General features: G+C 64.3%; 101 protein-coding genes (2 of these 101 cut by a window edge). 50 read left to right on the top strand and 51 right to left on the bottom strand.

The window, feature by feature from the left end; translation table 11 throughout:
* From FJ490_RS20855 to FJ490_RS20835, 5 genes are all read left to right on the top strand, one after another.
* On the top strand, positions 1-704 hold the end of the coding sequence (locus tag FJ490_RS20855) for a hydantoinase/oxoprolinase family protein (protein WP_281405702.1). It extends 1,438 nt beyond the left edge of the window; only the last 704 of its 2,142 coding nucleotides appear in the window; its start codon lies off the left edge, out of view; the stop codon is at positions 702-704.
* Between the two features lie 13 nt (positions 705-717).
* Positions 718-2,913: a hydantoinase B/oxoprolinase family protein gene (locus tag FJ490_RS20850; RefSeq protein WP_140728819.1), complete on the top strand. Its 2,196-nt coding sequence runs from the start codon at positions 718-720 to the stop codon at positions 2,911-2,913.
* A 5-nt stretch (positions 2,914-2,918) separates the two neighbouring features.
* Complete coding sequence (locus FJ490_RS20845; protein WP_140624902.1) at positions 2,919-3,425, top strand: acetone carboxylase subunit gamma; 507 nt, start codon at positions 2,919-2,921, stop codon at positions 3,423-3,425.
* Between the two features lie 124 nt (positions 3,426-3,549).
* Positions 3,550-4,377, top strand: a complete 828-nt coding sequence (locus tag FJ490_RS20840; protein ID WP_140728820.1) for an SDR family NAD(P)-dependent oxidoreductase — start codon at positions 3,550-3,552, stop codon at positions 4,375-4,377.
* A 254-nt stretch (positions 4,378-4,631) separates the two neighbouring features.
* Positions 4,632-5,933, top strand: a complete 1,302-nt coding sequence (locus tag FJ490_RS20835) for an O-antigen ligase (protein WP_140512908.1) — start codon at positions 4,632-4,634, stop codon at positions 5,931-5,933.
* 226 nt (positions 5,934-6,159) lie between these two features.
* On the opposite strand, the gene FJ490_RS20830 is transcribed toward FJ490_RS20835, so the two are convergent.
* Together FJ490_RS20830 and FJ490_RS20825 are read right to left on the bottom strand one after the other, a co-directional pair.
* On the bottom strand, positions 6,160-7,425 hold the full coding sequence (locus tag FJ490_RS20830; RefSeq protein WP_181165291.1) for a polysaccharide biosynthesis/export family protein: 1,266 nt from the start codon (positions 7,423-7,425) through the stop codon (positions 6,160-6,162).
* A 110-nt stretch (positions 7,426-7,535) separates the two neighbouring features.
* Positions 7,536-8,213: a sugar transferase gene (locus FJ490_RS20825; RefSeq protein WP_140497203.1), complete on the bottom strand. Its 678-nt coding sequence runs from the start codon at positions 8,211-8,213 to the stop codon at positions 7,536-7,538.
* 600 nt (positions 8,214-8,813) lie between these two features.
* Between FJ490_RS20825 and FJ490_RS20820 the strand changes: the two genes are divergently transcribed.
* Entirely contained in the window at positions 8,814-9,089 is a 276-nt protein-coding gene (locus FJ490_RS20820) for an exopolysaccharide production repressor exox (protein ID WP_140512914.1), read from the top strand.
* Between the two features lie 17 nt (positions 9,090-9,106).
* On the opposite strand, the gene FJ490_RS20815 is transcribed toward FJ490_RS20820, so the two are convergent.
* From FJ490_RS20815 to FJ490_RS20790, 6 genes are all read right to left on the bottom strand, one after another.
* A complete protein-coding gene (locus FJ490_RS20815; protein WP_140728821.1) occupies positions 9,107-10,951 on the bottom strand; it encodes an ABC transporter ATP-binding protein in 1,845 nt (614 codons plus the stop codon).
* Between the two features lie 6 nt (positions 10,952-10,957).
* A complete protein-coding gene (locus FJ490_RS20810; RefSeq protein WP_140556883.1) occupies positions 10,958-11,929 on the bottom strand; it encodes a serine kinase in 972 nt (323 codons plus the stop codon).
* Entirely contained in the window at positions 11,926-13,833 is a 1,908-nt protein-coding gene (locus FJ490_RS20805) for a lasso peptide isopeptide bond-forming cyclase (protein WP_140728822.1), read from the bottom strand. Before FJ490_RS20805 ends, FJ490_RS20810 begins: the two co-directional genes overlap by 4 nt.
* 3 nt (positions 13,834-13,836) lie before the next feature.
* Entirely contained in the window at positions 13,837-14,211 is a 375-nt protein-coding gene (locus FJ490_RS20800) for a lasso peptide biosynthesis B2 protein (protein WP_224618327.1), read from the bottom strand.
* A 118-nt stretch (positions 14,212-14,329) separates the two neighbouring features.
* Entirely contained in the window at positions 14,330-14,629 is a 300-nt protein-coding gene (locus FJ490_RS20795; protein ID WP_140564960.1) for a PqqD family protein, read from the bottom strand.
* 166 nt (positions 14,630-14,795) lie between these two features.
* Positions 14,796-14,948 (bottom strand): lasso peptide, encoded by a 153-nt coding sequence (locus FJ490_RS20790; protein WP_140497189.1) that lies wholly within the window; start codon positions 14,946-14,948, stop codon positions 14,796-14,798.
* Positions 14,949-15,470: 522 nt separating this feature from the next.
* Between FJ490_RS20790 and FJ490_RS20785 the strand changes: the two genes are divergently transcribed.
* From FJ490_RS20785 to FJ490_RS20750, 8 genes are all read left to right on the top strand, one after another.
* Positions 15,471-16,598 carry a nucleotidyltransferase family protein gene (locus tag FJ490_RS20785; RefSeq protein WP_140728823.1) on the top strand — a complete coding sequence of 376 codons (1,128 nt, stop codon included), beginning with the start codon at positions 15,471-15,473 and terminating at the stop codon, positions 16,596-16,598.
* 70 nt (positions 16,599-16,668) lie between these two features.
* Positions 16,669-17,691: a glycosyltransferase gene (locus FJ490_RS20780; RefSeq protein WP_140559754.1), complete on the top strand. Its 1,023-nt coding sequence runs from the start codon at positions 16,669-16,671 to the stop codon at positions 17,689-17,691.
* Between the two features lie 223 nt (positions 17,692-17,914).
* Entirely contained in the window at positions 17,915-18,316 is a 402-nt protein-coding gene (locus tag FJ490_RS20775; protein ID WP_140512927.1) for a hypothetical protein, read from the top strand.
* Positions 18,317-18,452: 136 nt separating this feature from the next.
* Positions 18,453-19,328 (top strand): family 16 glycosylhydrolase, encoded by an 876-nt coding sequence (locus FJ490_RS20770; RefSeq protein ID WP_140497181.1) that lies wholly within the window; start codon positions 18,453-18,455, stop codon positions 19,326-19,328.
* Between the two features lie 73 nt (positions 19,329-19,401).
* A complete protein-coding gene (locus FJ490_RS20765; protein ID WP_140728824.1) occupies positions 19,402-20,733 on the top strand; it encodes a UDP-glucose/GDP-mannose dehydrogenase family protein in 1,332 nt (443 codons plus the stop codon).
* Between the two features lie 93 nt (positions 20,734-20,826).
* Positions 20,827-22,269: a GMC family oxidoreductase gene (locus FJ490_RS20760; RefSeq protein ID WP_140497177.1), complete on the top strand. Its 1,443-nt coding sequence runs from the start codon at positions 20,827-20,829 to the stop codon at positions 22,267-22,269.
* 14 nt (positions 22,270-22,283) lie between these two features.
* On the top strand, positions 22,284-22,730 hold the full coding sequence (locus FJ490_RS20755; RefSeq protein WP_140497175.1) for a hypothetical protein: 447 nt from the start codon (positions 22,284-22,286) through the stop codon (positions 22,728-22,730).
* Between the two features lie 65 nt (positions 22,731-22,795).
* Entirely contained in the window at positions 22,796-23,875 is a 1,080-nt protein-coding gene (locus FJ490_RS20750; protein ID WP_140564956.1) for a glycosyltransferase, read from the top strand.
* Between the two features lie 197 nt (positions 23,876-24,072).
* On the opposite strand, the gene FJ490_RS20745 is transcribed toward FJ490_RS20750, so the two are convergent.
* The gene (locus FJ490_RS20745; protein ID WP_140728825.1) at positions 24,073-25,095 is read right to left on the bottom strand and encodes a phosphoribosyltransferase family protein; all 1,023 of its coding nucleotides are present in this window, start codon (positions 25,093-25,095) and stop codon (positions 24,073-24,075) included.
* A gap of 49 nt (positions 25,096-25,144) precedes the next feature.
* Complete coding sequence (locus FJ490_RS20740; RefSeq protein ID WP_140497169.1) at positions 25,145-26,641, bottom strand: lipopolysaccharide biosynthesis protein; 1,497 nt, start codon at positions 26,639-26,641, stop codon at positions 25,145-25,147.
* A gap of 189 nt (positions 26,642-26,830) precedes the next feature.
* On the opposite strand from FJ490_RS20740, the gene FJ490_RS20735 reads away from it, so the two are divergent.
* The 6 genes from FJ490_RS20735 to FJ490_RS20710 all read left to right on the top strand — a co-directional run bounded on the left by FJ490_RS20735 (position 26,831) and on the right by FJ490_RS20710 (position 34,506).
* Complete coding sequence (locus tag FJ490_RS20735) at positions 26,831-28,003, top strand: glycosyltransferase family 4 protein (protein WP_140728826.1); 1,173 nt, start codon at positions 26,831-26,833, stop codon at positions 28,001-28,003.
* A gap of 15 nt (positions 28,004-28,018) precedes the next feature.
* Complete coding sequence (locus FJ490_RS20730) at positions 28,019-29,008, top strand: glycosyltransferase family 2 protein (RefSeq protein WP_140728827.1); 990 nt, start codon at positions 28,019-28,021, stop codon at positions 29,006-29,008.
* Complete coding sequence (locus tag FJ490_RS20725) at positions 29,008-29,958, top strand: glycosyltransferase family 2 protein (RefSeq protein WP_140728828.1); 951 nt, start codon at positions 29,008-29,010, stop codon at positions 29,956-29,958. The genes FJ490_RS20730 and FJ490_RS20725 overlap by 1 nt, the downstream gene beginning before the upstream one ends.
* Positions 29,948-30,916 (top strand): glycosyltransferase family 2 protein, encoded by a 969-nt coding sequence (locus tag FJ490_RS20720; protein ID WP_140728829.1) that lies wholly within the window; start codon positions 29,948-29,950, stop codon positions 30,914-30,916. Before FJ490_RS20725 ends, FJ490_RS20720 begins: the two co-directional genes overlap by 11 nt.
* Positions 30,917-30,990: 74 nt before the next feature.
* On the top strand, positions 30,991-31,887 hold the full coding sequence (locus FJ490_RS20715; RefSeq protein WP_140643675.1) for a UTP--glucose-1-phosphate uridylyltransferase: 897 nt from the start codon (positions 30,991-30,993) through the stop codon (positions 31,885-31,887).
* A gap of 237 nt (positions 31,888-32,124) precedes the next feature.
* Complete coding sequence (locus FJ490_RS20710; protein WP_140497157.1) at positions 32,125-34,506, top strand: polysaccharide biosynthesis tyrosine autokinase; 2,382 nt, start codon at positions 32,125-32,127, stop codon at positions 34,504-34,506.
* A 92-nt stretch (positions 34,507-34,598) separates the two neighbouring features.
* On the opposite strand, the gene FJ490_RS32755 is transcribed toward FJ490_RS20710, so the two are convergent.
* From FJ490_RS32755 to FJ490_RS20685, 5 genes are all read right to left on the bottom strand, one after another.
* Positions 34,599-35,081 (bottom strand): hypothetical protein, encoded by a 483-nt coding sequence (locus FJ490_RS32755; protein WP_181165290.1) that lies wholly within the window; start codon positions 35,079-35,081, stop codon positions 34,599-34,601.
* A 229-nt stretch (positions 35,082-35,310) separates the two neighbouring features.
* The gene (locus FJ490_RS20700) at positions 35,311-35,631 is read right to left on the bottom strand and encodes a putative quinol monooxygenase (protein ID WP_140497155.1); all 321 of its coding nucleotides are present in this window, start codon (positions 35,629-35,631) and stop codon (positions 35,311-35,313) included.
* 135 nt (positions 35,632-35,766) lie between these two features.
* Entirely contained in the window at positions 35,767-36,846 is a 1,080-nt protein-coding gene (locus tag FJ490_RS20695; RefSeq protein WP_140728830.1) for an acyltransferase, read from the bottom strand.
* A 137-nt stretch (positions 36,847-36,983) separates the two neighbouring features.
* Positions 36,984-38,891, bottom strand: a complete 1,908-nt coding sequence (locus tag FJ490_RS20690; RefSeq protein WP_140728831.1) for a propionyl-CoA synthetase — start codon at positions 38,889-38,891, stop codon at positions 36,984-36,986.
* A 243-nt stretch (positions 38,892-39,134) separates the two neighbouring features.
* Positions 39,135-39,824 (bottom strand): PIG-L deacetylase family protein, encoded by a 690-nt coding sequence (locus FJ490_RS20685; RefSeq protein ID WP_140630074.1) that lies wholly within the window; start codon positions 39,822-39,824, stop codon positions 39,135-39,137.
* 27 nt (positions 39,825-39,851) lie between these two features.
* Here FJ490_RS20685 and FJ490_RS20680 point away from each other — a divergent pair, with 27 nt between their 5' ends.
* The 5 genes from FJ490_RS20680 (at position 39,852) to nhaA (ending at position 46,889) form a co-directional block, all read left to right on the top strand.
* Positions 39,852-40,742, top strand: a complete 891-nt coding sequence (locus tag FJ490_RS20680; RefSeq protein ID WP_140497147.1) for a DMT family transporter — start codon at positions 39,852-39,854, stop codon at positions 40,740-40,742.
* Between the two features lie 47 nt (positions 40,743-40,789).
* Entirely contained in the window at positions 40,790-43,381 is a 2,592-nt protein-coding gene (hrpB, locus tag FJ490_RS20675) for an ATP-dependent helicase HrpB (protein ID WP_140728832.1), read from the top strand.
* A gap of 72 nt (positions 43,382-43,453) precedes the next feature.
* Entirely contained in the window at positions 43,454-44,785 is a 1,332-nt protein-coding gene (locus tag FJ490_RS20670) for an ActS/PrrB/RegB family redox-sensitive histidine kinase (RefSeq protein ID WP_140580648.1), read from the top strand.
* Positions 44,786-44,848: 63 nt separating this feature from the next.
* Entirely contained in the window at positions 44,849-45,412 is a 564-nt protein-coding gene (locus tag FJ490_RS20665; protein ID WP_140497143.1) for an ActR/PrrA/RegA family redox response regulator transcription factor, read from the top strand.
* Positions 45,413-45,692: 280 nt separating this feature from the next.
* A complete protein-coding gene (gene nhaA / locus FJ490_RS20655; protein WP_140728833.1) occupies positions 45,693-46,889 on the top strand; it encodes a Na+/H+ antiporter NhaA in 1,197 nt (398 codons plus the stop codon).
* Between the two features lie 31 nt (positions 46,890-46,920).
* Here nhaA and FJ490_RS20650 read toward each other — a convergent pair whose 3' ends face one another.
* From FJ490_RS20650 to cueR, 3 genes are all read right to left on the bottom strand, one after another.
* Positions 46,921-47,421, bottom strand: coding sequence for an MmcB family DNA repair protein (locus tag FJ490_RS20650; RefSeq protein WP_140728894.1), 501 nt, complete (start codon positions 47,419-47,421; stop codon positions 46,921-46,923).
* A gap of 177 nt (positions 47,422-47,598) precedes the next feature.
* Positions 47,599-48,018: an OsmC family protein gene (locus tag FJ490_RS20645; RefSeq protein ID WP_140512955.1), complete on the bottom strand. Its 420-nt coding sequence runs from the start codon at positions 48,016-48,018 to the stop codon at positions 47,599-47,601.
* Between the two features lie 50 nt (positions 48,019-48,068).
* Positions 48,069-48,488: a Cu(I)-responsive transcriptional regulator gene (cueR, locus tag FJ490_RS20640; protein WP_140728834.1), complete on the bottom strand. Its 420-nt coding sequence runs from the start codon at positions 48,486-48,488 to the stop codon at positions 48,069-48,071.
* Positions 48,489-48,711: 223 nt separating this feature from the next.
* Here cueR and FJ490_RS20635 point away from each other — a divergent pair, with 223 nt between their 5' ends.
* On the top strand, positions 48,712-49,329 hold the full coding sequence (locus FJ490_RS20635; RefSeq protein ID WP_140497135.1) for a L,D-transpeptidase: 618 nt from the start codon (positions 48,712-48,714) through the stop codon (positions 49,327-49,329).
* A gap of 149 nt (positions 49,330-49,478) precedes the next feature.
* Here the strand turns inward: FJ490_RS20635 and FJ490_RS20630 are convergent, their stop codons facing one another.
* From FJ490_RS20630 to FJ490_RS20610, 5 genes are all read right to left on the bottom strand, one after another.
* Positions 49,479-50,048, bottom strand: a complete 570-nt coding sequence (locus FJ490_RS20630; RefSeq protein WP_140728835.1) for a NifU family protein — start codon at positions 50,046-50,048, stop codon at positions 49,479-49,481.
* A 278-nt stretch (positions 50,049-50,326) separates the two neighbouring features.
* Positions 50,327-50,818 (bottom strand): universal stress protein, encoded by a 492-nt coding sequence (locus FJ490_RS20625; RefSeq protein WP_140497131.1) that lies wholly within the window; start codon positions 50,816-50,818, stop codon positions 50,327-50,329.
* Positions 50,819-50,921: 103 nt separating this feature from the next.
* The gene (gene trpS, locus FJ490_RS20620; protein ID WP_140497129.1) at positions 50,922-51,989 is read right to left on the bottom strand and encodes a tryptophan--tRNA ligase; all 1,068 of its coding nucleotides are present in this window, start codon (positions 51,987-51,989) and stop codon (positions 50,922-50,924) included.
* 171 nt (positions 51,990-52,160) lie between these two features.
* A complete protein-coding gene (gene murJ, locus FJ490_RS20615; RefSeq protein ID WP_140497127.1) occupies positions 52,161-53,768 on the bottom strand; it encodes a murein biosynthesis integral membrane protein MurJ in 1,608 nt (535 codons plus the stop codon).
* Positions 53,769-53,814: 46 nt separating this feature from the next.
* On the bottom strand, positions 53,815-56,616 hold the full coding sequence (locus tag FJ490_RS20610) for a [protein-PII] uridylyltransferase (protein WP_140670791.1): 2,802 nt from the start codon (positions 56,614-56,616) through the stop codon (positions 53,815-53,817).
* Positions 56,617-56,803: 187 nt separating this feature from the next.
* Between FJ490_RS20610 and FJ490_RS20605 the strand changes: the two genes are divergently transcribed.
* From FJ490_RS20605 to FJ490_RS20595, 3 genes are all read left to right on the top strand, one after another.
* Positions 56,804-59,308, top strand: a complete 2,505-nt coding sequence (locus FJ490_RS20605; RefSeq protein WP_140670793.1) for a heavy metal translocating P-type ATPase — start codon at positions 56,804-56,806, stop codon at positions 59,306-59,308.
* A gap of 43 nt (positions 59,309-59,351) precedes the next feature.
* Positions 59,352-59,744, top strand: a complete 393-nt coding sequence (locus FJ490_RS20600; RefSeq protein ID WP_140728836.1) for a DUF305 domain-containing protein — start codon at positions 59,352-59,354, stop codon at positions 59,742-59,744.
* 78 nt (positions 59,745-59,822) lie between these two features.
* Positions 59,823-60,668, top strand: coding sequence for an aldo/keto reductase (locus FJ490_RS20595; RefSeq protein WP_140559738.1), 846 nt, complete (start codon positions 59,823-59,825; stop codon positions 60,666-60,668).
* 255 nt (positions 60,669-60,923) lie between these two features.
* Here FJ490_RS20595 and mutS read toward each other — a convergent pair whose 3' ends face one another.
* Complete coding sequence (gene mutS / locus FJ490_RS20590; RefSeq protein WP_140556839.1) at positions 60,924-63,686, bottom strand: DNA mismatch repair protein MutS; 2,763 nt, start codon at positions 63,684-63,686, stop codon at positions 60,924-60,926.
* 217 nt (positions 63,687-63,903) lie between these two features.
* Between mutS and FJ490_RS20585 the strand changes: the two genes are divergently transcribed.
* Positions 63,904-66,183: an NADP-dependent malic enzyme gene (locus FJ490_RS20585; protein WP_140497115.1), complete on the top strand. Its 2,280-nt coding sequence runs from the start codon at positions 63,904-63,906 to the stop codon at positions 66,181-66,183.
* A gap of 48 nt (positions 66,184-66,231) precedes the next feature.
* Here FJ490_RS20585 and FJ490_RS20580 read toward each other — a convergent pair whose 3' ends face one another.
* Complete coding sequence (locus tag FJ490_RS20580) at positions 66,232-66,933, bottom strand: hypothetical protein (RefSeq protein ID WP_140512974.1); 702 nt, start codon at positions 66,931-66,933, stop codon at positions 66,232-66,234.
* Between the two features lie 472 nt (positions 66,934-67,405).
* Entirely contained in the window at positions 67,406-68,398 is a 993-nt protein-coding gene (locus tag FJ490_RS20575; protein ID WP_140512976.1) for an adenosine kinase, read from the bottom strand.
* Between the two features lie 199 nt (positions 68,399-68,597).
* On the opposite strand from FJ490_RS20575, the gene FJ490_RS20570 reads away from it, so the two are divergent.
* Together FJ490_RS20570 and FJ490_RS20565 are read left to right on the top strand one after the other, a co-directional pair.
* Entirely contained in the window at positions 68,598-69,500 is a 903-nt protein-coding gene (locus tag FJ490_RS20570) for an EamA family transporter (RefSeq protein WP_140512978.1), read from the top strand.
* Positions 69,501-69,667: 167 nt separating this feature from the next.
* Complete coding sequence (locus FJ490_RS20565) at positions 69,668-70,381, top strand: sulfate transporter family protein (protein ID WP_140556837.1); 714 nt, start codon at positions 69,668-69,670, stop codon at positions 70,379-70,381.
* 11 nt (positions 70,382-70,392) lie between these two features.
* Here FJ490_RS20565 and FJ490_RS20560 read toward each other — a convergent pair whose 3' ends face one another.
* From FJ490_RS20560 to FJ490_RS20540, 5 genes are all read right to left on the bottom strand, one after another.
* Entirely contained in the window at positions 70,393-71,391 is a 999-nt protein-coding gene (locus FJ490_RS20560; RefSeq protein ID WP_140670796.1) for a proline racemase family protein, read from the bottom strand.
* A gap of 13 nt (positions 71,392-71,404) precedes the next feature.
* The gene (locus FJ490_RS20555) at positions 71,405-72,205 is read right to left on the bottom strand and encodes an oxaloacetate decarboxylase (RefSeq protein ID WP_140523629.1); all 801 of its coding nucleotides are present in this window, start codon (positions 72,203-72,205) and stop codon (positions 71,405-71,407) included.
* Between the two features lie 153 nt (positions 72,206-72,358).
* A complete protein-coding gene (locus tag FJ490_RS20550) occupies positions 72,359-73,018 on the bottom strand; it encodes an HAD family phosphatase (RefSeq protein ID WP_181165289.1) in 660 nt (219 codons plus the stop codon).
* Positions 73,018-73,503 (bottom strand): dUTP diphosphatase, encoded by a 486-nt coding sequence (gene dut, locus FJ490_RS20545; protein WP_140523635.1) that lies wholly within the window; start codon positions 73,501-73,503, stop codon positions 73,018-73,020. The genes FJ490_RS20550 and dut overlap by 1 nt, the downstream gene beginning before the upstream one ends.
* A gap of 97 nt (positions 73,504-73,600) precedes the next feature.
* The gene (locus tag FJ490_RS20540) at positions 73,601-74,071 is read right to left on the bottom strand and encodes an Lrp/AsnC family transcriptional regulator (protein WP_140497095.1); all 471 of its coding nucleotides are present in this window, start codon (positions 74,069-74,071) and stop codon (positions 73,601-73,603) included.
* 116 nt (positions 74,072-74,187) lie between these two features.
* Between FJ490_RS20540 and FJ490_RS20535 the strand changes: the two genes are divergently transcribed.
* Entirely contained in the window at positions 74,188-74,436 is a 249-nt protein-coding gene (locus tag FJ490_RS20535; protein WP_140512988.1) for a DUF6356 family protein, read from the top strand.
* 14 nt (positions 74,437-74,450) lie between these two features.
* Positions 74,451-75,245 (top strand): class II glutamine amidotransferase, encoded by a 795-nt coding sequence (locus FJ490_RS20530; RefSeq protein ID WP_140728837.1) that lies wholly within the window; start codon positions 74,451-74,453, stop codon positions 75,243-75,245.
* A 42-nt stretch (positions 75,246-75,287) separates the two neighbouring features.
* Here FJ490_RS20530 and FJ490_RS20525 read toward each other — a convergent pair whose 3' ends face one another.
* Positions 75,288-76,355 (bottom strand): FAD-binding oxidoreductase, encoded by a 1,068-nt coding sequence (locus FJ490_RS20525; protein WP_140556831.1) that lies wholly within the window; start codon positions 76,353-76,355, stop codon positions 75,288-75,290.
* A 140-nt stretch (positions 76,356-76,495) separates the two neighbouring features.
* Here FJ490_RS20525 and FJ490_RS20520 point away from each other — a divergent pair, with 140 nt between their 5' ends.
* The gene (locus tag FJ490_RS20520; protein ID WP_140497087.1) at positions 76,496-78,088 is read left to right on the top strand and encodes a peptide chain release factor 3; all 1,593 of its coding nucleotides are present in this window, start codon (positions 76,496-76,498) and stop codon (positions 78,086-78,088) included.
* Between the two features lie 168 nt (positions 78,089-78,256).
* On the opposite strand, the gene FJ490_RS20515 is transcribed toward FJ490_RS20520, so the two are convergent.
* The gene (locus tag FJ490_RS20515) at positions 78,257-78,724 is read right to left on the bottom strand and encodes a VOC family protein (protein WP_140657838.1); all 468 of its coding nucleotides are present in this window, start codon (positions 78,722-78,724) and stop codon (positions 78,257-78,259) included.
* A 270-nt stretch (positions 78,725-78,994) separates the two neighbouring features.
* Between FJ490_RS20515 and ilvD the strand changes: the two genes are divergently transcribed.
* The 3 genes from ilvD (at position 78,995) to FJ490_RS20495 (ending at position 83,418) form a co-directional block, all read left to right on the top strand.
* Positions 78,995-80,839 (top strand): dihydroxy-acid dehydratase, encoded by a 1,845-nt coding sequence (ilvD, locus tag FJ490_RS20510; RefSeq protein WP_140559734.1) that lies wholly within the window; start codon positions 78,995-78,997, stop codon positions 80,837-80,839.
* Between the two features lie 272 nt (positions 80,840-81,111).
* Positions 81,112-82,392: an amidohydrolase family protein gene (locus tag FJ490_RS20500; protein WP_140657840.1), complete on the top strand. Its 1,281-nt coding sequence runs from the start codon at positions 81,112-81,114 to the stop codon at positions 82,390-82,392.
* A 102-nt stretch (positions 82,393-82,494) separates the two neighbouring features.
* Positions 82,495-83,418 (top strand): DMT family transporter, encoded by a 924-nt coding sequence (locus FJ490_RS20495; protein ID WP_140497079.1) that lies wholly within the window; start codon positions 82,495-82,497, stop codon positions 83,416-83,418.
* Here FJ490_RS20495 and FJ490_RS20490 read toward each other — a convergent pair.
* Complete coding sequence (locus FJ490_RS20490; RefSeq protein WP_140657842.1) at positions 83,415-84,317, bottom strand: phosphotransferase family protein; 903 nt, start codon at positions 84,315-84,317, stop codon at positions 83,415-83,417. The genes FJ490_RS20495 and FJ490_RS20490 overlap by 4 nt on opposite strands.
* A 104-nt stretch (positions 84,318-84,421) precedes the next feature.
* On the opposite strand from FJ490_RS20490, the gene FJ490_RS20485 reads away from it, so the two are divergent.
* Complete coding sequence (locus tag FJ490_RS20485; protein ID WP_181165288.1) at positions 84,422-85,054, top strand: class I SAM-dependent methyltransferase; 633 nt, start codon at positions 84,422-84,424, stop codon at positions 85,052-85,054.
* Here the strand turns inward: FJ490_RS20485 and FJ490_RS20480 are convergent, their stop codons facing one another.
* Both FJ490_RS20480 and FJ490_RS20475 read right to left on the bottom strand, forming a co-directional pair.
* Positions 85,055-87,508, bottom strand: a complete 2,454-nt coding sequence (locus FJ490_RS20480) for an FAD-dependent oxidoreductase (RefSeq protein WP_140657846.1) — start codon at positions 87,506-87,508, stop codon at positions 85,055-85,057. It lies immediately after the preceding gene.
* Positions 87,509-87,512: 4 nt separating this feature from the next.
* Positions 87,513-88,391, bottom strand: coding sequence for a phosphotransferase family protein (locus FJ490_RS20475; RefSeq protein WP_140497071.1), 879 nt, complete (start codon positions 88,389-88,391; stop codon positions 87,513-87,515).
* Between the two features lie 443 nt (positions 88,392-88,834).
* Here FJ490_RS20475 and FJ490_RS20470 point away from each other — a divergent pair, with 443 nt between their 5' ends.
* Positions 88,835-89,605 (top strand): DeoR/GlpR family DNA-binding transcription regulator, encoded by a 771-nt coding sequence (locus tag FJ490_RS20470; protein ID WP_140497069.1) that lies wholly within the window; start codon positions 88,835-88,837, stop codon positions 89,603-89,605.
* Between the two features lies 1 nt (position 89,606).
* On the opposite strand, the gene FJ490_RS20465 is transcribed toward FJ490_RS20470, so the two are convergent.
* Together FJ490_RS20465 and FJ490_RS20460 are read right to left on the bottom strand one after the other, a co-directional pair.
* Positions 89,607-90,506, bottom strand: coding sequence for an NAD(P)/FAD-dependent oxidoreductase (locus tag FJ490_RS20465; RefSeq protein ID WP_140513006.1), 900 nt, complete (start codon positions 90,504-90,506; stop codon positions 89,607-89,609).
* Complete coding sequence (locus tag FJ490_RS20460) at positions 90,496-90,945, bottom strand: Rrf2 family transcriptional regulator (RefSeq protein ID WP_140523665.1); 450 nt, start codon at positions 90,943-90,945, stop codon at positions 90,496-90,498. Before FJ490_RS20460 ends, FJ490_RS20465 begins: the two co-directional genes overlap by 11 nt.
* An 89-nt stretch (positions 90,946-91,034) precedes the next feature.
* Between FJ490_RS20460 and FJ490_RS20455 the strand changes: the two genes are divergently transcribed.
* The 6 genes from FJ490_RS20455 to FJ490_RS20430 all read left to right on the top strand — a co-directional run bounded on the left by FJ490_RS20455 (position 91,035) and on the right by FJ490_RS20430 (position 97,963).
* Entirely contained in the window at positions 91,035-91,961 is a 927-nt protein-coding gene (locus FJ490_RS20455; protein ID WP_140513010.1) for a LysR substrate-binding domain-containing protein, read from the top strand.
* A gap of 125 nt (positions 91,962-92,086) precedes the next feature.
* On the top strand, positions 92,087-93,241 hold the full coding sequence (locus FJ490_RS20450) for an ABC transporter substrate-binding protein (RefSeq protein ID WP_140513012.1): 1,155 nt from the start codon (positions 92,087-92,089) through the stop codon (positions 93,239-93,241).
* A gap of 199 nt (positions 93,242-93,440) precedes the next feature.
* Entirely contained in the window at positions 93,441-94,439 is a 999-nt protein-coding gene (locus tag FJ490_RS20445) for an ABC transporter ATP-binding protein (protein WP_140657849.1), read from the top strand.
* Between the two features lie 223 nt (positions 94,440-94,662).
* A complete protein-coding gene (locus FJ490_RS20440) occupies positions 94,663-95,628 on the top strand; it encodes an ABC transporter permease (protein ID WP_140556822.1) in 966 nt (321 codons plus the stop codon).
* Positions 95,618-96,433, top strand: a complete 816-nt coding sequence (locus tag FJ490_RS20435) for an ABC transporter permease (protein ID WP_140657851.1) — start codon at positions 95,618-95,620, stop codon at positions 96,431-96,433. Before FJ490_RS20440 ends, FJ490_RS20435 begins: the two co-directional genes overlap by 11 nt.
* Before the next feature lie 102 nt (positions 96,434-96,535).
* Positions 96,536-97,963 carry a gamma-aminobutyraldehyde dehydrogenase gene (locus tag FJ490_RS20430; protein WP_140657853.1) on the top strand — a complete coding sequence of 476 codons (1,428 nt, stop codon included), beginning with the start codon at positions 96,536-96,538 and terminating at the stop codon, positions 97,961-97,963.
* A gap of 151 nt (positions 97,964-98,114) precedes the next feature.
* On the opposite strand, the gene FJ490_RS20425 is transcribed toward FJ490_RS20430, so the two are convergent.
* From FJ490_RS20425 to FJ490_RS20365, 12 genes are all read right to left on the bottom strand, one after another.
* On the bottom strand, positions 98,115-99,524 hold the full coding sequence (locus tag FJ490_RS20425; protein ID WP_140657855.1) for an FAD-binding oxidoreductase: 1,410 nt from the start codon (positions 99,522-99,524) through the stop codon (positions 98,115-98,117).
* A 288-nt stretch (positions 99,525-99,812) separates the two neighbouring features.
* On the bottom strand, positions 99,813-100,127 hold the full coding sequence (locus FJ490_RS20420; RefSeq protein ID WP_140580502.1) for a hypothetical protein: 315 nt from the start codon (positions 100,125-100,127) through the stop codon (positions 99,813-99,815).
* A 33-nt stretch (positions 100,128-100,160) separates the two neighbouring features.
* Positions 100,161-100,589 (bottom strand): nuclear transport factor 2 family protein, encoded by a 429-nt coding sequence (locus FJ490_RS20415; RefSeq protein WP_224518980.1) that lies wholly within the window; start codon positions 100,587-100,589, stop codon positions 100,161-100,163.
* 18 nt (positions 100,590-100,607) lie between these two features.
* On the bottom strand, positions 100,608-101,087 hold the full coding sequence (locus tag FJ490_RS20410; RefSeq protein ID WP_140580500.1) for a carboxymuconolactone decarboxylase family protein: 480 nt from the start codon (positions 101,085-101,087) through the stop codon (positions 100,608-100,610).
* Between the two features lie 107 nt (positions 101,088-101,194).
* On the bottom strand, positions 101,195-102,748 hold the full coding sequence (locus FJ490_RS20405; protein WP_140497048.1) for an alpha/beta fold hydrolase: 1,554 nt from the start codon (positions 102,746-102,748) through the stop codon (positions 101,195-101,197).
* Between the two features lie 112 nt (positions 102,749-102,860).
* Positions 102,861-103,172, bottom strand: a complete 312-nt coding sequence (locus FJ490_RS20400) for a formate dehydrogenase subunit delta (RefSeq protein ID WP_140559723.1) — start codon at positions 103,170-103,172, stop codon at positions 102,861-102,863.
* Positions 103,162-103,992: a formate dehydrogenase accessory sulfurtransferase FdhD gene (fdhD, locus tag FJ490_RS20395; protein ID WP_140649431.1), complete on the bottom strand. Its 831-nt coding sequence runs from the start codon at positions 103,990-103,992 to the stop codon at positions 103,162-103,164. The genes FJ490_RS20400 and fdhD overlap by 11 nt, the downstream gene beginning before the upstream one ends.
* Positions 103,993-104,121: 129 nt before the next feature.
* On the bottom strand, positions 104,122-107,031 hold the full coding sequence (gene fdhF, locus FJ490_RS20385) for a formate dehydrogenase subunit alpha (RefSeq protein WP_140728838.1): 2,910 nt from the start codon (positions 107,029-107,031) through the stop codon (positions 104,122-104,124).
* A 10-nt stretch (positions 107,032-107,041) separates the two neighbouring features.
* Positions 107,042-108,598, bottom strand: a complete 1,557-nt coding sequence (locus FJ490_RS20380) for an NADH-quinone oxidoreductase subunit NuoF (RefSeq protein WP_140580495.1) — start codon at positions 108,596-108,598, stop codon at positions 107,042-107,044.
* Positions 108,595-109,074 (bottom strand): formate dehydrogenase subunit gamma, encoded by a 480-nt coding sequence (locus FJ490_RS20375; RefSeq protein ID WP_140523707.1) that lies wholly within the window; start codon positions 109,072-109,074, stop codon positions 108,595-108,597. The genes FJ490_RS20380 and FJ490_RS20375 overlap by 4 nt, the downstream gene beginning before the upstream one ends.
* A gap of 132 nt (positions 109,075-109,206) precedes the next feature.
* Positions 109,207-110,106 (bottom strand): LysR family transcriptional regulator, encoded by a 900-nt coding sequence (locus FJ490_RS20370; protein ID WP_140523710.1) that lies wholly within the window; start codon positions 110,104-110,106, stop codon positions 109,207-109,209.
* A gap of 92 nt (positions 110,107-110,198) precedes the next feature.
* Positions 110,199-110,576, bottom strand: a complete 378-nt coding sequence (locus tag FJ490_RS20365) for a VOC family protein (protein ID WP_140556809.1) — start codon at positions 110,574-110,576, stop codon at positions 110,199-110,201.
* Positions 110,577-110,794: 218 nt separating this feature from the next.
* Here FJ490_RS20365 and FJ490_RS20360 point away from each other — a divergent pair, with 218 nt between their 5' ends.
* The 3 genes from FJ490_RS20360 to FJ490_RS20350 all read left to right on the top strand — a co-directional run bounded on the left by FJ490_RS20360 (position 110,795) and on the right by FJ490_RS20350 (position 113,691).
* Entirely contained in the window at positions 110,795-111,436 is a 642-nt protein-coding gene (locus tag FJ490_RS20360; protein WP_140497032.1) for a DUF47 domain-containing protein, read from the top strand.
* 3 nt (positions 111,437-111,439) lie between these two features.
* Positions 111,440-112,444: an inorganic phosphate transporter gene (locus FJ490_RS20355; RefSeq protein ID WP_140497030.1), complete on the top strand. Its 1,005-nt coding sequence runs from the start codon at positions 111,440-111,442 to the stop codon at positions 112,442-112,444.
* A gap of 77 nt (positions 112,445-112,521) precedes the next feature.
* On the top strand, positions 112,522-113,691 hold the full coding sequence (locus tag FJ490_RS20350) for an Mrp/NBP35 family ATP-binding protein (RefSeq protein ID WP_140728839.1): 1,170 nt from the start codon (positions 112,522-112,524) through the stop codon (positions 113,689-113,691).
* A 36-nt stretch (positions 113,692-113,727) separates the two neighbouring features.
* Here FJ490_RS20350 and FJ490_RS20345 read toward each other — a convergent pair whose 3' ends face one another.
* The gene (locus FJ490_RS20345) at positions 113,728-114,180 is read right to left on the bottom strand and encodes a carbon monoxide dehydrogenase subunit G (RefSeq protein ID WP_140580489.1); all 453 of its coding nucleotides are present in this window, start codon (positions 114,178-114,180) and stop codon (positions 113,728-113,730) included.
* A 151-nt stretch (positions 114,181-114,331) separates the two neighbouring features.
* On the opposite strand from FJ490_RS20345, the gene FJ490_RS20340 reads away from it, so the two are divergent.
* Positions 114,332-115,343 carry the 5' portion of an IlvD/Edd family dehydratase gene (locus FJ490_RS20340; protein ID WP_140728840.1) on the top strand. Its footprint extends 794 nt past the window's final position, so 1,012 of the gene's 1,806 nt are visible here — the first part of the coding sequence; its start codon is at positions 114,332-114,334; its stop codon lies off the right edge, out of view.

Genomic DNA, 115,343 nt, shown 5'->3' with positions numbered 1-115,343 from the left:
CCAGGGGCATCGGCTTCAAGGATATCATCACCTTCCAGTTCGCGGCCGCCTTCTCCGCGTTCGGCTGCACCACGGCGGATTTCATGCGCCGGCATTCGGTATCCACGCAGATCGACATCGGCGCGCGCGCAAGCGAGGCCGAGCTGCTGGTTTTCGGTGCCAGAGTGACCGCGGTCTGGGACGATCTCACCAAGGCCGCGGTCGACGAGATGGTGGCCGACGGCCATGCGCTGGACAAGATCAGGACGGTGCCGTTCCTGATGATGCGCTATACCGGCCAGCTCGAGGACGTCGAGGTGATGGCGCCGCTCTCGGCGATCAATTCGGCCGGCGACATGTGCAAGGTCATCGACGAGTTCGAGGCGGTCTACGCCAAGGTCAACCATCGCGTCTCGCGTTATGGCGAAGCCGGCTTCTCGATCACCGAGCTCGGCCTGATCGCCACCGCCGACAAGGTCAAGCCCGTGCTGCTCAAGCGGCCGCTCGGCCCCTCAAACCCCGCATCCGCGCACAAGGGCGTGCGCGAGGCCTATATTGGCGGCCGCTGGCACAAGGCCGATCTCTACGAGATGGATCTTCTGCTGCCGGGGCATGAGGTGACCGGCCCGGCCATCATCGAACACCCCGCCACCACCCTCGTCGTCCATCCGCGGGACCGTGTCTTCGTCGACGAATGGACGCTGCTCCACTACTCCCACGCTTGAGAGGGCGAACGCCATGCTGGACAAACCCGCCTCCGCCCTGCGCCTCCGTGAGCGGCTGATCGAATCCGAACGGCTCATGGACGAGACCGGCTGCTATGACGGCATCACCGATCTCGAACTGCGCAACCAGGATCCGCTGAAGTTCGAGACGCTGCACACCAAGCTGCGCGCCTACTGCGTCTCGGCGCGCGAGATGGCGCGTCGCATCTCGGCTTCGCCCGGCGTGCGCGAAGTCGGCGAGATGGTCGTCGCCATCTACACGCCCGAGGGCGACGCGATCGCGCTCTCCAACGGCATCATGGTGCATGTGCACACGATGAGCCGCTTCATCAAATGGATGATCAGACAAGGCTACGAGGAAAATCCCCGCATCGTCGACGGCGACATCTTCGCCAACAACGACGCCTTCATCGGCACCGTGCAGGTGCCCGACGTGATGGACGTGGTGCCGATCTTCCACACGGGCAAACTCGTCGGCTGGGCGGGCGCGGTCTGCCACGAACTTGAGGCCGGCGGCATCACGCCGGGCGGCGACGTGGCGCTGGCACAGGAGCGCTTCACCGAAGGCCTGTTCGTCTGCGCCGAAAAAGTCGGCCAGAACGACGAACTGCGGCGCGACTACGTGATCCGCTGCGAGCGCAATCTGCGCATGCCCATCTACTGGGTGCTGGACGAGAAGGCCAAGGTCGCCTCCTGCATCGACATGCGCGAAAGCGTCAAGGCGCTGATCGACGAGATCGGCCTCGACTACTGGATGAAGGTGTCGAAGGAATTCATCGAGGAGGGCCGCCGCGCGCAACTCGCCCGCACGCGGCAACTGACCGTTCCCGGCATCTATCGGGGGCATACTTTTTACGGTCACGTCACCAAGGGCAAGCCGGGCTACCAGCCGCTCGGCGATCCCGACTGGCTCTACAACATACCGATCGAAATGGAGATCACCACAGGCGGCAAGATCATCATGGATTTCGAGGGCACGCAGCCCTGGGGCTACCATTCCATGAACTGCACGCCGGCCGGCATGGATGGCGGCATGTTCGTGACGCTGACCCAGCACATGAATTTCGAAGGCCTGGTCAATGACGGCGCCTGGATGGCGACGGAGCTGAAGCTGCCGCATGGCACCTGGACCAATCCCGACAATGAGATGGTGGCCACTGCCACGTCCTGGGCGCTGCTCTTGCCGGCTTATGGCGTCTTCCAGCGGCTCCTGTCGAGATCATTCATCGCCCGCGGCTTCGTCGAGGAGGCCTTCGTCGGCCAGGTCAACAGCCCGATGATCGAGATGGGGGGAACCAGCCAGTACGGCACGCTGTTCGGCATGGCGCATTTCGAATGCGCGGCCGCCGGTTCCGGCGCGCTTGCCATCAAGGACGGGCTGGACACCGCCTATGTCGGCTGGAACCCTGAATCCGACATGGGCAACATCGAGATCTGGGAACAGAACATGCCGATGGTCTATATCGGCCGCTCGATCGTTGCCAATTCCGGCGGCGCCGGCAAATATCGCGGCGGCTGCGCCTTCCTGTCGACCTGGCTGGTCAGCAAGACCGACCATCTCCGGCTGGTCACCTCGGAACACTCCTCGCGCGTCTTCGACAATGGCGGGCTCTGCGGCGGGTATCCGGCGCCGACCTGCCAAAAACACCGTGCGGTGCGCGACAGCAACATCTTCGAGCTCGCACAAAAGGGCGCGCCGCTGGCGCACCATACCGGCACCAATCCTTATCGTTCCGAACTCGAGGTCCGGCTCGAAGGCCAGCACGTGACGATGGAAGGGCCCTATATCACCGCGCCCCACAAAACCGGCGACGTGTTCACCCATTCCTACAATGGCGGTGGCGGCTATGGCGACGTGCTGGAGCGCGATCCGCTCAAGACGGCATCGGACGTCGAGAACGGCTATCTCACCAGGGAAGCTGCCGAAAATGTCTTCGGGATCGTGCTTGACGAGGACGAGGACGGCTATCCCGTCGCCAATCTCGAAGCCACCAAGCGCCACCGCGCCGAGATGCGGTCGCGCCGGCTCGCTCGGGCCAGGTCGGTCTCGGAGTGGATGGCCAAGGAGCGCGAGCGGGTGAAGGCGGTCGATTTCGCGCCCGAGGTGAAGAAGATGTATGCCAGCGCCATCAAGCTTTCGCCGCGCTTCACCAGGGATTTTTCAACCTTCTGGGATGTCGACGCCAAATCGACCTTCGGCGTGGAGTAGGGACCATGACCTCATACAGCAAGGAAGTCATCGCCGATCTGGTCGCGGGCACCCTGCCTTGGCCGCAGACGCGCCGCGTCATGAGCGCCTACAAGGACGACGACCGGTTCTTCAAATATGTCGCGGTGCTGCAGGACCGAGTCGGCTGGAGCGATCCGATCCTGCTTCCCGTGGGCGACCACCTCTTCATCTGTCAGAGCGGCGACGAGCGGGTAACCCGTTGCGAATGCGGCCATTCCTTCGGCGACTACCGCAAGAACTGGAAGCTGAAGGCTTCGATCATCGTGCGCGACAGCGAGGAGGCGCTGCGCGAGATTTATCCCAACAGCGACCTGCCGGATCCCGAATGGATGGAAATCCGCGAGTTCATCTGCCCGCAATGCGGCACGCTGCACGAGGTCGAGGCCGCGGCGCCGGGTTATCCCATCGTCCATGATTTCGAACCCGACCTGGAAGGTTTCTACCGCGACTGGCTGGGCAAGCCGCTCGAGCCGATGGACAAGGGAAGCTGATGCCAAGGACACAAGTTTCGTCACCGGCTTCGAAACGGGCTTCGATCGAGGTTATGTTGGCCTATGAAGTTCAAATCCTCTCGGGACTGATGGACCGTCCCGTGCCGTGCGGAGGCCATGCCCGATGACAACCCTTTCCGGCCGCGGCGCAATCGTCACCGGTGGCTTCTCCGGAATGGGCCTGGCGATTGCCACGGCATTGGCGCAGGCCGGCGCCAATGTCGCCGTCGGTTCCTATGTCGCACCTGGCGGCGTGGAGAGATCCGACGCCGCCTACTATCCCGGCGCTGACGAGATAGAGCGCGTGCGTTCGGCTCTCGGCGCGCATGGAACGAGGATTTACGCCGCCCATCTTGACGTGCGCGACACCAACGTCACGAACCGTTTCGCGGCCGACGCCGAGGCGGCGGTGGGTCCTGTCGACATCCTGGTCAACGCCGCCGGCACCACGGCCGAGCAGCCGGTCTGCGGCCATTCCGACGCGCTGTGGGACAAGATCGTCGACACCAATCTCACCGGCGCCTTCCGCGCCACCCGCGCTGTGCTGCCCGGCATGATCGAGCGCGGCTGGGGCCGCATCGTCAACATCGGCTCGACCGCCGCCTCGGTCGGCTGGAAGGACAATCCCGCTTACTGCGCCTCCAAGGCCGGTCTCCTCGGCCTCACCCGTTGCGTGGCGCTCGAAGGGGCGGCGCATGGCGTCACCTGCGTTATGATCAGCCCGACCTGGGTCGAGACCGAACTGATGCGCCGCAACGTGGCGCAGGTCGTCGAGCGCGAGGGCAAGGGCCGCACGGCCGAGGACGCGATGGCCGAGATCGCCAGGGGCAACCCGCAGCAGCGCATCCTCCAGCCGCAGGAGATCGCGGCGCTGGCCGTGTTCCTCTGCTCGGATATGGCCAAGGGCATCACCATGGAAAACATACAGGTCACCGGCGGAGCACTTTGGTAGCGCGCACGGCTGGTTGCGGCGTCGATGGAGAGGCCGGCAATGGAAAGAGAAGTCCGATCCCGTCCGGGCGTGTCCCGGACCTGATCTCTCGGCGCTCGCCTGGCTGTAAGACAAGGTGACCGCATTTGCCATTGAGCGCGCGGCGCGATAGGTTATATTGCACTGCACAATGGAGATGCCGTCGATTGCACCCTTCTTACGGAGATGCCTGCCGGCTACGCGGCGGTCCGGGGTAGGCTCGGCGAGAACCTGAGATGAAGATTCCAAAGTCCTTGCTGGTCGATCCCGAGAGGAACTCGGTCTACGGCAGTTTTGCCGTTGCCGTCTCGGTCTGGGCATTCTCCTACTCCGTCATATTCGGCCAGGTGCTGATCCTGGCCTATTATGCGGTGTGGCTGCCCCTCATCATGGTCGACTACAGGCGGTTCCTGCGGCATCTGTCCAGCGCCTGGCTGCCATTGTCGTTCGCGGCCTATGTATGCTTCTCCGTCTTCTGGTCGGACGCTCCCGGCATCACCGCGAGAACGGCCGTCCAGTACTTCTCCCACATCGCCTGCGCCTATGTCGCGGCGCGAGCCGTCAGTGTGCGGACCCTGACAATAGGCGCCCTGGTCGGCATATTCGTCGTCCTGCTCTACTCTCTCAAGGTCGGGGCCTATTCCGAGGACGTCCTCGACGGCACCTATAATTTCGTCGGCGCCTTCGCCTCCAAGAACCAGATCGGCTTCGTCGCCTCGCTCGGTATCTATTTCAGCGTCGTCTTCATCGCCTTCCTCAGGCACGGCCGGCTGAGCCTGTTCCTGACCGTGCCGGTGGTGCTTTTGTCGGCCTATCTGCTGGTCATCTCGCATTCGGCTACCTCGATGGCCTCGACACCGGCGGTGCTGGCGCTGGTGATGCTGCTTGCCATGAGCAAGGTGCTGTCGCGACGCTATCGCCGGGTGATCTTCCTGGTCGGCACGGGCATGCTGGTCGTCGCTATCCTTGTGGCGCTGAATCTCGGCCTCATGGACTTCGTCCTCGGCCTGTTCGGCAAGGATTCGACGCTCACCGGGCGCACCTATCTGTGGGAGCAGGGCTGGAACGCCGCGCAGAGGGCGCCCATGCTCGGCGTCGGCTATGCCGCATACTGGGTCCAGGGCTTTGCCGAGGCCGAGCGCCTGTGGAACGAGTTCTACATCACCACCCGCACCGGCTTCCACTTCCACAACACCTACATCGAAGCCCTTGTCGAACTCGGCTTCGTCGGGGCGACGCTGGTTTCGCTGGTCATCCTGCGCACGCTTTACGGCCATGTCTCGGCGGTCGCGTTCGGGACATGGCGGGCGGATTCGGTCGTTCTGGCCGGCGTCATGGTGCTGCTCCTGATCCGCTCCTTCGTCGAGGTCGAGATCCTCAACCCCTACATCATGGGTTCCTTCCTGATGTATTTCAGCTTCTTCAAGCTGGCGCGGCTGCCCGTTGCCCGTCCTCGCCTGTCTGCGGCAAGGATCGAGGAGGCAAATGCCGCCAGAGGCTGGAGCGGCCCCGAGCCTGGCACGGACGCCGCTCGATGAATACCGATCGGTTTCCCGTTTGGGATTGCGTCAAAGCAAGGCGATAGAGCGGCTGGCGATTCCCTCAAACGCCGCCCCGCTCCAGCAATTTCAGGAAAGTGTGTACGGCTTCCCCGGGAAACGCGCGCAGCGCTTTCCGTCCGGAATTGCGCAAAAACAAAGGGATAGAGCAGCTTGCGGTTTTTCGTGAACGGTGAACTGCTCTTATCTTAGGCGGTTCGATCGCCTACTGGCTGGGCATTGGCGCCAGCTTGACCTTGATCACATCGCCCGGCAGCACCGGCGTGTCTTCCTTGACCGCAATCTCGCTCGTCTTGCCGTCGGCAGCGCGCAGCAGTGAATAGATCAGGGTGGGCTCTTCGTTGGTTGCGCTGGCGGCCACGGTGGCGGGATCGGTGGCCTGGGCCATCAATCCTTTCTGCATGTTGACCCTCAGCGCGGCCTCGTTCAGGTCGGCTTCGGTCTGCTGCCGGTCGGCGGCGAGGCTCGAGCTCAGCGTGTTCTGGGCATCGATGGCATCCTGCGTTGCCTTGCTGATCGCTTGCTTGGCGGTGAGGATGGCCGTTTCGTAGTCCAGGATCTTGCCCTGAAGGTCGGTGACGGACTGTTGCGAATCCAGCAGTCTTGCGTTGGCGACCAGGCCTTTCTGGGCCAGCGGACCGATGCTGGTGAGTTGCTGCTGCGCCAGGTCGACCTGCTTCTGCTGGTTGACGATCTTCTTCTGCAGCGATTCGATCTCGGCCTGCAGAACTCCTTTCAGGTCGCTGAGCGCCTCGAGCTTCAGCTTCAGCGCCTTCTGGTCAGCCGTGAGGATCGTCATCTCGTCCGCGACGATGGCCTGCAGTCTCGGATCGCCCTCGACCTCCTTCGGCACGTCGAAGCTCGACTTGCCCGCAAGGTCGGCATCGATGCGCGCGCGCTTGACGATCAGTCGAACGCGCTGATCGTCATATATGTCGAAATTGCCTTTGGCGGTGACCAGGTCCTTGCCGAGCTGCGGGCCGTAGTCGGCGCTTCGCCGGATGCCGCCGGCGATGCTGACCGCCTTCAGCACCGTAAGATCGGGCACATAGGGGAATTGGCCGGGGTTCTGCACCTCACCCGAAATATAGAACGGCCGGAACTGCGCCATTTCGACCGATGCCTCGGGCCGGTCCGACAAAGCGAGCTTGTGCTGCAGCGCCTCGCCGATCGCCGCCGCGACTTCGGCCGTTGTCTTGCCGGATGCCGGCAGCTCGCCGACGAAAGGCACCGACAGCATTCCGGCCGGCCCGACCGTGTATACGCCATTCACCGCCGACCAGTCGCGGAACGTGCCTTCGACGGTCTGCCACTCCGCGATACGGATGGTGAGCTTGTCTTGCGATCCGAGATGGTACTCGTCGGCAAGGGCGATCCGCGGCAGGGCGAGCGACAGGGCCAGGCAGCTGGCCACGAGCCGCAAACGCCGCGAGCGGCCCGAATGCGGGCCGCTGCAAAAAACTTCGAACATGTCTATCTTCAACTGAATGTTCCGATCCGCTTTGGCCCCACCAGCCCGATGAGCCTGCGCCCGATGCCTGCCGGGAGAAATCTCCCGCGTGCGATCCGGTTCGCGACCGCTCAGTAGCAGCCGCGCGACATCCAGACAGCCGGAACTGTCTTGATGATGATGCGAATATCCTCAAAAAGTGACCAATTCTCGACATAGTGGCGATCGAACGCGACGCGGCTGTCATAGGAGACGTCGTTGCGGCCGCTGACCTGCCACAGGCCGGTCAGGCCGGGGCGGGACTTCAGGTAATACACGGCGGCGCTGCCATAGATCTCCAGTTCGTCGCGCACGACCGGGCGAGGTCCGACAAGGCTCATGTCGCCCTGAAGGATGTTGATGACCTGCGGCAACTCATCGAGACTGAGTTTCCTCAGGACCGCGCCGACCCGGGTGACGCGCGGATCGTTCTTCAGCTTGCGGGTGGCTATCCATTCCGCCTTGGCTTCCGGATTGGCCGCCAGATAGGCAGCCAGCACCCTTTCGCCGTCCGGCACCATGGTGCGGAACTTGAGACAAGGGAAAACCCGTCCGCCACGCCCGATTCGCCGGTGACCGTAAAAAATCGATCCGCCATCGGAGAATTTGACGAGCAGCGCTATCATCACGAACAGCGGGCTGAGAGCGATCAGGGCGGCCAGTGAACCGGCAATATCGAAACTGCGCTTGATAAGGCCGCCGATCGGCGGTGGAAAATCGACGCCAGCCTGCGAAAACTCCGCTGTGGCCGACTTGGCAACATCCCTCATGCCAAAACTCCATGCGTTGACCGGATGGTTTACGGCACGATATCAAAAAAATGTTGCAGCGCAACACACAATTTCCCGCACCTTTGAAATAGTCACGTCATGAATTGACTAAATAATAAGCGCGCCCTGCACAAATTTCGGAATATTTAGCACATTTATGACAATAAATGGGCATAGCCGGAAAAATAGAGGCGCTTTTGGGGCAACTTCTAGGCGGGGCGTTCTTTATGCCCTTGAATGGAGCTCGTTGGTGCTTTAGCGCGGCACGATATTCGGTGGTATTCATATAAAATACTATTCAATATTGTAGATTCTACTGAAAAACACCAAAGAGCCGAAGTTGCGCGTAATCCCGTCGTGTGCGTTGCAGCATGAGCGAGTCGAGCGCAAAAGCTCACCTAAAAATAAATGCAGTTGCCCTTGCGGCCTTTTGCTCGCCTTAATAGAATTGCAAATTATACCTGTCAAAGTGGCGACAGGTTGAAAGGCCGGAAGCAACCGGCCGGGAGCGGGCGACTTAACAAGCCCGCATGACAAGGGACGACGCTCGGGTGGGGCAATGATTGGAATATACCCGGGCCGGTTTGTGGGCTGTTGGGTATGTCGCTTCCAAAATTCATCGTTGGGATGATTTTCGCTCTTGCGATCGTCGTTGGCTGGTCATGGCTGGGCGGCGCTTCAATAGGCACGACGCTGCTGCGCGTCATCATCTGTGCCGTGGTCATCCAGGCGGGCTACTTCGTGCTCGTCTATGCCATGATCGTCAAAAGCGCGCCGACGCCTGCCGACAGGACACGCGAGGCCGAAAGAAAGCTGAGTTCGGCCGAGGTGGCCGAGGGTGAAAAGCTCGGCGGCGCCGGGCGAAGCCTTCACTGACCCAGACCGGGCTGGCCTCAGGCCACGTCGGCGGGTTCGGACTGAGATTGTTCGCCCGAAAGCATCCGGGACAATCGGCTTCCTGCTTTCGCCTTCAGCCGCCGATATTGCCCGGCCTCGACGACACGGCCGTTTTCCATCGCCACCACCCAGTCGGCGAAGGCGATCATCGATGGCCGATGCGCGATGGTCAGGATCGTCATCGAGCCGCGCAGCCCGTCGATCGATTGCGCGATCAGCGCCTGGTTTTGCCAGTCGAGCGCGCTGGTCGCCTCATCGAGGATGAGCAGCGACGGCTTGCGCAGCAAGGCGCGCGCCAGCGCGATCCGCTGGCGTTCGCCGCCCGACAACCGCACGCCGCGGTCGCCGACCACCGTTTCGAGCTTGAGGTCGAGCCGTTCGACGAATTCGGCCGCATGGGCCGATCGCAATGCGGCCCATAATTCATCGTCGCTTGCTTGCTGTGCGGCCAGGCGCAGGTTCGCCGCGATCGTGTCGTGCAGGAGAAACACGTCCTGCGGCACGTAGGCGACCTGGTCGCGCCAGCCCCGGCGATTGGCGGCGTCGATCTCGACGCCATCGACGAGGATCGTGCCGGCTGTCGGCTCGAGCAGGCCGAGCAGCATGTCGGCGATCGTGCTCTTGCCTGATCCCGAAGGGCCGATAAGGGCGGTGACCTTGCCGGCCGGAAGGCCGAAGGTGATGTCGCTCACCACCGTCTTGGCGGCGCCGTCCTCGTAGGCGAAGGAGACGCCGCGAACATTCAGTCCGAAATCGAGCGACAGCTTTCGAGCGTCCTGGATCCCGGCATGGCCAGGTTCCCGCTCGGCGTCGAAACGCATCTGCAGACTACGCATCGCGGCATAGGCGGGCAGGTTGATCAGGACCTGCTGCGCCTGCGTCTGCATGTCCATGAAGCGCGGCGCGATGCGCATGAAGACCAGTAGCAGCACCACGATCTCGGCCAGTGAGAGGTCGAAGCGAACCAGCGCAACATAGATGAACAGGCTCAAGCCGATCACGCTCGCCACCTGGAACAGGGCGGTGCCGGTCGAACTGTTGCGCACATAGGCGATGTTGTCGGCCTTCATTCTTTCAAGTGTCGCCTGCAACTGCGCGAAATAGGTCGCCTCGATGTTCAGGCTCTTGGCCACCTTGATGCCGCCGAGGAATTCCGAGACCGTCCGGTATTGATCCTGGCGGTTGGTGGTCAGGACCTGGCCAAAGGCGGTGGCCCGCGACCGGAATGGCCGCAGCGCGAGGAACATCAGCATGCCGATGACCACGGCGAACAGCGTCATGACCGGCGAAATGAACATGGAGATCACGAGATAGCCGGCCAGAAGCACGGCGATCTGCACCAGCATCAGCAGCGAGAAGGCCGCGCCCTGGACACGGTCTATGTCCCCGGTCAGCGCATGGTCGAGGTCGGAGCCGCGCATGCGCGTGAAGACGCCCCACCGTGCCTTGCCGATGCTTTCGAACAGGTTCATGCGCAGGCGGTTGATGAAATCGAAGAGAAGCCTGGCCATGTAGACCGACTTGAAGCGGTTGAAGGCGGCCTGCAGCGCGACCAGCGCCACCAGCATGCACAACATCGTGGTCAGCTTCAGCGTGCCGTCCGGCACCAGCCAGCGCATGAAATCATTGTCGGGCAGCTTGATCGCGAAATCCTGGCCGGAGCGTCCGACCAGTTGCAACAGCGGGACTAGCAACAGGATGGATATGCCTTCGGTCAGGCTGCCCATGATCAGGAAGAGCAGCGCCGTCCAGGCCCGCCGCCCGCCTATCTGGGCGATAACGGCGCCGAACCCGGCGATTTCCCGAAACAATGACGGGCGAAGGAGCGATGATTTCGACATCTCCTGCTATCCCTGTCCGGCCATCAGGTCATGCTCGACGAGGCTCACGACCTCGCCGATCCTGTCGAGGCCCGTCGGCACTTCGAGCCTGCACACGCCGACGCGATCGGCGAGCCGTGCGCAATGCCCGAGATGCGCCGCCGCGAAATCGCCGACCAGGGCGGCGCGGCCGAAACGCGTGACGTATGAAAATCTGATCACGGCCGGCAAAGCGGCGATGCCGGGCATGGGCGAGATCTCAGTCTTTTGGCCGCGCTCGAGAATATAGATGCGGGTCGCCGGAACCCTGTCGCGCGAAAACGCCCCGTGCAATCGGTGCTGGGCCTTGTTGATAGCCGGATGCACCTGCGGCCGCACTTGTGCCCCTTCGAGCGAAATCGCGGCAGCCGCGTCAGCCGCCAGCTTGATCTGGGGAAAACCCGGCACGATCATCGGCTCGTCCGGATGGCTGAGATCGAGCGCCACGACGTCATCGGTAAGCAGTTCGTGTCCGGCACGGATCATGGCGCTTGCCGTCGTCGATTTGCCGGCGCCCTTGTCGCCCATGAAGATGGCGCTTTTGCCGGCAATCGCGACGGCGCTGGCATGCAGCACGAGCAGGCCGCGCTGGTGCAGGATGAGCGCCATCACCGGTCCCAGCAGCGGGAACGCGATCAGCGCGTCGTCGATGCCGGGCGCCGGCTCGACCTCGATGCGGCAGGCGTCGCTGATCAGGAACGCGGCGACGGCGTGCCATGCCAGATATTGCCGATCCGGTTCGAAGCGGAAAATGGTCGCGGCCTCGGGCGAAGGCTTTGGCATATCGATCGCGCCGACACTGATCACGATATCCGCCGCTGCGGGCTCGGCCGGCTCCAGTTCTGGCAATGTCACCTCTGAAGCGATGGTCAGGCCGTAGGCTCGATAAAAACGGCGCTGTCCGCGCGGCCAGCCTTGCGCGCGCGGGCGGAGGGCCAGCGGCTCGTTCAACGGCGTCATGCGGCACTCCCGGCACGCTGCACCTGCCGCAGCCACAGCGACAGCGACGCCGAGCGCCAGACATACTGGACGTCGAGCGGCGCCGGCCGGTCGGGCCGACTGAGCAGCCGAGCATAGGCAGCATTCACGGCCGGCAGGTTTATATAGGGCTCGATGCGGCCGGCGTCCGGGCCGAGCACCTGCTCCAGGAGCTCGCGGTGGTTGCGCAGCATGCCGTTGACGAGATTGCCGGTGAAATCGATCTTGTCGCGCCGCCACTGGACCGCCGCCGGCAGCACGCCTTGCATGGCGCGGCGCAGCACGTAGCGGCCAAAACCGCGGCTGAGCTTCTCCTCGCCCGGCAAGGCCAGGCAGAACTCGACCAGCGGCTTGTCCCAGAAGGGATAACGAGGCTCGACGCCGAAATTGGCGGCGGCCTTGTCGAGGACTTCGAAAGCATGCGGCACATAGCCGTTGGAAAGAATCCAGCGGTGAGTCAGCGCTTCGCTGGCGCTGACGTCGGGCGGCTTGTAGCCGGCTCGGTGAACCCGCTCGATGAGCTCGGTGCGGCCGGCAAGATCGGCATTGATCAGGTCGCGCCAGCTTCCGCCCTGGGCCGGTTTGCGCAGCCTGTTCAGGAGCCGGTTCGCGGTGTGCCTGAGCCTGGCCACGCGCCAGGCGGGTCCGTAGATGGTCAGGAATTGGAAGTACATGCCGAGCATGCCGTCGCCATAGGTGTTGGAAGCGCTGCGGATCTCGCGCCACAGCTCCAGCCACTTGCCTGCATTGGCAAGCTCGTGCAGATGGCCGTGCCCCTGCGATACGACTTCGTCCCCGCCATGGCCGTCGAGAAGCACCTTGACGCCTTTGGCGCCCGCCGTCCTGTAGACCTCCCGGGTGAGCGTAAGGCCCGGCGCCAGGAACGTTCCTTCCTGCTCTTCCAGCACCCGTTCGAATTCCGCGAACGGCGCGTAGTTGCCGACCGGGATCAGCGTGCCGTCGACGCGCCCTTGTTCCAGCACCGCGTCTATGAAGGGGGTTTCGTCCATCGCCGAGCCGCGTTCGAAAACCAGCGAAAAGGTGGGCAGCCTCGGCTTTCCCTCGGACAGGTTTTGCCGGCCCGCCACGCAGGCGATCGAAGAGGAGTCCAGGCCGCCGCTCAGCATGGCCCCGACCGCCGCGCTTCCGCGCATGCGGTTGCGCACGGACTGCGAGAAGAGGTGGGCGAATTCCTCGGCGGCGTCCGGCCCCATAGGCCGCGACGACGGCTCGATCTGCCAGTATCGCTGCAGCGTCGCGCGCTGCCCCGTCACAGTGAGGCTGTGGCGCGCCGGCAGGCGGAAAATATCGGTGTAAGGCGTCGCTTGCGGATCGTCTGGCAGCCCGGCCAGGAAACCCGAGATCTGATGTTCGCTGAGGCGGGCGCCGGCGCTGGTGACGCCAAGGATCGGGCCGATTTCGGAGGCAAAGACAAAGCGCTGCCCGTCCGCGTGATAGTAGAACGGTTTGACGCCGAAATGATCGCGCGCGCAAAACAGCACCTGCCGCTCGGCATCCCAGATGGCGAAGGCGAAATCGCCTTGCAGGTGCACGGGACAGGCTTCGCCCCAGCGCAAATAGGCCCGCATCAGGAGCACGGCGTCGGCAACCGATGCGTCGCGGACGCCGAGCCGTGCCGTCAGCTCGTCGCGATTGTCCAGGCGGCAATCCGCGGTGACGGCCAGTTTGCCGCCCGCCATCGTCAGCGGGCCGGGGCCGGCTTCATCGGTCGTGTTGAGCCAGGCGTGGCCGAGCGCGACAGCCTTGTCGGTCCACCACGAACTGCCGTCGCGGGCGCGATGACGCATGCGGGCCAGCATGCGCTGGATATCGGCTGCGGACTCCGGCGCCTCGTGCCCGTGCAGGATACCGGCCACGCCGCTCATCGGTCATTGACCATAGTCGACGAGAGGGACAAACCTGTCTATCGAGCCGCCAAGGACGACATGGTTGCCGCTGATCAGCCAGGCATGCGCCTTCAGCTGCCGGCCGGTGTCGCGCTCGATGCCGATGCGGATCTTCGAGGCGTTGCCCTGGCGGGCGAGAATGTACTGGCCGGCGAGCGCCTGGGTGAGGCAGCTTGCGCGCGGCACCAGGCGGGCCGCGGCGGCAACGCCCCAGGCGACACGGCGCAGTTCTCCCGTGCTGGCGCATTCACGCGCCTCCAGCCGGGTGACGATGCCGCGAAGGCGGTTGTAGGAGAACAGGGTCAGCCCCAGGCGAACGGCCGCGACCACCAGCAGGCAGCGGCAGAGGAACAGCATTTCCGGGCCGCTCAGGGAGAGAGCTCGAAGCAGGCGCCGCCGGTGCTTCGTCTGGCCGGGACTTTTCTCCGTCGCAGGTTCTTGCCGCAAAACCGTGACCCGCTTTTGCGGAACCTGCTTACACAGGTTCCTCATGATGCAGCCTCGCAAGTCCGCTATCGGCCAGACCTTTCAACAGTGCGTCGACATCGGCCCTGCAGCGCTCGGCGTCGACATCATAGCGCGCGAGCACGGCCCGGTGGATTTCGGCAATTGGTTTCGGCTCCTGGATCAACTCCCAGATGAACGTGCCCACCCCGTTGAGGCTGTAGTAGATGTTGGATTTCAGGTTAAGAAGCGCCAGGCCATTGCCGAATTCGCAGGCAACCGCTTCCTTGGTCGCACTTACGCGATCGTGGTCAGATGGGTTCCAGTTCATCCGAAAACCTCGTTTGCTACACACTGTCCGCAATGCGTGCCGACCATTCTGGCGATGAAGAAAAGCCGGGTCAGGCAATGAAGAGAAGCCGGGATTTTCACCCCGACTCCCTGTATGGCTCTTGGATTCCAGAGGCCCAACGTGTCCCTCCAGAATCAGGACAGGTTCAGGAGAACGTCAGGTCGCCAATCGGCGTGTGCGCAGGAAATGCTGCGTCGAGCGCCGTGTTGCCGCCACCGCCCTGAGTGATGGTTTCAATCGAACCATGAACCGTCAGGCTGGGCGTTTCGTACTCCTGTTTTTCAACATTCTGTTCCATTTTACACTCCATCAAGGACTGGAAACGGCCTGTCGATTGCCGGCGGCACTTTCATGCTGCGATGCAATAGCTGCATGGCAGCATTTATGAGTCAAGCCTGATTTACCGCGCATTAATCAATTATGGACTGCGCGCGCAGACACAGTCGTGAGTAACGATCTCAAGCTTTGGCCTTGATCGCCTCGAGATCCCTGCATATGGGCCTAATGCACTAGGTCAGCATAAGAAATTGATTTGCATATATAAACTTTTTAAGCCCTGTCACTTCAAGGCATGGCGACAATAATGCCGTAGCACCGGGTCTCCCGGTAGGTTTGCTACGGAACGCCGAAAAGGCCACTCGTCCCTTGTGGTCCAGCAGTTCTCCTCATCGTTCGCCCGAGCCGGTTTCGATAAACGTCGGGGCCGGATTTTTGCGCTGCAAAAGGAAAAACTGGACGGCGCAAAAGTTTTTGGCGATGCTTTGCTTCGCACCTGCAGCATAGGCGTCGCGCCGATCGCTTCTGGAGAACCGTGCGCCCGATGGCCCTGACCGAACGTTCATATGAGCGACTGCGCGCCGCCGATTGCGCCAGCGAGATCGCCTATGTGCAGGCCTGTCTGCGGCTGTTCTTCGCGGCGCGATCCGGCGCCGCGCCCGGCGATGCCTCCGGCCTCTCCGTAACCAATGTCACCGACATAGCCAGGTTGAACAAGGTCGCGACCTTTATCCTCAAGGTGCTGTCGAGCGCACCCGCGAACGGGCCGCCGGCCCAGCTCTCCCAATGGCTCGACGCCTACCGCCGGAAGACCGTTTCGATGAACGCGTCCTGCATCATGGATTCGATGGCGATCCAGGCGGCGCTGCGCGACAGGCAGATCGATTTCGTTTTCCTGAAAGGTCCCTTCCAGCAGCATCTGCTTTACGACGACCATTTCATGAAGCCTTCGGGCGATGTCGACATATTGGTGGCGCCGGGCGGGTTTTTCAGGGCGCGCGAGGCGCTCCGCTCGATCGGATACGAGATCGCCGGCAAGTCGCGCTCCGTCTGGTGGGTCCGTTTCCTCGGCGAACAGCACATGATCCGCGGCGACGGGCCGACGCAATCCACTGTCGATCTGCATTATCGGCTCCAGCAACCCGGCTCGCCCAGCCCGCGCGACGCGGATGGCTTCCTGCGGCGCAAACGGCAGGTCGAGATCACCGGCGTCGAGGTGCCGTTCACATCTGCGGCCGACACTCTGCTGTTGTCCTGCATCAGCGTCGCCAAGGCGCTTTTCAACCGGGAACCCTGCGCCGGTTACGTCTGCGACGTGCGCGCCAGCGCCGACCGCCTGGACGAAGCCGAGCAGCAGCGCCTGCTCGATGCCGCCGCGGCGCAGGGGCTGGACGACACGCTGCTGCTGGGCCTGCGCGCCGCCGACGTGCTCCTCGGCGGCGCCGACACGCTCCTTTCGCAGCGCGCCGCGCGGATGCTGTCGCGCATCGGCAATGAGGACCTGCTCAACATGGTCATCGCGCCATGGCTGTCATCCTTGCGCTGGCCGCAGCGGCGCACCGTGTTGTGGGAGTTGTGCGGTCGTGCGCCGGTCCGCTATCTGGCGGAAGCCGGCTGGGCGGCATCGGCCGACATCAGCCGCCGCATCTTCGAACGGCAGGGCAGCCCGTGACGGGAAGCCTGTCGGGCATCGAACACGTACAGGGCGAGGGCAGAATGGAACCTGTGCAAGAGGCAAATTCATGTCGATGACAAAATCAAAGGTCTGCGTGATCATCGCGGCCCGAAACGCGGCGCGAACAATCGCGGTCGCCATCGCGTCCGCGCTGCGCGAACCGGAAGTGGCCGAAGTCGTCGTCGTCGATGACGCCTCCACCGATGACACGGCCCAAGTCGCCCGCGCCGCCGATGACGGCAGCGACCGGCTCGCGGTGATCCGTCTCGACGTCAATCGCGGCCCCTCCTTCGCCCGCAACGCCGCCATCGCCGCCTCGCAATCGCCATTCATCGCCATTCTGGACGCCGACGACTTCTTTCTCGCGGGCAGATTTCACAATCTGTTTGCCGGCGCGGACTGGGATTTCGCGGCCGACAACATCATGCTCATCAGGGACGACGCCTTGAGCGATGTCACCCAGATCGTCGCACCGCAGTTCGCGGCCGAGCCGGAATTCCTCGACCTTGAGCGCTTCGTCGAAGGCAACATCTCCAGGCGCAACGTGCGCAGAGGCGAACTCGGTTTCCTCAAGCCGGTGATCAGCCGCGCTTTTCTCGACAGGCACGGCTTGCGCTATGACGAGAGCTTGCGTCTGGGCGAGGATTACGAACTCTACGCGCGCGCGGTCGCCAGCGGCGCGCGCTTCAAGGTCATCCGCTCCTGCGGTTACGGCGCCATCGTGCGGGCCGATTCGCTGAGCGGCCGCCACAAGACCCAGGACCTGAAGCGTCTTGCCGACGCGGACCTGGCGCTGCTGGCGATCGACAGCCTGCCTGAGGGTTCCAAAGCGGTGCTGCGCCGCCACGAGCGCCACGTGCGCGACAAATACCGGCTGCGCAATTTCCTCGACGTCAAGGCCGAGCGGGGCCTGGCGTCGGCCGCGGCCTATGCCTTCGCAAGCCAATCCAACCTGGTTCCCATCGTCCAGGGCGTGGCGTCCGACAAGCTCGAGGCGCTGTTTCGCCGCGTCGGGTTCGCCTCCCGTCGTCAACATGTGCCGCCAATGCGTTTTCTCATGGCCGGCACCAGCACGGGCAAGCAGCCTTGAATGCGGGCGTCCGGCCGCGCTCTTGCCAGCCCGTCGCGCAAAGCATTTCCGGCGGATTTATGAGTTTACGAATTGGGTGGTTGCCTAGCCGGCCGGAGGATGGCAGTCTATGTTGCGGTGCAGCAATTAGGATGGCCAATGAACCGGCCTCCGATCGGACTGCCCGATATTGAACCGGTAAGGGGCCCGGCCGACGGCCGGACTACCACAGGACTTTGAACGCATGGCCTCGATATTCGGCTTCAGATCAAGGAATCCGGCCCGCGACCGCCAGACCGACATCTCGCGCCTCGACCGCCTGGCGAAGCTGTTCGAGCAGATCGCGGCCGAGATCGAGGCCGAGCGAAACGGGCTGGAGAATCGCTACAAGGCGACGGCCACCAACGCCGCCTTTCTGGTCGAGGCCATGGAGAACGGCTCGGCGTCTGCGCGCCGTTCCGCCGAGGTCGATGAATTGACGACGTCGATCCTGAATTGCGAGCGCCGCATCGCGGCGCTGTCGCGCCAGAACGGCATGGTCCGGGAGCTTCGTCATTCGCTGGATATGGTTTTCGATGAGGACGGGTCGTCCGATATGACGGCCAGCGAGGGGCTCGCCAAACCGGCAGGCGCCGGCAGAGGGTGAAGGCTGAAGGGTGGATTTGGCGCGAGGCGAGAAGGCAGCTTGGGGAGGGGCTGACGAGAGAAAGAAAGCGCCGTTTGGCAACGGCTCGAATGGCTACTTTGGGTTGGGGATGCACAGCGCAAAGGTTGAGTTTCGTATGAATGCGGATCCGAGAACCACGTTCACCGTCGCAGTTCGCGGCATATCGTCAACGCGCCAGGCCAGGCAAGCCCGCCCGGGCGGTTCCACCGGACGCAGGGCTGCCCTGGTCGCGCTGGCCGCTCTCGCTGGCCTGTTCGCCGGGCCGGCGCCATCCTGGTCGCAGGATCTGAAGTCGGCGCCCTCATTCGTCGATGATTTCACCAGCTTCAACCGCCAGCGCTGGTATGTCTCCGATGGCTGGACGAATGGCGGCCATCAGAATTGCACCTGGGCGAAGGGGCAGGTCAGCCTGGCGGACGGCGTGCTGTCATTGGGTTTCGAGAAGCAGAAGACGAAGGATCGCGACTACGCTTGCGGCGAAATCCAGACCAAGCAGCGATTCGGCTATGGCACCTACGAAGCGCGCATGAAAACCGACACCGGTCCCGGCCTCAACGCGGCTTTCTTCTCCTATATCGGCCCGTCGGACAAGCAGCCCTGGGACGAGATCGACTTCGAGATCCTGACCAAGGACACGTCCAAGGTGCAGGTCAATGCCTACATCGCCGGCAAGGGCAAGAACGAGAAGCTGGTCGACGTGCCGGGCGGCACGGAAAAGGCCTTCAACGACTACGCCTTCGTCTGGCAGAAGGACAGTTTGCGCTGGTACGTCAACGGCCAGCTGGTGAACACCATCACCGATCCGGCAAAGCTGCCCAGCCATGCTCAGAAGATCTTCTTCAGCCTCTGGGGCAGCGATACGATGACCGGATGGTTGGGCGCATTCGCCGATCCCGGACGCAAGCTTTCGCTGCAGATCGAGCGCGTCGCCTTCACCGCGCAGGGCGAACCCTGCCAGTTTCCGGAATCGCTGGCATGCAGCGTAAAGTAGAACCTATTGGGAAAGTCGATTTGAACCGGCCGGACCGACCACGGTCCGCTGCCCTGGACAGGAACAAAACAGAATGAATTTGACGGTGTTTGGTATCGGCTATGTCGGTCTCGTGCAGGCTGCTGTGCTTGCCGAAGTGGGCCACCAGGTCGTCTGCGTCGACATCGACGCGAACAAGGTCGAGCGGCTCAATCAAGGTCTCGTCCCAATTTTCGAGCCGGGCCTCGAAAGCATCGTCAGGGAAAACCACGCCGCCGGCCGCATCAAGTTCACCACCGACGCGGCCGCCGCCGTCAGGCATGGTGAAATCCAGATGATCGCGGTCGGCACGCCTCCCGGCGAGGATGGCTCGGCCGATCTCAAATATGTGCTGGCGGTCGCCGAGGCGATCGGCCGGGAAATGGATGCGCCCAAGATCGTCGTCGGCAAGTCGACCGTGCCGGTCGGCACCTGCGAGAAGATCAAGGCCAGGATCGCCGAAACGCTGAAGAAAAGAGGCCGCGAGGACCTGACCTTCGACGTCGCTTCCAATCCGGAATTCCTCAAGGAAGGGTCCGCCGTCGCCGATTGCATGAGGCCGGACCGCATCATCGTTGGCACGTCGAGCGAGGCCACCGAGGCGGTGATGCGCGAGCTCTACGCGCCCTTCAACCGCAACCACGAGAAGATGATCGTGATGGATGTGCGCAGCGCCGAATTCACCAAATACGCGGCCAATTGCATGCTCGCCACCAAGATCAGCTTCATGAACGAAATGGCGAACCTGGCCGAACAGCTCGGCGCCGACATCGAGGAGGTGCGCAAGGGCATCGGCAGCGATCCGCGCATCGGCTACCACTTCATCTATCCGGGCCTCGGCTATGGCGGCTCCTGCTTTCCCAAGGACGTGCGCGCCCTGATCAAGACCGCCGAAGGCGTCAAGTTCGACGCCAAGCTGCTGCGCGCCGTCGAGGAGCGCAACAACGAGCAGAAATCCGTGCTGTTCGACAAGGTGAACCGCTATTTCAAGGGCAACCTCCAGGGCAAGACCTTCGCGCTCTGGGGCCTGGCTTTCAAACCCAACACCGACGACATGCGCGAGGCGCCCGCCCGCACGCTGATGGAGGCACTCTGGAACGTCGGCGCCACCGTGCAGGCCTATGATCCCGAGGCGATGCAGGAATGCCAAGCCATCTATGGGCTGCGCGACGACCTGCTTCTGTGCGGCACCAAGGAAGCGGCGCTGCGCGGCGCCGATGCGCTGCTGATCGCCACCGAGTGGAAGAGTTTTCGTGCGCCTTCCTTCGACGCGCTGAAGGACGCGCTGACCACGCCGATCATCTTCGACGGCCGCAACCTCTATGATCCCAAGGTCATCGCCCGCCACGGCATCGAATATCACTCGATCGGCAGGATGGCGGCATGAGACCGGGTTTGGGCAATCCAATGTGGGATCGCCGCGGCCGGCCGGTGTGCTTGCCATGACGAACGCACAAGACCCGGAAAGGAGTTGCGGCTGATGGTGCTGGACGTAAAGCCGGAGCAGATCACCAAGGACCACTTCGACGTTGTCGCGATCGGTTCCGGTTTCGGTTCGGCCTTCTTCCTGCACGAATTCACGAAGCGGCGTAAGGCGCGCATCCTGCTCCTGGAATGGGGCCGCCACAACACGCATGAATGGCAGCTCAAGCAGAACGTCAACACCGACATCGAGGACGAGTCGACCTACAAGACCAATTCCGACAAGCCCTGGAACTACACGATCGGGCTGGGCGGCGGCACCAATTGCTGGTTCGCGCAGACGCCGAGGTTCCATCCCAACGACTTCAGGCTGAAAAGCACCTACGGCATCGGCAATGACTGGCCGATCAGCTATGACGACGTCGAACCGTTCTATTGCGACGCCGAAGACATCATGTCGATCTCGGGCGATCCCGACATGGCGGCGATGCTGCCGCGTTCGAAGCCTTTTCCGCAGCCGCCGCACCGCATGTCGACGCCCGACCGGATCATGAAGGCGGCGCAGCCCGGCCAGCATTTCGTCATGCCCACCGCGCGCGCCCGCGTGCCGACCGCGCAGCGCACCTCGTGCTGCGCCAACCTCAGATGCTGGCTATGCCCGGTCGACGCCAAGTTCACCGCCAACAATGGCCTGATGCATGTCTTCGAGCATCCCGACGTGTCGGTCTGCCTCGGTTCGGAAGTGCGCCGGCTCGATCATGTCGGCGGGACGGTCCGCTCGGTCACCTTCGTCCATGGCGGCAAGGAATATCAGGTCAGCGGCGACCTCTTCATTCTCGGCGCCAATGCCATCCAGAGCGCGGCGATCATGCTGCGGTCCGGCCTGGGAGGCGAATTCGTCGGCCGCGGCCTGCATGAATCCTATGGCTGGAATTTCGAGGTCTATCTCGACGGTGTCGACAATTTCGACGGCAGCACCATCACCACCGGCTTGAATTTCGGCCTCTATGACGGTCCGCACCGGTCCGAGCACGCCGCGGCGCTGGTCTATTTCGAGAACCGCTGGCAACACGGCATGCGCGCCGAGAAGGGGCGGTTGCGCCAGGCGCTGCCGCTCGTCGTGGTGACCGAGAACCTGCTCGACCATGAGAATTTCGTCACGCTCGACGAGGACGACAACGCCTTCGTCAGCTTCAAGGCGCCGTCGGACTACGCAGTCAAGGGCATGGCGCGGGCGCTGGAGAAACTGCCCGGGCTGCTCGCCCCGCTGCCGGTCGAACAGCTTTTCGATCGCGGCATCCGGCCAACCGAATCGCATGTCCAGGGTACGCTCCGGATGGGAACGGGCCCGGCCGATTCGGTGGTCGACAGCGGCATGATTCATCACCAGCTCAGGAACCTGGTCGTGGTCGGCACCAGCACATATCCGAGCTGTTCATGCGCCAATCCGAGCCTGACCGCGGCAGCGCTGTCCCTGCGGGCGGCGAGCCGGATGGCGTGAGAGGAGCAAACCAGATGATAGAGATCTCGCGACGCTCCGCACTGGCCGTCATGGCGGGCGGGGTGGTGTCGACCGGCATTGCCTACGCGGCAGTATCCTCGTTTTCGGATGAGGATCTGGTGCGCGTCACGCTCGAGAAATATTTCGGCAAGCTCAACATGCGCATCGAGCATTTGCAGCAGTTCGTCCTGGCGTTCCGCGACAGGAACCCGTGGATATTCCCGAGCAAGAAACTCAGCGACGCCGTCACCTTGCTCGAGGAGACAAGGCTGGGCAAAGCCCGCGCTCTGCTGCCGGAGCAGAAGAAGCAGGACCTCCTGCATTTCGACCGCTGGCTGATCGCCGAATTCCACATGCTGACCGACTACGCCTGGCGCAGTTCGCCGGGCGATCCGATCCGGTTCACCGGATGGCAGCCATGCACCAATCCGTTCGCCAATCTCGAGCAACAGAGTGCCTGAGGCGGTGCCGGAGCAAGCTCTCGGGCCACATTGAACGAAACGCGAAAGAACCAGGAGCCAGGACCATGAAAGTTCTTTTTGCAGGCGGAAACGGATACACGCCCGAATTCAGCGGCGGCGTCCAGTCGAGCACCCATCATCTGGCGGAACAGTTGATCGAGCACGGCCATGAGGCGGCCGTACTGGCCGCCCTGTTCGGCGACGGTGTCTTCGGCTTCAAGGCGCGCGCCAAGATGAAGCTGCTGCGTCAGCCGGCGGTCATCGACAGTTTTCCCGGCTATCCGGTGGTGCGGGCTTGGTTTCCCTGGAAGGCGGCCGACTTTGCCGTCCGCAGATTGAAGCCGGACGTGGCCGTCGTCCAATGCCACAAGTCGGTTCCGGTGGGCAAGGCGCTGCAGGCCGAAGGCGTGCCGCTGGTCGTCTATCTCAGGAACGTCGAGTTCCATGAGCTGGGCGGCGATCTGCGCGAGCTGCATTCGGCGCTCTACATCGCCAATTCGCAATTCACCGCGCGCGCCTACAAACAGAAGTTCGGCATCGATGCGGCGGTGCTGCCGCCGACCATCAATGCCGCCCTCTACAGCACGCCGACCACGGGCCAGTTCGTCACCTTGATCAATCCGTACGAGGAGAAAGGCTTCGAGCTCGCCGTGCGCATCGCCGGCGCCTGCCCCGAGATTCCGTTCCTGTTCGTGGAGAGCTGGAAGCTCGCCGACGATCATCGCGCCCGCATCGAGCAGACCATCGCCCCGTTCTCCAACATCAGGCTGGAGAACCGCACCGGCGACATGAAGACCGTCTATGGCCGCACCAGGATCCTGCTGGCGCCCAGCAAATGGGAAGAGGCCTGGGGCCGTGTGGCCTCGGAAGCCCATTGCAGCGGCATTCCCGTCGTCGGCTCGCGGCGCGGCGGGCTGCCCGAAGCGATCGGCCCGGGCGGCGTGGTGCTGGATTACGATGCCCCGCTCGCCGACTGGGTCGCGGCCGTCAGGCTGCTGTGGAACGACCGCCAGGAATATGACCGGCTCTCGGCCACGGCGCGCAGCTTCTCCGAGCGTCCGGAGCTCGATCCTGACCGCCAGTTCCTCACCTTCTTTTCCATACTGGACAAGGCCACACAGCAGCGCTCGCGGCAGGCGGCCTGATGACGGCCAGCCCGGCAGCCTTGTGATAGGAATTTTTTCTTGACAGGGTGAAGGCAGCTATGATAGATTTTCGGTTATGGTGCTGAGTTGCGCCGGAGGCCCGCCGCACAGGCGGGTTTTTCGTTTGATGCTTCTCGACAGACGCGCCGGCGAACACTCCAAGGAACCCGTTAATCTGAACTTGCAGCCTTGGCGGATCAGGCCAGGCGCTTGACCCGGCTTTTCAGCGTCTCGTAGCCGCGGGCGCCAAGCAGCGCGCGGGCAAGGGCCTTGGCGGCGCCCTTGCGGCCTTCCTGTGATTTGGCCTGTCGCAACCTGGCCGGCAGGTTGCGCGCCGCCTGGCCGAGCGCCGGGAGCGACAGCGCGTTGGGAAAGCTGACCATGTGCGTTTCGACGCACAGCACCGGTTTGCCCGACAGCTCGGTGATCCTCAGCGCCTGCTCGTGCTCGCTCTCGATGAACAGGATGGCATCGGATTTGCGGTAGAATTCGGCCTTGAAACTGCCATGCGCGCCAAGCCGCTGGCGCTCCGCCTTGCTCGGCAGGTCGAGCATGATCAGATGATCGTACTTGATCTCGTGCTTGGCCAGCCATGCCTCGGTCAAGGCGCGGTATTTCTCCAGCCGGCTGGTCACCAGCCAGCCGATCTTGCGGGTCGCGGTATGGAGCGGCCGCGCTTCGCTGAGGAATTTCTCGTAGGCCGGACCGTCGTCGTTTTCCGCCTCGGTCGGATCGAGGCACAGCACCCCGTCTATGTCGACGCAGCATTGCGCCAGGAATTTATGATGCATGAAGTTCCACTGGAACATGCGCGGGTGCGGCACGACCTCGAAGACGACATCGGTCTCGGCATGCTGCGGCTCAAGCCCGAACACGGCGGCAAAGGTGTAGGCTGCCTCGATGCCGGCACCCTCTATGCGGGCGCGGGCGTCGCGCATGGCGTTGCCGCCGGAGACGCTGTCGTCGATCACCAGCACCTTGCGCACTTCCGCGACCTTGCGGTCGAGCACCGCACGGCGCTTGGTGATGCCCGATGTGTAGACGCGACCCTCGAGGAAGGAGTCCAGGTCGGTCATCGGTATGTTCGCCGCGAGACTGACCAGCGTCGCTGCCAGCACCCCGCTTCTGGGGACGCCGACCACCAGGTCGATGTCGCGCGGCAACCGGTGAAGGTTGCTCACGATCGCGTCGTTCATGTCTGAGATCGATCGGTAATGCATGGATCAGGCCTGATGCTCGGGTGAACGGTAAGGGTCGAAAGCGCCAAAATTATTGCGCCTCGCGCGGTGCTGCCGCCGGCGGCCTTGCCGGCAGCATTTTCAAGGCCTCGCGCAAGGCTTCACGGCCGGCTGCGAAGGCCAGCGCGATGACGATGGTGATGAGATAGGCAAGGATCGCGCCGCTGGCCAAGGCAATGACATGCTGCTGCGGCAGCAGCGGCTTGACCAACCAGACCACCGCCAGCGCCACATGCGCGCCGAGCACGAACGGCGTCGCCGCGCGAAGCACGTGGCTTGCCCGCAGCGGCCCGCTCCTGCCGACATAGAGCCACAGGAAAGGCGTGCGCAGATATTCGCTGACGGCATAGGCGATCGCCACGCCGAGCGCGCCATAAGGCAGGCCCAGCACGAAAGCGAGCACCGACGTCACCGCCGTGATGATGCCCCAGCGCATGAAGTCGCCGGAGCGGCCCTGGCTGACGAACAGCCATCCGGCCGGATTGTTGAGCGGCTGCAGCAGCCCGGCGAAGCCCAGCGCCAGGAAAATCGAGGCGCTTGCGCGCCATTGCTCACCGAGCACGAAGGGGATGAGTATGTCGGACATGGCGGTGGCGAAAGCGACGCCGGGAAGCGCCACCAGCAGGATCAGCGGCATGACGCGAAGATAGGCGCTGCGGTAGCGGTCGGGCTCGTCCTTCAGCCTGGAAAGAGCCGGCACCATCACCTTCGACAGCGGGTTCGTGATCTGGCTCAGCGGGAACAGGAGCAGCTTGTAGGCACGGTCATAGAGGCCGAGCTGCGCCTCGCCCCAGTATTTTCCGATCAGCACGTTGTCGAGATTGCGGGCGAAGAAATTGGCGAAGTTGAAGCCGGTTATGCCGGCGCCGAAATTGATCAGCTCGCTGATCCCGGCGACCTTGCGCGGCAGGCTGGGCCGCCAGCGCGAACTGGCCCAGTAGCACAGCGTCGGCAGCACGGCTCCGGTCAAGGTGCCGGCGAAAAGTGCCCAGTAGGAGCGGTCGATGAAGGTCCAGGCGATCGACACGGCAAGACCAGCCACGGCGCCTGCGACATCGATGATGGCCAGGCGGCCGAACTGCATGCGGCGGGTCAGGAGCGCCAGATGCTGCGCACCGAGGCCGTAGGCCATGATCTGCAGGCCCAGCGCCGCCACCAGGCCAGCCACACGCGGTTCGCCGTAGAAGGCGGCGACCAGCGGTGCCGCGCCGGCAAGCACGCAGGCCAGGATGGCGCTGACGGCGACATTGATCCAGAACAGGTAGTTCACCTCGTCGTGCCGTATGCCCGATTTCTGGATGGTCGCCTGGGTGAGGCCGAAATCCTGGAACAGCGCGATGAAGGCCAGCACCGGCGCGCACATCGCCACGACGCCGAAATCCTGCGGCAACAGGAGACGCGACAGCACGATGACGGAAATGATCTGCGTGGCGACCCGCACGGACTGCGACAAGGCCGTCACGACCGCGCCGCGCCCGACGGATTTGCGCAGCGAGCCTTCTGGCGGATCGAATGGATTGGCTTCCAAATTCAGGATTCCTGATTCTTGTGCAGGTTCCGACCAGGAACCCTGCAACCGCCGCCGCGGCCAAATTACGGCATTTATTTTGCAGTGCAACAAAAAACGTGGATTTTGCTACGCTGCACCAAAAATGTTGCGATGCAGCAAGACCTGTACTAGGTTCGCCGTGGGTGGGCCAACAGCGGTCGAGTTTTCATGCTGAATGTCTTGTACCTTGTGCATGACGTTTCCGACCCGGCAGTGCGCCGGCGGATTACAATGCTCAGGGCAGGTGGCGCCCAGGTCACGCTCGCAGGCTTCCGCCGCACGGCAAATCGCATTGCCGACGTCGAGGGTTTGCGGCCGCTGGATCTCGGCGCGACGCGTGACGGGCGATTCGCCCAGCGCCTGACGGCAGTCGCCAAGGCGGCGGTTTCGATCGGCACCAGGCTCCGCGGCATGCCGAGGCCCGATCTCATCATCGCGCGCAACCTGGAAATGCTGGCGCTCGCCCGCCGCGCCAACACGGCATTCGGCGCCGCGGTGCCGATCGTCTATGAATGCCTCGACATCCATCGCCTGATGCTTCGCAGCGATGCGGTCGGCAAGGCGCTGCGTGCCACGGAACGTTACCTTGCCAGGGACGTAAGGCTGCTGGTGACCAGCTCGCCCGCATTCACCGCCAATTATTTCGAGCCGTACGGCCAGGTGACGGCGCCGGTCGAACTGGTCGAAAACAAATATTTCGAGGCAGCGGCGATCCTGCCGGCCGAGCATGAGATGGCCGAGGCGCCTGTCGCGCCACCCTGGCGCATCGGCTGGTTCGGGGCATTGCGCTGCCGCCGCTCGCTCGAACTCCTGGCCGATTTCTCGCGCCGCGCCGACGGCCGGTTCGAGATCGTGCTGCGCGGCCGCCCGGCGTTGACCGAATTCCCGGATTTCCACGCCTTCGTCGAGGCGGAGCCCTGGCTTTCGTTTCGCGGACCCTACCGCAACCCGGAGGACATGGCGGCGATCTACCGGGACGTGCATTTCTCCTGGGCGATCGATTTCTTCGAGGCGGGCCAGAATTCCGAATGGCTGCTGCCCAATCGCCTCTATGAAGGCTGCCGATTCGGCGCGGTGCCGATCTCGATGGCCAACACGGAAACTGGGCGGTTCCTCGGCCGGCAAGGCATCGGCATTCTGTTGCCCGAAGCCTCACCCGACGCGCTCGAAGCCGCCATCGGCAAGATGGAGGAGCGCCGCTTCAGCACGTTGAAGGAGCGCGTTCTGTCGCGCAACCCCAGGATATGGAGCTATGATCGCAGCGATTGCCGGGCGCTGGTCGACAAGCTTCGCAGCCTGGCCGCCATGCGCCAACCCTTCGCGGCCGAGGCTTTGGCCTAGGATGGAGATCGCCCGATGATGCAAGCGCTCCCCTCCAGTCTGATCGTGATTCCCTGCCTCAACGAGGCAGCCCATATCGGTGTGCTGCTCGACCAGCTCAGCCCCGCGGCCGCGAGGCTCGGCGCCAGGATCGTCGTTGCCGATGGCGGCAGCACCGATGGTACCCCGGCCATTGTCGGCGAGCGTGCGAAGGAAGATCCCCGCATCGTCCTGCTCCACAATGAAAAGCGCATCCAGAGCGCGGCGATCAATCTTGCCGTCGCCAGATTCGGCGATGGTGCCGAATATCTGATCCGCATCGATGCCCATGGCGGCTATCCCGCCGACTATTGCGACCGACTGGTCGAGGAAGCGCTGGCAACGGGCGCCGATTCGGTCGTGGTCTCGATGCTGACCAGCGGCAGCGGCACCGTGCAGAAGGCGGCCGCGGCGGCACAGAATTCAAAGCTCGGCACCGGCGGTTCCAAGCACAGGCATCTGTCCGCCGGAGAATGGGTCGATCACGGCCATCACGCGCTGATGCGGATTTCTGCCTTCCAGGCCGTCGGCGGCTATGACGAGACGTTCAGCCATAATGAGGACGCCGAGCTCGACTACCGGCTGAGACAGGCCGGCTACAGGATCTGGATGAGCGGCAGGACGCAGATGGTCTACTATCCGCGCGCGTCGCTCAGCGGCCTCTATTTCCAGTATCTCGGCTACGGCCGCGGACGCGCCAAGAATGTCCTGAAGCACCGCGTCATCCCGAAGGTCCGGCAGATGGTGCCGCTGCTGGTGTTCCCGGTGGTGGTGCTCGCGGCCTTTTCCTTCGTGCACTGGCTGGCGGCGGTGCCGCTTTTGATCTGGGCATCCGTATGCCTCGGCTATGGCCTGTGGACGGCGGTAAGCCAGCGCAATGCCGACATCGCACTTGCCGGCGTCTCGGCGATGGTAATGCATTTCGGCTGGTCCGTCGGTTTCTGGCTGCAGCTTCTCGGCCTTGGCAAACAGCGCGGGGTCGCGTGATGGCGGTTCCAGGCAAGAACCGCCGCATCGATATCGGCGTGTGCACGTTCCGCCGGCCGGAACTGGCCGACACGCTGCGCTCGCTCGATGCCATGGACAAGCCGGCCGGTTTCGATATCCGTGTCGTCGTCGCCGATAATGACGACACGCCGAGCGCCAGGGGTCTGGTGACGTCGCTGGCGCGCGAACTGACGCTGCCGATCAGCTATCACCACTGCCCGGCGCGCAACATCTCGATCGCCCGAAATGCCTGTCTTGACGCCAGCACGTCGGATTTCGTCGCCTTCATCGACGACGACGAGACGGCTTCGCCATGCTGGCTTGCCGAGCTCGTCGCAACAGCCCAGGCAAGTGGCGCCGCCGCCGTGCTGGGCCCGGTCAAGGCGCGCTATGGGGCCGATGCGCCGGACTGGATGCGGCGTGGCGATTTCCATTCGACCTTGCCGGTCTGGGTGCGCGGCGAGATCCGCACCGGCTATACCTGCAACGTGCTGCTCGACATGGGTTCGGACAGCCTGCGCGGGCGCCGCTTCAGCCTGGCGCGTGGCCAGACCGGCGGCGAGGACACCGAGTTCTTCGACCAGATGCACAAGACAGGCGGCACGATCGCCTTTTCTCCGGAGGCTTGGGTGGACGAGGTCGTGCCGCGGACCAGGGCCGCGTTCGACTGGCTTGGCCGCCGCCGCTTCCGCGTCGGGCAGACGCATGGCCATCTCCTGGGGCGCAATGCGAGCGGCATTGGCCTGGTCAAACAGGTCGGCATTGCCTCAGCAAAGGCAGCCTATTGCTTCGCCGCGGCGTTTCCCTTCCTTGCCAGCCCCGTGCGGCGGAACCGCAGCGTGCTGCGCGGCATTATGCATGTCGGCGTCGTCAGCGGCCTTGTCGGCATCCGCGAGATACGTCTCTACGGCCAGCCCTCGCCACAGGAAGGAGGCAAGCGTGCAGCCTGACGTCAGCTTCGTCCCGGACGTTTCCTTCGTCATTGCAGCCTACAACGCCGAGGCGACCCTCGACCGGGCGATCGCCAGCGCCATCGCGCAGAAGGGTGTCAGCGTCGAGGTCGTCGTCGTCGACGACAAGTCGCGCGACGCAACGCTCGACGTGGCAAGGGCCTATCCGCAGGACATCGTGCGCGTCGTGGCGCTCGCGCAGAACAGGGGCCCCGGCGGCGCCAGGAACGCCGGCCTCGAGGCTGCCCGCGGCCGCTGGGTCGCGGTCCTCGATTCCGACGACGCGGTCTATCCCGGCCGCATCGCCGCCATGATCGCGCGGGCTGAAAGGGCGGGCGCGCAAATCGCCGTCGACAACCTCCAGGTCGTCCGCGAGGACGGCGTGATCGAGGATGCGATGTTCCCGACGCGCTATCTGGAGGAATTGGGCGAGATCTCGCTGGCCAGCTATATCGCCGGCAACATCGTCTTCGAATCGAAGTTCAATCTCGGCTATCTCAAGCCGATCTTCGAGCGCCGCTTCCTGGAAGAAAACGGACTTCGCTACGACGAGGACCTGATCATCGGCGAGGATTACATTTTCCTGGCCAACGCCCTGGCCAAGGGCGGCAGGTGCGTGGTCGAGCCTGACATCGGCTATGTCTATCACATCCGCAGCGGCTCCATTTCGCGCGTGCTCGAGCCTCATCACGTCGAGGCGATGCGCAAGGCCGATGCGATTTTCGCTCAAAGCCATCAGATGGACGCGGCCACGCAAGCGGCCTTCGCCCGGCGCAGCCGCAGCCTGCGCAAGGCGGCTTCGTTCCTGTCGATGGTCCAGCACATCAAGGCGCGGTCCCCGTTCAAGGCGATCCGGACGGCGCTCAGCGACCCGGCGGCGGTCAGGCATATGGGCATGCCGATCGCCGTGCGGTTGCGACGAGTAGCGGCACAATTTGCCGTGGGGGCGGGGAGGTGAAGATGCAGGCACATGGAGGGATTTTTCCTGGCCTGCGAATGGACTGAAGTCGATCTCCTCAGAAGGAATTTGCGATGAAGAAAATCAGGAAGGCCGTGATACCGGTGGCGGGGCTTGGAACGCGGTTCCTGCCGGCGACCAAGTCGATGCCCAAGGAAATGCTTCCCGTCGTCGACAGGCCGGTCGTGCAATACGCCGTCGATGAGGCCTTCGAGGCCGGCATCGAGCACATCGTGTTCGTGACCGGCCGCAACAAGGCGGTCATCGAGGATTATTTCGACCTGCATCCGGAATTGATCGGAACACTGGAGCAGAGCGGCAAGAAGGCGCAATTGCAGTCGTTGGAAAGCCTGCTGCCGGTGGCCGGTGCCACCAGCTTCATCCGCCAGCAATCCCCGCAAGGCCTTGGCCACGCCGTCTGGTGCGCGCGCGAGGTCATCGGCAACGAGCCCTTCGCCCTGCTTTTGCCTGACATGGTTTCGTTCGGCGGCCGCGGCTGCCTGGCCGAGGTCACCGACCTCTATGCCGAGACCGGCGGCAACGTCATTGCGGTCGAGCGCTGTGACCCGACCGAGACCAACAAATACGGCATTGTCGGCCGCGGCGCCGACATTGGCGGCGGTTTCGAGGTGACGGCGATGGTCGAGAAGCCGGCGCCGGCCAATGCGCCGTCGAATTTCTACATCAACGGCCGCTATATCCTGCAGCCCGAGATCTTCGCCCTGCTCGGCAACCAGCAGCGCGGCGCCGGCAATGAGATCCAGCTGACCGACGCCATGGTCCGCCTGGCGCAGGAGCAGTCCTTCTTTGCCCAGCCTTTCAAGGGCCGCATGTTCGACTGCGGCTCGAAGGAGGGCTTTATCCAGGCCAACATCGCCTTCGCCTTGGCGCGCGACGACATGAAGGGTCCGGTTTTCGAGATGCTCCAGGAGTTCGTCCGGTCGCATGAACGACAGGAAGAAGCCGCATAATGCCCATCTTTCGGGAGCATTGTCGGACGGCTGACGGTGCGATGCGCGGAAGGCCCTGTGGCGTCCGGCATGGAACTTGCGTTGCTTTTTGGCAATGCTCCCGATCTTCGACGTGCCTGGGAGCCAAGGCATGATCCCGGAAAGCGCAAGGCGGTTTTCGGAAAAGATCATGTTCAAACAGTGAGATAGAGCCCATCCCGATGATTGGGATGGACGGGCTCTGGAATTGGACCGAAGATGAACTATGCCAACTTTCCTCTCGACAAGAGGATGCCATTGCCGAATTCGGAAGCAGGAGACGGCGAAGACTTCATCGATGTCGAGCGGCTGCTTGGCATGGCAGCGCGGCAGGCCAAGGTGGTTGTCCTGGGCGCGGTCATTGGTCTTGTCCTGGGCCTGCTCTATCTGCAGACCACGCCGCCCAAATACCAATCGGTATCGAGCGTGCTGATCGATGAGGGGCTGAACAAGATCGTCGACGACATTTCGGCGGCGTCGACGACCATGCAGACCGATTCGGCCATCCTGAGCCAGATCGAAATCCTGACCTCGACGAGGCTTGCCGCCGTGGTCGTCGACAAGCTGAAGCTCGACCGCAACGACGCGTTCATGAACCCGCCCCAGTCGGCGCTCGCCCAGGGCATCGGCCTGATCCGTGGCCTGATCCAGTATGTTCGCCCCAGTCCTCCCATGCCGGGCGTCGGCGACGTCACCAAGCTCGACCCCGCCACCCGCGATGCGCTGATCGCGACCTCTCGTCGCGACTACGCGATCCTCAAATTGCAGAACGAGGTGCAGGCGGAGCGCGTCGGGCGAAGCTATGTCATCGCGCTCGGCTACCAGGCGACGGACCCGGCACTGGCGACCGCGATCACCAAAGCCTATGCCGATGCCTATCTCGCCGACCAGCTCGACGCCTCCTTCGATGCCACCGAGCGCGCAGCGGTCTGGCTGCAGGGCCGGCTGACGGAACTGCGCGAAAGCTCGCAGGCGGCATCGCTCGCGGTCGAGAAATTCAGGGCCGAGCACGGCCTGTCCGCCAACAGCGACGGCCAGCTGATGAGCGCCAAGCAGCTTGCCGACCTCAACGCCCAGCTTATCGTGGCGCAGGCCGATACCGCCCGGGCCAGCGCCCGCTACCAGCAATACAAGTCCATCGTCGAAAGCGGCTCGGAGAACGCCTTCAAGGATGCCGCCATATCGAGCGACCAGCCGAGCAGCTCGGTCATCGCGGCGCTCAAGACGCGCTATCTCGCCGTCGCCAAGCGGCAGCAGGATGTCGAGGCCAATTTCGGGCCGCAGCATCCGCAGGCGGTGGCGCTCGCCAAGGAGAAGGCCGACATATCGGCGCAGATATTCGGCGAGCTGAAGCAGCTGACCGAAAGCTATCGCAACGAATATGAAGTGGCGCTGGCGCGCGAGACCGCGCTCAGGGCCAATGTCGCCGCGGCGCAAGGCAAGAGCGCCATCGACAACCAGTCGCAGGTCAAGCTGCGTGAACTCGACCAGAAGGCGACGGCGCTCTCCACGCTCTACCAGACATTCCTCGGCCGCTACGAGGAAGCCGCCCAGCAGCAATCCTTCCCGGTCGGCAAGATCCGCATCATCTCGGATGCATCGACGCCGCTCAGCGCCTCCAGCCCGCGCACGGTGGTTGTGCTGGCGCTCTCGCTTGTGCTGGGCACGTTGATGGGTGCCGGGCTTGGCGGCCTGAACGAATTCAACGAGCGTTTCTTCAGGACCGGCGAGGATGTCCGCGACCGCGTCGGCCTCAAATTCCTCGGTTATCTGCCTGTCATCGGCGGCAAGACCGCCAGGGAGGAAAAGCCGGCCGACCCGGATCTCAAAACCGCCAAATCGCCGGCCGCGGCCGAAAAGCGCGCGCGCATGCGCGTCAGCGTCGATGCTCCGGCGTCGATGTTCTCCGAGACGCTGCGCAGCGCAAAGATCGCCTTCGACGTCGTCATGGAAGGGCAGGGCAGCCGCGTCATCGGCGTCATCTCGGTCCTTCCCGGCGAAGGCAAGTCGACGGTCGCGGCCAATCTGGCCGGACTGCTCGCCGCCAACGGCGCCAGGACGCTGCTGATCGACGGCGACCTGCGCAATCCGGGCTTGAGCCGCAGCCTCGGCATGGAGGCCGAGCAGGGACTGATGGAAGCGGTGGTGAGCGGCCAGACCTGGCAGTCGGTCGGCAAGATCGACCGGCAGACCAAGCTGGCGATCATTCCGGCCGTGCTGCGCGGCAATTTCTCGCATACCAGCGAGCTTCTCTCCTCGGCCGGCATGCGGCGCTTCATCGACAACGCCAAGGAGACCTTCGAATACATCGTCGTCGATCTGCCGCCGCTGGGGCCGGTGGTCGACGCCAAGGCCTTCGCGCCGCTTGTCGACGGCTTCGTGCTGGTCACCGAATGGGGCCGCACGCCGCGCGCGATGGTGAGATCGATGCTCGAATCCGAACCCTATGTCGCCAACAAGATCGTCGGCGCGGTGCTGAACAAGGTCGATCTCAAGAAGCTCGCCAAATACGGCTCGTTCGGAGCGTCCGAAAAATTCTTCGGCCAGTACTCGAGCTATTATCTCGACAAGACCGAAGTGCGCAGCAAGACAACGGTCTGAGTTCAACCGTGGCGATTTCCGTGCCTGAGTGACGAGGCAGGTCATCGCCTATGTGGCTGCGGCGGGCTACAATGGGAGTCTAAACCCGGGCATCATCCGGCAGGCAATGTCAGCTTACGCGGCCAATAGCGGCTCGCCACCAAAAGACTGAGATGGACGACAACTATTCCGAGGATGCCTGCCAAAGCCTTCAGTGAGCCGTCCGAAAGGCGCGCATGCCGACCGGGTTCGAGGAGCTGCATCAGCTCCAGCACAGTGGCTACGACGACAACTATAGTGACAGTGCCAGCCAAGCGGTTTGGAAAGCCGAGCCCCATTGCCACGCCGAACAGAACGTAGGCGAGGGCGCGTTCGAAATCTGGGTCACCCAGGTGGGGCCGCATCTGGATTGGCGACAGCGTCGCGAAGACAATGACGGCGAGCAAAGCAAGGGCGGCAATGCGAGAGATGAGGGTCATTGCCGTTCGTAAAGCGAACAAGCCGGCGAAACAAGTACGGGCATCTTCAAGGGTCGAATTTATAACGAGGTAGCTTCCGTACTGCTTGGCGGATTCAAGCAGCCGCGCCCGATCCAAAGACCCATGCTAGCCCGTGACGCCCGGTTTCTTTGGCTGATTGGCGATGTCTATGAAATGACATCCGGAGCAATATTGTATTGCGCAGAATCGACGCGCTTTGAGGTTGGCGACATGGATTGGAAGCAGGTCGGCCCCAGAGCAGATCAGTCTATTTCGCTTGCGAGCGATTTCGACGGCAGGTCGATCGTCCGCTCTGGATGGACGGCGGTGTCGGTCCAAGCCCTGGTCAGTTTGAGTTCTGACCGGGTTTCGCAGACAGCGCGATCGGGTCGGTTTCGATAAGCCGAAGCGACCGCACCATGTTCGCCGTTTGCGTCTTGTACTTGAGAAAATGCGGTGTGGTCAGATGGGCTTCGTACGCCGTCTGATCGGCGTAGCATTCGATCACGCGCACCTTTTCAGGCGCACCTTTTTCCGACACGGCATGAAGGAAAAGCACGCCCGGCTCGATTCGCACGGAGGCCTCGATCTCTTCGGCAATCAGGGCCTTGTAGCTGTCGATCTGGTCAGGATCGATTTCCAGTTCGGCTATCCTGACGATCCGCATCGATTGGTCCCTAACTTTGTACAGGGCCGCGACTCACTATCCAGGCCTCGGAACCCTGCGGCTGGACAGTGCGCTCCTGCGAGGAAGGCACCGAGGTGCCCGTTGGTCAATCCTCATTGGTCAACAAGATCGCGACTACGCGGCCCTGAGCCGGTAGCGGAACACCGTGTGGTCGAGCAGCAGCCGGATGCGCGGTTCGGCTTCGGTCGCCACCAGCCAGCTTGCCGCGATCATGGTCGCGCCGACCATTGCCATCGACAGGAGATAGGGAAATCCCGCGCGGACCATCGCGCCGAGCATCGCCGCGCCGATGACGTCGTGGATCAGATAGAGCGGGTAGGTCATCAGGCCGATCCGGCGCCAGCCGCTCCAGCTGAGGTCGAGCCGCAGCGACCATGCCATCAGGGCGATGGCGACCAGGAAGACAAGGATCGGCGGCGCATAGGGCATCGCGGCGCCGACCTTGGCGCTGTGGACATCGACCGAACTGGCGATTTGCAGCACGCCCCCGCCCAGGAACAGCAGGCAGAAGGCCAGGCGCGAGGCCGTCACCGCCTTGAACCGCATCAGCCAGATGAGCACGCCGACGGCGAAAAAAGAGCCATGGTGCACCAGGACGAGCTGCAGCCAGCGTGTCTCGGCGAGGTCGGACCAGCCGAGCGGATAATAGAGGCACCAGAACAGCGTGCTGACGAGGCCGATCACGACTGCCACCGTCTCCATCAGGTGGAAGCGGCCAAGCCGCAACAGGATCCAGACGACAGCGTAGAAGGCGATCTCGATGCCGAGCGTCCAGTAGACGCTGTCCACCCAAGGGCCGTAGGGCGCGAAAAGGCCGGTGCGAACGAGCCTGATCACGGCATCGGTTGGCCAGCTCAGACCGGTGAGCAGCAGCACCGCCGCGGTCACCGGCGCGCAGATCCAGACCGCCGGCGCCAGCCTTTTCACCCTTGCCTCGAAAAACCGCAGCGGCGTCGAATTCTCGGCGCTGAAGGCGATGACGAAACCGCTGATGACGAAGAATATCTGCACGCCGACCCAGCCGGAGCCGACCAAGGCCATTTCGGGATGGGGCGGGATGCCGCCGGTCGCGCGCGCCGAAACCCCGTCAGGGAATGCCCATACCCAGAAGCCATAGTGATAGAACATCACCATGACGGCGGCCAGGAAACGCAATATGTCGACGCCGCCGAATGTCGCCTTGTGCTGAGCCATGCCGTGCCTTTGGAATGGCCCCCCAAGCCAAACCCTAGAGTCTGTTGTTGCATTGCACAACAAAAGATTGGCCAGATGTGACAGTTGGCGCCGACCGCTCAACAAACGGAAGGATCGGGTCTGCTACGCCCGATCATCTAGACCCCGATGCCGCGCTCCTTCAGCACGGCCGTGATCTCGTCGAGGATGACCGGGTCGTCGATCGTCGCCGGCATGGTCCAGTCTTCCTTGTCGGCGATCTTCTGCATGGTCCCGCGCAGGATCTTTCCCGACCGCGTTTTCGGCAGCCGCTTGATCGTCACCACCGTCCTGAAGGCGGCGACCGGGCCGATGCGCTCGCGCACCAGCCCCACCACTTCGCTCTCGATGAGGCCGATCTCGCGCGAGACACCAGCGTTGAGCACGACGAAGCCGAGCGGAACCTGGCCCTTCATCGAATCGGCGATGCCGACGACGGCGCATTCCGCGACGTCGGGATGCGTTGCCAGCACCTCTTCCATGGCGCCGGTCGACAGCCGGTGGCCGGCGACATTGATGATGTCGTCGGTGCGGGCCATCACGTAGAGGTAGCCGTCCTCGTCGATCATGCCGGCATCGGCCGTCTTGTAGAAGCCGGGGAACTCGTCGAGATAGGCTTGGCGGAAACGGGCGTCGGCGTTCCACAGCGTCGGCAGGCAGCCCGCCGGCAGCGGCAGCTTGACCACGACATTGCCGAGCGTGCCGCGCGGCACCTCGTGGCCGGCATCGTCGAGCACGCGGATGTCGTAGCCGGGCATCGGCACGCCGGGTGAGCCGTATTTTACCGGCAGCAGGCCAAGGCCTGCGGGGTTGATGGTCATTGGCGAGCCGGTCTCGGTCTGCCACCAATGGTCGATGACCGGCACGTTCAGTTTCTGCTCCGCCCATTTGATGGTTTCGGGATCGGCGCGCTCGCCGGCGAGGAACAGCGTTCGGAATTTCGACAGGTCGTATCTGGCGACGAATTCGCCCCTGGGATCCTGCCCCTTGATGGCGCGGAACGCCGTCGGCGCGGTGAACAGGGCGACCACGCCATGCTGCGCGATCACCCGCCAGTAGGTGCCGGCATCGGGCGTGCCGACCGACTTGCCTTCGAACAGGATGCTGGTGCAGCCATGCAGCAGCGGCCCGTAGACGATGTAGGAATGGCCGACCACCCAGCCGACGTCGGACGCCGCCCAGAACACTTCGCCGGGCTTGACGCCGAACTCGTTTTCCATCGTCCATTCGAGCGCCACCATGTGGCCGCCATTATCGCGAACGATGCCCTTGGGCTGGCCGGTCGTGCCTGACGTGTAGATGATGTAGAGCGGGTCGGTGGCAAGCACCGGAACGCAGTCGACATTGGCGCCGGCCGCCCGCTCGCGCGCGACCGCGTCCGCATAGTCGATGTCGTAATTGTCCCTGAGCTCGCAGCGCAATTGGTCGCGCTGCAGGATCAGGCAGGCATCCGGCTTGTGGCGGGATATCTCGATCGCCTTGTCGAGCAGCGGCTTGTAGGCGACGACGCGGCCGGGCTCCAGGCCGCAGGAGGCCGAAATGATCACCTTCGGCCTGGCGTCGTCGATGCGGGTGGCGAGCTCATGCGAGGCAAAACCGCCGAAGACGACCGAATGCACGGCGCCGATGCGGGCGCAGGCAAGCATGGCGATGGCCGCTTCCGCCACCATCGGCATGTAGATGATGACGCGGTCGCCCTTGCCGACGCCGCGGTTCTTCAGCACCGAGGTCAGCGCCACCACTTCGCGTTTGAGCTCGGCATAGGTGAATGTCTTCACGGTGCCGGTGATGGCGCTGTCATGGATCAGCGCGATCTGGTCGGCACGCCCGCCGGCGACATGCCGGTCGAGGGCATTGTAGCAGGTGTTGCAGGTGGCGCCGGTAAACCAGCGGCCATAAACGCCGGCTTCCGCATCGAACACCTTGTCGTAAGGCGTGTACCAATCGATGGCGTTCGCCGCGTCCGCCCAGAACTTTTCCGGGTCGCGTTTCCAGCCGTCATAGACCTCGTGATAGCGTGAAGCCATCCGTTTCCTCCCCAGGAAGATTTGCCGTCTTGGCAATAGCCTATGCTGTTTTTTCCGGCGATGTCTTCCCTCAATTCGTCTGATCCGGTCCGGTCCTGGTCGCAAAGGTGCGACATCGTGGCCCTCCGGGAAGAAAAGCAACGGTCCGGCCCGGGCGTTCCCATGTGGCCGTGTGCACCGGCGCGTCGGCCGGTGGTCTCGTCGTCGGGCATGGTCACCGCGATCGAGCAGCCGTCTTCCGGGTCAGTCGATCCTTTTTGTGCTCACCATCACCGGCCGGATCGGCGGCGCCGGCGGCAGCAGGTCGCGAATGTCGGCGAAGGGAAACATCGGCTCGAAGCGGAAGGCTTCGGCCTGCGATCCCGGCGCGCCGTTGCACTGGCCGGCGCGAAAAAAATTCTGCGTCCGGGCGATGTCGACGAAGCGCTCCGGATCCTGCGACTGGTGCAGGCGGATCGCCTTGGCCTTGATCTCGGCCTGGGCTGATATCTCGACATAGTGGGTCGGGGAGAATCCGGTGCCGCCCATCGTGTCGGCATGCAGCACCGGTACGGCGAACGAGGCCGCGATGCGCACGGCGTCCGACAGCGCGCGGTGGTCGGCGTGATAGTCGTTTGGCGCATGGGTAATCACCAGATCCGGTCCGATTTCGCCAATCAGCGTCTTCAGCGCGCCGATCAGCGCGGCATCCGCCACCAGTCCGCCGTCGTGAAAGTCGAGGAAGCGCGGCGCCGCCCCGAGCAGCGCGGCCGCGGCCGTTGCCTCCTCGCGACGGACACGGGCGAGAACCGTGGGATCGCTCTTGCCGCCCCTGGCACCATCCGTGGCTATGGCAAAAGTCAGTTCTGCGCCTTGCGCCGCATAGGCCGCCATCGTACCGAACATGAATATCTCGATGTCGTCAGGATGCGCGCCGAGCGCCAGTATTTTCAACGCTTCTCTCCCCGGAAATGGAAAAACGTGACGAACGGAATCCTGCTCGCCCTGATCGCCTATGCAAGCTATTCGGGCAGCGATGCCGTTGTCAAAAGCCTGGGTGGGCAGTTCACGGTGTTCGAGATCGGTTTCTTCTCGATATTGTTTGCCGGCTGCTTTCTCTTCTTCACCCGGCCGGCGGACGAGCGTTGGCGTGATTTCTGGCGCACCAAACGGCCTTGGGCGGTGCAGGCGCGCGCCTGGGCCGGCATCGCCTCGGGCGTGCTCAGCGTCTATGCCTTCACCACCATTCCGCTGGCCGAAGTCTACGCGCTCGTCTTTCTGGCGCCGCTCTGCGTCACTATCCTCTCCACGGTCGTCCTTAAGGAAAAGGTGGGTCCATGGCGCTGGCTTGCGGTGGTCGCCGGCTTTGCCGGCGTCATGTTGGTGGTGCGACCGGGTTTTCGCGAACTCAATCTTGGACACCTCGCCGCCTTTGGCGTGGCCTTTCTGGCAGCCGCCAGCGTCATCCTGATGCGCTCGCTGGCAAAGCAGGAAAAGCGCACGACCATGCTCGGCGTGCTGATCGGCTACGGCCTGTTGTTCAACGGCATCGGCATCGCCGCTACCTCGTTCACGCTTCCCGACGCAAGGCAGCTTGCATGGCTGATAATGGCCGGCGCCTTCACCGCATGCGGACAATTGCTGCAGCTGCTGGCCGTCAAATACGCGCCCGCCAACCGGATCGCGCCGACGCATTACTCGCAGATGGTCTGGGCGGTCATCCTCGGTGCGCTGTTCTTCCGGGAATATCCCGACTGGCTGTCGCTGGTCGGCCTCGCGGTCGTCGGTGGGTCCGGCCTGCTCACCATGGTGCGCGAGGAAGTGCGGCTGGGCACGGTGCGCTGGAACCCGTTTTCGCGCACCCGGCTTTGATCTCGCGCCGGTTGCATGGCGACCACGAGCGCTGATATGCGGGCGCGATGACGACAAAAGCCTTGCCGGAGCTTCCGGTATCCGCCGTGCTGCCGGCGCTGGGCCATGCACTCGGCTCCGGCAACGACGCCGTGCTTGTGGCGCCGCCCGGCGCCGGCAAGACGACGCTGGTGCCGCTGGCGCTGCTCGATGCGCCATGGCTGGGCACGGGCAAGATCGTGCTGCTGGAGCCGCGCCGGCTCGCCGCCCGCGCCGCCGCCCGCCGCATGGCCGAATTGCTTGATGAGGAGCCCGGCGCCACCGTCGGCTATGCCATGCGCATGGAGAACCGCACTTCGGCCCGGACAAAAATACTGGTCGTCACCGAAGGTGTGCTGGCGCGGATGATCCTTGACGATCCCGAACTGCCAGGAATCTCGGCCGTGATCTTCGACGAATTCCACGAGCGCTCGCTCGACGGCGATTTCGGCCTCGCTTTGGCGCTCGACGTGCAAGGCGCGCTGCGGCCGGACCTGCGCGTCTTGGTGATGTCGGCGACGCTGGACGGCGCCCGTGTCGCGAAGCTGTTGTCGGGCGCGCCGGTGATCGAAAGCGAAGGCCGTGCCTTTCCCGTCGACATTCGCTACGACGAGCGGCCGGCCGGCACCGCAATCGAGGACGTCATGGCCAAGGCGATCCGCGACGCTCTTGCCGACGAAAGCGGCAGCGTGCTTGCCTTCCTGCCCGGCCAGCGCGAGATCGAGCGCACCGCCGAGCGGCTTGCCGGCAAGGTCGGCGCCGACACCGATATCGTGCCGCTCTACGGCATGCTCGACGGCAAGGCGCAGGACGCGGCGATCAGGCCGGCGCCGGCGGGCCGCCGCAAGGTGGTGCTGGCTACGTCGATCGCCGAGACCTCCATCACCATCGACGGCGTGCGGGTCGTCATCGATTCCGGCCTGTCGCGGCTGCCGCGCTACGAGCCGGCCAGCGGCCTGACGCGGCTGGAGACGGTGCGCGCCAGCAAGGCCTCCGCCGACCAGCGCGCCGGCCGTGCCGGACGCACGCAGGCCGGCGTCGCCATCCGACTGTGGCGCGCCGAACAGACGGCGTCGCTTCGGGCCTTCACCCCGCCGGAAATCCTCGAGGCCGACCTTTCCGGCCTGCTGCTTGACTGCGCCGCCTTCGGCGTCGCCGATCCGACGAGCCTCGCCTTCCTCGATCCGCCGCCGGCCCCGGCGCTCAACGAGGCAAGGGCGCTGCTGCGCGCGCTTGATGCCATCGACGAGGCGGGGCGGCTGACGGAAGCGGGCGCCGCGATGCGCAAGCTCGCTCTGCCGGTGCGGCTGGCGCATATGGTCGCCGAGGCGGCCCGCGGCGGCCATGCCGGCGAGGCGGCCATGCTCGCGGTGCTGCTGACCGAGCGCGGGTTGGGCGGTGACGGCGCCGATCTCGAACGCCGGCTGATGCGCTTTCGCCAGGAAAGATCGCCGCGCGCCACCGCCGCGCGGCAACTCGCCGAACGCCTTGCGAGGCAGGCCTCTTCACCCTCCCCCTTATGGGGGTCCGAAGGACGGGCGAGACCCGTGGCTCGCCCCGGAACGTCGATCCGCGAAGCGGAGCGGGGCGGGGGGCTTTGGCGCCGCACCCCCACCCCGGCGCTACGCGCCGACCCTCCCCACAAGGGGGAGGGTGGCAGCGCTGGTCCTCTCCTCATCCATGCCTGGCCGGACCGGGTCGCCAAGGCGCGCGGCGAGCGCGGGCGTTTCGTGCTGGCCAACGGCTCCGGTGCCATGCTCGATGCTGCCGATCCGCTTGCCGGCGAGGCGTTTCTGGTTGTCGCCGATCTGCAGGGCAAGGCGCAGAATGCGCGCATCACGGCGGCGGCGGCGATCAGCGAGGACGATATTCGTTCAGCACTGGCGGACAGGATCGAAACCCGCAGGCAAACGAGCTTCGATCGCGAGCGCCGCGCCGTGCGCGTGCGCGAAACCGTACGCCTCGGCGCTATCACGCTGGCCGAGCGCATGCTGCCTCCGCCAACCGGCAATGAGGCCGACCGCGCCATGCTTGACGCCTTGCGCGAACATGGACTTTCGCTGCTGAGCTGGAGCAAGGAGGCCGAGACGCTGCGCCAGCGCCTGTCATGGCTGCATCGCGGCCTTGGGGCGCCGTGGCCCGATATGTCCGACACGGCACTTATCGATCGCCTCGACGACTGGCTGCTGCCGTTCCTGTCGGGTGCCGCATCCTTCTCGGCCATCGATCCGGGTGTCGTCCCGGCCGGGCTGACGGCGCTTGTGCCGCACGATTTGCAGCGCCGGATCGACGCGCTTGCGCCGACCCATTTCGACGTGCCGTCCGGCAGTCGCGTGCCGATCCGCTATGACGGCGAATGGCCCGTTTTGGCGGTTCGTGTCCAGGAACTGTTCGGCTTCGACCGGCACCCTGCAATCGCAGGCGGCACCGTGCCGCTGACGCTCGAACTGCTGTCGCCCGCGCACCGGCCGATCCAGACGACGCGCGACCTGCCCGGCTTCTGGCGCGGCTCCTGGGCCGATGTGCGCGCCGACATGCGCGGTCGCTATCCCAAGCACGTGTGGCCGGAAAATCCGCTGCTCGCCGCCGCCACCAGCCGCGCCAAGCCGCGCGGGACGTAGTTGCTTGGCGATTGGCGCAAACGCCATCGCTTCGTCATCCACCTAGCGCTCGCCGCTTCGCGGCTGTATTTCATGGCCATGATCAACGTATTGCGTTCTCCCGACTTCCAGCAGAGCCAGCGACTGCGCCTCAACACGCTGATCCGGCTGCGCTGGCTTGCCATTGTCGGCCAGAGCGTGACGGTGCTTTTCGTCGCCTACGGCCTGAAATTCCCACTGCCGGTCAGCCTGTGCTTTGCCCTGATCGCCTGTTCGGCCTGGATGAACCTGCTCCTTGCCTTTCGGTTCCCGGCCGCGCACCGGCTCACGCCGTTCGCGGCCTTCGGCATCCTGATCTTTGATAGCCTCCAGCTTGCCGGCCTGCTCTACATGACCGGCGGCCTTACCAATCCGTTCTCGCTGCTGATGACGGTGCCCGTGGTCATTTCGGCGACGTCGCTGCCCTTGCGCCTGACCGCGGTGCTTGGGGGGCTGGTGATGACGGCGGCGACCTTGCTGGTCTTTTTCCACTTGCCATTGCCCTGGCATGAAGGCGCGCCGCTGGCGATGCCCTTCATCTATGTTGCCGGCATGTGGATGGCGGTGCTGTCTTCGATCGCCTTCACCGCCATTTACGCCTTCCGCGTGGCCGCGGAAGCCCGCCTCCTGGCCAATGCGCTCGCCGCCACCGAACTGGTGCTCCAGCGCGAGCAGCATCTGTCGGCACTCGACGGGTTGGCCGCCGCCGCCGCGCATGAGCTGGGCACACCGCTCGCCACCATCACGCTGGTCGCCAAGGAGATGGAAAAGGCGCTCGGCAAGGACGCGAAATACGGGGAGGATGTGACGCTGCTGCGCTCCCAGAGCGAGCGGTGCCGCGAGATCCTCAAGCGCCTGACCAGCCTGTCGTCCGAGGGAGAGGCGCATTTGTCCCGCCTGCCTTTGACCTCGCTGGTCGAGGAGGTCACAGCGCCGCACCGCGACTTCGGCATCTCGATCAAGCTTAGGCCCGGCGAGCGCAGCGGCCCCGAGCCGGTCGGGCGCCGCAATCCCGGCGTCATCTACGGCCTTGGCAATTTGGTGGAGAACGCCGTCGATTTCGCCCGCGAGAGCGTCACCGTGCGCTGGAGCTGGGACGAGGCCACCGTCTCCTTCTCGATCATCGATGACGGTCCCGGCTTTCCGCCCGAGATCATCGACCGCATCGGCGAGCCCTATATGTCGACACGCCAGGGCACGGAGGCCGGCGGCGGGCTGGGGCTGGGCCTGTTCATCGCCAAGACATTGCTCGAGCGATCGGGCGCCACGCTCGACTTTCGCAATTCGAGCGGACTGGGCGAGGGCGCCATGGTGCGGATTTCATGGCCCAGAAATGTTTTCCTGAACCCGGAATCGGCGCCCGCGACGATGTTTGACACCGCGTAAATTGGACAATCGCGACGCAAAACTATATCTGCGTAAAATTAAGGCAGCAGGAATTTCAAGACGATGACAGGCGATGAAAACAGTGGCGCAATGGTTGAGGGCGAGGACACCTCGCTTCTGATCGTCGATGACGATAAACCGTTCCTGACCCGTCTGGCCCGCGCCATGGAAACCAGGGGGTTCGTGGTCGAAACGGCCGAGAGCGTCGAGGAGGCGGTCGGCAAGGCACGCGCCAATCCGCCCGCCTACGCGGTGGTCGATATGCGGCTTGGCGACGGCAACGGCCTCGACGTCGTGGCCGCCATCCGTGAGAAGCGCGAGGATTCCCGCGCGATTATCCTGACCGGCTATGGCAACATCGCCACCGCGGTGACGGCGGTGAAGCTCGGCGCCGTCGACTATCTATCGAAGCCGGCCGACGCCGACGACGTCTTTGCCGCGCTCACCCGCACGGCCGGCGAGCGCGCCGCACCCCCGGAAAATCCGATGTCGGCCGACCGCGTGCGCTGGGAGCACATCCAGCGTGTCTACGAAATGTGCGAGCGCAACGTCTCCGAGACCGCGCGCCGCCTCAACATGCATCGCCGCACCCTGCAGCGCATCCTGGCCAAGCGCGCGCCGCGCTAGGAGCGCGATGCGCTGAGCATTCCTTCGGACCGGTTTCTGCTTACGGGGAAGCATCCAATTGTCGAACTCGGCCCCGCCCCTCATTGCCCTGCCGGGCATTTCTCCCCGTATAGTGACGGGGAGAAAGAGGCTGGCCGCAACGCTGGCGCCCATTCCGCAACGCTGGCGATTGGCGAAACCGGCGATGACAGCGTCCCTCTCCCCGTCACTATACGGGGAGAGGATGCCGGCAGGCAGGTGAGGGGCGGCGCCAGCGTTTGGAAAGGCAACGGAGGGTGACATGCGGGACTTGAAACAGCGGCCGGTTTCCGTCTTGCGCGAATTTCTCGACAGCGAGGCGGCCGGCGGCATCATGCTGATGGTAGCGGCGGCATTGGCCTTGATCGTCGCCAACTCACCGCTCTCCGGAACCTATTTTGCCGTCCTCCACGCCTATCTCGGCCCGCTCAGCGTGTCGCATTGGGTCAATGACGGGCTGATGGCGGTATTCTTCCTGCTCGTCGGCCTGGAGATCAAGCGCGAGATGCTGGACGGCCAGCTCTCGACCTGGCCGCGCAGGGTGCTGCCCGGCATCGCGGCGGCCGGCGGCATGGTGGTGCCGGCGCTGGCCTATGTCGCCATCAACCGTGACAATGCGGGCGCGCTGTCCGGTTGGGCGATCCCGACCGCTACCGACATCGCCTTCGCGCTCGGCGTGCTATCGCTGCTTGGCAGCCGCGTGCCGGCCTCGCTGAAAATCTTTCTCACCGCCCTTGCCATCATCGACGATCTCGGCGCGGTGATCATCATCGCGATCTTCTACACGAGCGGTCTGTCGCTTGCCTATCTGGGCGCCGCCTTCGCGGTGATCGCCGCGCTTGTCGTGCTCAACCGCATGCGGGTGATGAGCCTCGTGCCTTACCTCGTGCTCGGTGCGATCCTGTGGGTGCTGGTGCTGAAGTCGGGTGTGCATGCCACGCTTGCCGGCGTGGCGCTGGCGCTAACCATTCCGCTCGAACGCACAGCCGGCATCGAACACGATCTCGACCATTCGCCGCTGCACCGGCTCGAGCACGGCCTGCACGCAATAGTGCCCTTCGTCGTCATCCCCATCTTCGGCTTTGCCAATGCCGGCGTTTCGCTGGCGGGCCTCAGCGTCGGCGCGCTGTTCGAGCCGCTGACACTCGGCGTTGCCGCCGGCCTCGTCGTCGGCAAGCTGGTCGGCGTGTTCGGCTCCTCCGCGCTTGCCATCCGCTTCGGTCTCGCCGACCTGCCGGCCCATGCCGGCTGGCTGCACATGATCGGCATCTCGCTGCTGTGCGGCATCGGCTTCACCATGAGCCTGTTCATCGGCCTGCTCGCCTTCGCCAGCGACACGGCGCTGCAGGACGCGGTCAAGGTCGGCATTCTCTCCGGCTCCCTGGTCGCAGCGCTGCTCGGCGCGGCCGTCCTGCTGATGGCGCGGGCGGCGAGCGGGGCGGATGAAGGCGAGGAGTAGAGGTCCACAAGCGCAGGTTCTGCGAGGCAGCCTACTCGCTCTCCCCCTCCAGCGCCGGCACGGCCACTCCGGCGAGTTCCGCCGCCAAAAGCCGCGCGGCACCGGCCCGCGCGATGCGCAGCATCAGCGCCTTGCGCGTAGCCGCCGCCATGCGGTGCTCGGGCGCCTCGCGCAAAATCTCGGCGCCATAGCCGTCGGAGAGGATGAAGCCGCATTCTTCGGGAAAAATCTCCGCCGGCACGCCGGGATGGGTGGCGAAGAAGAAGCGATCCGAGTGCAGCCGGTAGTCGGGCCATTTGCGGTCGACGCGAAAATCCTCGACCGAGGACTTGATCTCGATGATCCAGATGTCGCCGTGGCGGGTCAGCGCCACGAGGTCGGCGCGGCGGCGGGTCGCCAGGGACAGTTCGGGCAGCACATGCGCGCCCATTTCGCGGAGCAGCCGCTGCACCCCGCGCCGCACCAGCATGGCGCGTTCAGACTGGCGGCCATCGATGAGCGGGTTCAGGGGAATCGGTGAGATGATTGGCATGACGGGACCATGCCAGATTTTGTTCACGATTTGAACCCGTACCGCTCATTTGGTGGCCACCCAAATCAATGGGTGCTCGATGGCATGAGCAGGCACGGAGAACCGTATGGCCACCTTCACTTTCCGTGATGGGTGAACGTGGCGGGACGACCTACGGCGCGGGAGAAGTCCTGGCGTTTATGAGCGACCAGGCCCCGTCGTTTCGATCGTAACCGGCACGCCCTGGCGCAACGAGTTGCTGACCGTCGAAACCGCGCTGGCACGGTCAATGATCCTTTGGGGATCGGACCCGTCCAAGGTCTCGCAGGAAACCGTCATCCTTGCTGCGGTCGCCAGCAGGGGCTTGCCGTCGAGATCAAGCCTCACCGAGACGGCGATCCTGCCGAGTTTCACGCCGATCTCGTCGGCGACATAGCGAAGGTCGTTGCAGAAGCAGCCGCCAATCGCCAGCGCCAGCAGCTGGCCGCCATTGAAGCCCAGGCCCATGCCGCCGGCCTTGCCCTCGGGCCGGTCGACGACGATCGTGTGGCCGCCGGCCCAGCCCATGGCGGCTTCGGTGCCTTCGACATTGTGCAGTTCGACAGTCATCGAGGCCATCGGCATCCTCCCTCCGTAGCCGAGAGGCGTCGGGCCTGGCCGGCACGGATCTATGCGACCGTGACGGCTTTATCGCCGAGCGGCGCGGTTCCCGCAATGTCATCGATGATCGGGCAGTCCGGCCGGTCGTCGCCATGGCAGGCCTGGACGAGCTTCTGCAGGGTCGATCGCATCGACTGCAGCTCGCGCACCTTCTCCTCGATCGCCCTGACATGGGCGGCGGCGATCTCGCGCACGTCGTGGCTGGCGCGGCTGCGGTCCTGGTAAAGCGCCATCAACTGGCGGCAATCGTCGATGGAAAAGCCCAGGTTGCGGGCACGGCGCAGGAAGGTCAGCCGATGGATGTCGTCGCCCGAATAGTCGCGATAGCCATTGCCGGCACGCGCAGGCGCGATCAGGCCGATTTCCTCATAGTAGCGGATGGTCTTGGCTGGCAGACCGGAACGCTGGGCGGCGTCGCCGACATTCATGGTTGTTCCTCGATTCCTGCTGGCCCGAGAGTCATGGCCATTGAATTTCCTTCACAATCCGGTGAAGGCTGTTGCCGAAATGCCGCAGTTGCTGGCTTACCGGCAGGTGAGGTCTTGCATATAGGCATCGCGTACTTGGCAAGCAAAGCAAATGCCAGCATGAATGATGGCAAGAAAGCGGCCGACTCGTGCCGCGGATGTTTGGCGGGGCACGGATCACCTCATGCGCATGAAGTCGCTTGCAGTAATTGCCGCACTGGCGCTGTCCACCGCACTCGCCGGTTGCAGCACCATTGGCGGGCAGATATTCTCCAACGACTATGGCGCGGTGACCGACGCCGGCTACCAGCTGCCGCGCATCCCGATCGAAAAGGTGCCCGCGAAGTATCACCGGCAGGAGGTGAACTACGACACCAAGGAAAAGCCGGGCACCATCATCGTCGATACGCAGAACAAGTTCCTCTACTTCGTCGAGGGTGACGGCCGGGCAATTCGCTACGGCATCGGCGTCGGCCGCGAGGGCTTCGAGTGGCATGGCACCGCCCATGTCGCCATCAAGCGCGAATGGCCGACCTGGACGCCGCCATCGCAGATGATCAAGCGCCAGCCGGAACTCGCCAAGTTCGCCGGCGGCATGGAGCCGGGCCTGAAGAACCCGCTCGGCGCGCGCGCTCTGTACCTGTTCAACAAGGGCGGTGACATGGGCTATCGCCTGCATGGCAGCCCGGAATGGAACTCGATCGGCAAGGCGATGTCGTCGGGCTGCATCCGGCTGATGAACCAGGACATCATCGACCTTTACGATCGCGCCGAGGTCGGCGCCAAGGTCATCGTTCTCTGACCGTGACCGCGAGGTTCATGGTCAAAACCGTTCGTACGCGGACCGTCTAGGCAACAACGGACGTCCCCAACAAAAAACCGGGCAATTCGGCCCGGTTTTTTGTTGCTTGCTTTTTGAGAATCGTCGCCGCGCTCGGCGAAGACGAATGGTCAGGCGACCTGTTCGACCTGCTGGACCTCGGGAACGAAGTGGCGGAGCAGGTTCTGGATGCCGTGCTTCAGCGTCGCCGTCGATGACGGGCAGCCGGCGCAGGCGCCCTTCATGTGCAGGAACACGGTGCCGTTCTCGAAGCCGCGGAAGGTGATGTCGCCGCCATCCTGGGCCACTGCCGGGCGCACCCGTGTGTCGAGCAGCTCCTTGATGGTGATGACGAGTTCCTCGTCGGCCTTGTCGTAGAACTCGCCGGTCTGGCTGGTCTCCGCGGCCGGGCCGGCATTGGCCATGACAGGCGCGCCGGACATGAAATGCTCCATGATGGCGCCCAGGATCGCCGGCTTCAGATGCTGCCAGTCGGGCCCGTCCTTGGTCACGGTGATGAAGTCGTAGCCGAAGAAGACGCCGGTGACGCCCGGTATTTCGAACAGCCGGCCGGCCAGCGGCGAGGCCGTCGCCGCACTATCGGCATCACGGAAATCGGCGGTGCCGTCCAAAAGCACTTCCTTGCCGGGCAGGAATTTCAGCGTCGCCGGGTTTGGCGTCGATTCGGTCTGGATGAACATGGCCGTCTCCGTGCCCGTCTCGGGCAGATAGTTTGGAATAATTCTAAATAAGCTCTATCGGCTGGACATTCAAGCGAAACGCGTCGCCCGAACGGCTGGCTGGCGGAATGTTTTTGCGACTCCTGCCAAGCACTATGAAGTGTGTCGAGATTCGGGTCAGGCCGAGTCGAAAATGGTGGTTTCCGAGAACCGGAGCGGAGCGTACTTGAAGTACGTGAGCACCGGAAGCGCAGGAACCCGCCATTTGCAGGCCGGCATCACCCGAATATCGATACACTTCAGGCGAGGCTGTCGATCTCCTCGTCCGAAAGGTTTTGCGGCACCACGGTCACCGGGATAGGGAAGGCGGCGCCCTTGCCGGCCACCGCGCCGACCAGCGGCCCGGGCCCTTCCTTGCCGGCGCCGGCCGCCAGCACCAGGATGGCAATATCCTGATCTTCCTCGATCAGCTTGTGGATCTCTTCGGTGGGCTTGCCCTCGCGCACCACCATCTCGGGTTCGATGCCGAGCTTCTGGCGCACCTTGTTGGCATAGCTGTCGAGCGCGGTGCGTGCGGTGGCGGTCGCCTCCTCGCGCATGATCTTCTCGACGCCCAGCCAGTGCTGGAAATCGTCCGGTTCGATGACATAGAGCAGCACCAGCACGCCGCTGGTGCTCAGCGCCCGCTTCGAGGCGTAGGCGACGGCGCGCTCGCATTCGGGCGTATCGTCGATGATCGCCAGGAACTTCCGGCGATGTCCGGCTTCGCGGCTGAGGCGTTTGGAGACCATGTCTATTTACTCGATGTCATTCCGGCCGCAATCTGCCACTGCGGCTGACCGGCGGCAAGCCGCCGGTCTTTGGCCGGTATGGTGCGGGGCATAAGGATGCGGATCAGTCCTGCAGCAGCCCGATGATGTCGCGCACCGTCTTCATCGTCGCTTCGGCCAGCACGCCGGCGCGCTCGCCGCCGTCCCGCAGTACCGCGTCGACATAGGCGCGGTCATCGGAAATGCGGCGCATTTCGGCGGCGACGGGAGCCAGTTTTTCGACTGCCAGGTCGGCCAGTGCCGGCTTGAACACCGAAAACTGCTGGCCGCCGAACTCCTTCAGCACCGCCTCTTTCGATATGTCCGCAAGGCCGGCATAAATGCCGACCAGGTTTTCCGCTTCCGGCCGGGTGGCGAGGCCGTCCACTTCGCTCGGCAAGGCTTCCGGATCGGTCTTGGCCTTGCGGATCTTCTTGGAGATGGCGTCGGCATCGTCGGTCAGATTGATGCGCGACAGATCCGACGGGTCCGACTTCGACATCTTCTTGGAGCCGTCGCGCAACGACATGATGCGCGCCGCCGGCCCGCCGATGACCGGCTCGGTGATCGGAAAGTAGCCGTTCACAATTTCCTCTCCGACCTGCATCTCGACGCCGACGCCAAGACCGGCGATGCGGTCCGAAAAGTCGTTGTTGAATTTCTGGGCGATGTCGCGCGTCAGTTCCAGATGCTGCTTCTGGTCCTCGCCGACCGGCACATGGGTGGCGCGGTAGAGCAGGATGTCGGCTGCCATCAGCGAGGGATAGGCAAGCAGGCCGAGCGAGGCGTTCTCGCGGTCCTTGCCGGCCTTGTCCTTGAACTGCGTCATCTTGTTCATCCAGCCGATGCGCGCCACGCAGTTGAAAATCCAGGCGAGCTCGGCGTGCTGCATCACCCGCGACTGGTTGAACACGATGTGCTTCTTCGGATCGATGCCGGAGGCCAGGAATGCCGCGGTGATGGAGCGCGTCTGGTCCTTGAGGTCGTCATAAACCAGCTGGGCCGTCAGCGAATGCAGGTCGACGACGCAGTAGATGCAGTCGGACGTCTCTTGCAGGGCGACGAATTTCTTGATGGCGCCGAGATAGTTGCCAAGATGCAGATTGCCGGTCGGCTGGACGCCGGAGAAGACGAGTGGCTTGAAGGCGGACATGGTTTCCTCGTGGCTTGTGGAGGGCCGTATAAGCGTGATTCCGAAAAGTCGCAGACTTTTCGGAGCCAATCACGCGGCTGGAAACCGCGTGCGGCGAAAGTCTTGCGACGGCGCGCTTATGGACGAACATGACGCTGCGATCAAGACTGCTATTGCAGTCGGGCTGCCCGCCTACTCGTCCAGCTCGGCGTTTACGGCTGGTGGTGTCGCTTTGCCTGAGCCGCGCTTCACATTGCGGCGGATCATGCCGAAATCGGCGCCGCCGCTGGCAAAGGCCGTGACGAAGTAGAGCAGCGCCCCGCCGGCCACCAGCCCCAGCAGCGTCGTCGCCTTGACGACCAGCGGCGAGCCGGAGCCGAGGCTGGCGCTCAGCCAGTGTTCGGCGAAATAGAGGGCGACGCCCATCACCCCCGCCGAGAGCACCAGACGCGGAATGCGCTTCAGAAGCGGCACGTCGCGGCCCCAATGGCCGCGCCGGATCAGCACCCCGAGCAGCATCAGCGCGTTGACCCAGCCGGCCACCGCCGAGGCCACGGCGATGCCGGGCGCGCCCATCCTCGGAAACAGCGTCAGCGCGGTGGCGACGTTCACCGCCACCGAGATGGCGGCGAAGATCATCGGCGTGCGTGTGTCCTCGCGGGCGAAATAGCCCGGGGTGAACGCCTTGATCAGCACGAAGGCCGGCAGGCCAAGCCCGAAGATCGCCAGGATCGCCGCCACGACAGGCGTCGAATGGTTGGCGGCGAACGCGCCGCGCTCATAGACCAGCCGCACGATCGGCTCAGACATGACCCAGAGCGCCACCGCAGCCGGCAAGGTCATGAACAAGGTGAATTCGACCGAGCGGTTTTGCAGATTGGCCGCCTCGATCAGATTGCCCGACTTCAGCGCCCGCGACAGTTCCGGCAACAGCACGATCGCAACGGCGACGCCGACCACGCCAAGTGGCAGCTGGTAGACGCGGTCGGCATAGGCGAGCGAGGAGACGGCGCTGTCCTGCGCCGACGCGATGGCGGTGCCGATCAGCTGGTTGATCTGGGTGATGCCGCCGGTGATCGCCGCCGGCAGCGCCAGGATCAGGAGCCGCTTCACGTTCGGCGTCATCTTCGGCCGGCGGAAACCGATCGAGATCCCCGCGTTGCGAACCGCCACCCAGACGATGGCGAGCTGCACGAGGCCCGCCGCCAGAACGCCCCAGGACAGGCTGAAGCCGACGGCATGCGCATCCAGCCCATGATACCAGGCATAGCCAAGCACGCTGATCAGGATGATGTTGAGAAAGGCAGGCGCGATCGCCGCGGCGAAATAGCGGCGTAGCGAATTCAGCATGCCCGCCATCATGGCGGCCAGCGACATGCAGATGAGATAGGGGAACATGATCGTCGCCAGAGTGACTGTCGTCTCGAACTTGCCCGGCGTGTCGGCGAAACCCGGCGCCACCAGGTAGCGCACGATCAGCGGCATCGCCAGTTCCATGGCGATGGTCAGCGCCAGCAGCGCCGTGAACAGCACCCCGAACACTTCCTCTGAAAAGCGCTTGGCGCCGTCGGTGCCGTGCGTCTCGATCTCCTTGGCGAACAGCGGCACGAAGGCGGCGTTGAAGGCGCCTTCGGCGAACAGCCGGCGAAAGGTGTTGGGAAACTGGAAGGCGGCGTTGAAGGCGTCGGCCACCGGTCCGGTGCCCAGTGCTGCCGCCATCAGCATCTCGCGGCCGAAACCGAGCGCGCGGCTCATCAGCGTGCCGGAAGCGACCGTAGCGAATTTCTTGACGAGGCTCATGCGTTTGGAGACTGCCTGCGCGATTGGGACAAAGTGATGGTGGCGCTCACTCGGCGGCGGCCCTGGTCCTGCTGCCGCGTTCGGAGGCCGTGCCCTCGAGCGTCGCCGTCAGCCGGTTGCGGATGGTGGTGGTGCGTGACGGGCTGTCGATCTTCTGGCCGGTGAGATCGGTGACATAGAACGTATCGATCACCTTTTCGCCGAAGGTGGTGATGTGGGCCGACGCGATGTCGAGCGACAGGTCGGACAGCGTTCCGGTGATCTCCGACAACAGGCCCGGCCGGTCCAGCCCCTCGACCTCGATCACCGAAAATCGGTTCGACAGCGTGTTGCGGATTTCGGCGCGCGGCGCGATCCGGAAGACCTTGGCGCCGCGCTTGGGCTTGGTGCGCTTCTCGATCATTTCCGGCAGCCAGCTTTTGCCCGACAGCACGTCCTCGATCAGCCGCCCGACGCGCTCGGCACGCCGGCGCTCGTCCTCGTCGCGATCGAACTCCCTCGAGATCAGGATCGTGTCCAGCGCGCGGCCGTCCGAGGTGGTGAAGATCTGCGCGTCGACGATGTTGCCGCCGGCCGCCGCACAGGCGCCGGCGATCACCGACAGCAGGCGCGGATGGTCCTGCGCCAAAACGGTGATCTCGGTCACCGCCTCGAACTGGTGCGTCTTGACCATGGTGGCGAGCTTGTTGCCGGACGCATCCGCCTCGCGGATGAATTCGGCGTGGCGAAGCTGGTCCGGCAGGTCGACGGTCAACAGGTAATTCTCATAGTGCAGGCCGACATAGCGTTTGCGGATCTTGTCGGGCCAGCCGGCGAGGGCTTCGGCCAGGCACTCGCGCGCCGCCGCCGTGCGCTGGGCGCGCGACACTTCCGAGAAGCCGCCGGTGAGCAGCAGTTCGGTCTCGTAGTACAGCGTGCGCAGCAACTGGCCCTTCCAACCGTTCCAGACGCCCGGTCCGACGCCCCTGATGTCGCAGACGGTGAGGATGAGAAGCAGCTTCAGCCGCTCGACGGACTGCACGATCGAGGCGAAGTCCTCGATCGTCTTGCGATCGTTGAGATCGCGCGTCTGCGCCGTCATCGACATGACCAGATGGTTCTCGACCAGCCAGGCCACCGTTTCGGTGTCGGCGGTCGAAAGTCCCATATGCGGGCAGATGCGCCGGGCGATCCGCGCGCCGGCTTCCGAATGGTCCTCCGGCCTGCCCTTGGCGATGTCGTGCAGCAGCACGGCGACGTAGAGCGCTTCGCGGCTCTTTCTCAGTCCCGGCATCAGCGAATGCGACAGCGGATGCACCTTCTCGCCGTCGCCGCGCTCGATCTCGGCCAGCACGCCGATGCAGCGGATCAGATGCTCGTCGACCGTGTAGTGGTGGTACATCGAGAACTGCATCATGGCGACGATCTTGCCGAAATCGGGGATCAGCCGGCCGAGCAGCCCCGCCTCGTTCATGCGGCGCAGATTGAGCTCGGCGTTGCGGTCCGAGGTCAGGATGTCGAGGAACAGCCGGTTGGCCTCCTCGTCGCGCCGGAGCGATTTGTTGACCAGGCCGAGCGAGCGGGTGAGCAGCTTCAGCGCGTCGGGGTGAAACTCCAGCCCGTGCTTGTCGGCGAACCAGAACAGCCTGAGCAGATTGACCGGATCGCGCTCGAACACCTGGTCGTCGGCGATGTTGATACGGTGGTTGTCGACGATGAAATCCGACGTGCCGGCAAGCTTGCGCTTGCGGCGCTGGAAGGTGAGGAAGATGCGGTTGAAGCCCGGCACATGCTTGGCCTGCTCCTCTTCGAGCGCGGCGCAGAAGATGCGGGTCAGGTCGCCGACATCCTTGGCGACGAGGAAATAGTGTTTCATGAAGCGCTCGACCGCCGACAGGCCGGGATGCGTGGTGTAGCCCAGCCGCTCAGCAATCTCGCGCTGGATGTCGAAATGCAGCCGCTCCTCGGCCTTGCCGGTGAGGAAATGCATGTGGCAGCGCACGGCCCACAGGAAATCCTCGGCCTTCTGGAATTCCCGGTACTCGGCCTGCGTGAAGACGCCCTTCTCGACCAGCTCCTCGCCGGTGCGCACCCGGTAGAAATATTTGCCGATCCAGAACAGCGTCTGCAGGTCGCGCAGGCCGCCCTTGCCGTCCTTGACGTTGGGCTCGACCAGATAGCGGCTTTCGCCCGCCTTGGCATGGCGCTCGTCGCGTTCGGCGAGCTTGGCCTGCACATATTCCGGTCCGGTGGTGCGCACCACCTCATGGTCGAAGCGCAGCATCAGTTCGTCGTAGAGCTTCTGCTCACCCCACAGGAAGCGCGCTTCCAGGATCGAGGTGCGGATGGTGATGTCGGTGCGCGACAGCCGCAGGCATTCCTCGATGTTGCGGGTCGCGTGGCCGACCTTCAGCCCCAGGTCCCACAGCATGTAGAGCATGTATTCGACTGTCTGTTCGCCCCACGGCGTCTGCTTGTAGGGCAGCAGGAACAGAAGGTCGATGTCGGATCCCGGCGCCAGCGTGCCGCGCCCATAGCCGCCGACCGCGACGACGGCCATGCGTTCGGCGACCGACCGGTTCTTTACCCGGTAGACATGGGTCGCGACAAAATCGTAGAGCGCCCGGATCAGCTCATCCATCAGATGCGACAGCCGCTCGGCGCAGGCATTGCCGCCGCCATCCTGTTTCAGCATGGCCTCGGCTGTTTTGCGACCCGCGGCGAGTCGGCCCTTGAGAAGCTGGAGAACCCCGGCGCGGGCGGCCGATCCGGAGCCGTCCCCGGTCGTGGCCGCCGTCAGCGCGGTCATCTCGCGGCGCAAGGCGTCGCCGTTGATCAGTTCATCGAGCTTCAAGAAGATTTTCGCCATGGTACCGGTTGGCCTTGCCTTTTGGGCGGCGTCTATAGCGCGTTTCCGCGGCGCTGGGTATGGGGGCGGGTTGACGCGTTTCCATGGTGCGGGACACCCGCGACAATAAAATTCAAGCCAGTCCTTGACCTTCCAGTTACTGGAAGGACTACCTCCGGCTCGAAGCAGTTTGATAGAGGCATTCGAAATGACGCATTCAGATCACGATCATCACGCGCATGGTGGTTGCTGCGCGGCAAAAGGCGCGGCCGTGGATGCCGGCGCCGTCACGCGCGATCCGGTTTGCGGCATGATCGTCGATCCAGCCGCCGGCAAGCCGGTATCGGAGCATGCTGGCCGCCTCTATCATTTCTGCAGCGAAGGCTGTCGGACAAAGTTCCAAGCCGAGCCGAAACAATACCTGACCGCCACCGACCCCGTCTGCGGCATGAGCGTGGACCGCGCCACGGCAAAGCATTTTCTGCGCCATGACGGCCAGGGCTTCTATTTCTGCTCCGCCGGCTGCAAGTCGAAATTCGAGGCGGCGCCGCAAACCTATCTCGGCGACAGACCGGCGCCGGAAGCGATGCCGAAAGGCACCCAATACACTTGCCCGATGCATCCCGAGATCGTCCGCGACAAGCCCGGCTCCTGCCCGATCTGCGGCATGGCGCTCGAGCCGATGGGCGTGCCGACAGGCGATGAGGGGCCAAATCCCGAACTGGTCGATTTCACCAGGCGGTTCTGGGTCAGTGCGGTGCTCTCGGTGCCCCTTCTCATCGTCGCCATGGCGCCGATGATCGGTCTGTCGTTCGAGAACCTGATCGAGGACCGGACAAAGGTCTGGATCGAGCTGGCGCTCGCAAGCCCGGTCGTGCTTTGGGCCGCATTTCCGTTCTTTCATCGCGGCTGGGACTCGATCCGCAACCGCAGCCCGAACATGTGGACGCTGATTTCGCTCGGCGTCGGTGCGGCCTATCTCTACAGCGTCGTCGCGACGCTGTTCCCGGACATTTTTCCGCATCAGTTCCGCGGCCATGGCGGGGCGGTGCCGGTCTATTTCGAGGCCGCAGCCGTCATCGTCGCGCTGGTCTTTCTCGGCCAGGTGCTGGAACTGCGCGCCCGCGAAAAGACCGGCTCGGCGATCCGCGCCCTGCTCGACCTTGCGCCCAAGACCGCCCGCCGCATAGGAGAGGACGGTTCCGAGAGCGATGTGCCGCTGGACAGCGTCAAGGCCGGCGAGCGCCTGCGCATCCGGCCCGGCGATGCCGTGCCGGTCGACGGTACCGTGCTCGAAGGCCGCTCTTCCATCGATGAATCGATGATCACCGGCGAACCGTTGCCGGTCGAGAAGGCCGAAGGGGATGCCCTCACCGGCGGCACGCTCAACAAGAATGGCTCGCTGATCATGCGCGCCGACCGCATCGGCGCCGAGACCACGCTCTCGCGCATCGTCGAGCTGGTCGCCAAGGCGCAGCGTTCGCGCGCCCCGATACAAGGCTTGGCCGACCGCGTTTCCTTCTACTTTGTCCCGGCTGTCGTTCTGGTCGCCATCGCCGCGTTCGCCGCCTGGGCGGTCTTCGGCCCAGAGCCCAGCCTGATCTTCGCGATCGTCTCGGCGGTCTCGGTGTTGATCATCGCCTGTCCCTGTGCACTCGGCCTCGCCACGCCGATGTCGATCATGACCGCTACCGGACGCGGGGCGCATGCCGGCGTGCTGATCAAGGAGGCCGCCGCGCTCGAACGCTTCGCTTCCGTCGATACGCTGATCGTCGACAAGACGGGGACACTGACCGAAGGCCGGCCGAAACTGACGGATGTCGTGGCCGCCGATGGGTTTTCGGAGGAGGAATTGCTGGGCCTCGCCGCGAGCCTGGAGAAGGGCTCGGAGCATCCCCTGGCCGAGGCTATTGTCGAAGGCGCCGCGACCCGCGGTGTAAGGGTCGCCGAAGCCAATGGCTTCGAGGCGGTCACCGGCAAGGGTGTTTCCGGTGCCGTTTCGGGCAGGAATGTCGCGCTCGGCAACGCCGCGATGATGCGTGATCTCGGTGTCGACGTGTCCACCGTTTCGGCCGTGGCCGAGGCGCTACAAGGCGATGGCAAGACGGCGATGTTCGTCGTCGTGGACAGGAAATTGGCCGGCATCGTCGCCGTCGCCGATCCGGTCAAGGCGACCACCGCCGAGGCGATCAAGGCCCTGCACGACAGCGGCTTGAGGATCATCATGGCGACCGGCGACAATGAGCGCACGGCAAACGCGATCGCCAGCAGTCTCGGCATCGACGAAGTCCGCGCCGGCCTGTTGCCGGAACAGAAGGGCGCGCTGGTCGAGGAATTGCGCGGCAAGGGCGCCGGCGTCGCCATGGCCGGCGACGGCGTCAACGACGCACCGGCCTTGGCCGCCGCCGATGTCGGTATCGCCATGGGCACCGGCGCCGATGTCGCCGTCGAAAGCGCCGGCATCACTTTGGTCAAGGGCGACCTCAACGGCATCGTGCGTGCCCGCACACTGGCGCAGGCGACCATCCGCAATATCAGGCAGAACCTGTTCTTCGCCTTCCTCTACAATGTGCTTGGCGTGCCGGTTGCGGCCGGCGTGCTCTATCCGCTGACCGGCACGCTGTTGTCGCCGATGCTGGCGGCGGCGGCGATGAGCCTGTCCTCGGTTTCAGTGATCGCCAATGCGTTGCGGCTGAGGACATTGAAACTTTGAGCCGATCCCCCAAATACGAAACCCGATCAACAGGAGACCATCAATGACCTTGGCCAAAAAAATCGTGCTGCTGCTGATGGCGGCTGGAATGCTGGTTGCCGTCTTCCTCGAAAGCGTTCCCGCACAGAGCGAAGAGATGAAGCACGAGATGGCCGGCATGGCGACGGGGGCGGAAGGCCCGTCGACCGCAGGCTACAAGGCGGCTATGGACAAGATGCACGCCGACATGATGGCCTCCAAATACACCGGCGACGCCGACGTCGATTTCGTCCGCGGCATGATCCCGCACCACCAGGGCGCCATCGACATGGCCAAGGTCGAACTCGCCAACGGCAAGGACCCCGAGATCCGCAAGCTGGCCGAGGCCGTCATCGCGGCGCAGGAAGCCGAGATCAAGCAGATGCAGGACTGGCTCGCCGCCCATCCGGTGAAGTAAGCTTTCGCGGCTCGGCGAGAACGCCTCTGAATTTCTCGTCCGGCCTGTGATGCGATCCCGTCTCAACTGGAGCCTGCCATGCCATCGAGCGTCAGAACCACCACGCTGCCCTGCGGCGAAGCCATCCCCGTTCTCGGCCAGGGCACCTGGAAAATGGGCGAGGATTCGCGCCGCCGCGCGGAGGAGGTGAATGCCCTCAAGCTTGGTCTCGATCTCGGCGTCAAGCTGATCGACACCGCCGAAATGTACGCCAGCGGCGGCGCCGAGGAGGTGGTGGCCGAAGCCATTGCCGGGCAGCGTGCCGAGGTCTTCCTGGTCTCGAAGGTGCTGCCGTCCAACGCCTCGCGCGCCGGCGTGCAGCGCGCCTGCGAAAACAGCCTGAAGCGCCTCGCCACCGACCGTATCGATCTTTATCTGCTGCATTGGCCGGGCAGCGTGCCCCTGGCCGAAACCGTCGAAGCTTTCGAGGCGCTGAAGAAAGCCGGCAAGATCCGCCACTGGGGCGTCAGCAATTTCGACACCGGGGAGATGGAAGAGCTGGTCGGCCTGCCCGACGGCGGCAACGTCCAGACCAACCAGGTGCTCTACAATCTGGTCCGGCGCGGCCTTGAGTTCGATCTGGCGCCCTGGAGCCGGAAACGCGGAATTCCTCTTATGGCCTATTCGCCGGTCGAGCAGGGCGCCTTGGCGCGCAATGCCAGTTTAGACGCGGTCGCAGACCGCCACGGTGCGACCGCGGCACAAATCGCACTGGCCTGGGTGATGCACCAGGATGGCGTCATCGCCATTCCCAAGGCCAGCAGCCAGGACCATGTCCACCAGAATGTCGCGGCACTCGACATCGAGCTCACAGGCGAGGACCTCGCCGACCTCGACCGCGCCTTCCCGCCGCCGAGCCGCAAACGCGGGCTGGAGATGATCTGAGCGTTATCGGTGAAGCTGCCAATCTCCCCCCTCGAGGGGGAGATGCCCGGCAGGGCAGAGGGGGGCGCTGTCCCGCCAACACATCAATTTTTACAACGACGGCTTCCGCGCTGGCATACTCCGGCGAGCATCGCCAGAGGGCAAGTTAATCAAGGCCGCCACTCTACGAGGCCCCCCTCTGTCCTGCCGGACATCTCCCCCTCAAGGGGGGGAGATTGGCGGTTTCGGCGATACCGCCATGCCAGCAGGTTCAATTTACATCCCCGCCAACCCCTTCAACCGATAAAGCGCTTCCAGCGCTTCCCTCGGCGTCATCTCATCGGGATTGATGTCACTGAGTGCGACGCCCAGCGCATCGCTCTTGACCGGCTTCTGCGCTTCCCGCTTCACCGCCACGGAAAACAGCGGCAGGTCGTCGACCAGCCGGTTGGTCTTGCCCGAAACCTCGCCTTCCTCGAGCTGGTGCAGCACTTCCTTGGCACGGTCCACCACCGCCTCCGGCAGGCCGGCCAGCCGCGCCACCTGGATGCCGTAGGAGCGGTCGGCCGCGCCCTTGCCGACCTCGTGCAGGAAGACGACGTCGTTCTCCCATTCCTTGACCCGCATGGTGACGTTGTGGAGCCGCGCCAGCTTGCCGGCAAGCGAGGTCATTTCGTGGAAATGCGTGGCGAAGATCGCCCGGCAGCGGTTCTTCTCGTGCAGATATTCCACCGCGGCCCAGGCGATCGACAGGCCGTCGAACGTGGCGGTGCCGCGGCCGATCTCGTCGAGGATTACCAGCGCCCGTTCGCCGGCCTGGTTGAGGATCGCCGCCGTCTCGACCATCTCGACCATGAAGGTCGATCGGCCGCGCGCCAGATCGTCCGAGGCGCCGACGCGGGAAAAGAGGCGGTCGACGACGCCGATATGAGCCGATGTCGCCGGCACGAAAGAGCCGGTCTGGGCCAGGATGGCGATCAGCGCGTTCTGCCGCAGGAATGTCGATTTACCGCCCATATTGGGGCCGGTCAGCAGCCAGATCGCGCCGTTCTTGGCGCGGCCCTCCGGCGACAGGTCGCAGTCATTGGCCACGAACGGCCCTTCGCCCGAGCGCCGCAGCGCCTGTTCGACCACGGGATGGCGCCCACCCGAAATCTCGAAGGCAAGGCTGGCATCGACCAGCGGCCGGCACCAGGCCTCGCTTTCCGACAAAAGCGCGAGCGCCGCCGACACGTCCAGCACGGCGAGCGCATCGGCCCCGGCGCGGATCTTCTCCGCTTCGCCGACCGCTTCCGCCGTCAGCGCGTCGAAGGCGGCAAGCTCGATGCTCAGCGCCCGGTCGGCGGCATTGGCGATCTTTGTTTCCAGCTCCGCCAGCTCCGTCGTGGTGAAGCGCATGGCGTTGGCCATGGTCTGGCGGTGGATGAAGCGCGCCTTGGCGCCATCGCTGCCGGTCATCACCGCGTGATGGTTGGCGGTCACCTCGATGTAGTAGCCGAGCACATTGTTGTGCCGGATCTTCAGGGACCGAATGCCGGTCTCCTCGATCAGCGAACGCTCCAGCCCGGCGATCACTTTTCGCGACTCGTCGCGCAGCGCCCGCATCTCGTCGAGCTCGGCGTTGTAGCCGCCTCGGATGAAGCCGCCGTCGCGCTTCAGCAGCGGCAGTTCCTCGCCAAGTGCCTGCGTCAGATGCCCGGCAAGCGCGTGCGGCAGCGCCCGGATGGCGGCGAGCGCCGCCGCCAATTCCTGGGGCAGGGCGGTCGCGGCAAAGACCTCCGCGATCGCGCCGGCCGCCTCGAAGCCGGCGCGCAGCGCGCCGAGGTCGCGCGGGCCGCCGCGGTTGAGCGCCAGCCGCGACAACGCGCGCGGCATGTCGGCGACGCTCTTCAGGCTCGCCCGCACGGTCTGGCAAAGCCGCGTCTCGGAACGGAAGAACGACACCGAATCCAGCCGCGCGGCAATTGCCGCCGGATCGGTCAGCGGCGCCATCAGCCGGTCGGCGAGCAGCCTGGCGCCGCCGCCGGTCACCGTGCGGTCGATCGCCTTGAACAATGAGCCTTCACGGCTGCCCGACAGCGTGCGCAGGAGTTCCAGGTTGCCGCGCGTCGCCGGGTCGATGAACAGGGTCGAGCCGGCCTCCTCGCGCTCGGGGCGCGACAGCGGCGGCCGCTCGGCCTTCTGCGTCTTTTCGACATAGGCGATGGCGCCCGAGATCGCCGACAGCTCGGCACGGGAAAACGCACCAAAGCTGTCCGGTGTCGCCACCTCGAAGAAGCGGGCGATGCGCGCGGCCGCCGAGGCCGAATCGAACAGGCTCGGCGGCTGCGGGTTGGCGACGCGGCCGAGCATGTCGAATACCGGTCGCAATTCGGGATCGTGGAACACCGGATCGGCGACGATCAGCTCGCGCGGATCGACGCGGAAGATGTCGGCCAGCAGCCGGTCGGCGGTGGTGTCTGTGACCCGGAAAGCCCCGGTCGAAATGTCGATCCAAGCCAGGGCAAAGCTTCCTTGGGTCCCGGTCGCGCCGCCGCGCTCCCCACTTCTTGGATCGCCGCCGCCCTTCACTCGTCCCAGCGCCATCAGGAAACTCGATTCCGACGGCGCCAGCAATTTGTCCTCGGTGATGGTGCCAGGCGTCACCAGCCGCACCACATCGCGGCGCACCACCGATTTGGAGCCGCGCTTCTTGGCTTCGGCCGGATCCTCGATCTGCTCGCAGACGGCGACGCGGAAACCCTGCGCGATCAGTTTCTGCAGATAGTCGTCCGCCGCATGCACTGGCACGCCGCACATCGGGATGTCGTGTCCCTGATGCTTGCCGCGCTTGGTCAGCACGATGCCGAGCGCCCGGCTCGCCTTCTCCGCATCCTCGAAGAACAGCTCGTAGAAATCGCCCATCCGGTAGAACAGCAGCGAATCCGGGTTCGCCGCCTTGATCTCGATGAACTGCTCCATCATCGGCGTGACGCCGCCAGCGGCTGCCGGCGTGATCGCCTCGGGAGCGTCCGGTTCGTTTTGAATGTGCATGTTCATGCGCTCACGCTAGCAGATGTGGCGGCGGGGTTTAATGCCGGCCATTGGAAAAGCAGGGGAAGAACGGAGATCAACCACCATTGAACGCCATGCGTCCTTCCGACGCCAGTTCGGTAACGCTTGGCGGTTTACACGCGGCGGCGCGTAGTCTTAATTCGGAATCACACAAGGCACCCGCCTCAAGGAGGTGCCGCATGGCGAGGAAATCAAAAGCATCATGGCAAGGAAAACCGAAAACAGCGGTCCGTCCGTCAGCGCGCAGGAAGCGCTCGAATTCCACGCCATGGGGCGGCCCGGCAAGCTCGAGATCGTCGCCACCAAGCCGATGGCCACGCAGCGCGATTTGAGCCTCGCCTATTCGCCTGGCGTCGCCGTGCCGGTACTGGCCATCGCGGAGGATCCCAGCCGTGCCTTCGACTACACGTCGCGCGGCAACATGGTCGCCGTCATCTCCAACGGCACCGCGATCCTGGGCTTGGGCAATCTCGGCGCGCTGGCCTCCAAGCCGGTCATGGAGGGAAAGGCGGTGCTGTTCAAGCGCTTCGCCGACGTCGATTCCATCGACCTCGAGGTCGACACCGAGGACGCCGACGAGTTCATCAACTGCGTGCGCTTCCTTGGGCCCTCCTTCGGCGGCATCAACCTGGAGGACATCAAGGCGCCGGAATGCTTCATCATCGAGCAGCGGTTGCGCGAGCTGATGGACATCCCGGTCTTCCACGACGACCAGCACGGCACCGCCATCATCTCGGCCGCCGGCCTGATCAACGCGCTGGAGATCACCGGCCGCGACATGAAGACCACCAGGATGGTCTGCAACGGCGCCGGTGCGGCCGGCATCGCCTGTATCGAGCTGATGAAGGCGATGGGCTTTGCGCCCGAAAACATCATCCTGTGCGACACCAAGGGCGTGGTCTTCCAGGGCCGCACCGAAGGCATGAACCAGTGGAAGTCGGCGCATGCGGTCAAGACCGATGCGCGGTCGCTGGCCGAGGCGCTGGACGGCGCCGACGTCTTCCTCGGCCTTTCCGCCAAGGGCGCGCTGACCACCGCCATGGTGCGTTCCATGGCCAAGAACCCGATCATCTTCGCCATGGCCAACCCCGATCCCGAGATCACGCCCGAGGAAGTGGCGGAGATCCGCACCGACGCCATCATGGCGACCGGGCGTTCGGATTATCCCAATCAGGTCAACAACGTGCTCGGCTTCCCCTATATTTTCCGCGGCGCGCTGGATGTGCGGGCCACCACCATCAATGACGACATGAAGATCGCCGCCGCGCGTGCGCTTGCCGACCTGGCACGCAAGGACGTGCCCGACGACGTCGCCGCAGCCTACCAGGGCAACCGGCCGAAATTCGGCCCCAACTACATCATCCCGGTGCCGTTCGATCCGCGCCTGATTTCGGCCATTCCGCTGGCCGTCGCCAGGGCGGCGATGGATTCTGGCGTCGCCCGCAAGCCGATCCTCGATCTCGACCGCTACGCGCAGGAGCTGTCGGCCCGCCGTGATCCGATCGCCTCGACCTTGCAGCGCATCTATGACCGTGTGCGCCGCCAGCCCAAGCGCATCGTCTTCGCCGAGGGCGAGGAGGAGCAAGTGATGCGCGCCGCCGTCTCCTATGTGAACCAGCGGCTCGGCACCGCCATCCTGCTCGGCCGCGACGACGTCATCAAGGAGAACGCCAGGCACGCCGGCATCGACCTCGACAAGCAGGGGCTGGAGATCATCAATGCTCGCCTGTCGCGCCGCAATTCGGTCTATACCGATTATCTCTACGAGCGCATGCAGCGCAAAGGCTTCCTGTTCCGCGACTGCCAGCGCCTGATCAACAACGACCGCAACCATTTCGCCGCCTGCATGGTGGCGCTGGGGGATGCCGACGGCATCGTCACCGGCGTCACCCGCAACTATTCCACCGCGCTCGACGATGTCAGGCGCGTCATCGACGCCAAGCCCGGCCACCGCGTCATCGGCGTGTCGATCGTTTTGGCGCGCGGCCGCACCGTGATCGTCGCCGACACCGCCGTGCACGACATGCCGAACGCCGAGCAGATCGCCGATATCGCGGAGGAAGCGGCAGGCTTTGCCCGCCGCATGGGCTATGAGCCGAGGCTCGCCATGCTCGCCTATTCCACCTTCGGCCATCCCCACGGCGAGCGCTCCGAGCGCATCCAAGAAGCCGTGCGCATCCTCGACAAGCGCCGCGTCGATTTCGAGTATGACGGCGAGATGGCCGCCGACGTCGCGCTCAACGCCCGTGCCATGGCGCAATACCCGTTCATGAGGCTGACCGGCCCGGCCAATGTGCTGATCATGCCGGCCTTCCACTCCGCCTCGATCTCAACCAAGATGCTGCAGGAGCTCGGCGGCTCGACGGTCATCGGCCCACTGCTGGTCGGGCTGAACAAGCCGGTGCAGATCGTCTCGCTGAACGCCAAGGACAGCGATATCGTCAACATGGCGGCGATCGCGGCCTACACGGCGGGGACCTGAGGAAGGTCCGCGCGTCGGATGCGAAAGCAGCGGCGGATCTGATCGCGCTTAACCCGCGGAAAACACCCGCGCCGCCTCGACGACCTCCTTGACCTGATCTTGCCGCAGCAGGTCGATGGGAATGCGCTCGTCGAGCGGCGCCGAGGGGCGGGTCAGCCACAGCCATGCCAGCCTCGGATTGCCGATCAACGACAGCACCTCTCGAATACCCGCCACCGGCCTGCCGTCGACGAACTGCGCCAGCGGGAAGACGTGCTTGCGGCCGCCCTTGCGCAAGGCGACCACCTCGCCCCGCCTTTGCCAGCGGTGCAGGGTCGAGCGGGCAATGCGCAGGTGTTCCTCCAGATAGGTCGAACCGGCGACCCGCCCGGCCCAGTCTTCGATCAGCATCGATTCGAGGTCGTCGGACTGGGTGCGCGGAAGCGGGGAGGCGGGGCCGTCGAAACCCGCCGATGGATTTGTGGCGCCCGCGGTGCCGGCTTCGCTGCGGCGCGCGGCTTCCACGGCCAGCGCACGCACGAATTTCGACGCCAGCCCCGGAAGGTCGGCATGAATGGCATCGATGGCGCGCTGATGCGTCGGCGATAGCAAGGTGACGGCTGACGCTATGCTGCCGGCGATCTTGCCAACCGAGACCATGGTGGGTTTGTTGATGGCCTCGTCATAGTGGGCGAGCGCCCGCTCGACCTTCTCCGCGACCATGTCCGCGAAGTCGTCTTGTTTAAGACCGGTTATGTGAAATCTGTTCATGCATCTGTCTTCGGGCCGCGAGCGCTCCTTCCCGACTGCGCCCGTTGCTGAATTTCTAATGTGGAAAGCGGAAATCGCGGCGGCAACAAATCCGGCCGCCCGACAGCTTGCTTTCTTGCATCTTGGCACCCCAACTGGTTGAGGGCGCCCAAATGTCAGTCAAAGGGCGCCCAGATTGCGTGTAGGTGCGATGTGTGACAGCCGCGCGACGGTGAAGCTGCCGATCTCCCCCCTCGTGGGGGAGATGCCCGGCAGGGCAGAGGGGCGCGCGAAGGATCGCTAGGTTGCGGTGGTTCCCTTCCGCGTGCCCATACTCTTCGAACTGGCGCCCCGACATGACAGTACGCTCATGCCGTTCATTTCGGGCTTGGCGGCAGTGTAGAACCCTGGATATGCCAGCGGGACAGCGCCCCCCCTCTGGCCTGCCGGCCATCTCCCCCACGAGGGGGAGATCGGCAGCTTCACCGCCCTCCTACAGCAGCCCCGCCAGCTCGGCCTCGCGACGCAGATTCTGCCTTGGCCTCGGCCCGATCTGCTGGATCACCAGGCCGGCCGCCAGTGAGCCGAGATCGCCGCAGGTCTTGAGGTCGCGGCCCTGGGTATAGCCATGCAGGAAACCCGCGGCATAGAGGTCGCCGGCGCCCGTCGTGTCGACCAGCTCCTTGATGGCGGTCGCCTGGATGACGACGGTCTCGTCGCCGCGCGCGATGACGGAGCCTTTTTCCGAACGCGTCACGGCGGCGACCTTGCAGTCCTTGCGGATCTGGGCCAGCGCCTCGTCGAAGGACGAGGTCTGGTAGAGCGACTTGATCTCGTGGCTGTTGGCGAAGACGATGTCCACGGTGCCCGAGCGCATCAGCTCGAGGAACTCGTCGCGGTAGCGGTCGACGCAGAACGAATCCGACAAGGTCATCGACACTTCGCGGCCCGCCGCGTGCGCCAGCTTGGCCGTCTGCCGGATCGCCTCCTTGGCGCGCGGCGGATCCCACAGATAGCCCTCGAAATAGGTAATCTTGGCGCCCGACGCCTTGTCGGCCTCGACATCCTCCGGCCCGAGCTCGACGCAGGCGCCGAGATAGGTGTTCATAGAGCGCTCGCCGTCGGGGGTGACGAAAATCATCGAGCGCGCCGTCGGCGGCTCGCCCTGAAGCGGCTTGGTGTCGAAGGCGACGCCCTGGGCGTGGATGTCGTGGGCATAGATTTCGCCCAAAGCATCGTTGGAAACCTTGCCGAAGAAGGCGGCGCGGCCGCCGAAGGAGGCAACGCCGGCCGCCGTGTTGCCCGCGCTGCCACCGGACGCCTCGATCGCCGGGCCCATGCGGCTGTAGAGTAGCTCGGCGCGGTGCGTGTCGATGAGGTTCATCGCGCCCTTGATGATGCCATTGGTCTCCAGGAATTCCTCTTCGCACTGGGCGATGATGTCGACAATCGCATTGCCGATGCAAAGCACGTCATAGTCCGGCATCAATGTCTCCGCCAAAATCCGCGCCGGCTTCTTGCCATGCCGGCCGGGCGCGGGTCTAGCGATTTGCAACCGGTTTGCCTAGGCCATGTTCATATCGCGTGACGCCCAGGAGCTACGACAATTCGGTCGTGGCCGAAGCATTTCACCGCGGCTTTGCCTAAAAAGGGCCGTTCGATCCCGGCCCGAAGGCGGCAAGCCCATGCCTGAAAGAAACGACATGAACACCGATCTGGCGCTGCTCGCCCTCCTGGCGGTGCTTTGGGGCGCCTCCTATACGTTCATCAAGATCGGCGTCGAGACGATCCCGCCGGTGACGTTCATCGCCGCCCGCACCTTGATCGCGGGCGCGATCCTGCTGGCCATCATCCGCTGGCGCGGGCTCGCCATGCCGGGCGATGCAGCGAGCTGGCGTCGTTTCGCCTTCCAGGCGTGCCTCAACAGCGTCATCCCGTTCACCCTGATCGCCGCCGCCGAGCGCTCGGTGGATGCCGGCCTCGCCACCATCCTCAACGCGACGTCGCCTATCTTCACCTTCCTGTTGACCGCGCTCATCACCCGCCATGAACCGGTGACGCTGCGCAAACTGATCGGCGTCGGCGCCGGCATTGCCGGCATCTGCCTCATCGTGGGCACACAGGCGCTGGGCGGTCTCGGCCATGAACTTTGGGCGCAGCTTGCCATCGTCCTTGCAACGGTCTGCTATGCGGGGGCGGCGATCTTCGGCCGAGGCTTCAAGGGCCTCGACCCGATGCTGCCCGCCGCCGGCTCGATGCTCTGCGGCGCCGTCATCCTGGTGCCGCTCAGCCTCGCCGTCGACCAGCCCTGGACCTTGGCGCCGTCGACGGCGTCGATCCTGGCCTTGCTCGGCCTGTCGGTGTTTTCGACCGCGCTGGCCTTCGTCATCTATTTCCGCCTGATCCACACGCTGGGCTCGGTCGGCACGACCTCGCAGGCCTATCTGCGCGTGCCGATCGGCGTCGGCATCGGCGCCGTTTTCCTTGGCGAAAGCCTGGGTTCGACGGCCTGGCTCGGCATGGCCTTCGTCGTCGCCGGCGTCGCGGCCATGACCATTCCCACCCGCAAGCCGGCGCTCGCACAATAGTCAAACGGGGCAATCGCCTTCAATTGCCGAAGTTGGGGGCGCCGACGCTCGCAAGAGGGTGGATGCGGAGAATTCGAGCCCTCAAGCGATTGCCATGGCAACAGACGCTTGTGACGGGTGGACCTGCTGCCTATCCTCACGGCGTTCGAAGTGAGGTTGGAAGCACCGTGATCTCCAGCGCCGCCCGCGCCGCCGCCGGCCAGTTGTTCTCGCCCGAATTCCGCGCCGTCTTCCTCAAGACGCTAGGCCTGACTGTGCTTGCGCTGGTCGCCTTGTGGTTCGGGCTGACCAGCCTCGTCGAGTGGCTGGCGCTGCCGTGGCTGCACACGCTGTTTCCCGGCCTGCCGTCCTGGGCCGGTTGGCTGGGCGGCATCGTCGCGGCCATCGCGCTTGCTTTCGGCATGGCGCTGGTCGTCGCGCCGGCCACGGCCGTCGTCGCCGGTCTGTTCCTCGACGATGTCGCCGAAGTGGTGGAGCGTACCGATTATCCCGGCGATCCGCCCGGCCGCGCCATGCCGGCGCTGCGCTCGCTGGTGCTGGCGATAAAGTTCTTCGGCGTCGTCGTTCTGGGCAACATCGTCGCCCTGCTGCTACTGCTGGCGCCGGGCATCAACATCGCCGCCTTTTTCATCGTCAACGGCTACCTGCTCGGGCGCGAATTCTTCGAATTCGCCGCCATGCGTTTCCGCCCGGAAGAAGAGGCCAGGGCCTTGCGCCGGCACCATGCCCGGACGGTCTTTCTCGCCGGCCTGGTCATCGCGGCCTTTCTTGCCGTGCCGCTGCTCAACCTGGTGACGCCGCTCTTTGCCGCAGCCATGATGGTGCATTTGCACAAGGCGATCTCGGCCCAGCCCGATCGGCGGAGCAAGCCGTCCCGTTGATGCGCCAGTCCCTACCGCAGCAGAAAGCCGCGCCCCAGTTCGTCGTCGGGCTCGACGATGAATTCCGCCCGGCCGCAATAGTAGGCGCGGCCGCCGACGCGGGCGATGATCGCTTCATGCGGTCCGGCTTTCGCCATCCGCGCCACCGCGCCGGAAAAGCGCGAGCCGGCGATGCTCTCGAAAGTGCGTGTCTGGCCTGTTGCGATCTCGCCCTTGGCATGCATCGCCGCCAGCCGGGCGGTGACGCCGGAGCCGGTCGGCGACCGGTCGACCTGCGCCTCGGCGAAGACGCAGACGTTTTTCGTCGGCTCACCCGAAAACGTATCCCGCCCGTCCGTCAAAATGGTGCCGTAGAGAAAGGCGAGGTCGGCATGGTCGGGGTGCGACAGGTGAAATTCCTGCTTCAGCCTTTCGGACAGCGCCGTCGCCGCATCGACGAAATCGCGCACCCGATCGCGGCCGAATTCCAATCCGAACTGGTGACAGTCGGCCAGCGCATAGAATGCGCCGCCATAGGCGATGTCGAAGCCGATCGCGCCGTAGCCGGGCAGCTCGATCTTGCGGTCGCGTGCGAACAAGAACGCCGGCACGCTTTCGAACGACACAGCACCTGCCTTGCCGTCGCGCACCTCGACCGAGGCAATCACCATGCCGCAGGGCGCCTCGATGTTGACCATCGTCACCGGTTCCCGCTTGGTCACCAGCCCTTCGTCGACGGCATAGCGGCCGAGCGCGACGATGGCGTGGCCGCACATGGTCGAATAGCCCTCATTGTGCATGAACAGCACGGCAAGGTCGGCGCCCGGCAAATCGGGCTCGACCAGCAGCGCGCCGTACATGTCGTAATGGCCGCGCGGCTCGAACATCAGGATTTTCCGGAGATGATCAAGATGGTCGCGCACATGGGCGCGCTTTTCCAGGATCGTGCCCTTCGGGATATCGGGGTAACCCCCGGTGACGATCCTCAGCGGCTCGCCGCCGGTGTGCATGTCGACGACGGTCAGCGTCATGTGTTCGGCCCGCTTATCCCGATTTGCCAAACAGCGCCTGCAACTTGCCGAAGGGCATGGCGGCGCGGGCGAAGCCGAACGTGCCGTCCTGCTGGATCTCGCGCGCCGCCGTTTCCAGCATGCCATAGGCGAAGTTGGTGAGCCACGGCCCAAGCGAAACGCGCTTTGCCCCGGCCGCGGTCAGATCGGCAATGGTGAAGTCGGGCCTTGCCATGACGTTGACCGGCTTGCTCACCGCCGAGCAGACCGTGCGCACCATCTCGACGTCGCCGATGCCCGGCGCGTAGAGCACGTCGGCGCCCGCCTTCTCGAATGCCTGCAGCCGCTTGATGGTGTCGTCGAGGTCGGACTTGCCCCAGAGGAAGTTCTCCGCCCGCGCGGTGAAGACGAAATCGCGTTTCAGCGCGCGGGCCGCTTCCGCCGCCGCCGCGACGCGCTCCACCGCGTGCGAAAAATCATAGATCGGCTTGTTCGGGTCGCCGGTGTGGTCCTCGATCGAGCAGCCGGCAAGGCCGGCGGCTTCAGCCGCGAAGATGGTTTCGGCGGCCTGCTCGGCGCTGTCGCCCTTGCCGCGTTCGAGGTCGGCCGAAACCGGCAGCTCGGTTGCCGCCGTCACCTCGCGGCAATGATGGATCATCTGGTCGAAGGTCACCGCGCCGTCCGGCAGGCCGCGCGAGAAGGCGAAACCGGCGCTGGTCGTCGCCAGCGCCTTGAAACCGAAGGATCCAAGCAGCTTCGTCGTGCCGACGTCCCACGGGTTGGGCATGACGAAGGTCGAGGCATGCAGGTCGCGAAAGATCTTGCCCTTGTCCATGGAAGTTCCCCCATCGTGTTGAGTGCGATGGCGCGGATTTTAGCTTGCCCGCCTTGCCCGGGCAAACGAATGCGGTTGGCTCAGAAGCGTTTCGCGTTCTCTGCTGACAATTCGTCCGGCGCGTCCCTGCAACCCCGTCAAAACCGGCGCCGATCAGTGGATCGGCACCAGTCCGGCCAGTGTGCGCATGTCGTCGAACAGGATGCCGCCGGCTCGCATCAAGCCGTCACGGTCGCTGTAGGGATCGCCATGATAGGAAAATACCCGCATGCCGGCGGCGATGCCGGCCTGCGTGCCGGCGACGCTGTCCTCAATGACGATGCAGTCGGCAGGCGCAAAGCCCATCGTCTTGGCCGCATGCAGGAACAGGTCCGGAAACGGCTTGCCGCGCGCGACCATGGTCGAGGAAAACATCGCATGTTCGAACAGCGGCAGCAGGCCGGTCTGGCCAAGCGTGATGTGCATTTTCGACACCCTGGCCGAGGTGGCGACGCAATAGGCGATGCCGGCCGCGCGGACAGCCTCGACGAACTCCCGGACATAGGGAATCGCCTCGACCCCATGGGCGAACAGGTCCGGCAGCCCTGCATTCCAGCGCTCGACGAAGTCGGCGCCGAGCCTGACGCTGGTCTCTTCTTCGATCTGCTTCTGCACCGAGACCATGCTGCGGCCGGAGAAGTTCTTGCGGCAATGTTCAAAGCTGGTGGGATACCCGGCTTCGCTCAGCCATTCGGCGAGACGCCGGTTGGCCAGGTTCTCGGTATCGACCAGAATTCCGTCGCAGTCGAAGATGACAAGTTTCGGTATGTTCATCAGGCCGTGCCGGTCGAGCCGAACCCGCCCGAACCGCGCGCCGTGCCGCCGGCCAGGGCGCGCTCTTCGACGCCCGCCTGCGTCACCGCGGCGAACACGATCTGGGCAATGCGCATGCCGCGCGTCACCGCAAAATCCTCGTCGCCGAGATTGACCAGCAGCACTTTCACCTCGCCGCGATAGTCGCTGTCGATTGTGCCCGGCGTGTTGAGGACGGTCAGCCCGTGTTTGAAGGCAAGGCCGGAGCGCGGCCGCACCTGGCCTTCCATGCCTTCGGGAATTTCCAGGATCAGTCCGGTCGGCACCAGCGCACGTTTTCCCGGCAGGATCAGCAGCGGCCGATCGTCGGGCACCGCCGCGCGCAGGTCCATGCCGGCGGCGCCGGGGCTTTCATAGGCAGGGAGGGGGAGTCCTTCCGCATGCGGTAACCTTACGAAGCCGACGGTCGGACCGATGACGGAGGAATTTTGGATGGCTGCGCGCATAAAATCGATCCTATCGGCGCGATTGCCGATTCGGTCAATTCGCCCTCGACCCTATCAACGGCTTTCTTTCGGGCATCACTATGGCCGGAGCCAATCCTTAGCGCACTTCCATCGGCACCACTGTGGTCTCCTTGATCTCCTCCATCACGAAGGACGCCGAAACGTCCGACAGCGCCACCTTGGCGATCAGCCGCTGGTAGAGCCGGTCATAGGCCTTCACGTCGGCGACGCGGGCGCGCAAGACATAGTCGAGGTCGCCGGACATGCGGTAGACTCCGGTGATCTCGGAAAAGCCTGTCACCGCCGCCCGGAATTTCTGCAACCACTCGGGATCATGATTTGAGGTCCGGACCAGGATGAACACGGAGAGGCCGAGCCCGAGCTTCTCGGCATCGACCAACGCCACCCGGCCAGTGATGACGCCATCCTCCTCCAGCCGCTTGACGCGCCGCCAGCAGGCGTTGCGCGACAAGGCTACCCGTTCGGACAGCTGATCGACCGACAACGTGCCGTCGCGTTGCAATTCGGCGAGCAATTTCCGATCGATTTCGTCGATTTCGATGGCCATGTGGGATGTTTGTCCCACGAACAAGCAAAATACAAGGACATTTTGAGACCGATGAACCGACGAACCGTGCCAGGATACCCCATATCAGGAACTTTAAGCGCTGAAGGGGAAGCAGCATGTCGGTCGCAAGGATTTTCACCTCCCATCCGGCCAAGGTCGGCGAAACCTATTTCGGTCACATGGCCTTTGCCGCCTGGTTTTCCTCGCGCCTGCTGACGGCCGCCGGGGCCGCCCTCGTTCACGCTTTCTTGCCATTTCTGTTCGAGACTACCGCCAGCCGAATCGTCCGCGAACTTTACGAGCGGACGCACAACAGAGGTTCGCACGCGGTCAAGGAGCCCAAGGCCCTTCCGGACCGCGCCTAGGAACGGACGAAGCGATGTGCCGGTGGGCGGCCTATCTCGGTGAAGCGGTCTTCCTCGAAAACATCCTCACGGCGCCCTGCCACTCGCTGATCGCCCAGAGCCATTGCGCCGAGGAAGCCAAGTCGCCGACCAATGGCGATGGTTTCGGCCTTGCCTGGTATGGCGACCGGCCCGAGCCCGGCCTCTACCGCGACATCCTGCCGGCCTGGTCCGATCCCAATCTGAAGAGCTTGTGCCGACAGATCAAATCCGGATTGTTTCTCGCCCATGTGCGCGCCTCGACCGGCGGCGCCACCAGCCGCATGAATTGCCATCCCTTCATCTCGGGCCCTTGGTCGTTCATGCACAACGGCCAGATCGGCGGCTTCGAGAAGATCCGCCGCGCGCTGGAAAATTCGCTGTCCGACGCCGTCTTCGACCAGCGCGAGGGCACCACCGATTCCGAGCTGTTTTTTCTCCTGATGATCGACGAAGGGTTGGCCGCCGATCCGAAAGGCGCCGTCGCCCGTGCCACCAGCCGCGTGCTGGAGGCTTCGCGGCGTGCCGGCATCGAGCCGGCGCTGAAGCTGACGGCCGCCTTTTCCGACGGGCAGGCGCTCCACGCGATCCGCTACGCCACGGATGACCACGCGCCCACCCTCTATACCGCCGCCAAGGGCGGCGGCCGCTGCATCGTCTCCGAACCCTTCGACCGTGAAGGCGGCGACTGGCAGGCGATCCCGCCATCGAGCTTCGTCACCATGACCAGGGATGGCGTGAATATTCAGCCGTTTGCGCCGGCCCCGGCGAAGCTGGCGCTGGCCGGGTAGCCTCCTCGCGGCGCGAATTGCCGTAGAGAGCCGTCCACCAAGCTATTGAGCGAACCGACCCAATCCATAGGACGCCAGCAGCGGATCGCGCTCGCCGTCGAGGATTTCGCGCGCCGCGAACAAGCCGACCGCCGGCGCCAGCGTGATGCCGGAATGCGTGACCGCGATGTAGAGGCCGTCCATGCCCTCGGCGCGGCCGATGATCGGGAAGCCGTCGATCGGCGTCGGCCGGTAACCGACCGTATGGAAATCGAGTTCCAGGCCATCGCCGCCGCGCAGCATGGCTTGCACCGCCGCAAACAGCTCGCGCGCCGTCGCCGCCGCATCCATCCCCGGGTCGGCACCGCCAAAATCAGACCCGGCGATGATGCGGCCTTGCGCCGTCTGGCGCATGTGCAGCCGCTCGGCCAGCACCAGACCGTTGAGCAATTTTCTGTAAGGTCGCGAATGGACGATCAGGCCGGGCGGCATTTCGATCGGTAGCCTTATGCCGGCCGTCGCGGCAATCTCCGGCGAGCCGACGCCGGCCGCGATCACCACCTCGTCGGCTGCAAACAGCCCATGCGACGTGTCCACGCCCGTCGTCCTGCCGCCGGTTTGGACCAACGCCGTAACCGTGCTGGAGACGAAGCGCGCACCGCGCCGTTCGGCGTCGGCCAGCAGCGCGTTCGTCGCTGCGACCGGCTCGGCGACACCCTCCTCGGCGACATGTAAGGCAAAGTCGGGAAGCCCGGCGAGATTGGGCTCGATGCCGACCGCGCCGGCGCGGTCGACCCGCCTGATGCCATAACCCCAGGACGAATGCTCCGCCGCATAGGCCTCCAATTTGTCCGCCGGCAAGTCCCAGCACAGCCCGCCGCACCAGGCGAGCGGAAGGCCGGGCAGGTCCTGCGCCAGCCGCGACCATTCCGCCATGGAGCGGATGCGCAGCCGGAAATACGGTTCCGGATTGCCCCAGCTGGCATTTATCCAGGCAAACGAGTTCGGCGTCGCCACGCCGCCGGCAGCGCTGTCGGCAATGACCGTCACCTGCGCGCCCGCCTTGGCCAGGTGCCAGGCGATCGAGGCGCCGATGATGCCGGCGCCGATGACGATCACTTTCTTGCTCATGCAGGATCTCCATCGAACAGGTCTTCTGATGCCATCGCGTCTTCCCTATCTCAAGAGCCGGCGGACCGATCCGGGCAAATCTGTTCGACAGGCCGGGAAAGCGCTGCTAGAAGCCCGCGCCACAGACAGGATTTCATAAATTGGCTGAAGACATCGAACAGGCGGTATCGCGCCGCCGTACTTTCGCGATCATCGCCCACCCGGACGCCGGCAAGACGACGCTCACCGAAAAGCTGCTGCTGTTCGGTGGCGCCATCCAGCTTGCCGGTGAGGTCAAGGCCAAGAAGGACCGCATCCAGACCCGGTCGGACTGGATGAAGATCGAGCGCGAACGCGGCATTTCGGTCGTCACCTCGGTGATGACGTTCGAGTATGAGGACAACGTCTTCAATCTGCTCGACACGCCCGGCCACGAGGATTTCGCCGACGACACCTACCGCACGCTGTCGGCGGTCGACTCGGCGGTCATGGTCATCGACGCCGCCAAGGGCATCGAGCCGCGCACGCTGAAGCTGTTCGAGGTCTGTCGGCTGCGCGACATCCCGATCATCACCTTCGTCAACAAGATGGACCGCGAGAGCCGCGATCCCTTCGAGATACTGGACGAAATCGAGCAGAAGCTGGCGCTCGATACCGCGCCCATCACCTGGCCGATCGGCCGCGGCAGGACGTTTTCGGGCACTTACCACCTGGCGCTGAACGCCGTGCGCAAGGGCGATGACGAGAAGGAACGCACTCCGGTCAACGGTCCCGATTCCAACCGCGTCGCCGGCCTGTTGCCGGAAAACGAGCGCGAGGCCTTCATCGAGGAACTGGAACTCGCGCGCGAAGCCTGCCGTCCGCTCGACATCGACGCCTTTCGCGAGGGCCATCTGACGCCGGTCTATTTCGGCTCGGCGCTGCGCAATTACGGCGTGCGCGACCTGATCGAGGCGCTCGGCGCTTTCGGGCCGCCGCCGCGCGCGCAGGATGCCGACACCCGGATGGTGGAGGCGACCGAGGACAAGATGACCTCCTTCGTTTTCAAGATCCAGGCCAATATGGATCCCAACCACCGCGACCGCATCGCCTTCGTGCGCGTCTGCTCGGGCAAGCTCGAGCGCGGCATGAAGGCCAAGCTGGTGCGCACCGGCAAGCCGATGAGCCTGTCTGCGCCGCAATTCTTCTTCGCCCGCACCCGCGTCACCGCCGACGAGGCCTTTGCCGGCGACGTCGTCGGCATCCCCAACCACGGCACGCTGCGCATCGGCGACACGCTGACCGAGGGTGAGGAAATCCTGTTCCGCGGCGTGCCGAACTTCGCCCCGGAAATCCTGCGTCGTGTGCGCCTCGGTGATGCGATGAAGGCCAAGAAGCTGAAGGAGGCGCTGCACCAGATGGCGGAGGAGGGCGTCGTGCAGCTGTTTTCGCCCGAGGACGGCTCGCCGGCCATCGTCGGCGTCGTCGGTGCGCTGCAGCTCGACGTGCTGAAGGAGCGGCTGAACTTCGAATACACGCTGCCGGTCGAATTCGAGATGTCGCGTTTTTCGGTCTGCCGCTGGATATCGGCTGACGACAAGACGGAAGTGCAGCGCTTCATCGAAGCCCATCGCGGCGACATTGCCCGCGATCTCGACAACGACCCGGTGTTCCTCGCCCAGCACGCCTTCTCGCTGAACTACGAAGCCGAGCGCTGGAAGGCGATCCGCTTCGCCACGATCAAGGACTACCAGGTCCGCGACAAGGCGGCTTGAGGGGCGGTCTTCCCTTCTCCCCGTTCACGGGAGAAGGCCCGAAGGGCGGATGAGGGGCAGCGCCGGCCTCAAAAATCAATGGACAGCCCTGCCCTTCGCAGGCTCAGGGCGTTCGAAGCTCGGAAAAGCCAATCAATTGGCTTTCCGTCCGCTTACGCGGACCACTTCTCACCCCTTCGCCGCCTCTTCGAGCTTGGCGATGTCGATCTTGCCCATCTTCATCATCGCACTCATCACCCGGCCGGCCTTTTCCCGGTCCGGATCCTGGAGCAGGCGCGGCAGCTGTTCCGGCACCACCTGCCAGGAGACGCCGAACTTGTCCTTCAGCCAGCTGCAGGGGCCGGGCTCGCCGCCCTCGGTGAGCCTCTCCCAGAAATAGTCGACCTCTTCCTGCGTCTTGCAGTCGATCGACTGCGACATCGCCTCGTTGAACTTGAATTGCGGTCCGCCGTTGAGCGCCTGGAACGGCACGCCGTCGAGCTCGAACGTGGTCAGCAGCACTTTGCCTTCATCGGCGTGGCCCTTGGGCCAACGCATGACGCTCAGCACCTTCGAATTCTTGAAGATGGAGACATAGTGGTTCATCGCCTCTTCGGCCTGTCCATCGAACCACAGGCAGGTGGTGATCTTTTGCATGTCGTGCTCCTCGGTTGCTTCTTGCTGCTACAATGGAACGGCCGTCTGAGAAAATGGTCCCACTCCCTTGCCGTTGATCCAAGGACGGGCGCCCGGTAGGCGATCCGACACGGGAGGCCATCTTTTTTCGCAAACTCTGAATTTTTCTGGAGAATCTGGCGCATTGCAAAAATGTGGCCAGACAATAATTGCCGGTCTATAACGCCTGCGATCCATATTCAGGGCCGCGACGCTCCGCATCGGGCGCAGCCAGCCAGCTAAGGAAAGTTCATGCCTGCCTATCGCTCCCGCACCACCACCCATGGCCGCAACATGGCCGGCGCCCGCGGCCTCTGGCGCGCCACCGGCATGAAGGACAGCGATTTCGGCAAGCCGATCATCGCCGTGGTCAACTCCTTTACCCAGTTCGTGCCGGGCCACGTCCACCTGAAGGATCTCGGCCAGCTGGTCGCGCGCGAGATCGAGAAGGCCGGCGGCGTCGCCAAGGAATTCAACACCATCGCCGTCGATGACGGCATCGCCATGGGCCATGACGGCATGCTCTATTCGCTGCCGTCGCGCGAACTGATCGCCGATTCCGTCGAGTACATGGTCAACGCCCACTGCGCCGACGCCATGGTCTGTATCTCCAATTGCGACAAGATCACGCCCGGCATGCTGATGGCCTCGCTGCGCCTCAACATCCCGACCGTCTTCGTCTCCGGCGGGCCGATGGAAGCGGGCAAGGTGGTGCTCGCCGGAAAGGCGCAGGCGCTCGACTTGGTCGACGCCATGGTCGCCGCCGCCGACGACAAGATCTCCGACGAAGACGTCAAGGTCATCGAGCGCTCCGCCTGCCCGACCTGCGGTTCCTGCTCGGGCATGTTCACCGCCAATTCGATGAACTGCCTGACCGAAGCGCTCGGCCTGTCGCTGCCGGGCAACGGTTCGACACTGGCGACGCACGCCGACCGCAAGCGGCTGTTCGTCGAGGCCGGACACTTGATCGTCGATCTCGCCCAACGCTATTACGAGCAGGACGACGAGACGGCGCTGCCGCGCAGCATCGCTTCAAAGGGCGCGTTCGAGAACGCCATGACGCTCGACATCGCGATGGGTGGCTCGACCAACACCGTGCTGCACATCCTGGCCGCGGCGCATGAGGGTGAGGTCGACTTCACCATGGAGGATATCGACCGGCTGTCGCGGCGGGTGCCCGTGCTGTGCAAGGTGGCGCCGGCCAAGTCCGACGTGCACATGGAGGACGTCCACCGCGCCGGCGGCATCATGGCGATCCTCGGCCAGCTCGACCAAGCCGGACTGATCAACCGCGACCTGCCGACCGTGCACACATCAAGCCTCGGCGAGGCGCTCGATCATTGGGATATTTCGCGCACCTCAAGCCAGAACGTGCGAGATTTCTTCCTCGCCGCGCCCGGCGGCGTGCCGACGCAGGTCGCCTTCAGCCAGGATCGTCGCTGGGACGAGCTCGATCTGGACCGCGAGACGGGCGTTATCCGCTCGGCGAAGACGCCTTTTTCCAAAGACGGCGGCCTTGCCGTGCTCAAGGGCAACCTGGCGCTCGACGGCTGCATCGTGAAGACGGCCGGCGTCGACGAGTCGATCCTGAAATTCACCGGCCCGGCGCGGGTGTTCGAAAGCCAGGATGCCTCGGTCAAGGCGATCCTGTCGAATGAGATCAAGGCCGGCGACGTCGTCGTCATCCGCTATGAAGGACCGCGCGGCGGCCCCGGCATGCAGGAAATGCTCTATCCGACCAGCTATTTGAAATCGAAGGGCTTGGGCAAGGCTTGCGCGCTGATCACCGACGGGCGCTTCTCCGGCGGCACGTCGGGGCTCTCGATCGGCCATGTCTCGCCCGAAGCCGCCGAAGGCGGCACGATCGGGCTGGTGCGGGAAGGCGACACGATCGAGATCGACATCCCCAACCGCTCGATCCGCCTCGCCGTGAGCGATGAGGAGCTCGCCAGCCGCCGGGCGGCAATGGCGGCCAAGGGCGCTCTGGCGTGGAAGCCCGAAGAGAAGCGTAAGCGCAAGGTGACGACCGCATTGCGCGCCTACGCCGCCTTCGCCACCAGCGCCGACAAGGGTGCGGTGAGGCACGTTCCGGAGTAGCGCTCGAATCGGCCAGGTTCGTGCTGCCCCTCATTGTCCTGCCGGACATTTCTCCCCGTAAGTGACGGGGAGAAAGGGCTATAACCAAAGATTTCGCCAATTGTAGACGTTGCAAAAATGGCGGCGAGGTCGCAGCATCTCCCTTCTCCCCGTCTCTATACGGGGAGAAGATGCCGGCAGGCGGATGAGAGGCGGCGCCACGTGGCAAGATTTTTCGCCCGCCGCGATCACGGCGGCAGCCGACAGGTGCTGATTCTTCGGGGACGACACAGATGGATTTCGACCTTATCGTTCGCGGCGGCACATTGCCTGACGGCAGGGTTGCCGACATCGGCATCGTCGGCGAGACGATCGCGACGATCGAGCCGAAGCTCGATGGCAACGCCGGCACGACGATCGACGCGCGGGGCAATCTGGTCTCTGCGCCGTTAGTCGACCCGCACTTCCATATGGATGCGACGCTCTCCTACGGCATTCCGCGGATAAACGCCTCGGGCACGCTGCTCGAAGGCATTGCTCTGTGGGGCGAACTGAAGCCGCTCCTGACGCATGAGGCGGTGCGCGATCGCGCGCTCGCCTATTGCGACTGGGCGGTGTCGATGGGATTGCTCGCCATCCGCACCCATGTCGACGTTTGCGACGACAGGCTGCTGGCGGTCGAGGCGCTGCTCGATGTCAAGAAGACGGTGGCGCCCTATATCGACCTGCAATTGGTCGCCTTTCCACAGGATGGGCTCTACCGCTCGCCCGGTGCACGGGAAAACACCATCCGCGCGCTGGATCTGGGCGTCGATGTCGTCGGCGGCATTCCCCATTTCGAGCGCACCATGGCCGACGGCACGCGCTCGGTGACCGAGCTTTGCGAGATCGCGGCAGAACGCGGCCTGATGGTGGACCTGCATTGCGACGAGACCGACGACCCGCTGTCGCGCCACATCGAGCAACTGGCCTATGAGACGCAGCGTCTCGGCCTTCAGGGCAAGGTGGCCGGCTCGCATCTCACCTCGATGCATTCGATGGACAATTACTACGTCTCGAAACTCCTGCCGCTGATCGCCGAGGCGGGCGTCTCCGCCATCCCCAATCCTCTGATCAACATCATGCTGCAGGGGCGCCACGACACGTTTCCCAAGCGCCGCGGCATGACTCGGGTCAAGGAGATGCTGGCGCTGGGCATCCGCGTCGGCTGGGGCCAGGATTGCGTGCTCGATCCCTGGTATTCGCTGGGCTCCGCCGACATGCTCGACGTCGCCTTCATGGGGCTTCACGTCGCCCAGATGTCGAGCCCGGCCGACATGGCGCACTGTTTCGACATGGTCACCAACGTCAATGCCGCCATCATGGGGCTCGATCATCTGGGCCTCGCCGTCGGCAAGCGCGCCAGCCTGGTCGTTCTCGACGCCGGCAATCCGGTCGAGGCTATTCGCCTGCGCCCCGAACGCATTTGCGTCATCGCCAGGGGCAAAGTGGTGGCGGAACGAACCAGGCAGGACACCAGGCTTGCCATCCCCGGCAGGCCGGCATTGGTGAACCGGCGGCACGTATCGTCCTAGACCCAGCCGATTTCCGGCGCTGGCCTTGCCGATTCCCGGATTTCTCCTCGTCAAAACGGCCGCTTCCGTCTACGACGCGGCTTGGACAGGCAAGGGATCGGCATGACGCAACCCGTGGCGCAGAATACCACAATCAGGAACGTGCTTCTGGCCGGCATTCTGCTGATGCTGGCCGGCGACTTCCTGTTTGCGCTCAACGACGCCATGGGCAAATGGCTGGTCGCCAGCTTTTCCGTCGGCCAGGTGGTTCTGATCAGGTCGATCGGCGCGTTTTTCGTGCTCGGTCCGATGATCGCCCACCAGGGCGCCGCCAAGCTGTTCCGCATGGAAAGGCCCGAATTGCAGGTCCTGCGCGTCATCATGACCACGCTCGATACCGGGCTCTTCTATGCCGCCGTCGTCTATCTGCCGCTTGCGGATGTGATGAGCTTCTATATGGCCGGGCCGATCTATGTGGCGGCACTCTCGCATCTCCTGCTTGGCGAGAAGGTCGGCTGGCGCCGCTGGATGGCGATCCTGCTCGGCTTCTGCGGCGTGCTGATCATGCTCAAGCCCTCCTCGGCGGCTTTCTCGCTGTCGTCGGGCTTCGCGCTGGCGGGCAGCATTGCCTTCGCTTTCGCCATCATCCTCAACCGGCGCTTGCGCGGCACCAGCGACACCAATCTGGTGACATGGCAGACCATCGGCACGCTGCTGGTCGGCGGCGCCCTGACCATCGGCGCCTGGCACACGCCGTCGGCGCTCGATTTCGGCGCCATGCTGCTGCTCGGCATCGTCTCCTGCGGTGCCCATCTGATGATCACGCGGGCGCTCAAGCTGGCCCCGGCCTCGACGCTGGCGCCGCTGCACTACACGCTGCTTCTATGGGCGGTGGTCTTCGGGCTGGCGTTCTTCGGCGACGTTCCCGGCCCGCGCATCCTCATCGGCTCGGTCATCGTCGTGCTGGCCGGCTTGTTCATCTTCCATCGCCAGAAGGTGGTCGACACGACGGTGCCGCCTGAAAACGTGCCGAAGGGCGTGAATTAGCCCTCGCGGATCGCCGCCAGGTGCCGTGAAAATTCCGGCGTCTCCATCAGCGCCTTGCAGCGCGCGAAGCGGCCGTCGGCATAGGCCCGAAAATCGTCGACGGGATTGTCGTTGGCGAGCTGGATCAGTCCCCACAGTGTCCACAACAGGTCGCACATCCCCTTGTAGATGACGATGCGGCCGCGCTCCGCCGGTTTCGCCTCGCCGCCGAAATAGGCGCGCATCATCTCCTCGTCCTGCGCGGCATCGAACTTGCCTTCGACGGAGAGGTCGCCAAGATCCCAGAGCGGATCGTTCATTCCTGAATATTCCCAGTCGACGATCCACATCCTGTCACCCGCATCGATAAAATTCTCGCACAGCGGGTCGCAATGACAGGCGACGACGGGCAGCGGGTGGGCCGACAGCGCCGCGCGCACGCCACCGGCCTCGCGCACCACGTCGTGATAGCCGGCGGGCAGGGCGACCTCCTTGGTCGACAGCACCTTCAGATAGTCATCGATCATCGCGAACAGTTCGAAACGGAACGGAAACACCGCACCGGACGAATGCAGCTTGCGGAAGGCCGCTCCCGCACGCGCCGGGCTGCCCGGCCGAAGCCTGAATTTTTCCGGCGACATGGTTACGGCACCGGCGATGAAGCGCGTCACCATCACGCCGGTGCCCGGATCGACATGCAGCACCTCGGGGCTGACGCCTGCCTTAGCCGCCTCGCGCGCCGCCACCGCCTCATTGGCGCGGTTGATATATTCCTCGGTGCCTTTGCCTGGAATGCGCAGGCAGAAGTCCCCGGCCTTGAAAACCAGGTTGGTGAGGCCGCCAAGCCGTTCCAGCGTCCCGTTATAGCCGGCCAGCATGGGAATGGCGGCAAGTTTTGTCCGTGCCTCGTCCATTGTCATGCCCGCTCCCCCGCTGTTATTTGTCGCAGAGACGGTTCCACAAAATTCGTGCTTTGGCTATCATCCGTGCGAGACCAATTTAGGGCATGGCGGACAGGACGAAAGTGACCGACAGCAAGCATAAGGGCGCGCTTGGCGCTGCCTACGCGGCCAAGCGCCCGGAAGACGTGGCGGCGCTCTATGACCGTTGGTCGCAGACCTACGACAGCGACATGTCGGCCGCCGGCTATCGCCATCCCACCATCTGCCTGGCCTTGCTGGCAAGGCATCTGCCGCGTGGCTCGGCACCGCTGCTCGATGCCGGGGCCGGCACCGGGCTCATCGGCGAATGGCTCGACATTGCCGGCTATCCCGAGGTCGAGGCGCTCGACATCTCGCAAGGCATGCTGGATCAGGCAGAGCGCAAGGGCGTCTATTCGGCCCTGCATTGCCTGGCGCTTGGCGGGCCGCTGCCCTTTGCCGACAATGCCTATGCCGGGGTGATCTCGGCCGGCGTCTTTACCTCGGGCCATGTCGGTGCCGAAGGGCTGGACGAACTGATCCGCATCTGCCGGCCGGGCGGCGTGATCGTGCTGACGGTCAAGAACACGATCTGGGATCTGGGCTTTAACGCGCGGGTCGCGGAGCTGGAGGCGCAGGGGCTGGTCACCCGCATCGAGGAAACGCGCCCGTACGTCTCGATGCCGGGCGAGGCCGACACGGTGCCCAGCCGCTGCCTCGCCTTGCGTGTGAACTGATCAGGCTTTGATCCTGTTCCCGGCCGGATCATACATCGGCTCGAGATGGATCTTTGCCGGCGTGCGCTGCATCGCCACGACCAGCTCATAGCGGCCCGAGGCGAGAAAATCGTCGCTCACGCCGTCGGCATTGCGCACATAGCCATAGCCGATGTTCTTCTCCACGGTGTAGCCATAGCCGCCGCTGCTGAGATAGCCGACCGGCTCGCCATTGCGCAGGATCGTCTCGCGCCCGACGAGCACGATGTCCTGATCGTCGACCGTGAAGCCGGCGAAACGCTTCTTCAATGGCCCGCCAGTGATTTTCTCCAAGGCGCGCCGCCCTACGAAATCCGTGTTCTTGCGAAGCTTCACCGCCCAGCCGAGGCCGGCTTCCAGCGGCGTGTCGTTGGGGGTGATATCGGAGCCCCAGGCGCGATAGCCCTTTTCCAGTCGCAGCGATTCCAGGGCCCGGTAGCCGACCGGGCGGATATCATGTTGCTTGCCTGCCGACATCAACGCGTCGAAGATCTCGCCGGTTGCGGAGATCGGCACGTGCAGCTCCCAGCCGAGTTCCCCGACATAGGTGACGCGCAACGCCCGCACGGTGTGGCCGGCAACGATAATCTCGCGGGCATGGCCGAATGGGAAACCGCTGTTGGAAACGTCGGCATCGGTCACGCCGGCCAGCACTTCGCGGGCGCGCGGTCCCATCAGCGACAGCGTGCCGAAATCCTCGGTGACGTCGGTGAGCATGATATCGAGCTCCTTTTCGACATGGTCGCTGATCCAGGACAGGTCATGGGTGCGGAAGCCCGTGCCGGTGACGATATAGAACCTGTCCTCGCCGAACCGCGACACGGTGAGATCGGCCTCTATGCCGCCGCGCGTGTTGAGAAGCTGCGTATAGGTCAGCCGGCCGGCCGGCTTGTTGACGTCGTTGGCGCAGATCCAGTCCAGCGCCTTCGGCGCGTCGGGCCCGGTCAGCTCGTATTTGGCGAAGGACGACTGGTCGAAGATGCCGACCTTCTCGCGCACATGGCGATGTTCGTCGCCGACGGCTGAAAACCAATTCTGCCGGCCCATGGAATAGACGTCACGCGGCTCGACGCCTTCGGGGGCGAACCAGTTCGGCCGCTCCCAGCCGAGCTTCGAACCGAACACGGCGCGATGCTGTTTCAGCCTGTTGTACAGCGGCGAAACGATGCGCGGCCTGCCGGAAAGATACTCCTCATGCGGAAAGCCGATCGTGTAGTGCTTGCCATAGGCTTCCAGCGTGCGCTCGCGGACCCAGTGCCGGTCGCGGTGCAGGCTGGAAAAGCGCCTGATGTCGACGACCCACAGATCGAACGGCGCCTCGCCATCGACCACCCATTGCGCCAGCACCCAGCCGGCGCCGCCGCCCGAAGCGATGCCGAAGGCGTTGAAGCCGGCGCCGACGAACATGTTGGCGCATTCGGGCGCCACGCCGAGGATAAAATTGCCGTCCGGCGTGAAACTCTCGGCCCCGTTGATCATCTGCTTGACACCGACGGTTTCCAGCGCCGGCACGCGCGCGATCGCCTGGCTCATATGCTGTTCGAAATGATCATAGTCGTCGTCGAACAGCCGGAACTCCCAGTCATTGGGCACGTCGCCTCCGGGGAGATCAGTCGTCCAGGCCTGCGGGTTTGGCTCATAGCCGCCCATCACCAGCCCGCCGACCTCTTCCTTGAAATAGGTGCGCCGGTCCGGGTCGCGGATGGTCGGGACATCGGTCGCTAGCCCGTCGATCTTCTCGGTGACGATAAACTGGTGCTTCACCGGCTGCAGCGGCACGTTGATGCCGGCCATGGCGCCAACCTGCCGTGCCCATTGTCCTGCGCAGTTCACCACCTTGTCGCAGGCGATGTCGCCCATGTTGGTCTTCACCGCAATGATGCGGCCGCCTTTGATCTCGAAGCCGGTGACGCGCACTTCCTCGTAAAGCCTTGCGCCATGCATGCGCGCGCCCTTGGCCAGCGACTGGGTGACGTCGGATGGGCTCGCCTGACCGTCGGTCGGCAGCCAGGAAGCGCCGACGAGATCGCCGGTTTCCATCAGCGGCCACATGTTCTTGACCTCCGCCGGCGACAGCAACTGCATGTCCATGCCAAAGCTCTTCGCTGTCGTCGCCAGCCTCTCGTACTCGGTCCAGCGGTCGGCATTGGTGGCAAGGCGCAGGCACCCGCTCATCTTCCAGCCGGTGGCAAGGCCGGTCTCGGCCTCCAGGCCCTTGTAGAGGTTGACCGAATATTTGAGCACGCGGGTGATCGAGGCCGACGAGCGCAGCTGCCCGACCAGGCCGGCGGCGTGCCAGGTCGAGCCCGAGGTCAGCTTGCCCTGTTCGAGCAGCACCACATCTGCCTTGTGGTCGCGGGCCAGATGGTAGGCCGTCGAGCAGCCGATAATGCCGCCGCCGATGACGACGATCGCTGCCTGGGTTGGCAAGGTCATGAATTCAGGTCCCGTATTTTGTCCGGTAGTTTTCCAGCGCGGCATCGAGCCGCGTCAGGTTCTCTTCCGTGTAGGCGACGTAGTCGATGCCGGGCACGTCGAGGTAGAGTTCCGAAACCATGCTCCACATCGCCTCGCGCAGCAGCGAGGCGCATTGCATGGCCGCATGCGAGCGGCGGATCGCCTCGTCCGGCTCCTTCATGAAATAAGCGGTCAGGAAGGCGAAGGATTCCTCGTCGCTCATGCCGGCGTTCGAGGCGACGCCGGCAAGGTCGAACATCGCGGTATTGAAGCCGGCATATTCGAAGTCGATCAGCCATAGCCTGCTGCCGTCGTCGAGAATATTCGCCGGCAAAAGATCATTGTGGCCGAACACGATCGGCAGCAGTTTCTGGGCGCGTTCGAGCTCGTCGGCCAGCATCAGCAGACGCGGCAGGTCGCTCGCCTTGCGGCTGCCGGCGTCCTCCAGCGTGCGCGCATAGTCGCGGATGACGTGGAACACCCAGAACATGAAGCCGGCACCGGAGACGTGGTTGGGCATCTCACGGTGGAAGCCGCGCATCAGGGCGGCGACACGGCCGAGATTGGCGCGCACGTCCTCAGCCAGACAGGTCTTGGCGCCGAGATACTCCGTCACGAGAATGCCGGGTTCGGCATGGCGGACCGCCGGCGCGAAACCGGCGGCATGCGCGGCGCGTGCGGTCATCACCTCACGCTCGCGAAAGACGTGGTGGAAGGGATAGTCCCTGCCGAAACGCACGACATGCCTCCCGGCCGCGTCCTTAACCCGATAATTGGCATTGCTCAGCCCGCCGGGCAGCGGCTCGATCTCGACGCTGCCTGTCCAGCAAGGCAGGGCGCGGATGCGGTCCTCGGCCGTCATGAATTCGCCCTTCGTCCGGCAAGGCGCCGACGGGGCGGCACCACCGTGGCGACCCGCCGTTTGTCCGGACGCTCGTTCTGGCAAAGACCTCGCCGGCGCGGCATTCGGGATCGGTATCCCGCGCCGCACCGACGAGCCCCACGTGCCGGGCTCTTCGAGGCCGGCATCCGCCCCCGCGGATGAGAAAATTCTTCCAGTCGCCCTCGCGTCAGGCAGTTTCCAGACCTTGGGGCACACAAATTCGGATCAGGCTCCGCTATCGCTTTTCCGTGGCAGTGCGAGCCTGACACGGCATCAGTGTCACGCCGGGTAAGCCACGTTGTCAACGAGATTCTGTGGCTTTTTCTGCTTTCCTGCCCGTATTCTTTCGAGATTCCTTGTAATATGCGGCAGATTTGCCATAGAAGCGGTCACTGCATCATGGCGCGACTGGAAATGACCCGATGAGCCATTCCAAGCGGCACGGCGAAATCCTGCGGTTTCTGCAGGAGGAAGGCACCGTCACCATCGCCAGCCTGGCCGACCGGCTAGGCGTCTCGCTGGAAACCGTTCGCCGCGACGTCAAGCCCCTCACCAGCGACGGCTCGCTCCTGAAGATGCATGGCGCCGTCGGCCTGCCGTCGACGATCGGCGAAGCGCCGTTCGAACGGCGCATGCGCGAGAACGCCGAGGCCAAGCGCCTCATCGCCCGCATGGTCGCCGCCACCATCCGCGACGGCGAATCGATCATGCTCGACACGGGAACGACCACCTCGTTCCTGGCGCGTGAACTGCTCGGCCATCGGCGGCTGACGGTCGTCACCAACTCATCCGACATCGCCCGCACGCTGGCCACCGTCAACGGCAACAAGGTCTACATGGCCGGCGGTGAGCTGCGCAGCGATTCCGGCGCCGCCTTCGGCGCCTCGGCCATCGACTTCGTCAGCCGCTTCTCGGTCAGCCATGCGGTGATCTCGACGGGTGCCGTCGATGCGGTGACGGGTGTCATGGATTACGATCTCGACGAGGCCGAGTTCGCCCGCATGGTGCTGTCGCGCGGCCAGCGTTCGCTCGTCGTCACCGATCATTCCAAGTTCGGGCGCCAAGGCCTGGTCCAGGTCTGCGGCTTCGATGGCTTTTCCGAGCTCGCCACCGACCGGCCGCCGCCGCGCGACATCGCTGCTGGCCTGGCGCAGGCCGGCGCGCGGCTCAGCGTCGCGGGCGAGGCAGCCTGAGCTAACCGAATACCAGCGACTGGTGGGCGCATATGCCGGCGAAGGCGCCGCCCGATACGGCGAAGGCGATGTTGTGCATCGCGCGTGACGCGTCCCCGGCGGCGTAGACGCCGGGAACCGTCGTCTGCTGCCTGTCATCGATTGATATCACCGGGCCAAGGGGACCGTCCGTGAAGCCGCAACCGAGCTGTTCGGCCACCGGGCTCGCCATTGTATTGCGCGGCGCGGTGAATATCGCGCGAACCCCCGCCTTTCGGCCGCCGTCGAGGATCACCGTCAAGCCGCCCGCGCCATCCTCCCGCAGTTCGGCGACCGCAGCGGGTTCGAACCTCACATTCTTGCCTTCCAGGACAGACATCTGTTCGGCATCGGGCTCGATCAGGCGATTGCCGAACAGCGTGACGTCGCCCCAGTCGGCGATCAACTGCGCCTGATGCAGGGACATGGGTCCGGTCGCCAGCACGCCAAGCGGCCCGCTGGAAACCTCGTAGCCGTGGCAATAGGGGCAGTGCAGCACGGTCTTGCCCCACTGCTCGGCAAGCCCGGGAACTTCCGGCAGGATGTCGCGCACGCCGGTGGCCAGAACCAGCCGCGCGGCGCCAAAGGTCTCGCCGCCCTCTGTGCTGATTTCGAAGTCGCTGCTGCTATTGGCGACCGCCTTGTCCGCACGTCCCTTGACAAGGCGAGCCGTCGGATAGGCTAGCAACTGCCGTCTTGCCTCCTCCAGGATGGCGCCTGGCGTGCGCCCGTCTTGGCCGAGGAAGCCGTGCGAATGCGCGGCGAACCGATTTCGGGGCTGGCCGGCGTCGATCACCAGGACGTTGCGCCGGGCCCGGGCCGCCTGGATGGCGGCGGACAAGCCGGCAAAGCTGCCGCCGACGACGGCAAGATCATACTGCATGGCTGGAGACTCCGATGAGGTCGTAACGGCGGCGGAAGTCGGCGGTCAGGTCGGCCAGCGTGATACGGCTGAGCTTCTCCGCCAGCAGCTTCTCCGCCGCGATCCGAAAATCGTCGAGGACGGCGATGACGGCCTGCTCGACAAGGCAGCCGGGGCTCTCCGGCTCGGTGCCGAACTGCAGCAGCGTCTCGCCAAGCGCGGCGCTGATTTCGGCCAGCGAGATCTCGTCGGGCGGGCGCCCGAGCAGCCAGCCGCCGCCATGTCCGCGTGAAGAGGTGACGATGCCGGCATCCCGCAACCCCGCGATGGTGCGGCGCACCACGACCGGATTGGTATGGATGAAGGTGGCAAGCTGCTCCGAGGTCAGCGCCCGCTCGGGCTTCTCGGCCATGTGGACCAGAATGTGCAAGGTGGAAGACAGCCGGCTGTTGCGTTTCATGTAACTTATTTAGTTACAATTCTGGGGGCCGTCAAGTTGCCGATCCGTTTCCACTTCCCAGTGTCGTCCCCGCCGTGTTTAGTCCGGCCATGGCTTTCACCATCCGCCAGTTGCAGTTCTTCATCGCCGTCGCCGAGCAGGGCACGGTGTCGGGTGCCGCGCAGAACCTCTCCATTTCGCAATCCTCGGTCACCGAAGCGATCAAGGAGCTCGAAGGCGATCTCGGCGTCGAATTATTCGACCGCCATCCGCGCGGCCTCAACATCACCCACAAGGGCCACCAGTTCCTGCGTCATGCCACCAAGATCCTGGCCGATGTGTCCGATGCGCGCCGCGCCTTCCTCGGCGAGCAGGCGACAGCGGGCGGCCGGCTGCAGCTCGGCGTCACCTCGCTGGTCGCCGGCTATGTGCTGTCGGACCTGCTTTCCCGCTACCGTCGTGCCTATCCCGGCGTCGAGGTCTCGGCAATCGAGGACAATGGCGACTATCTCGAGCATCTGCTGATCGGCGGCAAGCTGGACATCGCCGTGATGGTCACGTCCAATCTGCGCGACCGAACCGCGCTGCAATCGGAAATCCTTGAAGTCTCGGCTTACCGCCTGTGGCTGCCGCTCGGGCATCCGCTCGCCGGCGCCGACATCATCGGCATCGGCGACATCGCTTCGGAGCCGCTGATCATGCTGACCGTCGACGAGATCGAGGAGAACACCGGCAAGTTGCTGACGGCAATCGGCGCCAAGCCGCATGTCGCCTTCCGCACCCGTTCGGTCGAAGCGGTGCGCAGCCTCGTCGCCACCGGCGCGGGCGTGGCGCTGCTGCCCGACCTCGTCTACCGGCCGTGGTCGCTGGAAGGCGACCGCATCGAGTCGCGCGACGTCTCCGGTGCCCTACCCGTCGTCCAGGTCGGGATGGTCTGGCGCCGCGGCTCCGGCCTGCCGCAGGCTGCGCGCGATTTCATCGGTCTGGCGCAGTCGCAGCGCATGGTTCGCCAGCGCCCCGACAAGAACGGCCGCTAATCTATCGGAAAAACCGATATCCCCCTTCTGATAAATGAATTTGCGAAACCGGGATTTTCACAGCAACTTCGCTTCAGGGAACAAAGCCGCCGCCGAAGCGCGGGCCTATCAATGGGAGATCGATGATGAATTCATTCCTGAAGTCATGCACTGCATTGACGGTCGCGCTGACCTTCTCCGGCCAGGCCATCGCTCAGGTCACGGAACTCGGCAAGGGTGAAGGCGAGGTCGATATCGTCGCCTGGCCGGGCTATATCGAGCGTGGCGAAACCGACAAGGGCTATGACTGGGTCACCGCCTTCGAGAAGGAAAGCGGCTGCAAGGTCAACGTCAAGACCGCCAACACGTCGGACGAGATGGTCTCGCTGATGAACGAGGGCGGCTTCGACCTCGTCACCGCTTCGGGCGATGCATCGCTGCGCCTCGTTGCCGGCAAGCGCGTGCAGCCGATCAACACCGACCTCATCCCGAGTTGGAAGACGGTCGACGACCGCATCAAGGACGCCCCCTGGTTCACCGTCGACAAGGTTCATTATGGCGTCCCCTACCAGTGGGGGCCGAACGTCCTGATGTACAATACCGATGTCTTCAAGGAAGCGCCCAAGAGCTGGAACATCGTCTTCGAGGAGATGAAGCTGCCGGACGGCAAATCAAACAAGGGCCGCGTCCAGGCCTATGACGGCCCGATCCACATCGCCGATGCCGCCAACTACCTGATGTTCCACAAGCCGGAGCTCGGCATCAAGGACCCCTACGAGTTGAACGAGGACCAGTACAAGGCCGCGCTCGAGTTGCTGCGCGTCCAGCGCACGCTGGTCGGCCGCTACTGGCACGATGCCGCCATCCAGGTCGACGATTTCCAGAACGAAGGCGTGGTTGCCTCCGGCTCGTGGCCATACCAGGTCAACACGCTGATCGCGGCCAAGAAGCCCATCGCCTCGACCGTGCCGGAGGAAGGCGTCACCGGCTGGGCCGACACCACTATGATGGAGGCCGACGCGGCACATCCGAACTGCGCCTATATGTGGCTCGAACACTCGCTTTCGCCCAAGGTGCAGGGCGACGTCTCGGCCTGGTTCGGCTCGCTGCCGGTCGTCCCCGCCGCCTGCAAGGGCAACGAGCTCCTGACCGACGAAGGCTGCAAGACCAACGGCTACGAAAACTTCGACAAGATCAAGTTCTGGAAGACGCCGGTGACCAAATGCGCCACCCAGAACGACCAGTGCGTGCCCTATTACCGCTGGGTGTCGGACTATATCGGCGTCATCGGCGGGCGATGATTTTCTTCACCCTCCCCTTGTGGGGAGGGTCGACGCGCAGCGTCGGGGCGGGGCGTCGCGGCGGTCTGTGCCAGAGCACCCCCACCCGCGACTTCGCCGCGACCTCCCGCATCGAGGGGAGGTAAGTGGCGCGCGTTCGCCGTCCAGCCACGATTGCGGGCGACCGAAGAGAACCCAATCGGCAAGAGACTGACACCCCATGACCTCAGCCGTTTCCTTTCAAAAAGTCTCGCGCCATTTCGGCAGCGTGCGCGCCGTCGACACGGTCGACCTCGAAATCGTACCTGGCGAGTTCTTCGCCATGCTCGGGCCGTCCGGTTCCGGCAAGACGACCTGCCTGCGCCTCATTGCCGGTTTCGAGCAGCCGACGGCGGGTTCGATCTCGATCTTCGGCGAGCGCGCCGAGGGCGTTCCGCCTTATCGCCGCAACGTCAACACTGTCTTCCAGGACTATGCGCTGTTCCCGCATCTCAATGTGCTCGACAATGTCGCCTACGGATTGATGGTCAAGGGCGTCGGCAAGGCCGGGCGGCACAAGGCAGCGGAAGAGGCGCTGTCGCTGGTCAGGCTGCCCGGCTACGGCGTCCGCCGCCCCGGCCAGCTTTCCGGCGGCCAGCGCCAGCGCGTCGCGCTGGCCCGCGCACTGGTCAACCAGCCCAAGGTGCTGCTGCTCGACGAGCCGCTCGGCGCACTCGACCTCAAACTGCGCGAGAACATGCAGGAAGAACTGAAGTCGCTGCAAAAGGCGCTCGGCATAACCTTCGTCTTCGTCACTCACGATCAGGGCGAGGCGCTGTCGATGGCCGATCGCGTCGCCGTCTTCAACGACGGCAGGATCATGCAGATCGGCACGCCGGAAGATATCTACCAGCGGCCGAGCACTCGCTTCGTCGCTGATTTCGTCGGTTCCTCCAACGTGCTGCCGCCGGATTTCGTCCAGCGTTATTGCGGCCAGCGCGGCTGGGGCAGCCTGCGCCCCGAATCCATCCGCGTCGGCCGCGCGGCGAGCGGCGAGGGCGTCGCCGCGCGCCTCGTCTCAACTAACTATCTCGGGGCGACCACCAGGCTGGCGCTCGATGCCGACGGTCTGAAATTGCACGCCATCGTGCCTGCCGGTACGGCCTTGCCCAGGGAAGGCGAGGCGGTGGTGCTCACCTTCAACCGCGAGAGCCTGCATTTGATGGACGAGCCGGTGTGATGAAGGCTTGCGCGAAGCACCCCCCTCTGTCCTGCCGGACATCTCCCCCTCAAGGGGGGAGATTGGCTGCCCTTTCGGGTTTCGCCAATTTCCAACGTCGCAGAATTGGCGAGGCCGAGAAATTGCCAATCTCCCCCCGTGAGGGGGAGATGTCCGGCAGGACAGAGGGGGGCGACGCAGAACGCGGCCTCTCATATAATTCTCTTCAGCACACGGCGGCCCCATGACCATTGCCGCGCTCACCCCCAGCCCAGCCCCTGCCATCCTGCCCGGCAGCGGCGGCATACGCGGCGCGCTCTCCGACCTCTTCTGGCGCAGGCCGCAACTGCTCCTTCTGCTTATGCTGCTGCCGCCGGTCCTGTGGCTCGGCATCGTCTATATCGGCTCGTTGTTCGCTCTTTTGGCGCAGAGCTTTTTCTCGATCGACGAGTTCTCCGGCCTCATCAATCGTGAGTTCACGTTGAAGACCTATGGCGACCTGTTGCAGGCCGCCAATCTCGACATCATCCTGCGCACGGTGACGATGGCAGCCCTGGTGACCCTGGTCTCGGCCGTCGTCGCTTTCCCCATCGCCTACTACGCGGCGCGCTATGCGCGCGGCCGCTGGAAGGCGCTATTCTATCTCGGCGTCATGCTGCCGCTGTGGTCGAGCTACCTGGTCAAGATCTACGCCTGGAAACTGATCCTGGCCAAGGAAGGCATTCTCACCTGGCTGCTCGCCAAGCTGAACCTGTTGTGGCTGCTTGACGCCTGGCTGTCGCTGCCGGTCGTCGGCGGCAACTCGCTGTCGGTGTCGTTCACCGGCACCTTTATCGTTTTCGTCTATGTCTGGCTGCCCTTCATGATCCTGCCGGTGCAGGCAGCCCTCGAGCGCGTGCCCGGCAATCTGGTCGAAGCCTCTTCCGACCTTGGCGCGTCGCCCGGCCAGACTTTTCGCAATGTGCTGTTCCCGCTGGCGCTGCCCGGCATCGTCGCCGGCTCGATCTTCACCTTTTCGCTGACATTGGGCGACTACATCATCCCGCAGATCATCGGCACGTCGCGCCTGTTCATCGGCCAGGCCGTCTATTCGCAGCAAGGCACGGCCGGCAACATCCCGCTCGCCGCCGCCTTCACGGTCGTGCCCATCGTCATCATGGGCTTCTATCTCTGGGGCGCCAAGCGCATGGGGGCCTTCGATGCGCTCTGACCGTGCCCAATCGGCTCCGCTTGGCCTGAAGATCGCTGCGGCCTGCAGCCTGCTGTTCCTGCATCTGCCGATCCTGCTGATCTTCGTCTATGCCTTCACGACCGAAGAGAAGAGCTTCGTCTGGCCGCCGCCGGGGCTCACCACGCAGTGGTTCGCCGTCACCTGGAACCGGCCGGACGTGTGGCAAGCGCTGTCGCTCTCGGTGCGCGTCGCCGCCATCTCAACGGCCATCGCGCTGGTTCTCGGCACGCTGTGCGCCGCCGCGGTGTCACGGACGAAATTCTTCGGCCGTGAAACCATTTCGCTGCTGGTCATCCTGCCGATCGCGCTGCCCGGCATCATCACCGGCATTGCGCTGCGTTCGGCTTTCGCGCTGGCCGACATTCCGTTCTCGTTCTGGACGATCGTGCTCGGCCACGCCACCTTCTGCGTGGTTGTCGTCTACAACAATGCCGTTGCCCGCTTCCGCCGCACCTCGGGCTCGATGATCGAGGCCTCGATGGATCTCGGCGCGGATGGTTTCCAGACCTTCCGGCATATCGTGTTGCCCAACATCGCCACGGCGCTGCTTGCCGGCGGCATGCTGGCCTTCGCGCTGTCGTTCGACGAGGTCATCGTCACCACCTTCACCGCCGGCCAGCAGCAGACGCTGCCGATCTGGATGCTTGAAGAACTGATCCGCCCGCGCCAGCGCCCGGTCACCAATGTCGTGGCGATGGTGGTAGTGCTGGTGACGCTGCTGCCGATCCTCGCCGCCTATTACCTGACCCGCGACGGCGACCAGATCGCCGGCAGCGGGAAATGAAAACAGCGAATAGGAAATAGCGAGTAGCGAAGAGGGAAATCGTTAGCCAAACCCTATTCGCTACTCACTATTCGCCACTCGCTCCTCTTCAAGGAGAACCCAATGGACACCCAGATGCTGATCGGCTCGAAGTTCGAGAAAGGCACCGAGACCGAGGAGCCGGTCCTCGATCCGAAGACCGGGGCGACCATTCTCAATCTCCCCGAGGCGAGCCCGGCGCAGATCGAGGCGGCGGTGACGGCTGCCGGGAAGGCGTTCACGGCTTGGTCGCGTACCACGCCCGCGCAGCGCTCGGGCTATCTCCTTAAGATCGCCGACCGCATAGAGGCCGAAGCCAGGGAATTCGCGGCGCTCGAGGCGCTGAACTGCGGCAAGCCGATCAATGCCGTGCTCAATGATGAAATCCCGGCGATCGTCGACTGCTACCGTTTCTTCGCCGGCGCCGTCCGCTCCATGCCAGGCCAGGTAGCCGGCGAATACCTGCCGGGCCACACCTCGATGGTCCGGCGCGATCCGATCGGCATCGTCGCTTCCATCGCGCCGTGGAATTACCCGTTGATGATGATGGCCTGGAAGCTGGCGCCGGCGATCGGCGGCGGCAATACGGTCGTCTTCAAACCGTCGGAACAGACGCCGCTGACGGCGCTGAAACTGGCGAAGATCCTGGCCGAAATCCTGCCCGAAGGGGTCGTCAATGTCGTGCTCGGACGCGGCGACAGCGTCGGCAATACGCTGATCAACCATCCCAAGGTCAACATGATCTCGATCACCGGCGATGTCGCCACCGGCAAGAAGGTGCTGCAGGCGGCCGCCAAGTCGGTCAAGCGCACGCATCTGGAACTCGGCGGCAAGGCCCCGGTCATCGTCTTCGATGATGCCGACCTCGGCGCCGTGGTCAACGGCCTGCGCGCCTTCGGCTACTACAATGCCGGCCAGGACTGCACCGCCGCCTGCCGCATCTATGCCGGCAAGAAGGTCTACGACAAGCTCGTCGCCGATCTCTCCTCGGCCGTGTCGACCATCAAGTACAATCTGCCGGACGATGCCGAGAACGAGATCGGCCCGCTGATCTCGCGCCGCCAACGCGACCGTGTCTCGAGCTTCGTCGAGCGCGCCTCGGAATTGAAGCACATCGAGATCACCACCGGCGGCAAGCCGGGCGAGGGCACCGGCTTCTACTACCAGCCGACCGTCGTCGCCGGCGCCTTGCAGGAGGACGAGATCGTGCGCCGCGAAGTCTTCGGCCCGGTGGTCTCGGTCACCCGTTTCACGGAAGTCGACGAGGCGGTGAACTGGGCCAATGACAGCGATTATGGGCTGGCATCGTCGGTGTGGACCAGGGACGTCTCGCGCGCCATGGCGACGGCCGCTCGCCTGCAATATGGCTGCACCTGGATCAACACCCACTTCATGCTGACCAACGAGATGCCGCATGGCGGGCTGAAGCAGTCCGGTTACGGCAAGGACATGTCGCTCTACGCGCTGGAGGATTATACCGCCGTGCGCCATGTGATGGTGGCGCACGGGTAATCTGTCTCCTTCCGGCAAAGGCAGATCTTATATGGCTGTGGCCGGCGCCGGCGACCCCGCTTGAGAGGGTCGTCAGCGCCATTCCACTTCGCGATTGCGCTGCATTTGACAGGCACGGCCGCCGAACGGCATCAGCGGCGAGACCCCGGCACTACGCGGCCGTCCGGCCCGGCATCGCCGATGTCGCAGGCTTGATGTTCAGGTTGACCCGGAAGACATTGGATGGGTCGTAGGTTCGCTTAACCTGGCTCAGCCGCTCGTAATTTCCGCCATAGCTCGCCTGCAAGCGCGCGTCTCCTTCATCGTCCATCATGAAGTTCACGTAGCCGCCCTCGCCATTATGGGGATGGACGCTCGCCCAGTAATTCCGTGCCCACGCGGTCAGGTCGGCGGCTTTGCCCGGATCGGGGTCGATGGCGGCGATGACCATCGACCAGCTTGCGTCACGCGCGTTCCAGGCGGTCTCGTCCTTGCCGACGCGGCGGACGGCGCCGTCAATCGGGTATAGATGCATAAGCGACAATTCGCTGGGCGCCTGGGCGGCCTGGGCGATATGGGTCGCGATCGCTTCGTCGGGAAGCGACTTGACGAAATCGCCCTTCCAGTACCATTGCAGGCCTTTCGGAAGGAGCGGGTCGAATAGCGACTGCATCGCCGGGAACGGCATTACGCCCATCCAGTTGAACATTGGCGGCGGCAAGGTGTCCAGCAGCGGCGCCATGGCCTTGCGCCCGTCCTCCTCCGTGCCGTTGTAGCACGAGATGATGGCACAGGCGCGCTTGCCCCAATGCTCGCGCGGGAAAGGATCGCTCGAAGGGACGGATTTGAGGCCGACGAAAGCGCCGAGGTCTTCCGGCGCTTCCGGCAGGTAGTCGCGATAGGTACGCATGACCGCCGACGCGTGCCTGGCGTCCCAGAACACCGGACCGCCGAAGATCATGTTCACCGGATGAGCCTGGAACAGGAAGCTGGTTACCACGCCAAAATTGCCGCCGCCGCCCCGGAGCGCCCAGAACAGGTCGGGATTCTCGCTTTTGCTGGCCTTCGCCATGCTGCCATTGGCCAGCACCAGATCGGCCTCGATCAGATTATCGATGGTGAGGCCGTATTTGCGCGTGAGATAGCCGGTTCCTCCACCGAGGGTAAGGCCGGCGACGCCCGTGGTCGAAACGATGCCGAACGGAACGGCGAGCGCGAAAGGATGGGTGGCGTGGTCCACGTCGCCCGAAGTGCAGCCGGGCGCGACCCTCACGGTGCGGGTTTTCGGGTCGACATGGACGCCTTTCATCATCGACAGGTCGATGACGAGACCGTTGTCGCAAATCCCCAATCCCGCGCCGTTGTGGCCGCCGCTGCGCACGGCGATGAGGAGGTCGTTTATGCGCGCGAACCTTACAGCGGCGATCACGTCGGCGACATCGACGCAGCGTGCAATCAGCGCCGGACTCTTGTCGATCATGCCGTTGTAGACCTTGCGGGCCTCCTCATAGCCGGCTTCGCCGCGCAGGATCAGCTCTCCGCGCAAGCCTTCACGCAGTTTTGCATAGGTTTCGTCGGTCATCGGTTTCCTCCCTGATCGCGCCCGCGCCATATGGTTTCGACGCGACGATTTATCTTGTTGCTTTGCTTGTGCCGTCCATCCGTCGGGTGCGCAGGATGGTGCAGGAGAGCACATTGCACCGATCCGGCTCCTCGCTGCTTCGCCCGAAAGGGCCAGTGGGGAAATGGCCCGGGAGAGCCATAGCGGGCAGGCGGAAGCCGTCATGGTAGCGAAAGCGCGTCGCGTCGAAAGGGACCGATGCGGCGCGCTTCAGATCGTTGTTCTATGGGCACCTTTGGGCGACATGCATTATTCGACGATGCGGAAAATCTGCCAGAGGCTGGTGCCCGACACGACGTAAGGCTCGATCTCCTTGCCCCATTTGGCATGCGCGTCGATCTTGCCGATCCTGGCGAAGAACTCTTCCAACTGGGCCAGGCTTTCGACCTGGTGGTGAGATTCGACCGTCGCCTCCCGCGCGCCGATCGAACCCGTCATGATCTGGAACTTCAGGTCGGCGACGCCGACCTGCGAACCGATCTCGGATTCCCATTTCCGCATGAGGTCGAGCACGGTCTGCTTGTGTCCGAACCTGGCGTCGATCTGCCATCTGGCGCTGAACATGTTTTCCTCCTCCGAAGATGCGGCTGATGCCGCTTACTCGTCCCAGGCCTGCACGACCGTCTGCCGTGCAATCCGCCCGCCCTTGAGTTCCAGCATCGCCGCACAGAACACCTTGGTCCCGTCCGGGTAGGCGCAGGCTTGCGTGAAGGCGAGATTGTCGCCATCGGCAATGGTGGTATCGACCTTGTGGGTCATTGCCCGGCTGCAGATGTCGTCCCAGAATGTGCTGATCGCCGCTCGGCCGCGGATCTCGCGCGGCTTGCTCGGCGGATTATTGCGGTCGACGACCCGCAACACCGCATCGTCGGCGTAAAAGCTCGACAGCATCTGTCCGTCGCGCCCTTCGATGGCTTTCTTGATTGCCGCGCCGTCAACGGTCTGTGTCTTGGTCAGCATTTCGTCCTCCATGGGCCCGTCTTCCCGATCGGGCGGTTGATGAGCAAAGTGCTGCCCGGCGGTCATCGCCGTGCAGCGATAGTGTCACTGCGACTTGGCCTTCACGGCCGCGAACACGTCGTCGGTCTGCTTCTTGAAGGCTGTGAGGTCGACCTGGCTGCCGTTGAGCATCGTCGACCAGTGGCGAACGATCGCCGCCATCGCCACCGCTTCCTTGATCTCCTCGTCGGTCGCGCCGTTGAGCTTGGCGGCCTCGGTGTGGAAGTAGACGCAGTACTGGCAAGGAATCTGCGAGGCGACGGCAAGCCCGATGAGTTCCTTGGTCTTGCCGTCGAGTGCGGTCTTGGGGTTGAGCTGCATCGACTTTATCTCGGCCCAGGCACCGGCGACCGCCACGTCAGGCAAAGTCCTGAACATGTCCGGTACGGAGCCGAGCGTGGCCTCTATGTCCTTGTATGCTGCCGTCGCCGAGGCATCCTCGGCCCGCGCCGGAGCCAGGGCCAGCAAGGCGCCGACGCCGGCCGCGATGACGAGCAATCTGGTCTTGCGACTTGATTTCACCATTTCATCCTCCCTTCGCAGTACCGTCACGGCGATATCGCCTGGCCTGCATGGGAAGAATTGATAATCCCCGACGCCATCGGCCGCTTCGCCCGAAAGCGCCATGGCCTTTATGGCCCGTGCGGGCCAGGGTTCCGTGCCGAAAACGCGGCCGCCGCCGCCCGCGACGGCAGGTCGAGCTTGAGCAATATGTTGGCGACGTGACGCTTGACCGTATGCTCGCTGAGGTTGAGCTCGGCGGCGATCGCGGCATTGCTTTTGCCGTCGGCGATCAGGCTCACCACCTCGCTTTCGCGCGCCGTCAGCGCGGCCGGTTCGGCAGGCCTGGGCTTGGATCGGCAGGCGGGTTCCAGATGCTGCTCGGACGTCGCAAGAACAAACGCCAACGGCTCGTCCAACTCGTCGAGCGCAATGCGTCCGCCATCGATGAAGTGTAGGCCGGAGCCGGTCGCCAGGTCGGAAACCAGCCGCGACGCCAGGATCTCGCCGCGGCTGGCATGGGCCGCAAGTTGTATGGTCACGCGTGCAGTCAAGCCGACCGGCGGTCCGCGCATCTCGATCTCGCCGACATGCACGCCCTGTGCACTGGCCACACCGATCTCCTGCGCCGCTTCGCGCAATGCCGCCGCGCAGCGTATGGCGCGCGCCGGACCGTCGAAGCGCGAGATCATCAGCTCGCCATGCGTGCCTGCGACACGTCCGCCATGGCGCCCCACCAGCAATCGCCAGGTCTCCTGGAATCGCTGGCTGCGCTCGCTCCACATGCGATCGCCGAGGCGCGCCGTATCGTAGATACGCGTCACCAGCAATGCGGCGAGCACGCGCTCGCTGTCGGCCACGGCCGGCTCGCCGGTCAGGAATTCCTCGATCAGGTCGGCGACCCGGTCGACATCACCGGTCCACACCGGGTGGTCGCGCCCGGGGATTTCGACAAGCCGGGCGTTCGGGATTTTCCGGGCGAGAAAGCGGCTGGCATCGGGATCGACGCGCGCGTCGTTGCGGCGGTGGATCAGCAGCGTCGGCGCGCTGATCGCCGAGAGTATGCCGCGCACGTCTATGCCGGCATTCATGCGCGCCAGCGCCGCCGCCGCCGTTGGACTTGCCGACAGCCGCTCGAATCGCGACCACCAGGCGGCAAAGTGACTGTCTTCGACGCGGCCGGGCGCAAAATGCGGCAAGGTGGCGCCTGTGCCCCAGGCGGTTTCCGTCGTCGCGATGAATGCCTCCAGCCGTTCCGGCGGCATTACCCATCGGTGGAAATGGGCATAGCCGCCATAGAGCGCCAGGGCGCGCGTCCGCTCCGGATACGTGGCGGCGAACAGCATGGCCATCGGAGCGCCTTCCGAGGCGCCGAGCAGGGCCGCGCGGCCGCTGCCGGCCGCGTCCATCACCGCACGCACGTCGTCCATGCGCGTTTCGAGGCTGGGGAGATGGTTGGCATCGACGCGGTCGGACAGGCCGGTGCCGCGCTTGTCGAACAGGATCAGCCTTGAGAAGGCGGAAAGCCGTTTCAGCAGCCTGCTATAGCCTTCATCCTCCCAATGCAGGTCGAGATTGGAGATGAAGCCCGGCACGAAGACGAGATCGAACGCGCCTTGGCCGACCACCTGATAGGCGATCCGCACATCGCCGCTACGGGCGTATCGGGTCTCGATCGGCCTCACGAGTTGTTCCGCCCGGCCTGGCGATTTCGGATCGCTGACCATAGCAGAGCTGCGTCGCGTGCGGCAGCTTAAACTTTAGCGGAAGGAAATATAAGCGGACGCGAACCAATGGCTATTTTTGCGAGACGGCTACGTCGCCTGGGGGAAGCTTGAGCCCGAGCTTCAGATCGGCCTCGGCGGGCGAGACCGGCCGCTTGATCCTGGTCGAGGCAGCCACGACGAGTTCATCGAAGCCGTCGCCGCCGCTGTCCAGCATCTCGAAGAACTGACGCCGCATCCTCGGCTCCCAGAATTTGTTGATATGCTCGGCCACCCCGGCCACGCCTTCTTCGCGCGGCCTGGAGTGGAAAAAGGCCGCGATCTGGTTGGCCATCCGCACCAGCTTCTCGCTGGTGCTCATGATGTGGTCTTCGTCATGCGACATGTTTGGCAACTCCGCGAACCACCCGGTCCGGATGGGTGAAAATATCGAAATCGTCGCCGCGAACCAAGGCCACCAGCGTCATGCCGGCCTGTTCGGCGGTGCGGACGGCGAGCGCGGTCGGCGCAGAGACGGCAATGATGAAGGGCGAGCCGATCGTCGCCGTCTTCTGCACCATCTCGACGGAGACGCGCGACGTCACCACCACCGCGCCGGTCGCGCCGTCGATGCCGGCCTTGGCCAATGCGCCGGCCAGCTTGTCCAGTGCGTTGTGACGGCCGACATCCTCGCGCGCAATGACGGTGCCCTTGCCGGGGATATAGAAGCCGGCGGCGTGCACCGCGCCCGTCTCGCTGTGCAGCGGCTGCATCTTGGCGAGAAGCTTGACGGAACGGACGATGTCGCCGGCATCAAGCGTAAGTTTAGACGCACCAACTGTATCGACCGAGCGCATCGCTTCCTCGATGGATTCGATGCCGCACAGCCCGCAGCCAACCGGTCCGGCGAGCCTGCGCCGCCGCGCCTCGAAGCGCGTGTTGGCCTGGTCCTTCAGTCGAATCTGGATGTCGATGCCGGCGCCGAGATCCTCGACCTCGATCGCCTCGATTTCGTCGGATGAAGCGATGATGCCTTCGGTCAGCGAGAAACCGAGCGCGAAATCCTTCAAATCGGCCGGGCTCGCCATCATCACCGCGTGCGTCGTGCCGGCAAAGGAGAACGCCACCGGCGTTTCTTCCGGCACCATGCGGCGGGCCGCTGCCGTGCCGCTGGCGCGGCGAGCGAGACGGGACATTTCGGTGATGGCGGGGCGTTTGCGAGTCACGAGACGCACCCCTCGCGCCTTTCTTCTCCCCCGTCGATCGGGGAAGAGGTATCGAGTGAAGCTCGACGCAATGGTGGTCGATCAACCATCAAGATTGAAGCTCTTATTGTCGAATGCCTCGTCCAAGTTCTACTCCGCCGCTTCCAGCGGGGCGATGCGGCGGCTGTTGCGCGCTTGCTCGTCATAGTCGCGTTGCCATTCCGATGGTCCGTTGGAGGCACCGACCTGCACCGCCGTCACCTTATATTCCGGACAGTTGGTCGCCCAGTCCGAAAAGTCCGTGGTGATGACGTTGGCCTGCGTGTCGGGATGGTGGAAGGTCGTATAGACCACGCCCGGTGACACCCTGTCGGTGATCTGCGCGCGCAGCGTCGTCTCGCCGGAGCGGCTGGTCAGCCGCACCCAGTCGCCGTCGCGCAAACCGCGGTTCTCGGCGTCGTGCGGATGGATCTCCAGCCGGTCCTCGGAGTGCCACATGATATTGTCGGTGCGCCGCGTTTGCGCGCCGACATTGTACTGCGACAGGATCCGGCCGGTGGTCAAAAGCAGCGGGAAGCGCGGCCCGGTTCGCTCGTCCGTCGCCACATATTCGGTGCGGATGAACTTGCCCTTGCCGCGCACAAAGCCGTCGACATGCATGACCGGGGTGCCGAGAGGGGCCTTCTCATTGCAGGGCCACTGCACCGATCCGAGGCGGTCGAGCAACTCGAAGGAGACGCCGGAGAAGCTCGGCGTCGTCTTGGCGATTTCGTCCATGATCTCGGACGGATGCGCATAGTTCCAGTCCAGCCCGACGGAACGGGCAAGCTCCTGCGTCGCTTCCCAATCGGCGTAACGCGCCTTCGGTTCCAGCACCTTGCGCACCATGTTGATGCGGCGCTCGGCATTGGTGAAGGTGCCGTCCTTCTCAAGGAAGGTCGAGCCCGGCAGGAACACATGCGCGTAGTTCGCCGTCTCGTTGAGGAAAAGGTCGTGCACGACCACGCATTCCATCGCGGCCAGTCCGGCGGCGACATGCTTGGTGTCGGGATCGGACTGCAGGATGTCCTCGCCCTGGATGTAGATGCCCTTGAAGGAGCCGTCGACGGCGGCATCCAGCATGTTGGGGATACGCAGGCCGGGTTCGTCGTCCAGCTTCACGCCCCACAGGCTTTCATAGATGTCGCGCACCGCGTCGCCCGAGACATGGCGATAGCCTGGCAGTTCGTGCGGGAAGGAGCCCATGTCGCACGAGCCCTGCACGTTGTTCTGGCCGCGCAGCGGGTTCACGCCGACGCCCGGGCGACCGATATTGCCGGTGGCCATGGCGAGATTGGCAATCGCCATCACCGTGGTCGAGCCCTGGCTGTGCTCGGTGACGCCGAGGCCGTAGTAGATCGCCCCGTTGCCGCCCTTGGCGTAGAGACGTGCCGCACCGCGGATCAGTTCGGGATCGACGCCGGACAGCTTGCCGACGGTTTCGGGGCTGTTCTCCGGCAGGGCGACGAAGGACGCCCAGTCCTGGAATTCCGTCCAGTCACAGCGCTCGCGGATGAAGGCCTCGTCGAACAGGCCTTCGGTGACGATGACATGTGCCAGCGCCGTCAGCACGGCGACATTGGTGCCGGGCTTCAGCGGCAGGTGGTAGTCGGCTTCGACATGCGCCGACTTGACCATCTCGGTGCGGCGCGGGTCGAGCACGATCAGCTTGGCGCCCTGGCGCAGCCGCTTCTTCAGCCGCGAGGCGAACACCGGGTGTGCGGAAGCCGGATTGGCGCCGATGATGACGGCGACGTCGGTGAATTCGACGGAATCGAAATCCTGCGTGCCGGCCGAGGTGCCGTAGGTCTGGCCGAGCCCGTAGCCGGTCGGCGAATGGCAGACGCGCGCGCAGGTATCGACATTGTTGTTGCGGAAGCCCTGGCGCACCAGCTTCTGGACCAGATAGGTCTCCTCATTGGTGCAACGCGACGAGGTGATGCCGCCGATCGCCGTACGTCCGTACTGGTACTGGATGCGGCGGAACTCCTTGGCCGTGTGGGCGATCGCCTCCTCCCAACTCACTTCGCGCCAGGGATCGCTGACCTTCTCGCGGATCATCGGCGACAGGATGCGGTCCTTGTGAGTGGCATAGCCATAGGCGAAGCGGCCCTTCACGCAGGAATGGCCGTGATTGGCCTTGCCCTCCTTGTAGGGCATCATGCGGATGACCTCGTCGTCCTTCACTTCGGCCTTGAACGAGCAGCCGACGCCGCAATAGGCGCAGGTGGTGACGGCCGAGCGTTCCGGCAGGCCCTTGGCGAGCACTGTCTTCTCGCGCAGCGCATCGGTCGGGCAGGCCTGCACGCAGGCGCCGCAGGACACGCATTCGGAAGCGATGAAATCCTCGTGCATGCCGGCGACCATGCGCGATTCGAAGCCGCGGCCCTCGATCGTCAGCGCGAAGGTGCCCTGCACCTCTTCGCAGGCCCGCACGCAACGCGAACAGACGATGCATTGCGCCGGATCATAGGTGAAATACGGATTGGATTCGTCACGCGCGACGTAGTCGACGGCCAGCGAGCCGTGGCCGGGCGCGACGCCATCCTCCTTGACGTGATTGCGGCCTTCGACGCCGTAGCGGTTCTCGGTCAGGCCAACCGACTTCGCCACCGCGTCGAACTCACTGGCGCCGGTGCCGGCCTTCTCGTTCCAGCCCACCGGATGGTCGGAGACATAGAGCTCCATGACGCCGCGGCGAATGGCGTCGAGCCGTTCCGACCGCGTGCGCACCACCATGCCTTCGCCGACAGGCGTCGTGCAGGACGCCGGCGTGCCGCCGCGCCCTTCGATCTCGACCAGGCAAACGCGGCAGGAACCGAACGAGTCCAGCATGTCCGTGGCGCATAGCTTCGGGATCTCGACCCCGCTTTCCATCGCGGCGCGCATGATCGACGTGCCTTCCGGCACGCTGATGCTGCGGCCGTCGACGGTCAGCGTGATCCGCTTCTCAGCCTTCGATTGCGGAGTTCCGTAATCGATCTCTTCGATAAGCGTCGGGAAGTCGGCCTTGATGTTCATCTGCCAGCTCCTATTCAGCAGCCACGCGCGCCGGCGCGGGCTTGAAATCCTCGGGGAAATGCGTGATCGAGCTCATCACCGGGTAGGCCGTGAAGCCGCCCAGCGCGCAGAGCGATCCGAACTTCATCGTGTTGCAGAGATCGGTAACCAGGGCGAGGTTCTTCTCCGGCTCTATGCCGGCGGCGAGCCTGTCGATGGTCTCCACCCCGCGCGTCGAGCCGATGCGGCAGGGCGTGCACTTGCCGCAGCTTTCGATGGCGCAGAACTCCATGGCGAAGCGCGCCTGCTTCAGCATGTCGGCGGTGTCGTCGAATACGGTGATGCCGGCATGGCCGATCAGTCCATCGCGCTTGGCGAATTCCTCATAGTCGAACGGTGTGTCGAACAGCGCGCGCGGAAAATAGGCGCCGAGCGGGCCGCCGACCTGCACCGCCTTCACCGGCCGGCCGGTGGCCGTGCCGCCGCCGATATCGTCGATGATTTCGCCCAGCGTCATGCCGAAAGCCGCCTCGAACAGGCCACCGCGCTTGACGTTGCCGGCGATCTGGATCGGGATCGTGCCGCGCGAGCGGCCCATGCCGAAATTCTTGTAGTAGGCGGCGCCCTTGTCCATGATGACGGGCACCGAAGCCAGCGAGATGACGTTGTTGATCACCGTCGGCTTGCCGAAAAGGCCCTGGATTGCCGGCAGCGGCGGCTTGGCGCGCACCACGCCGCGTTTGCCTTCCAGGCTGTTCAGAAGCGAGGTCTCCTCGCCGCAGACATAGGCGCCCGCGCCGACGCGGATCTCCATGTCGAAGGCGGTGGCCGAACCGAGCACGCTGACGCCGAGCACGCCGGCCTTGCGGGCGACCTCGACGGCCTTGTTCATGACCGCCACCGCATGCGGATATTCCGAGCGGATGTAGACGAAGCCCTTGGTCGCGCCGGTGGCGATGCCGGCGATCGCCATGCCTTCGATCAGCACGAAGGGATCGCCCTCCATGATCATGCGGTCGGCGAAGGTGGCGCTGTCGCCCTCGTCGGCGTTGCAGACGATGTATTTGCGCTCGGATGTCGTATCGAGCACGGTCTTCCATTTGATGCCGGTCGGGAAGCCGGCGCCGCCGCGGCCGCGCAGGCCGGACTCCGTAACCTGGCTGACGATCTCTGCCGGGGCCATGGCCACCGCGTTCTGCAGGCCCTTCAGCCCGCCAAGCGACTTATAGGCGTCGAGTGACAGCGGGTCGTTGATGCCGCAGCGCGCGAAGGTCAGACGGGTCTGCTTGGCCAGGAACGGGATCTTGTCCGGCGCGCCCAGCCAGCGCTTGTGATGGCCGCCGGTGAGAAAGCCATTGTCGAACAGGCTCTTGACGTCGGACGGCTTCACCGGCCCGTAGGCGACGCGGCCGTTTGCTGTGGCGACCTCGACCATAGGCTCTAGGAAATAGGCGCCGCGCGACCCGTTGCGGACGATCTTGGCCTCAACGCCGCGCTCGGCGAGTTCAGCACGAACAGCCTTGGCGACCCTTTCGGCACCGAGCGCCAGCGCGCCGGAATCGCCGGGAATGTAGATGCGCGGGATCATGAGCGCACCTCCGCGACGATCTCTTCGATCTTCTCGTTGTCGAGCCGCCCGATCACCTCGCCATCGAGCATCGCCGAGGGCGAGCAGGCGCACAGTCCCAAGCAATAAACCGGCTCCAGGGTCACCGAACCGTCTTTCGCCGTCTCGTGGAAATCAATGCCGAGCAATTGCTTGATCCTGGCGGCCACCGCATCGGAACCCATCGACTGGCAAGCTTCGGCCTGGCAGAGCTTGAGCACATGCCGGCCTGCCGGGCGGGCGCGGAAATCGTGATAGAAGGTGACGACGCCGTGCACCTCTGCTCTGGAAAGGTTCAGTCCGTCGGCAATGACCGGGAGTGCTGCCTGCGGCACATGGCCGAACTCTTCCTGAATGTTATGGAGGATCGGCAGCAGCGGACCTTCGAGATCTTTCAGCTCCTGGATGATCGCGGCCGTGCGCGATGCGATCTCGGTACTTGCAGGCTGCATCGTCACGCAGCGCCCTCCCTGGTCGGTGGCTTTATCGCTAAGTCTTTACAAAATCAGGAGAAACCCCTGAAATCAATAAAGCTGATCCGTCGCTCTATAGAAATTTTCTATCGAGTTCCAGCACCTGTATTCCCTAACCTAGCGGTGGGCGCGGAAATCGTCTGCAAGCGCCATCGCCTCGTCCAGCAGCGCCGAAACCAGCGGCGTATGCGGTTCGCGCAACGCGGCCACCAGCCCGACCGTGTGGCTGGCGTCCGGCTCGACGATCGGGATAGCCCTGATAGGTTCGGAAAAGCCGAACGTTTCCGTGAGGTTGAGCGGCATGATCGAGGACCATTTGCCGGTGCGGATATGCGAGAACAGCACGATCATCGAATTGGATTCCAGCGTCGGCCGGACCTCGACACCGGCCTCGGCCAGGTGCTGGTCGATGATGCGGCGGTTCTGCATGTCCGGGGTCAGCAGGCAGAGCGGCAGGTGGCTGATCTCGGCCCATGTCACCTTGTCGCGGTCGGAATAGGGGTTTCCGATGGCGGTGATCAGCTGATAGCGCTCATCGTAGAGTGGTACGCTGGTCACTCGTCCGAGCGGTTCGTTGTCGAGATAGGTGATGCCGGCGTCTATATCGAAATTGCCGAGCAGCGACAGCACTTCGATCGAGGTCCGGGACAGTACCGAGAAGGTGACGCCTGGGTGTTTTTCGCGGAATGGCGTCGTCAGCCGCGCCACCATGGCGAGCGCGGTGGGAATGGCGGCGATGCGGATACGTCCCGACAAGCCGTGCCGCGCCGCCCGCATCTCCTCGCGCATGGTTCTGGTATCGCCGACGATGCGGCGCGCCCACACCAGCACCTGCTTGCCCTCCGGGGTCAGGCCCTGGAAGCGCGAGCCGCGCAGGACCAGCATCACGCCCAGCTGACCCTCAAGTTGCTTGATGCCGGCCGACAAGGTGGGCTGGGTGACGCCGCAGACTTCGGCAGCCCGCCCGAAATGCTCTTCCTTGGCCAGCGCGATGAAAAATTCCAGCTTGTCGATCATATCTGAAGCTAACCGCCGCCGCCGCACCGCGCCAGAGGGCTGCCGGCCACTGCGATGTCGATCGCCCCAAGCCGATGCTTGATCGCAGAAACCTATCGGTCGACGAGATTGAGGATGTTACCGTCCGGATCCTTGAACCAGGCGACCTTCATGCCGTGACCGACATGGATGTCGCCTTCCAGTGTCAGGCCGGGCATCTCGTAGTGTTCGAAGGCAACGCCCTTCGATTTCAGCCCGCTGACGACGGTGTCGATCTCATCGCCGACCGTCCACGTCACCGCCGTCGCCTTGTTGGTTCCGGCGAACTGAGAGCGATAGACGTTGATCGTGGTGTCGCCGCTTTTGTACACGATCAGTTCGCCACCCTCGTCATGCACCTGTTTCAGGCCGAGCGTCCCCTCATAGAAAGCCTTTGCCTTCGCCAGGTCTTTCACCGCGAGGTTGGCCGTCGCGTTGCTGTTTGCAAGCATGATCGTTTCTCCTTCGCTGCTTGTCGTCCCCGGCGTCTCCTTGGAAATAGGTCGCCCCCGTCGCTTGACGAGCCCCGCTTTGCCGGCGATGGCCGGTAATTGCCGTTCGCGAGCGGTGCTTGCAATTGGCTGCATCCACATCTTTCAGCCGGCTTACTGTTCCCCATGGGCGCATGCGGCGCTATGTGGATGGAACTGGTGCGCCGGGAGGGACGAACATGCTGGGCTGGTTCCGCAAGCTGTTGCCGCGCGAAGATCGCTTCTTCGACCTGTTCGAGCGGCATTCCCGCACGGTGGTCGGCGGCGCGGAGGCCCTGCAGCAGCTCCTCCTGGGCAAGGACATCGAGCATTGGTGCGAAAAGATCGTCGATCTCGAGGACGAAGCCGACCATATCACCGCCGAAGTCCTGCTTGCCGTGCGGCGCTCATTCATCACGCCTTTCGACCGCGGCGATATCAAGGACCTGATCCAGTCGATGGATGACGCCATCGACATGATGCACAAGACCGTCAAGACGGTGCGGCTGTTCGAGAAGAGGGAATTCGATCCGCTGATGCAGGAAATGGGCGCCGTCATTGTCGATGCCGCCAGGCTCGTCGCGGAGGCGATCCCGCTGCTGGCCAAGGTCGGCGCCAACAGTGCGCGCCTGAACGAACTCGCCGAGGAAGTCATGCGTGCCGAAGGCCGAGCCGACGATCTGCATGAGCAGGGCCTGAAGGATCTCTTCAGGCGGCACGGCCGCAGCGATGCGATGGCCTATCTGATCGGCTCGGAGATCTATGGCCAATTGGAGAAGGTGGTCGACCGGTTCGAGGACGTCGCCAACGAGATCAGCGGCATCGTCATCGAGAACGTCTAGGCGATGGAAGTCGCGATCGCCTTTCCCCTGCTGGTCGGCCTCGTCGCCGTCGCGCTGTTCTTCGATTTCCTCAACGGCCTGCACGACGCCGCCAACTCGATCGCCACCATTGTCTCGACCCGGGTGCTGAGACCGCATTACGCGGTGTTCTGGGCGGCCTTCTTCAATTTCATCGCCTTCATGTTCTTTGGCCTTCATGTCGCCGAAACCGTGGGCAAAGGTATCATCGATGCAAGCATCGTCACCCCGGCGGTGATCTTCGCCGCCCTGGTCGGCGCCATCGTCTGGAATATCGTCACCTGGATCGCCGGCATCCCGTCGAGCAGTTCGCATGCGCTGATCGGCGGATTGGTGGGGGCAGGCGTCGCAAAGGCCGGCACGGGTGCCATCGTCTGGGCGGGGCTCGGCAAGACGGTCGCCGCCATCGTCCTGTCGCCGGCGACGGGCTTTGTCCTGGCGCTTCTCCTGATCCTGGTGGTTTCCTGGCTGTTCGTGCGCCAGACGCCGTTTGCCGTCGACAGTACCTTCCGTGTCATGCAGTTCTTTTCCGCCTCCCTCTATTCGCTCGGTCATGGCGGCAACGATGCGCAAAAGACCATGGGCATCATCGCCGTGCTGCTCTATTCCCAAGGCATGCTCGGAACGGATTTCTACGTGCCGCTCTGGGTGGTCCTGACTTGCCAGTCGGCATTGGCGCTGGGCACGCTGTTCGGCGGTTGGCGCATCGTCCACACGATGGGCTCGAAGATCACCAGGCTCAACCCGATGCAGGGATTCTGCGCCGAGACCGGCGGCGCCATCACCCTCTTCGCCGCGACATGGCTCGGTGTTCCGGTTTCGACCACGCACACCATCACCGGCGCCATCATCGGCGTCGGCGCCGCCCGCCGTGTCTCGGCGGTGCGCTGGGGCATAGCCGGCAACATCGTCATCGCATGGGTCGTCACCTTGCCGGCGACGGCGGCGATTTCGGCACTGACCTATCTGGCGGTTCGCCTGGCAGGCTGATGTCGCGGCCTGGCGCTTGGAGCCGCCGGCGATCTGCACTATGTGAGCAGCAGCCGAACGCCAGGGAAGCAACAGCCATGTCCGTCACCAAGGAAACCGTCATCGAGCGCCTGAAAACGGTCAATGGCCCCGATTTCACCGGCAACATCGTCGACCTCGGCATGGTTTCCGAGATTTTCATCGCCGATTCGAAAGTGTTCTTCTCGATCACCGTTCCGGCCGCCAGGGCGCAGGAGATGGAGCCATTGCGCGCCGCGGCCGAGCGTGTCGTGAAAGCTATTCCAGGTGTCGCTGGCGCCGTCGTCGCCTTGACGGCGGAGAAGAAGGGCGGCGGCATGGAGGCGCCTGTCGCGGCGCGCCCGGCGCCACGTCCCGCCCCGCCCGTTGCCGCGCCGCGCCCGGCGCCCCATGCGCCTGCCTCGCACAGCCAGGGCAAGCGCGGCGTGCCCGGCATAGAGGCGATCATCGCGGTTGCGTCCGGCAAGGGCGGTGTCGGCAAGTCGACCACTGCCGTCAACCTGGCCCTCGGCCTCGCCGCCAACGGGCTGAAGGTGGGCGTGCTCGATGCCGACATCTATGGCCCGTCCATGCCAAGGCTGCTCAACATTCACGGCCGGCCGCAGACCGTCGACGGCAAGATCCTGAAACCAATGCAGAATTACGGTCTCAAGGTGATGTCGATGGGCTTCCTCGTCGACGAGGAAACGCCGATGATCTGGCGCGGGCCGATGGTGATGTCGGCGCTGACGCAGATGCTGCGCGAAGTCGAATGGGGGCCGCTCGACGTGCTCGTCGTCGATATGCCCCCCGGCACCGGTGATGCCCAGCTCACCATGGCCCAGCAGGTGCCGCTGGCCGGCGCGGTCATCGTCTCGACGCCGCAGGATCTGGCCCTTATCGATGCTCGCAAGGGCCTCAACATGTTCAGGAAGGTCGACGTGCCGCTGCTCGGCATCGTCGAGAACATGAGCTATTTCCTCGCCCCCGACACCGGCAAGCGCTACGACATCTTCGGCCATGGCGGCGCACGCCGCGAGGCCGAGCGCCTCGGCGTCACCTTCCTTGGCGAGGTGCCGCTGGAGATGGGCATCCGCGAAAGCTCGGATGAAGGTGCGCCGGTGGTGGCATCGAAGCCCGACAGTGCCGAAGCGAAGATCTATCGCGATATCGCTTCGAAGGTCTGGGACCGGGTCAACGAAGAGCGCGGCGCGGCCGCGGACGCCGTGCCGAGCATCGTCTTCGAGTAATTTTCGTCCAGGCGGCGCTAACGCTGGATAGACCAGCTAAGCAGCACCCACCTTCTCGCCGAAGCTCGAAAAGAATTGTCCCGCCAATTTCTTCGAGGTCGACTCGATCAGCCGGCTGCCGAGTTGGGCGATCTTGCCGCCGACCTCGGCCTTGGCCGCATATTTCAGAACGGTGGTGCCAGGTCCATCCTCGGTCAGCGTCACGTCGGCGCCGCCCTTGGCGAAGCCGGCGATGCCGCCCTTGCCTTCGCCCTGGATCGTGTAGGCATGCGGGGGATTGAGATTTCTCAACGTCACCTCGCCGTTGAAGGTCGCCTTGATCGGGCCGATCTTCAGCACCACCGTCGCCGCCATCTCGGTCGGCGACTTCATTTCCAGGCTTTGGCAGCCGGGGATGCTTTCTCTCAGCACCGCCGGATCGTTCAGCGCTTCCCAAACTTTCTGGAGGGGTGCGGCGATGCGCTCCTCGCCCTCGATCACCAAAGCCATCAGAACCTCCCGGACGACCAATGTCGGATTGTTGGTAGCGTGCGGCCCGATTGATGTCTATCGCACCAAAGTCCGGATTCAGATCACGCGTGCCCCTTGCCTGCATCCGCGCGTTGTCATATCGATTTGTCATACAAATACGGAGACCATGATGGCTGGCGCCCCCACAGGAAAGAAAAAGTTTCGCTCGCAGGAGTGGTTCGACAACCCCGACAATCCGGGCATGACGGCACTTTATCTGGAGCGCTACCTGAATTACGGGCTGACGCGCGCCGAACTGATGTCGGGCAAGCCGCTGATCGGCATTGCCCAGACCGGTTCCGACCTGTCGCCTTGCAATCGCCACCACATCGAGCTCGCCAAACGCGTGCGCGAAGGCATCGTCTCGATGGGCGGCATTCCTTTCGAATTCCCCTGCCACCCGATCCAGGAGACCGGCAAGCGCCCGACCGCAGCTCTCGACCGCAACCTTGCCTATCTCAGCCTGGTAGAAGTGCTCTATGGCTATCCGCTTGACGGCGTCGTGCTCACCATCGGCTGCGACAAGACGACGCCGGCGCTGTTGATGGCGGCGGCGACCGTCAACATTCCGGCCATAGCGCTGTCGGTCGGTCCGATGCTTAACGGCTGGCACAAGGGCAAGCGCACCGGTTCGGGCACCATCGTCTGGGAATCGCGCCAGCGCCTGTCGGCCGGCGAGATCGGCTACGACGAGTTCATGGACATCGTCGCCTCCTCGGCGCCGTCCACCGGCTACTGCAACACCATGGGCACCGCCACCACCATGAACTCGCTGGCCGAGGCGCTCGGCATGCAGCTGCCGGGCTCGGCCGCGATTCCGGCTCCTTATCGCGAGCGCGGCCAGATCGCCTACGAGACGGGAAAACGCATCGTCGACATGGTGCACGAGGATTTGAAGCCCTCCGACATCATGACGCGCAAGGCCTTCGAGAACGCCGTCGTCGTCAATTCGGCGATCGGCGGCTCCACCAACGCGCCGATCCATCTCAACGCCATCGCCCGCCATCTCGGCGTGCCGCTCGACAATGACGACTGGCAGAAGATCGGCCTCGACGTGCCGCTCATCGTCAATCTCCAGCCGACGGGCGAATATCTGGGCGAGGACTATCATCACGCGGGCGGCGTGCCGGCCGTGGTAGCGG

It is taken from the genome of Mesorhizobium sp. B2-5-11, assembly GCF_006440835.1.
In the GTDB taxonomy this organism is placed as follows: domain Bacteria; phylum Pseudomonadota; class Alphaproteobacteria; order Rhizobiales; family Rhizobiaceae; genus Mesorhizobium.
The sequence above is the reverse complement of the archived record's forward strand: the minus strand, read 5'-3'. Positions and strand labels throughout refer to the sequence as shown.

Bases quoted from the DNA above. Each gene is read 5' to 3' on its own strand.
- FJ490_RS20610 (WP_140670791.1), bottom strand. From the start codon at position 56,616: ATGGCGAAAATCTTCTTGAAGCTCGATGAACTGATCAACGGCGACGCC.
- FJ490_RS20575 (WP_140512976.1), bottom strand. From the start codon at position 68,398: ATGCCGGACTATGACGTGCTTTGCATCGGCAATGCGATTGTCGACATC.
- FJ490_RS20790 (WP_140497189.1), bottom strand. From the start codon at position 14,948: ATGGAACAGAATGTTGAAAAACAGGAGTACGAAACGCCCAGCCTGACG.
- FJ490_RS20465 (WP_140513006.1), bottom strand. From the start codon at position 90,506: ATGCAGTATGATCTTGCCGTCGTCGGCGGCAGCTTTGCCGGCTTGTCC.
- FJ490_RS20550 (WP_181165289.1), bottom strand. From the start codon at position 73,018: ATGAACATACCGAAACTTGTCATCTTCGACTGCGACGGAATTCTGGTC.
- FJ490_RS20500 (WP_140657840.1), top strand. From the start codon at position 81,112: ATGGATTTCGACCTTATCGTTCGCGGCGGCACATTGCCTGACGGCAGG.
- FJ490_RS20360 (WP_140497032.1), top strand. From the start codon at position 110,795: ATGCTGGGCTGGTTCCGCAAGCTGTTGCCGCGCGAAGATCGCTTCTTC.
- FJ490_RS20810 (WP_140556883.1), bottom strand. From the start codon at position 11,929: ATGACGCCGTTGAACGAGCCGCTGGCCCTCCGCCCGCGCGCGCAAGGC.
- FJ490_RS20585 (WP_140497115.1), top strand. From the start codon at position 63,904: ATGGCAAGGAAAACCGAAAACAGCGGTCCGTCCGTCAGCGCGCAGGAA.
- FJ490_RS20645 (WP_140512955.1), bottom strand. From the start codon at position 48,018: ATGGCCTCGATGACTGTCGAACTGCACAATGTCGAAGGCACCGAAGCC.
- FJ490_RS20710 (WP_140497157.1), top strand. From the start codon at position 32,125: ATGAACTATGCCAACTTTCCTCTCGACAAGAGGATGCCATTGCCGAAT.
- FJ490_RS20350 (WP_140728839.1), top strand. From the start codon at position 112,522: ATGTCCGTCACCAAGGAAACCGTCATCGAGCGCCTGAAAACGGTCAAT.
- FJ490_RS20795 (WP_140564960.1), bottom strand. From the start codon at position 14,629: ATGAACTGGAACCCATCTGACCACGATCGCGTAAGTGCGACCAAGGAA.
- FJ490_RS20600 (WP_140728836.1), top strand. From the start codon at position 59,352: ATGACCTTGGCCAAAAAAATCGTGCTGCTGCTGATGGCGGCTGGAATG.
- FJ490_RS20345 (WP_140580489.1), bottom strand. From the start codon at position 114,180: ATGGCTTTGGTGATCGAGGGCGAGGAGCGCATCGCCGCACCCCTCCAG.
- FJ490_RS20445 (WP_140657849.1), top strand. From the start codon at position 93,441: ATGACCTCAGCCGTTTCCTTTCAAAAAGTCTCGCGCCATTTCGGCAGC.
- FJ490_RS20430 (WP_140657853.1), top strand. From the start codon at position 96,536: ATGGACACCCAGATGCTGATCGGCTCGAAGTTCGAGAAAGGCACCGAG.
- FJ490_RS20785 (WP_140728823.1), top strand. From the start codon at position 15,471: ATGGCCCTGACCGAACGTTCATATGAGCGACTGCGCGCCGCCGATTGC.
- FJ490_RS20515 (WP_140657838.1), bottom strand. From the start codon at position 78,724: ATGCAAAAGATCACCACCTGCCTGTGGTTCGATGGACAGGCCGAAGAG.
- FJ490_RS20370 (WP_140523710.1), bottom strand. From the start codon at position 110,106: ATGATCGACAAGCTGGAATTTTTCATCGCGCTGGCCAAGGAAGAGCAT.
- FJ490_RS20845 (WP_140624902.1), top strand. From the start codon at position 2,919: ATGACCTCATACAGCAAGGAAGTCATCGCCGATCTGGTCGCGGGCACC.
- FJ490_RS20355 (WP_140497030.1), top strand. From the start codon at position 111,440: ATGGAAGTCGCGATCGCCTTTCCCCTGCTGGTCGGCCTCGTCGCCGTC.
- FJ490_RS20475 (WP_140497071.1), bottom strand. From the start codon at position 88,391: ATGACGGCCGAGGACCGCATCCGCGCCCTGCCTTGCTGGACAGGCAGC.
- FJ490_RS20625 (WP_140497131.1), bottom strand. From the start codon at position 50,818: ATGGTCTCCAAACGCCTCAGCCGCGAAGCCGGACATCGCCGGAAGTTC.
- FJ490_RS20695 (WP_140728830.1), bottom strand. From the start codon at position 36,846: ATGGCTCAGCACAAGGCGACATTCGGCGGCGTCGACATATTGCGTTTC.
- FJ490_RS20830 (WP_181165291.1), bottom strand. From the start codon at position 7,425: ATGTTCGAAGTTTTTTGCAGCGGCCCGCATTCGGGCCGCTCGCGGCGT.
- FJ490_RS20415 (WP_224518980.1), bottom strand. From the start codon at position 100,589: ATGACCGCCGGGCAGCACTTTGCTCATCAACCGCCCGATCGGGAAGAC.
- FJ490_RS20670 (WP_140580648.1), top strand. From the start codon at position 43,454: ATGGCCATGATCAACGTATTGCGTTCTCCCGACTTCCAGCAGAGCCAG.
- FJ490_RS20805 (WP_140728822.1), bottom strand. From the start codon at position 13,833: ATGAGCGGCGTGGCCGGTATCCTGCACGGGCACGAGGCGCCGGAGTCC.
- FJ490_RS20755 (WP_140497175.1), top strand. From the start codon at position 22,284: ATGATAGAGATCTCGCGACGCTCCGCACTGGCCGTCATGGCGGGCGGG.
- FJ490_RS20525 (WP_140556831.1), bottom strand. From the start codon at position 76,355: ATGAGCAAGAAAGTGATCGTCATCGGCGCCGGCATCATCGGCGCCTCG.
- FJ490_RS20425 (WP_140657855.1), bottom strand. From the start codon at position 99,524: ATGACCGACGAAACCTATGCAAAACTGCGTGAAGGCTTGCGCGGAGAG.
- FJ490_RS20635 (WP_140497135.1), top strand. From the start codon at position 48,712: ATGCGCATGAAGTCGCTTGCAGTAATTGCCGCACTGGCGCTGTCCACC.
- nhaA (WP_140728833.1), top strand. From the start codon at position 45,693: ATGCGGGACTTGAAACAGCGGCCGGTTTCCGTCTTGCGCGAATTTCTC.
- FJ490_RS20580 (WP_140512974.1), bottom strand. From the start codon at position 66,933: ATGAACAGATTTCACATAACCGGTCTTAAACAAGACGACTTCGCGGAC.
- FJ490_RS20530 (WP_140728837.1), top strand. From the start codon at position 74,451: ATGTGCCGGTGGGCGGCCTATCTCGGTGAAGCGGTCTTCCTCGAAAAC.
- FJ490_RS20700 (WP_140497155.1), bottom strand. From the start codon at position 35,631: ATGCGGATCGTCAGGATAGCCGAACTGGAAATCGATCCTGACCAGATC.
- FJ490_RS20820 (WP_140512914.1), top strand. From the start codon at position 8,814: ATGTCGCTTCCAAAATTCATCGTTGGGATGATTTTCGCTCTTGCGATC.
- FJ490_RS20490 (WP_140657842.1), bottom strand. From the start codon at position 84,317: ATGACAATGGACGAGGCACGGACAAAACTTGCCGCCATTCCCATGCTG.
- ilvD (WP_140559734.1), top strand. From the start codon at position 78,995: ATGCCTGCCTATCGCTCCCGCACCACCACCCATGGCCGCAACATGGCC.
- trpS (WP_140497129.1), bottom strand. From the start codon at position 51,989: ATGTCCGCCTTCAAGCCACTCGTCTTCTCCGGCGTCCAGCCGACCGGC.
- FJ490_RS20665 (WP_140497143.1), top strand. From the start codon at position 44,849: ATGACAGGCGATGAAAACAGTGGCGCAATGGTTGAGGGCGAGGACACC.
- FJ490_RS20725 (WP_140728828.1), top strand. From the start codon at position 29,008: ATGGCGGTTCCAGGCAAGAACCGCCGCATCGATATCGGCGTGTGCACG.
- mutS (WP_140556839.1), bottom strand. From the start codon at position 63,686: ATGAACATGCACATTCAAAACGAACCGGACGCTCCCGAGGCGATCACG.
- FJ490_RS20800 (WP_224618327.1), bottom strand. From the start codon at position 14,211: ATGCTGTTCCTCTGCCGCTGCCTGCTGGTGGTCGCGGCCGTTCGCCTG.
- FJ490_RS20850 (WP_140728819.1), top strand. From the start codon at position 718: ATGCTGGACAAACCCGCCTCCGCCCTGCGCCTCCGTGAGCGGCTGATC.
- FJ490_RS20650 (WP_140728894.1), bottom strand. From the start codon at position 47,421: ATGCCAATCATCTCACCGATTCCCCTGAACCCGCTCATCGATGGCCGC.
- FJ490_RS20440 (WP_140556822.1), top strand. From the start codon at position 94,663: ATGACCATTGCCGCGCTCACCCCCAGCCCAGCCCCTGCCATCCTGCCC.
- FJ490_RS20555 (WP_140523629.1), bottom strand. From the start codon at position 72,205: ATGGACAAGGGCAAGATCTTTCGCGACCTGCATGCCTCGACCTTCGTC.
- FJ490_RS20690 (WP_140728831.1), bottom strand. From the start codon at position 38,891: ATGGCTTCACGCTATCACGAGGTCTATGACGGCTGGAAACGCGACCCG.
- FJ490_RS20435 (WP_140657851.1), top strand. From the start codon at position 95,618: ATGCGCTCTGACCGTGCCCAATCGGCTCCGCTTGGCCTGAAGATCGCT.
- FJ490_RS20780 (WP_140559754.1), top strand. From the start codon at position 16,669: ATGTCGATGACAAAATCAAAGGTCTGCGTGATCATCGCGGCCCGAAAC.
- FJ490_RS20840 (WP_140728820.1), top strand. From the start codon at position 3,550: ATGACAACCCTTTCCGGCCGCGGCGCAATCGTCACCGGTGGCTTCTCC.
- FJ490_RS20595 (WP_140559738.1), top strand. From the start codon at position 59,823: ATGCCATCGAGCGTCAGAACCACCACGCTGCCCTGCGGCGAAGCCATC.
- FJ490_RS20825 (WP_140497203.1), bottom strand. From the start codon at position 8,213: ATGAGGGATGTTGCCAAGTCGGCCACAGCGGAGTTTTCGCAGGCTGGC.
- FJ490_RS20480 (WP_140657846.1), bottom strand. From the start codon at position 87,508: ATGACCTTGCCAACCCAGGCAGCGATCGTCGTCATCGGCGGCGGCATT.
- FJ490_RS20630 (WP_140728835.1), bottom strand. From the start codon at position 50,048: ATGTTCATCCAGACCGAATCGACGCCAAACCCGGCGACGCTGAAATTC.
- FJ490_RS20835 (WP_140512908.1), top strand. From the start codon at position 4,632: ATGAAGATTCCAAAGTCCTTGCTGGTCGATCCCGAGAGGAACTCGGTC.
- FJ490_RS20735 (WP_140728826.1), top strand. From the start codon at position 26,831: ATGCTGAATGTCTTGTACCTTGTGCATGACGTTTCCGACCCGGCAGTG.
- FJ490_RS20470 (WP_140497069.1), top strand. From the start codon at position 88,835: ATGAGCCATTCCAAGCGGCACGGCGAAATCCTGCGGTTTCTGCAGGAG.
- FJ490_RS20420 (WP_140580502.1), bottom strand. From the start codon at position 100,127: ATGTTCAGCGCCAGATGGCAGATCGACGCCAGGTTCGGACACAAGCAG.
- FJ490_RS20365 (WP_140556809.1), bottom strand. From the start codon at position 110,576: ATGCTTGCAAACAGCAACGCGACGGCCAACCTCGCGGTGAAAGACCTG.
- FJ490_RS20745 (WP_140728825.1), bottom strand. From the start codon at position 25,095: ATGCATTACCGATCGATCTCAGACATGAACGACGCGATCGTGAGCAAC.
- FJ490_RS20410 (WP_140580500.1), bottom strand. From the start codon at position 101,087: ATGGTGAAATCAAGTCGCAAGACCAGATTGCTCGTCATCGCGGCCGGC.
- murJ (WP_140497127.1), bottom strand. From the start codon at position 53,768: ATGAGCCTCGTCAAGAAATTCGCTACGGTCGCTTCCGGCACGCTGATG.
- FJ490_RS20770 (WP_140497181.1), top strand. From the start codon at position 18,453: ATGAATGCGGATCCGAGAACCACGTTCACCGTCGCAGTTCGCGGCATA.
- FJ490_RS20495 (WP_140497079.1), top strand. From the start codon at position 82,495: ATGACGCAACCCGTGGCGCAGAATACCACAATCAGGAACGTGCTTCTG.
- FJ490_RS20570 (WP_140512978.1), top strand. From the start codon at position 68,598: ATGCCTGAAAGAAACGACATGAACACCGATCTGGCGCTGCTCGCCCTC.
- FJ490_RS20460 (WP_140523665.1), bottom strand. From the start codon at position 90,945: ATGAAACGCAACAGCCGGCTGTCTTCCACCTTGCACATTCTGGTCCAC.
- FJ490_RS20560 (WP_140670796.1), bottom strand. From the start codon at position 71,391: ATGACGCTGACCGTCGTCGACATGCACACCGGCGGCGAGCCGCTGAGG.
- FJ490_RS20535 (WP_140512988.1), top strand. From the start codon at position 74,188: ATGTCGGTCGCAAGGATTTTCACCTCCCATCCGGCCAAGGTCGGCGAA.
- FJ490_RS20815 (WP_140728821.1), bottom strand. From the start codon at position 10,951: ATGTCGAAATCATCGCTCCTTCGCCCGTCATTGTTTCGGGAAATCGCC.
- FJ490_RS20400 (WP_140559723.1), bottom strand. From the start codon at position 103,172: ATGTCGCATGACGAAGACCACATCATGAGCACCAGCGAGAAGCTGGTG.
- fdhF (WP_140728838.1), bottom strand. From the start codon at position 107,031: ATGAACATCAAGGCCGACTTCCCGACGCTTATCGAAGAGATCGATTAC.
- FJ490_RS20450 (WP_140513012.1), top strand. From the start codon at position 92,087: ATGAATTCATTCCTGAAGTCATGCACTGCATTGACGGTCGCGCTGACC.
- FJ490_RS20730 (WP_140728827.1), top strand. From the start codon at position 28,019: ATGATGCAAGCGCTCCCCTCCAGTCTGATCGTGATTCCCTGCCTCAAC.
- FJ490_RS20760 (WP_140497177.1), top strand. From the start codon at position 20,827: ATGGTGCTGGACGTAAAGCCGGAGCAGATCACCAAGGACCACTTCGAC.
- FJ490_RS20455 (WP_140513010.1), top strand. From the start codon at position 91,035: ATGGCTTTCACCATCCGCCAGTTGCAGTTCTTCATCGCCGTCGCCGAG.
- FJ490_RS20765 (WP_140728824.1), top strand. From the start codon at position 19,402: ATGAATTTGACGGTGTTTGGTATCGGCTATGTCGGTCTCGTGCAGGCT.
- cueR (WP_140728834.1), bottom strand. From the start codon at position 48,488: ATGAATGTCGGCGACGCCGCCCAGCGTTCCGGTCTGCCAGCCAAGACC.
- hrpB (WP_140728832.1), top strand. From the start codon at position 40,790: ATGACGACAAAAGCCTTGCCGGAGCTTCCGGTATCCGCCGTGCTGCCG.
- FJ490_RS20715 (WP_140643675.1), top strand. From the start codon at position 30,991: ATGAAGAAAATCAGGAAGGCCGTGATACCGGTGGCGGGGCTTGGAACG.
- FJ490_RS20775 (WP_140512927.1), top strand. From the start codon at position 17,915: ATGGCCTCGATATTCGGCTTCAGATCAAGGAATCCGGCCCGCGACCGC.
- FJ490_RS20750 (WP_140564956.1), top strand. From the start codon at position 22,796: ATGAAAGTTCTTTTTGCAGGCGGAAACGGATACACGCCCGAATTCAGC.
- dut (WP_140523635.1), bottom strand. From the start codon at position 73,503: ATGCGCGCAGCCATCCAAAATTCCTCCGTCATCGGTCCGACCGTCGGC.
- FJ490_RS20380 (WP_140580495.1), bottom strand. From the start codon at position 108,598: ATGATCCCGCGCATCTACATTCCCGGCGATTCCGGCGCGCTGGCGCTC.
- FJ490_RS20605 (WP_140670793.1), top strand. From the start codon at position 56,804: ATGACGCATTCAGATCACGATCATCACGCGCATGGTGGTTGCTGCGCG.
- FJ490_RS20540 (WP_140497095.1), bottom strand. From the start codon at position 74,071: ATGGCCATCGAAATCGACGAAATCGATCGGAAATTGCTCGCCGAATTG.